91 protein-coding genes and 1 pseudogene (1 of these 92 running past the window's edge) are annotated in these 115,343 nt (G+C 59.3%); 50 read left to right on the forward strand and 42 right to left on the reverse strand.

The genetic code is table 11. The features are described from left to right. Positions 1 to 214: 214 nt before the first annotated feature. The 6 genes from FHL07_RS14180 to FHL07_RS14205 form a co-directional block, all read right to left on the reverse strand. Positions 215 to 586 carry a gamma-butyrobetaine hydroxylase-like domain-containing protein gene (locus FHL07_RS14180; RefSeq protein WP_169916155.1) on the reverse strand — a complete coding sequence of 124 codons (372 nt, stop codon included), beginning with the start codon at positions 584 to 586 and terminating at the stop codon, positions 215 to 217. Positions 587 to 651: 65 nt separating this feature from the next. Next, positions 652 to 1,986 carry an ATP-dependent protease ATPase subunit HslU gene (gene hslU / locus FHL07_RS14185; RefSeq protein ID WP_083369675.1) on the reverse strand — a complete coding sequence of 445 codons (1,335 nt, stop codon included), beginning with the start codon at positions 1,984 to 1,986 and terminating at the stop codon, positions 652 to 654. Positions 1,987 to 2,054: 68 nt separating this feature from the next. Further along, positions 2,055 to 2,585 (reverse strand): ATP-dependent protease subunit HslV, encoded by a 531-nt coding sequence (gene hslV / locus FHL07_RS14190; RefSeq protein WP_016783176.1) that lies wholly within the window; start codon positions 2,583 to 2,585, stop codon positions 2,055 to 2,057. Positions 2,586 to 2,828: 243 nt separating this feature from the next. Further along, positions 2,829 to 3,521, reverse strand: coding sequence for an SPOR domain-containing protein (locus FHL07_RS14195; protein ID WP_095000840.1), 693 nt, complete (start codon positions 3,519 to 3,521; stop codon positions 2,829 to 2,831). Between the two features lies 1 nt (position 3,522). Continuing rightward, entirely contained in the window at positions 3,523 to 5,259 is a 1,737-nt protein-coding gene (gene argS / locus FHL07_RS14200) for an arginine--tRNA ligase (RefSeq protein ID WP_095017730.1), read from the reverse strand. A gap of 242 nt (positions 5,260 to 5,501) precedes the next feature. Further along, a complete protein-coding gene (locus tag FHL07_RS14205; protein ID WP_095000843.1) occupies positions 5,502 to 7,721 on the reverse strand; it encodes a primosomal protein N' in 2,220 nt (739 codons plus the stop codon). A 214-nt stretch (positions 7,722 to 7,935) separates the two neighbouring features. Here FHL07_RS14205 and rpmE point away from each other — a divergent pair, with 214 nt between their 5' ends. The 4 genes from rpmE to FHL07_RS14225 all read left to right on the forward strand — a co-directional run bounded on the left by rpmE (position 7,936) and on the right by FHL07_RS14225 (position 12,724). Beyond that, complete coding sequence (gene rpmE / locus FHL07_RS14210; protein ID WP_016783180.1) at positions 7,936 to 8,163, forward strand: 50S ribosomal protein L31; 228 nt, start codon at positions 7,936 to 7,938, stop codon at positions 8,161 to 8,163. Positions 8,164 to 8,168: 5 nt separating this feature from the next. Continuing rightward, a complete protein-coding gene (locus FHL07_RS14215) occupies positions 8,169 to 8,996 on the forward strand; it encodes a thermonuclease family protein (RefSeq protein WP_095020158.1) in 828 nt (275 codons plus the stop codon). A 182-nt stretch (positions 8,997 to 9,178) separates the two neighbouring features. Continuing rightward, positions 9,179 to 10,447: a malic enzyme-like NAD(P)-binding protein gene (locus tag FHL07_RS14220; protein WP_095000845.1), complete on the forward strand. Its 1,269-nt coding sequence runs from the start codon at positions 9,179 to 9,181 to the stop codon at positions 10,445 to 10,447. A gap of 246 nt (positions 10,448 to 10,693) precedes the next feature. Continuing rightward, a complete protein-coding gene (locus tag FHL07_RS14225) occupies positions 10,694 to 12,724 on the forward strand; it encodes a lipase family protein (protein WP_238705549.1) in 2,031 nt (676 codons plus the stop codon). 58 nt (positions 12,725 to 12,782) lie between these two features. Here FHL07_RS14225 and FHL07_RS14230 read toward each other — a convergent pair whose 3' ends face one another. Continuing rightward, complete coding sequence (locus tag FHL07_RS14230) at positions 12,783 to 15,206, reverse strand: penicillin-binding protein 1A (protein ID WP_370688614.1); 2,424 nt, start codon at positions 15,204 to 15,206, stop codon at positions 12,783 to 12,785. A gap of 205 nt (positions 15,207 to 15,411) precedes the next feature. Between FHL07_RS14230 and pilM the strand changes: the two genes are divergently transcribed. The 22 genes from pilM (at position 15,412) to gspM (ending at position 40,313) form a co-directional block, all read left to right on the forward strand. Further along, positions 15,412 to 16,374: a type IV pilus biogenesis protein PilM gene (gene pilM / locus FHL07_RS14235; protein ID WP_095026343.1), complete on the forward strand. Its 963-nt coding sequence runs from the start codon at positions 15,412 to 15,414 to the stop codon at positions 16,372 to 16,374. Continuing rightward, positions 16,374 to 16,940, forward strand: a complete 567-nt coding sequence (locus FHL07_RS14240; protein WP_095000848.1) for a PilN domain-containing protein — start codon at positions 16,374 to 16,376, stop codon at positions 16,938 to 16,940. The genes pilM and FHL07_RS14240 overlap by 1 nt, the downstream gene beginning before the upstream one ends. After that, positions 16,937 to 17,551, forward strand: a complete 615-nt coding sequence (locus tag FHL07_RS14245) for a type 4a pilus biogenesis protein PilO (RefSeq protein ID WP_238705550.1) — start codon at positions 16,937 to 16,939, stop codon at positions 17,549 to 17,551. Before FHL07_RS14240 ends, FHL07_RS14245 begins: the two co-directional genes overlap by 4 nt. A 37-nt stretch (positions 17,552 to 17,588) precedes the next feature. Continuing rightward, positions 17,589 to 18,083 (forward strand): pilus assembly protein PilP, encoded by a 495-nt coding sequence (locus FHL07_RS14250; protein ID WP_232527659.1) that lies wholly within the window; start codon positions 17,589 to 17,591, stop codon positions 18,081 to 18,083. Positions 18,084 to 18,095: 12 nt separating this feature from the next. After that, positions 18,096 to 19,427, forward strand: a complete 1,332-nt coding sequence (locus tag FHL07_RS14255; RefSeq protein ID WP_138738612.1) for a type IV pilus secretin PilQ — start codon at positions 18,096 to 18,098, stop codon at positions 19,425 to 19,427. A 4-nt stretch (positions 19,428 to 19,431) separates the two neighbouring features. Then, complete coding sequence (gene aroK / locus FHL07_RS14260) at positions 19,432 to 19,950, forward strand: shikimate kinase AroK (RefSeq protein WP_029611693.1); 519 nt, start codon at positions 19,432 to 19,434, stop codon at positions 19,948 to 19,950. 130 nt (positions 19,951 to 20,080) lie between these two features. Then, positions 20,081 to 21,181 (forward strand): 3-dehydroquinate synthase, encoded by a 1,101-nt coding sequence (gene aroB / locus FHL07_RS14265; protein WP_138738613.1) that lies wholly within the window; start codon positions 20,081 to 20,083, stop codon positions 21,179 to 21,181. Between the two features lie 10 nt (positions 21,182 to 21,191). After that, the gene (locus tag FHL07_RS14270) at positions 21,192 to 22,763 is read left to right on the forward strand and encodes an AAA family ATPase (protein ID WP_095017725.1); all 1,572 of its coding nucleotides are present in this window, start codon (positions 21,192 to 21,194) and stop codon (positions 22,761 to 22,763) included. Between the two features lie 332 nt (positions 22,764 to 23,095). Continuing rightward, complete coding sequence (gene gltB, locus FHL07_RS14280; protein WP_095001092.1) at positions 23,096 to 27,544, forward strand: glutamate synthase large subunit; 4,449 nt, start codon at positions 23,096 to 23,098, stop codon at positions 27,542 to 27,544. 33 nt (positions 27,545 to 27,577) lie between these two features. Further along, positions 27,578 to 28,996 (forward strand): FAD-dependent oxidoreductase, encoded by a 1,419-nt coding sequence (locus FHL07_RS14285; RefSeq protein WP_095000853.1) that lies wholly within the window; start codon positions 27,578 to 27,580, stop codon positions 28,994 to 28,996. Positions 28,997 to 29,225: 229 nt separating this feature from the next. Then, complete coding sequence (hemE, locus tag FHL07_RS14290) at positions 29,226 to 30,293, forward strand: uroporphyrinogen decarboxylase (protein WP_095000854.1); 1,068 nt, start codon at positions 29,226 to 29,228, stop codon at positions 30,291 to 30,293. 654 nt (positions 30,294 to 30,947) lie between these two features. Continuing rightward, positions 30,948 to 31,475 (forward strand): type II secretion system protein N, encoded by a 528-nt coding sequence (locus FHL07_RS14295; protein WP_095000855.1) that lies wholly within the window; start codon positions 30,948 to 30,950, stop codon positions 31,473 to 31,475. 9 nt (positions 31,476 to 31,484) lie between these two features. Continuing rightward, positions 31,485 to 33,398 (forward strand): type II secretion system secretin GspD, encoded by a 1,914-nt coding sequence (gene gspD, locus FHL07_RS14300; RefSeq protein WP_095020163.1) that lies wholly within the window; start codon positions 31,485 to 31,487, stop codon positions 33,396 to 33,398. Next, positions 33,395 to 34,867, forward strand: coding sequence for a type II secretion system ATPase GspE (gene gspE, locus FHL07_RS14305; RefSeq protein WP_138738614.1), 1,473 nt, complete (start codon positions 33,395 to 33,397; stop codon positions 34,865 to 34,867). Before gspD ends, gspE begins: the two co-directional genes overlap by 4 nt. A gap of 2 nt (positions 34,868 to 34,869) precedes the next feature. Then, entirely contained in the window at positions 34,870 to 36,081 is a 1,212-nt protein-coding gene (gspF, locus tag FHL07_RS14310; protein ID WP_095000858.1) for a type II secretion system inner membrane protein GspF, read from the forward strand. Between the two features lie 3 nt (positions 36,082 to 36,084). Beyond that, a complete protein-coding gene (gene gspG, locus FHL07_RS14315) occupies positions 36,085 to 36,525 on the forward strand; it encodes a type II secretion system major pseudopilin GspG (RefSeq protein ID WP_095000859.1) in 441 nt (146 codons plus the stop codon). Positions 36,526 to 36,528: 3 nt separating this feature from the next. Then, entirely contained in the window at positions 36,529 to 37,017 is a 489-nt protein-coding gene (gene gspH, locus FHL07_RS14320; RefSeq protein ID WP_095000860.1) for a type II secretion system minor pseudopilin GspH, read from the forward strand. Beyond that, positions 37,007 to 37,375: a type II secretion system minor pseudopilin GspI gene (gene gspI / locus FHL07_RS14325; RefSeq protein ID WP_095000861.1), complete on the forward strand. Its 369-nt coding sequence runs from the start codon at positions 37,007 to 37,009 to the stop codon at positions 37,373 to 37,375. The genes gspH and gspI overlap by 11 nt, the downstream gene beginning before the upstream one ends. Further along, positions 37,368 to 37,922: a type II secretion system protein GspJ gene (locus tag FHL07_RS14330; protein WP_095000862.1), complete on the forward strand. Its 555-nt coding sequence runs from the start codon at positions 37,368 to 37,370 to the stop codon at positions 37,920 to 37,922. Before gspI ends, FHL07_RS14330 begins: the two co-directional genes overlap by 8 nt. Further along, on the forward strand, positions 37,922 to 38,779 hold the full coding sequence (locus tag FHL07_RS14335; protein WP_095000863.1) for a general secretion pathway protein GspK: 858 nt from the start codon (positions 37,922 to 37,924) through the stop codon (positions 38,777 to 38,779). Before FHL07_RS14330 ends, FHL07_RS14335 begins: the two co-directional genes overlap by 1 nt. Next, a complete protein-coding gene (gene gspL, locus FHL07_RS14340) occupies positions 38,776 to 39,867 on the forward strand; it encodes a type II secretion system protein GspL (protein ID WP_170943713.1) in 1,092 nt (363 codons plus the stop codon). Before FHL07_RS14335 ends, gspL begins: the two co-directional genes overlap by 4 nt. Further along, positions 39,864 to 40,313: a type II secretion system protein GspM gene (gspM, locus tag FHL07_RS14345; protein ID WP_095000864.1), complete on the forward strand. Its 450-nt coding sequence runs from the start codon at positions 39,864 to 39,866 to the stop codon at positions 40,311 to 40,313. The genes gspL and gspM overlap by 4 nt, the downstream gene beginning before the upstream one ends. 30 nt (positions 40,314 to 40,343) lie before the next feature. Here gspM and FHL07_RS14350 read toward each other — a convergent pair whose 3' ends face one another. After that, complete coding sequence (locus tag FHL07_RS14350) at positions 40,344 to 41,603, reverse strand: MFS transporter (protein ID WP_153328394.1); 1,260 nt, start codon at positions 41,601 to 41,603, stop codon at positions 40,344 to 40,346. Positions 41,604 to 41,743: 140 nt separating this feature from the next. Here FHL07_RS14350 and FHL07_RS14355 point away from each other — a divergent pair, with 140 nt between their 5' ends. Beyond that, positions 41,744 to 42,646, forward strand: coding sequence for a LysR family transcriptional regulator (locus FHL07_RS14355; protein WP_095000866.1), 903 nt, complete (start codon positions 41,744 to 41,746; stop codon positions 42,644 to 42,646). A 42-nt stretch (positions 42,647 to 42,688) separates the two neighbouring features. Here FHL07_RS14355 and FHL07_RS14360 read toward each other — a convergent pair whose 3' ends face one another. Beyond that, entirely contained in the window at positions 42,689 to 42,868 is a 180-nt protein-coding gene (locus FHL07_RS14360; protein ID WP_095017718.1) for a DUF6124 family protein, read from the reverse strand. Between the two features lie 441 nt (positions 42,869 to 43,309). Here FHL07_RS14360 and FHL07_RS14365 point away from each other — a divergent pair, with 441 nt between their 5' ends. After that, entirely contained in the window at positions 43,310 to 43,648 is a 339-nt protein-coding gene (locus FHL07_RS14365; RefSeq protein WP_095000867.1) for a YceK/YidQ family lipoprotein, read from the forward strand. Between the two features lie 599 nt (positions 43,649 to 44,247). Here FHL07_RS14365 and FHL07_RS14370 read toward each other — a convergent pair. The 21 genes from FHL07_RS14370 to FHL07_RS14470 are packed head-to-tail and all read right to left on the reverse strand — an operon-like array spanning position 44,248 to position 62,827. Continuing rightward, positions 44,248 to 44,688 (reverse strand): hypothetical protein, encoded by a 441-nt coding sequence (locus FHL07_RS14370; RefSeq protein ID WP_138738616.1) that lies wholly within the window; start codon positions 44,686 to 44,688, stop codon positions 44,248 to 44,250. 19 nt (positions 44,689 to 44,707) lie between these two features. After that, the gene (locus tag FHL07_RS14375; RefSeq protein ID WP_095000869.1) at positions 44,708 to 45,934 is read right to left on the reverse strand and encodes a beta-ketoacyl-ACP synthase; all 1,227 of its coding nucleotides are present in this window, start codon (positions 45,932 to 45,934) and stop codon (positions 44,708 to 44,710) included. Beyond that, a complete protein-coding gene (gene fabG / locus FHL07_RS14380; RefSeq protein WP_095000870.1) occupies positions 45,934 to 46,662 on the reverse strand; it encodes a 3-oxoacyl-ACP reductase FabG in 729 nt (242 codons plus the stop codon). Before fabG ends, FHL07_RS14375 begins: the two co-directional genes overlap by 1 nt. Beyond that, entirely contained in the window at positions 46,655 to 47,122 is a 468-nt protein-coding gene (locus tag FHL07_RS14385) for an ApeP family dehydratase (protein ID WP_095017717.1), read from the reverse strand. Before FHL07_RS14385 ends, fabG begins: the two co-directional genes overlap by 8 nt. After that, entirely contained in the window at positions 47,119 to 48,306 is a 1,188-nt protein-coding gene (locus FHL07_RS14390; RefSeq protein ID WP_095026333.1) for a beta-ketoacyl-[acyl-carrier-protein] synthase family protein, read from the reverse strand. The genes FHL07_RS14385 and FHL07_RS14390 overlap by 4 nt, the downstream gene beginning before the upstream one ends. Then, positions 48,303 to 48,821, reverse strand: a complete 519-nt coding sequence (locus tag FHL07_RS14395; protein ID WP_165446537.1) for a DUF3261 domain-containing protein — start codon at positions 48,819 to 48,821, stop codon at positions 48,303 to 48,305. Before FHL07_RS14395 ends, FHL07_RS14390 begins: the two co-directional genes overlap by 4 nt. A gap of 5 nt (positions 48,822 to 48,826) precedes the next feature. Further along, the gene (locus FHL07_RS14400; protein WP_095000874.1) at positions 48,827 to 49,582 is read right to left on the reverse strand and encodes a class I SAM-dependent methyltransferase; all 756 of its coding nucleotides are present in this window, start codon (positions 49,580 to 49,582) and stop codon (positions 48,827 to 48,829) included. Continuing rightward, complete coding sequence (locus FHL07_RS14405; RefSeq protein WP_138738617.1) at positions 49,579 to 50,826, reverse strand: NAD(P)/FAD-dependent oxidoreductase; 1,248 nt, start codon at positions 50,824 to 50,826, stop codon at positions 49,579 to 49,581. Before FHL07_RS14405 ends, FHL07_RS14400 begins: the two co-directional genes overlap by 4 nt. Then, positions 50,814 to 51,977, reverse strand: coding sequence for a sodium:proton antiporter (locus FHL07_RS14410; protein WP_138738618.1), 1,164 nt, complete (start codon positions 51,975 to 51,977; stop codon positions 50,814 to 50,816). Before FHL07_RS14410 ends, FHL07_RS14405 begins: the two co-directional genes overlap by 13 nt. Continuing rightward, a complete protein-coding gene (locus tag FHL07_RS14415) occupies positions 51,971 to 54,232 on the reverse strand; it encodes an MMPL family transporter (protein WP_422631538.1) in 2,262 nt (753 codons plus the stop codon). The genes FHL07_RS14410 and FHL07_RS14415 overlap by 7 nt, the downstream gene beginning before the upstream one ends. 43 nt (positions 54,233 to 54,275) lie before the next feature. Then, positions 54,276 to 54,986, reverse strand: coding sequence for an outer membrane lipoprotein carrier protein LolA (locus FHL07_RS14420; protein ID WP_238705551.1), 711 nt, complete (start codon positions 54,984 to 54,986; stop codon positions 54,276 to 54,278). After that, positions 54,983 to 55,408, reverse strand: coding sequence for an acyl-CoA thioesterase (locus tag FHL07_RS14425; RefSeq protein ID WP_095000878.1), 426 nt, complete (start codon positions 55,406 to 55,408; stop codon positions 54,983 to 54,985). Before FHL07_RS14425 ends, FHL07_RS14420 begins: the two co-directional genes overlap by 4 nt. Next, positions 55,401 to 56,945, reverse strand: a complete 1,545-nt coding sequence (locus FHL07_RS14430; RefSeq protein WP_138738620.1) for an HAL/PAL/TAL family ammonia-lyase — start codon at positions 56,943 to 56,945, stop codon at positions 55,401 to 55,403. Before FHL07_RS14430 ends, FHL07_RS14425 begins: the two co-directional genes overlap by 8 nt. Beyond that, complete coding sequence (locus FHL07_RS14435; protein ID WP_095000880.1) at positions 56,926 to 57,864, reverse strand: LpxL/LpxP family acyltransferase; 939 nt, start codon at positions 57,862 to 57,864, stop codon at positions 56,926 to 56,928. The genes FHL07_RS14430 and FHL07_RS14435 overlap by 20 nt, the downstream gene beginning before the upstream one ends. Beyond that, on the reverse strand, positions 57,861 to 58,595 hold the full coding sequence (locus FHL07_RS14440) for a glycosyltransferase family 2 protein (protein ID WP_095000881.1): 735 nt from the start codon (positions 58,593 to 58,595) through the stop codon (positions 57,861 to 57,863). Before FHL07_RS14440 ends, FHL07_RS14435 begins: the two co-directional genes overlap by 4 nt. Before the next feature lie 13 nt (positions 58,596 to 58,608). Then, a complete protein-coding gene (locus FHL07_RS14445) occupies positions 58,609 to 60,279 on the reverse strand; it encodes an AMP-binding protein (protein ID WP_095025236.1) in 1,671 nt (556 codons plus the stop codon). Beyond that, positions 60,276 to 60,821, reverse strand: coding sequence for a COG4648 family protein (locus FHL07_RS14450; protein ID WP_095000883.1), 546 nt, complete (start codon positions 60,819 to 60,821; stop codon positions 60,276 to 60,278). The genes FHL07_RS14445 and FHL07_RS14450 overlap by 4 nt, the downstream gene beginning before the upstream one ends. Further along, positions 60,818 to 61,072, reverse strand: a complete 255-nt coding sequence (locus tag FHL07_RS14455; RefSeq protein ID WP_095000884.1) for an acyl carrier protein — start codon at positions 61,070 to 61,072, stop codon at positions 60,818 to 60,820. Before FHL07_RS14455 ends, FHL07_RS14450 begins: the two co-directional genes overlap by 4 nt. 9 nt (positions 61,073 to 61,081) lie before the next feature. Next, entirely contained in the window at positions 61,082 to 61,342 is a 261-nt protein-coding gene (locus tag FHL07_RS14460) for a phosphopantetheine-binding protein (RefSeq protein WP_095000885.1), read from the reverse strand. Continuing rightward, on the reverse strand, positions 61,317 to 62,129 hold the full coding sequence (locus FHL07_RS14465; RefSeq protein WP_095000886.1) for a lysophospholipid acyltransferase family protein: 813 nt from the start codon (positions 62,127 to 62,129) through the stop codon (positions 61,317 to 61,319). Before FHL07_RS14465 ends, FHL07_RS14460 begins: the two co-directional genes overlap by 26 nt. Next, entirely contained in the window at positions 62,105 to 62,827 is a 723-nt protein-coding gene (locus tag FHL07_RS14470; protein WP_095017711.1) for a beta-ketoacyl synthase chain length factor, read from the reverse strand. Before FHL07_RS14470 ends, FHL07_RS14465 begins: the two co-directional genes overlap by 25 nt. Positions 62,828 to 63,130: 303 nt before the next feature. On the opposite strand from FHL07_RS14470, the gene FHL07_RS14475 reads away from it, so the two are divergent. Next, complete coding sequence (locus tag FHL07_RS14475; RefSeq protein ID WP_095000888.1) at positions 63,131 to 63,904, forward strand: ParA family protein; 774 nt, start codon at positions 63,131 to 63,133, stop codon at positions 63,902 to 63,904. On the opposite strand, the gene trxC is transcribed toward FHL07_RS14475, so the two are convergent. Next, the gene (gene trxC / locus FHL07_RS14480) at positions 63,901 to 64,341 is read right to left on the reverse strand and encodes a thioredoxin TrxC (protein WP_095000889.1); all 441 of its coding nucleotides are present in this window, start codon (positions 64,339 to 64,341) and stop codon (positions 63,901 to 63,903) included. The two genes, FHL07_RS14475 and trxC, sit on opposite strands and share 4 nt — an antisense overlap. A gap of 263 nt (positions 64,342 to 64,604) precedes the next feature. On the opposite strand from trxC, the gene FHL07_RS14485 reads away from it, so the two are divergent. Both FHL07_RS14485 and FHL07_RS14490 read left to right on the forward strand, forming a co-directional pair. Then, the gene (locus FHL07_RS14485) at positions 64,605 to 64,901 is read left to right on the forward strand and encodes a type II toxin-antitoxin system HigB family toxin (protein ID WP_095000890.1); all 297 of its coding nucleotides are present in this window, start codon (positions 64,605 to 64,607) and stop codon (positions 64,899 to 64,901) included. Beyond that, the gene (locus FHL07_RS14490) at positions 64,898 to 65,299 is read left to right on the forward strand and encodes a helix-turn-helix domain-containing protein (RefSeq protein ID WP_095023804.1); all 402 of its coding nucleotides are present in this window, start codon (positions 64,898 to 64,900) and stop codon (positions 65,297 to 65,299) included. Before FHL07_RS14485 ends, FHL07_RS14490 begins: the two co-directional genes overlap by 4 nt. Before the next feature lie 111 nt (positions 65,300 to 65,410). Here the strand turns inward: FHL07_RS14490 and selO are convergent, their stop codons facing one another. From selO to FHL07_RS14505, 3 genes are all read right to left on the reverse strand, one after another. Beyond that, positions 65,411 to 66,874, reverse strand: a complete 1,464-nt coding sequence (gene selO / locus FHL07_RS14495; protein ID WP_095017709.1) for a protein adenylyltransferase SelO — start codon at positions 66,872 to 66,874, stop codon at positions 65,411 to 65,413. Between the two features lie 135 nt (positions 66,875 to 67,009). Continuing rightward, positions 67,010 to 70,357, reverse strand: a complete 3,348-nt coding sequence (gene mscK, locus FHL07_RS14500; RefSeq protein ID WP_095017708.1) for a mechanosensitive channel MscK — start codon at positions 70,355 to 70,357, stop codon at positions 67,010 to 67,012. A gap of 34 nt (positions 70,358 to 70,391) precedes the next feature. Beyond that, positions 70,392 to 72,134: a potassium/proton antiporter gene (locus FHL07_RS14505; RefSeq protein WP_095000894.1), complete on the reverse strand. Its 1,743-nt coding sequence runs from the start codon at positions 72,132 to 72,134 to the stop codon at positions 70,392 to 70,394. 246 nt (positions 72,135 to 72,380) lie between these two features. Between FHL07_RS14505 and FHL07_RS14510 the strand changes: the two genes are divergently transcribed. Further along, positions 72,381 to 72,962 carry a hypothetical protein gene (locus FHL07_RS14510; RefSeq protein ID WP_095017707.1) on the forward strand — a complete coding sequence of 194 codons (582 nt, stop codon included), beginning with the start codon at positions 72,381 to 72,383 and terminating at the stop codon, positions 72,960 to 72,962. 66 nt (positions 72,963 to 73,028) lie between these two features. Here the strand turns inward: FHL07_RS14510 and putA are convergent, their stop codons facing one another. Next, the gene (gene putA, locus FHL07_RS14515) at positions 73,029 to 76,982 is read right to left on the reverse strand and encodes a trifunctional transcriptional regulator/proline dehydrogenase/L-glutamate gamma-semialdehyde dehydrogenase (RefSeq protein ID WP_095017706.1); all 3,954 of its coding nucleotides are present in this window, start codon (positions 76,980 to 76,982) and stop codon (positions 73,029 to 73,031) included. A 460-nt stretch (positions 76,983 to 77,442) separates the two neighbouring features. On the opposite strand from putA, the gene putP reads away from it, so the two are divergent. Together putP and FHL07_RS14525 are read left to right on the forward strand one after the other, a co-directional pair. After that, positions 77,443 to 78,930 carry a sodium/proline symporter PutP gene (putP, locus tag FHL07_RS14520; RefSeq protein WP_095000897.1) on the forward strand — a complete coding sequence of 496 codons (1,488 nt, stop codon included), beginning with the start codon at positions 77,443 to 77,445 and terminating at the stop codon, positions 78,928 to 78,930. Between the two features lie 169 nt (positions 78,931 to 79,099). Continuing rightward, positions 79,100 to 79,942 (forward strand): 23S rRNA (adenine(2030)-N(6))-methyltransferase RlmJ, encoded by an 843-nt coding sequence (locus FHL07_RS14525; protein WP_138738621.1) that lies wholly within the window; start codon positions 79,100 to 79,102, stop codon positions 79,940 to 79,942. Between the two features lie 109 nt (positions 79,943 to 80,051). Here FHL07_RS14525 and msrA read toward each other — a convergent pair whose 3' ends face one another. The 5 genes and pseudogenes from msrA to aceE all read right to left on the reverse strand — a co-directional run bounded on the left by msrA (position 80,052) and on the right by aceE (position 89,611). After that, positions 80,052 to 80,699, reverse strand: coding sequence for a peptide-methionine (S)-S-oxide reductase MsrA (gene msrA, locus FHL07_RS14530; RefSeq protein ID WP_095000899.1), 648 nt, complete (start codon positions 80,697 to 80,699; stop codon positions 80,052 to 80,054). Between the two features lie 67 nt (positions 80,700 to 80,766). Next, a pseudogene (locus FHL07_RS14535) lies at positions 80,767 to 83,459 on the reverse strand (sensor domain-containing phosphodiesterase). 175 nt (positions 83,460 to 83,634) lie between these two features. After that, positions 83,635 to 85,020: an alkaline phosphatase D family protein gene (locus tag FHL07_RS14540; protein WP_138738622.1), complete on the reverse strand. Its 1,386-nt coding sequence runs from the start codon at positions 85,018 to 85,020 to the stop codon at positions 83,635 to 83,637. Between the two features lie 305 nt (positions 85,021 to 85,325). Then, on the reverse strand, positions 85,326 to 86,957 hold the full coding sequence (gene aceF / locus FHL07_RS14545) for a dihydrolipoyllysine-residue acetyltransferase (protein WP_095000902.1): 1,632 nt from the start codon (positions 86,955 to 86,957) through the stop codon (positions 85,326 to 85,328). A gap of 11 nt (positions 86,958 to 86,968) precedes the next feature. Further along, positions 86,969 to 89,611, reverse strand: a complete 2,643-nt coding sequence (aceE, locus tag FHL07_RS14550; RefSeq protein WP_095000903.1) for a pyruvate dehydrogenase (acetyl-transferring), homodimeric type — start codon at positions 89,609 to 89,611, stop codon at positions 86,969 to 86,971. 383 nt (positions 89,612 to 89,994) lie between these two features. Between aceE and glnE the strand changes: the two genes are divergently transcribed. The 9 genes from glnE (at position 89,995) to FHL07_RS14595 (ending at position 100,990) form a co-directional block, all read left to right on the forward strand. Beyond that, complete coding sequence (gene glnE / locus FHL07_RS14555) at positions 89,995 to 92,937, forward strand: bifunctional [glutamate--ammonia ligase]-adenylyl-L-tyrosine phosphorylase/[glutamate--ammonia-ligase] adenylyltransferase (RefSeq protein WP_095000904.1); 2,943 nt, start codon at positions 89,995 to 89,997, stop codon at positions 92,935 to 92,937. A gap of 118 nt (positions 92,938 to 93,055) precedes the next feature. Beyond that, positions 93,056 to 93,979 carry a branched-chain amino acid transaminase gene (locus tag FHL07_RS14560; protein ID WP_095000905.1) on the forward strand — a complete coding sequence of 308 codons (924 nt, stop codon included), beginning with the start codon at positions 93,056 to 93,058 and terminating at the stop codon, positions 93,977 to 93,979. Positions 93,980 to 94,038: 59 nt separating this feature from the next. Beyond that, positions 94,039 to 95,073: a lipopolysaccharide heptosyltransferase II gene (gene waaF / locus FHL07_RS14565; RefSeq protein ID WP_095000906.1), complete on the forward strand. Its 1,035-nt coding sequence runs from the start codon at positions 94,039 to 94,041 to the stop codon at positions 95,071 to 95,073. Beyond that, the gene (gene waaC / locus FHL07_RS14570; RefSeq protein ID WP_095000907.1) at positions 95,074 to 96,135 is read left to right on the forward strand and encodes a lipopolysaccharide heptosyltransferase I; all 1,062 of its coding nucleotides are present in this window, start codon (positions 95,074 to 95,076) and stop codon (positions 96,133 to 96,135) included. After that, a complete protein-coding gene (locus tag FHL07_RS14575) occupies positions 96,135 to 97,256 on the forward strand; it encodes a glycosyltransferase family 4 protein (protein WP_095000908.1) in 1,122 nt (373 codons plus the stop codon). Before waaC ends, FHL07_RS14575 begins: the two co-directional genes overlap by 1 nt. Further along, entirely contained in the window at positions 97,256 to 98,062 is an 807-nt protein-coding gene (rfaP, locus tag FHL07_RS14580; protein WP_095000909.1) for a lipopolysaccharide core heptose(I) kinase RfaP, read from the forward strand. Before FHL07_RS14575 ends, rfaP begins: the two co-directional genes overlap by 1 nt. Then, entirely contained in the window at positions 98,062 to 98,796 is a 735-nt protein-coding gene (locus FHL07_RS14585; RefSeq protein WP_095000910.1) for a lipopolysaccharide kinase InaA family protein, read from the forward strand. Before rfaP ends, FHL07_RS14585 begins: the two co-directional genes overlap by 1 nt. Then, positions 98,793 to 99,548, forward strand: coding sequence for a lipopolysaccharide kinase InaA family protein (locus tag FHL07_RS14590; protein WP_095000911.1), 756 nt, complete (start codon positions 98,793 to 98,795; stop codon positions 99,546 to 99,548). The genes FHL07_RS14585 and FHL07_RS14590 overlap by 4 nt, the downstream gene beginning before the upstream one ends. Beyond that, positions 99,548 to 100,990, forward strand: coding sequence for a lipopolysaccharide kinase InaA family protein (locus FHL07_RS14595; protein ID WP_095017701.1), 1,443 nt, complete (start codon positions 99,548 to 99,550; stop codon positions 100,988 to 100,990). The genes FHL07_RS14590 and FHL07_RS14595 overlap by 1 nt, the downstream gene beginning before the upstream one ends. 88 nt (positions 100,991 to 101,078) lie before the next feature. On the opposite strand, the gene FHL07_RS14600 is transcribed toward FHL07_RS14595, so the two are convergent. Both FHL07_RS14600 and FHL07_RS14605 read right to left on the reverse strand, forming a co-directional pair. Then, positions 101,079 to 103,157: a TonB-dependent receptor family protein gene (locus FHL07_RS14600; RefSeq protein WP_095017700.1), complete on the reverse strand. Its 2,079-nt coding sequence runs from the start codon at positions 103,155 to 103,157 to the stop codon at positions 101,079 to 101,081. A 162-nt stretch (positions 103,158 to 103,319) separates the two neighbouring features. Further along, a complete protein-coding gene (locus FHL07_RS14605; protein WP_138738623.1) occupies positions 103,320 to 107,606 on the reverse strand; it encodes a membrane-targeted effector domain-containing toxin in 4,287 nt (1,428 codons plus the stop codon). Between the two features lie 259 nt (positions 107,607 to 107,865). Here FHL07_RS14605 and FHL07_RS14610 point away from each other — a divergent pair, with 259 nt between their 5' ends. The 7 genes from FHL07_RS14610 to FHL07_RS14640 form a co-directional block, all read left to right on the forward strand. Further along, positions 107,866 to 109,623 carry a carbamoyltransferase family protein gene (locus FHL07_RS14610; protein WP_095000915.1) on the forward strand — a complete coding sequence of 586 codons (1,758 nt, stop codon included), beginning with the start codon at positions 107,866 to 107,868 and terminating at the stop codon, positions 109,621 to 109,623. Then, positions 109,607 to 110,737: a glycosyltransferase gene (locus tag FHL07_RS14615; protein WP_138738624.1), complete on the forward strand. Its 1,131-nt coding sequence runs from the start codon at positions 109,607 to 109,609 to the stop codon at positions 110,735 to 110,737. The genes FHL07_RS14610 and FHL07_RS14615 overlap by 17 nt, the downstream gene beginning before the upstream one ends. Then, complete coding sequence (locus FHL07_RS14620) at positions 110,737 to 111,633, forward strand: antimicrobial resistance protein Mig-14 (protein ID WP_095025244.1); 897 nt, start codon at positions 110,737 to 110,739, stop codon at positions 111,631 to 111,633. The genes FHL07_RS14615 and FHL07_RS14620 overlap by 1 nt, the downstream gene beginning before the upstream one ends. A 121-nt stretch (positions 111,634 to 111,754) precedes the next feature. Continuing rightward, on the forward strand, positions 111,755 to 113,173 hold the full coding sequence (locus FHL07_RS14625; protein WP_138738625.1) for a PIG-L deacetylase family protein: 1,419 nt from the start codon (positions 111,755 to 111,757) through the stop codon (positions 113,171 to 113,173). A 63-nt stretch (positions 113,174 to 113,236) separates the two neighbouring features. Beyond that, positions 113,237 to 114,121, forward strand: coding sequence for a DUF6625 family protein (locus FHL07_RS14630; RefSeq protein WP_178084392.1), 885 nt, complete (start codon positions 113,237 to 113,239; stop codon positions 114,119 to 114,121). Continuing rightward, on the forward strand, positions 114,118 to 115,269 hold the full coding sequence (locus FHL07_RS14635; protein WP_138738626.1) for a glycosyltransferase family 4 protein: 1,152 nt from the start codon (positions 114,118 to 114,120) through the stop codon (positions 115,267 to 115,269). Before FHL07_RS14630 ends, FHL07_RS14635 begins: the two co-directional genes overlap by 4 nt. Then, positions 115,266 to 115,343: the beginning of a glycosyltransferase gene (locus FHL07_RS14640; RefSeq protein WP_095017695.1), read on the forward strand. Its footprint extends 807 nt past the window's final position; the window shows 78 of its 885 coding nt (coding positions 1–78); it begins with the start codon at positions 115,266 to 115,268; its stop codon lies off the right edge, out of view. The genes FHL07_RS14635 and FHL07_RS14640 overlap by 4 nt, the downstream gene beginning before the upstream one ends.

Below are 115,343 nucleotides of genomic sequence, written 5' to 3' on the forward strand. Positions count from 1 at the left end.
GCGCCTAAAGCGCCAGCGGTTGATGCCAAGGGAACGACTTCCACTTTGTAGCCGCTGACGAGCCGCGCGAGGCTGCGCCCGGCGGCGAAGCCGTCGTAAATCCGGTAAACGCAGTGCATCTGAATAACCGGAGTGGATGGTTCTACGACGGCTTCGCCGCCGGGCGCAGCCTCGCTGCGCGCGCCTCAGCGGCTACAAAAAAGCTGCAGCCGGCTCAGAGCATCAATTTGACCACCGACACCGACGGGTCGCGGGACTTGCCGGCTTTTTTCAGTTCCTGCAAGTAATCCGCCCACAGCTCTTGCTGGCGCACGCCAAGCTGGTAGAGGTAGTCCCAGGTAAACAGCCCGCTGTCGTGACCGTCATCGAAGGTCAGTTTCAACGCGTACTGGCCTGCGGGTTCGATCTTGCTCAAGCCGACATTGATCTTGCCAAATTGCAGAATCGGATTGCCATGGCCCTGGACCTCGGCAGACGGCGAGTGCACGCGCAGAAACTCGGCCGGCAGGTGGTGCTCTTCGCCGGACGGGTATTTGAGGGTGAGGGTCTTAGAAGCTTTGTGCAGGTTGATGGCACTGGGGATCATGGTCATAACCTTAGGTCATTGCACAAGCGCTGTAGCCGCTGAGAGCGGCTACAGGTGCAAAGGGCTTACAAGATGTAGCGCGAGAGGTCTTCGTTCTCGGCCAGTTCGCCCAGGTGGCTGTTGACGTATTCGGCGTCGATGCGGATAGGCTCCTCATTCTGCGCACTGGCGATATCACCGGCGCTGAAGGACACCTCTTCGAGCAAACGTTCAAGCAGCGTGTGCAGGCGGCGGGCACCGATATTCTCGGTTTTCTCGTTCACCTGCCAGGCAATTTCGGCCAGGCGCTTGATGCCTTCAGGCATGAACTCGATGTTCAGGCCTTCGGTTTTCAGCAGCTCGCGGTATTGCTCGGTCAACGAAGCGTGCGGCTCGCTGAGGATGCGTTCGAAATCCTGTGGCGACAGCGCCTTGAGTTCAACGCGGATCGGTAGACGGCCTTGCAGCTCGGGCACCAGGTCGCTTGGCTTGCTCAGGTGGAACGCACCGGAAGCGATAAACAGGATGTGGTCGGTCTTGACCATGCCCAGTTTGGTATTGACGGTGCAACCTTCGATCAGCGGCAGCAGGTCGCGCTGCACACCTTCGCGGGACACATCGGCGCCACCGACATTACCGCGCTTGGCCACTTTGTCGATTTCATCGATAAACACGATACCGTGCTGTTCGACCGCTTCCAGGGCCTTGGCCTTGAGTTCTTCGTCATTAACCAGGCGACCGGCTTCTTCGTCACGCACCATTTTCAGGGCTTCTTTGACTTTCAGCTTGCGGCTCTTGCGCTTGCCTTTGCCCATGTTGGCAAACAGGCTTTGCAACTGGTTGGTCATTTCTTCCATGCCAGGCGGCGCGGAGATGTCCACACCAACAGCATCGGCGACTTCGATTTCGATTTCCTTGTCGTCCAGCTGGCCTTCACGCAGACGCTTGCGGAACAGCTGGCGAGTGTTGGAATCCTGCGGTACGGCGGCTTCTTCGCCGAATGTGCGGGCAGGAGGCAGCAGAGCGTCGAGGATGCGCTCTTCGGCGGCGTCTTCGGCACGGTGGCGAACCTTTACGATTTCCTGTTCGCGCAGCAGCTTGATTGCAGCATCAGCCAGATCACGGATGATCGACTCGACGTCGCGGCCTACATAGCCAACTTCGGTGAACTTGGTCGCTTCAACCTTGATGAACGGTGCGTTGGCCAATTTGGCCAGACGACGGGCGATCTCGGTTTTACCGACGCCGGTAGGGCCGATCATCAAGATGTTTTTTGGTGTGACTTCAACGCGCAGTTCTTCCGGCAGTTGCATCCGGCGCCAGCGGTTACGCAGCGCGATGGCAACGGCGCGCTTGGCGTCGTCCTGGCCGATGATGTGGCGATTGAGTTCGTGGACAATTTCGCGGGGAGTCATGGACATAATAATTGGCGTTCCTCTAGCAGAATCAAGGTTCACAAACGGGCCGTTGAAGCGGCCCGGCAGGTGACTTATTCAGCGAGGTCCTGCTCCTCAATAGTGATGTTGTGGTTGGTGAATACGCAGATATCGCCAGCAATACCGAGTGCTGTTTCAGCGATTTCGCGGGCCGACAGTTCGGTCTTCATCAGCAGGGCACGGGCCGCTGCCTGGGCGAATGCACCGCCCGAACCCATTGCGATCAAGCCGTCTTCAGGCTCAACCACGTCACCGTTACCGGTGATGATCAAGGATGCGTCCTTGTTGGCTACGGCCAGCATGGCTTCCAGGCGGCTCAGCGAGCGGTCGGTACGCCATTCTTTGGCCAACTCGACAGCGGCGCGAACCAGATGGCCCTGGTGCTTTTCAAGCTGGCCTTCAAAGCGTTCGAACAGGGTGAATGCATCAGCGGTGGCACCGGCGAAACCGGCGATGACCTGGCCGTGATAGAGGCGACGGACTTTTTTCGCGTTGCCTTTCATCACGGTATTGCCAAGAGAAACCTGGCCGTCGCCAGCCATGACGACTTTGCCGTGGCGGCGTACTGAAACGATGGTGGTCAAGGGAGAGTCTCCACGCAGCGGGGCGAAAATGCCTGATGGAAATACATATGGGGGTTGTCGCGGATTTTTCAACAGCGGGGAGGGAATGGGGATGAACGGGGAGGCAGGATTTGGCGAAGATGTTGTGGGAGCGGGCTTGCTCGAAATGCAGACGACCCGAAGTGTCAGGCTGATCGCGGTGATGCCATCGCGAGCAAGCCCGCTCCCACAGGGTGTAGCGTAATCCCGTGGGAGCGGCTGGTATCAGCGGCGCTGTTGCAACAACAGGTTGTTGAAACCGCCGCCCGCCAATTGCTTTTGAGCCACCGTCAACTGGTCGCGATTGCTGAACGGGCCAACCAGCACCCGGTACCAGGTTTCGTCTTTCACCGTGCCGGCTTCAACCGTAGCGGTCTGGCCCAGCAGGATGATTTGCGCGCGTACTTTTTCGGCATCGGCCTGTTTGCGGAACGAGCCCGCTTGCAGGAAGAACTTGGTAACCGGTGCCGCCTTGACGACAGGTGGCGCTGGAGGCGGAGTGATTCCGCTCAAGGCTGCCTGGGCGCGGGCGGTGTCGATTTTGGCTGCTTCAGCCGGTGTTACCGGTGCCAGCGGCGCGGTTTGTGGTGTAGGCAGGGTCTTCTCGGGCACGGCTTCTGGCGGCACGAGCACTTCAGACTCGGGCAGCAAGGTATAGAAGTCGTACTTGGGCTTGGCCGGCTGAGTCGGGCTCGGCGCGGTCTTGTTGGCTTCGGCCACTTTCGTGGCTTTCTGCTGCTCCTGCTTGACCCGTTTGACGTCATCACCCTGGCCGGGTTCGAGCTTCATCAGAAACACGATAAAGGCGCCCACGGTCAGGCCGATGGCCATCCATAGCCAGCCCGGGATCGGCTTTTTGGCGGGCGCCTGATACCGGCTGGCACCACGCTTGGGTACTGGTTTCTTCTTGGCGGCCAACTTACATGCGCTCCAGGGTTTCCAGACCCAGCAGTTCCAGGCCTTGCTTGAGGGTACGGCCTGCCAGTGCCGCCAGGCGCAAGCGGCTCTGTTTCTGTGCTTCGTCTTCGGCGCTCAGGATCGGGCAGTTCTCGTAAAAGCTGGAGAACAGGCCGGCCACTTCGTACAGGTAAGTACAGAGGGTATGAGGCGTGCCTTTTTCGGCCACGTTGTTCAGCACCTCGCCGAACTGCGCCAGCTTGGCAGCCAGTTCCTGTTCTTGCGGGGCTTCAAGCACGATCTGGCCCTGCACTTCTTCAAAGCCCTTGCCCAGTTTGCGGAACACGCCCGCAACGCGGGTGTAGGCGTACAGCAGGTAAGGTGCGGTATTGCCTTCAAAGTTCAGCATCAAGTCGAAGTTGAAGCTGTAGTCGCTGGTGCGGTGCTTGGACAGGTCGGCGTATTTCACCGCGCCAATGCCGACAACTTTGGCGATGGCACGCAGTTCGTCTTCAGGCAACTCCGGGTTTTTCTCTTTAACCAACGTGTAGGCACGTTCTTTGGCTTCGTTGAGCAGGTCAATGAGTTTAACCGTACCGCCATCACGGGTCTTGAATGGACGGCCATCGGCGCCGTTCATGGTGCCGAAGCCCATGTGTTCCATTTCCATCGGATGGGTGATGAAACCGGCCTTGCGCGCAACCGCAAACACCTGCTGGAAGTGCAGGGCCTGGCGCTGATCGACGAAGTACAGGGCGCGATCGGCTTTCAATACGCCGCTGCGATAGCGGATGGCTGCCAAGTCAGTGGTGGCGTATAGATAGCCGCCGTCAGCTTTGACGATGATGACGGGCAGCGGTTCGCCTTCGGCATTCTTGAATTCATCGAGGAACACGCACTGGGCGCCGTTGCTCTCGACCAGCATGCCCTTGGCCTTGAGGTCGTTGACCACGTTGATCAGGTCGTCGTTGTAGGCGCTTTCGCCCATTACGTCAGCCATGGTCAGTTTAACGTTCAACTGCTCGTAGATTTTCTGGCAGTGCGACAGTGAGATGTCTTTGAACTTGGTCCACAGCGCCAGGCAGTCCGGGTCACCGGCTTGCAGCTTGACCACCAGGCTACGGGCACGGTCGGCGAACTCCGGGGACTCGTCAAAGCGTTTTTTCGCGGCGCGGTAGAAGTTTTCCAGATCGGACAGCTCGTCGCTGGTGATCGGGTTTTCTTCCAGATAGGCCATCAGCATGCCGAACTGGGTGCCCCAGTCGCCTACGTGGTTTTGGCGAATCACCTCGTCGCCGAGGAATTCCAGTACACGGGCCACGCCATCGCCAATGATGGTGGAGCGCAAGTGGCCCACATGCATCTCTTTGGCCAGGTTGGGCGCGGACATGTCGATCACGGTACGCATGGCCGGGGTGGCCTTGCGTACACCGATTTTCTCGTCAGCCAGGGCCGCGTCGAGGCGCGAAGCCAGGGCCTGGGTGTTCTGGAAGAAATTCAGGAAGCCAGGGCCGGCGATTTCGGTTTTGCTGATCTGCTCATCGGCGGGCAGTGCCGCGATGATTTTTTCAGCCAGATCACGGGGTTTCATACCCGCAGGCTTGGCCAGCATCATGGCGATGTTGCTGGCGAAGTCCCCGTGGGTTTTGTCACGGGCGTTTTCCACCTGAATCGCTGGCGTCAGGCCTTCAGGCAACACACCTTCTGTGACGAGTTGAGCTAGGGCTTGTTGAATAAGCTGGCGAATGGTGTCTTTCATGGTCTTCTCTTTCGACCGCAAGCGCGGTAGCGCTTCAGTGCGCAGGTGGAAAAACTGGGTATTATCCGTTGCAAGGTCGGCCTTGCCAACCTTAGCAGGCGGGTTATGGATCTGCGGTGTTCGGTTATTACTTCAAAACGGTGGGCGCGAGCTTGCTCGCGATGGCATCGCTGCGGTTTTCAAGTTGTACCGCGTCGTCTGCATCGCGAGCAAGCCCGCTCCCACAGGGGTCATGAGGTGACTCAATAAAGGTCTACCGGGTCCACGTCCAGCGACCAGCGCACCTGACGACCGCTGGGCATTTGCTCAAGGACCAGCAGCCATTGGCTCAGTAAACGATGCAGCGGTGCACGGGCATTGGCCTGTAATAGTAGTTGAGCACGATAGCGTCCGGCCCTGCGCTCCATTGGCGCAGGCACGGGGCCGAGCAACTCGATACCCCCCAGGTTCAGCTCACCCAGCAGGCGCTCAGCCTCGCTGCAGGCTTCATCCAGAAAACCTTCGGCTTGTCCCGGTTTGTGGGCTTCTGCGCGCAGCAGCGCCAGATGGGCGAAAGGCGGCAGTCCTGCCGCCCGGCGTTCGCTCAGGGCCTGTTCGGCGAAGGCGAAGTAACCCTGCTCGGTCAGTTGGATCAGCAGCGGGTGGTCGGCCAGATGGGTCTGGATAATCACCTTGCCCGGCTCTTCAGCCCGGCCGGCCCGGCCCGCAACCTGAACGATCAGCTGGGCCATGCGCTCGCTGGCGCGGAAGTCGCCGGAGAACAGGCCGCCATCGGCATCCAGGATCGATACCAGCGTCACCCGGGGGAAGTGATGGCCTTTGGCGAGCATTTGTGTGCCGATCAGTATGCACGGCTGGCCCTTCTGGATCGTGGCAAACAGTTGGTTCATCGCGTCCTTGCGCGAGGTACTGTCTCGATCTACCCGCAGTACCGGGTAGTCGGGGAACAAAATCCCCAGCCGCTCTTCGGCGCGCTCAGTCCCGGCACCTACTGGCCGCAGGTCGACTTTGCCGCATTGCGGGCAGTTGCGCGGAACGCGCTCGACGTAGCCGCAGTGATGGCAGCGTAGCTCGCCAGAGCGCTGATGAACGGTCATGCGCGCATCGCAGCGCTGGCATTCAGACATCCAGCCACAGTCATGGCACAGCAATGTCGGCGCGAAGCCTCGACGGTTCAAAAACACCAGTACTTGCTGGCCTGCAGCGAGGGTCTGGCCGATGGCCTGTTGCATCGGCCCGGAAATGCCGCTGTCCAGGGGACGGCTTTTCACATCCAGGCGCAGAAAACGAGGCTGTTTGGCCCCGCCAGCACGTTCGTTCAGGCGCAGCAAGCCGTAACGGCCGGTGTAGGCGTTGTGCAGGCTTTCCAGTGATGGCGTTGCGGAGCCGAGTACGATGGGGATGTTTTCCTGCCGGGCACGCACCAGTGCCAGGTCGCGGGCGTGGTAGCGCAAACCTTCCTGCTGTTTATAAGAGCCGTCGTGCTCTTCGTCGATAATGATCAGCCCCGGGTTTTTCATCGGGGTGAACAGCGCTGAACGCGTGCCAATAATAATGTCGGCTTCGCCATCACGGGCTGCCAGCCAGCTTTCCAGGCGCTCGCGGTCATTGACCGCAGAATGCACCAGCGCAATACGGGCATTGAAGCGTTGTTCGAAGCGGGCCAGGGTTTGCGGACCCAGGTTGATTTCCGGGATCAGCACCAGCGCCTGCTTGCCGGCCTGGAGGGTTTCACGGATCAATTGCAAATACACTTCGGTCTTGCCGCTGCCAGTGACCCCGGCCAGCAGGAAGGCATGGAAGTGGTCGAAACCTGCGCGAATCGCTTCGTAGGCAGCGCGTTGCTCGTCGTTGAGCGGCAACTCGGGCTGAGCCAGCCAATGTTCATGGCGCTCACTGGGTGCATGGCGGCGAATCTCGACAGTGACCAGCTCCTTGGCCAGCAGCAGGTCGAGGCTGTCCTTGCTCAGCATCAACTTGCTTAACAGTTGATGCGCCACGCCGTGGGGGTGTTGGGCGAGGGTGGCCAGTGCTTCACGCTGGCGTGGAGCGCGGGCAACACGGGGGTCGTCAAGCCGGGCGCCCGGGGCAATCTGCCAGAATCGTTCCTGGCGCGTTTCGGCCAGCTCACCCTGGCGCAGCAATACTGGCAACGCCCAGCTCAGGGTGTCGCCCAGGCTGTGCTGGTAGTACTGCGACGTCCACAGGCACAGCTTGAATAAAGAGGCGGGCAGCGGCGGCGTGGCGTCGAGCAGGGCGATGGCGGGCTTGAGCTTTTCGGCTGGTACTTCGCTGTGGTCGACCACCTCGACCAGTATGCCAATCATCTCCCGTCGTCCGAACGGTACCCGCAGGCGCATGCCGGGCTGTAATTGACTGCGCAGCACGCCAGCAGGCGCCCGGTAATCAAACAGGCGGCGCAAGGGGGAAGGCAGGGCAAGGCGCAAAATGGCGTCGGGCACGCGGGGCTCTCAAGTGATGAACGGCAAAGATGGCCCGGAGCCTAGCAGACAACGCCGCGCGGGACTAAAAGGCAGGTCAATGAACTGTGAAACTTGCAGGCGGATCATGCTTTGCCGCTTGCGTCAATGCAAAGGTCTGGTATTATCGGCGCCCTAATTTTACGTGCGGTATTCAACAATGGTGTTGAGTGGCGGCACGCTAGAGGAATACCCCATGAAAGCCGATATCCATCCAGCGTACGAAACAATCCTGGTAACTTGCAGCTGCGGCAACAAGTTCGAAACTCGTTCGAACCTGTGCAAGCCACTGGGCACCGACGTATGCAACGAGTGCCACCCGTTCTACACCGGTAAGCAGAAAACTCTGGACGTTGGCGGTCGTGTTGATCGCTTCAAAACTCGTTTCGGTGCTTTCGGCGCTACGAAAAAAGCCGCCGAGTAAGGCGCATGACCATGGGCAGGCTTTTGGGTCTGGCCAGGTTATTGAAAAAGGCGTCCCTTGCGGGCGCCTTTTTTGTGCCTGCGATTTGGCTGGCCAGTGTTTCGGCCGCGCCGCTGTGCCCGGCGCCAGGGGCTGTGGCCTACGCCACGGTGGAGCGGGTGACCGATGGCGACACCCTGCGTCTCAAGGATGGCCGCAGCGTGCGCATGATCGGCCTCAATGCCCCGGAGACGGGCAAAAAAGGCCGGCCCGCCGAGCCCTTTGCCGAGGCGGCGCGCAAGCGCCTGCAAACGCTGGTGGCGCAGAGCGATGGCCGTGTCGGGTTGCTGCCAGGTAAACAGGCCCGGGATCGTTATGGTCGCACCCTGGCCCATGTATTTGGTGCCGATGGCAGCAACCTTGAAGCCCGATTGCTGGCTGACGGCCTGGGATTTCAGGTGGCTATCGCGCCGAATGTAGCGCTGCTTGACTGTCAGCAAGCCGCCGAGCGCAGTGCGCGCAAGGCTCGTCTGGGCCTTTGGCGGCAGTCGCCGGTGCTGGCGCCGCAACAAATCCGTCGCTCGGGTTTCGCCCTGGTGAGTGGCACGGTCAGTCAGGTCCGGCGCAATCAGGGCGGGCTCTGGATCGACCTGCAAGGCGGCCTGGTGTTGAACATTGCGCTCAGGCAATTGCCCACTTTCGATCAAAAGCAACTGGCCAGGTTGCAAGGTGCGCAAGTCGAGGCCAGAGGTTGGGTTCTGGATCGTTCGCAGCGTGCAGGCGTGAAGGCCGGGCAGGCACGCTGGATGTTGCCTTTAACTCATCCGGGAATGCTTAAAGTCATTGCCCGCTAAAAATTGTAGACAATTTTAAATACAGATTGTGGACACTCCAGCCCTTATGGGGCGCGGCTCTTGGGCCAAAGTCGTAAGGTAAAGGCCTTGACACTGCTGACTGGTCAGTCTTGTCGGGACTTTGCGACACGCGTATGCTCGGCGATTCGTCTGTCCAACAGCAAAAAAAGCGGAATGCCCACATGTCTGATTTGAAAACTGCCGCTCTCGAATACCATGCCCAGCCACGTCCAGGCAAACTGAGTGTCGAGCTTACCAAACCTACCGCTACTGCTCGCGATCTAGCGCTGGCATACAGCCCGGGTGTAGCCGAACCAGTGCGCGAAATCGCCCGCGACCCTGAACTGGCCTACAAGTACACCGGCAAGGGCAACCTGGTAGCCGTGATCTCTGATGGCACCGCTATCCTGGGCCTGGGTAATCTCGGCCCATTGGCCTCCAAACCTGTTATGGAAGGCAAAGGCGTGTTGTTCAAGCGCTTTGCCGGTATCGATGTTTTCGACATCGAAGTTGATTCCGAGAGCCCACAGGCTTTCATCGACACCGTAAAACGCATCTCCATTACCTTCGGCGGCATCAACCTCGAAGACATCAAGGCACCTGAGTGCTTTGAGATCGAACGTGCTCTGATCGAGCAGTGCGATATCCCTGTATTCCATGATGACCAGCACGGCACCGCTATCGTGACCGCGGCCGGCATGATCAACGCCCTGGAAATCGCTGGCAAAACCCTGGCGCAAGCCAAGATCGTTTGCCTGGGCGCCGGTGCTGCTGCCATCTCCTGCATGAAATTGCTGGTGAGCATGGGCGCAACCATCGAAAACATCTACATGATCGACCGTACCGGTGTGATCCACTCCGGCCGTGACGACCTGAACCAGTACAAGTCGGCATTCGCCCACGCCACCGAGAAGCGCACCCTGGCTGATGCCATGGACGGCGCAGACGTGTTCGTTGGCCTGTCGGGTCCGAACCTGCTGAGCGCTGAAGACTTGCTGCGCATGGCGCCTAACCCGATCGTGTTCGCGTGCTCGAACCCGGATCCGGAAATCTCCCCGGAGCTGGCTCACGCCACCCGTAACGACGTGATCATGGCCACTGGCCGTTCGGACTACCCGAACCAGGTCAATAACGTGCTGGGCTTCCCTTTCATCTTCCGTGGTGCCCTGGACGTTCGCGCCAAGCGCATCAACGAAGAAATGAAAATCGCTGCAGCCAACGCATTGCGTGAACTGGCCAAACTGCCAGTGCCACAAGAAGTGTGTGACGCTTACGGCGGTATCAAGCTGGAATTCGGTCGTGAATACATCATCCCGAAACCAATGGATGCACGCCTGATCACTCTGATCTCCGATGCAGTGGCCAAGGCTGCCATCGAGACCGGTGTTGCAACCCTGCCATACCCGAAAAACTACCCGCTCAAAAGCGTGGATGACGTCTTCAACGGCTAAGGCTGTGTAGCGTCATAAAAAAGCCCCGGCGCTGTAAAGCGTCGGGGCTTTTTTGTTTTCTGCGAAACGGGCACGAAAGGATCTACAAAATAAGCCTAACCCTTCTACAAAATAGGAATTGTCTTACATTAATTTTTTCGAGCCTCCGTTAATTTCATTCCTTTGTTCCGAGGGGAGCCTGTTCTGAATTCTGAAGAATTCTGAAGTGTGCCCTCTGTTTTATAGGACGTTTTATAGGAATCACGGATGTTCACTCGCCTTCGTCAAAGCCGTTACAGTCAGACCCGCTTTCAACTGATTGACGACCAGGGGGTGAGTACCGCCTATGCAGGGCTGGCCTTTGAGCTGGTTGATCAGCGAGGTAGACGGCACGGCGGTCGTCTGGATGCCTCGGGGGTTGGCAGGGTGCGCAAGGGCGTTGAAGGGCCATTTGCGCTTATGTTCAGGCAGTTGCATGACGCCAGCAATGGCCTGTATTCGCGGTTGATGGGTCGAACGCATTACCCTCTCAAGATCACCGAGCTTCAGGTCAGGGCGGAGCGCACCCGCTTCCTCGACAGGAGCGGTGCGCGCCCGCAGAGCAAGCCGCCATGCATTGATCCCGACAGTGACTATTACCAGATTGAAGTGCGGCATCTGGTCGAGCATGTTTCTCATTTGCCGCCTGAGGCCGGGAGCCTGTTCCCGGTCGAGCGTGGCCCGCTCGGTGTGCATATTGCAGAGGGGCGTCATACGGTGCTGCAGGTGCGTCCCTTGCGGGCCTTGTGCCCGCTGCTGTCCACGGACCCGCAGTTTTGTGCGCTCAATCTCTATCAATTGGCGTTGATGGCCACCCTGGGCAACTGCTCATTTGCTGGGCCGGCCCGCATGTCGCGTGTGCAAGATCCCTTTGGGGAGGCAAGCATGATGGGCTGGCGGGCCAGCCCGGAACAGGCAAAGTCCTATTACCCTTTATATGAAGATGTGCCGTATTCGGCGCGTTTGGAAATTGTGCCTTTCGACCCCGTGCTGTACCCGGCCAATGACCCGCTTTGCGGGATGGCTCAGGAAACTCCGTCTTCAGTGCATTATCGCGGAGATATCCGTTTTGGGGCTCAAGGCGCAGGTGCACAAGTTTTTGTGAGCCATAACGATAAAGTTGTCTTGGTTGCCGTTCGTAGCACCTGTACCTGGTCTGATTTGTCACAGGATGCAGAGGCCCCTCAAGTACCCTTTGAAGAGGGTGAGGGCCAGGTACATGGCGGTTTTTACGACGCCGCCAGGCAGGCTTACGAGCTTGTCGACAGGTACATGGACAAGTTCCACTGGGGGCAAGCCGTACTGATTTGCGGACACAGCCAGGGCGGGGCTATCGGTTTGATCCTTGCCCAAATGTTGATCCAGCTGAGGGCCTGTGAGGTGCAGCTCTACACGTACGGAGCCCCTCGCGCAGCGGACGCAACCTTTGTTCGCGCGGCACAGGGGCTGGTGCATCAACGCATGGTTAACCATAACGATCCTGTCCCCGGGGTGCCCGGCAGCTGGATGAACCGTCCATTGTCGGCCTGTTGTGCAGGCACGGTACTCAGTTTCGTGAATGTACCCGCAGGTTTTGGCGTGTTTGTGGCGGGCCTTAGCCGTTTGCTCGCAGAGCCTTATCAGCATCACGGAACCTTGCGCCACTTTATGCCGCTGGAGTTTGCTCCGGAGATGAGGTCGCATGTCCTGTGGGATCCGCTTAGCAAGACGATCACCCAGCATGCCGTCAGCCATGCGGTACTTGAGCAAAAAAGTGCAGCACCCGAATCAGAGGGGGGGCTCAAGCCACGGGTCGATGCAGGCCAGCCGTTTATGATCGACAGTTATATTCCCAGTTGCTGGGCGGTTTTGCGCCGCAGCCAGCAAGCGCTGCAGGCCCGGTGTTCACTGGTGACCGAGCGTGAGGTGTTGTTCGTGGATCAGGCGCTTGAACACGTCGCGCAGCAACTGCGGGTTAAGTACCGTGAGGTAATGACCTGTGCGGGCGGTACGTTTGAAGAGCAGGTAGAAGCCATGAACCTGCTCATGCGCGAAATGAGCAATGTCCATAAAACCCGCAAGCGCTTGTACCTGCTGAGGTTTCGGGTGCCGACCCGGGCAGATGTGTATGGGCAGTATGCGCAACAGCCCGGTGTGCTGGCTGAAAGTCTGGAGCGCTGGGAGTCTCACAGCGAGAGCACGCGTATCGATCAACTGGCGATGGCGCCGATCGATGAGCTGTTTGCAGGGGGTATGCCTGTGGATCACCTGCTTGCTTGAGCCTGCCAGGCTGCACGTTGCAAGCGCCCGGGCGCTCTGCAACGTGCAGCCCTGTTGATCAGAACAGGTCTATTGGGGCGCCGTCATCTGCCGGCAGCGGGCTGCCCGGTGCTACGTTGTTACCCAGTTCGCTGTTGGTGGGCGGTGTGTCTTCGCTCTTGAACAGTTCAAAGTAGGCGCCAGGCGTGCCTGGAGACGCGATACGGCCGCTGGACGGATCAATCCGCAAGCTGAGGATGCCTTCGGGTTCTGGCTGCGTATGCGCAGGCTTGTCTTTGAGCGCGCCCCCCATGTACGTCATCCAGATCGGCAGCGCGACGGTGCCGCCGTATTCGCGACGGCCCAGGCTTTCGGGCTGGTCGAAACCGGTCCAAACAGTGGTCACATAGTCGGCGTTGTATCCTGAGAACCACGCATCCTTGGATTCGTTGGTCGTACCGGTTTTACCTGCCAGATCGGTGCGGCCCAGCGCCAGGGCGCGGCGGCCGGTGCCGAGCTTGATCACGTCCTGCAGCATGCTGGTGAGGATGTACGTGGTGCGCCCGTCGACAATCCGCTCGGCTACTGCTTGCGTCTCGACAGTGGGCAGGCCCGGTGCGGCATTGATGGTGTCAACGGTAAGCGCTGCGGCTTCAGGCGGCACATCCTTGCTGTCGGCTTTAGGCACGCTTGGCGGGTTGGCCACGAACAGGGTTTCGCCATTGCGGCTTTCGATTTTGTCGATCAGATACGGCGTGATCTTGTAGCCGCCGTTGGCGAATGTACTCCAACCGGTGGCAATCTCCATTGGCGTCAGGGTGGCAGTACCCAGGGCCAGCGACAGGTTGCGCGGCAAGTCCTGTTTGTTGAAACCGAACTTGCTGATGTAGTCGACGGTGCGGTCGACACCCAGGCTTTGCAGCAAGCGGATGGAGACCAGGTTGCGCGACTTGTACAGTGCTTCACGCACGCGGATCGGGCCGAGGAAGGTGTTGGTGTCGTTCTTCGGGCGCCAGACCTTGTCCAGATATTCATCGACAAACACGATGGGTGCGTCGTTGACCAGGGTGGCGGCGGTGTAGCCATTATCCAGTGCGGCGCTGTAGATGAATGGTTTGAAACTGGAGCCCGGTTGGCGCTTGGCCTGCATCGCCCGGTTGTAGTTGCTTTGCTCAAAGGCGAAACCGCCCACCAGCGCGCGAATGGCGCCGTTGTCCGGATCCAGGGATACCAGTGCGCCTTGCACGGTGGGCACCTGGCTGAATTTGTAGCTGCCGTCGGTCTGCGGTTGTACGCGAATCAGATCACCGACCTGGGCGACATCCGAAGGCTGTTTGGGCATCGGCCCCATGCTGTTGGTGTTGAGGAACTTGCGGGCCCATTTCATGGTGTTCCAGGCGACGTGCGCCTCACCGGTGCGAGTCAGTACTTGAATGCCGTCCTTGTCGACCTGGGTCACGATGGCCGGTTCAAGACCGCTGATCGGGCGCTGCTTGGCCAGTTCCTGAGTCCATACGGCCAGGGTCTTGCCCGGCAGGCGTGACTCGGGGCCACGGTAGCCGTGACGCTGGTCGTAGGCAATCAGGCCTTCATGAACGGCGGTGTTGGCCAGTTCCTGAAGGTCACTCGGCACCGTGGTAGTCACACGGAAGCCTTCGGTGTACGCCTCGCTGCCATAACGGCCGACCATTTCGGCACGGGCCATTTCGGCGATGTAGGGGGCGCTCACTTCCGGCGTTGGCACGTGATAGCTGGCGTTGACCGGCTCGGCGATCGCCGCTTGATAGCTGGCCTGATCGATTTTACCCAGCTTGTACATACGCCCCAGGATCCAGTCGCGGCGCTCTTTGCTGCGCACCGGGTTGGCCAGCGGGTTAAACCGTGAAGGGGCTTTGGGCAGGCCGGCGATCATCGCCATCTGCGCCAGGCTCAGGTCGCGGATCGATTTGCCGTAGTAAACCTGAGCTGCGGATTCGATACCGTAAGCGCGGTTGCCCAGGTAAATCTTGTTCACGTACAACTCAAGGATCTCGTCCTTGGTCAGCTCGCGTTCAATTTCGAGAGCCAGCAGGATTTCGTTGGTCTTGCGCGAAAAGCTTCGCTCGCTGGAGAGGAAATAGTTCTTCGCCACCTGCATGGTGATGGTGCTGCCACCTGATTGTATGTGTCCGCTTTTTACCAACTGGGTAGCGGCACGCATCAGGCTGCTGGGGTCGACCCCGTAATGATTGGCGAAATTGTCATCTTCTGCAGAAAGCAGGGCATTGATGAAATTGGGCGGAATGTCGGCGAACTTGATCGGTGAGCGGCGCATTTCGCCAAACTCTGCGATCAACTTTCCGTCGCTGGTGTAGACCCGCAAAGGAATCTGCAACTGGATGCTTCTCAACGACTCTACAGACGGCAAGCCAGGACTAAGATAGAGAAACGCGCCGCTCAACACGAGCAACAGCCCGCAGAACACGGCAACGAAAGACCACCCGAAAAACTTCAGCAGACGAATCAAGGCTTTTGGATTTCCAGATCAAGAAATGGGTTTGCACGTCAGGGTAGTGCGCAGTTGCGCCGGGTCGACGATACGGAAAAAACGCCCGGCATTATAAGCATTTTTCGCTCATGAACGTCATGAGCCGCATGTCAGAACAGGTTTTGAACGGATCTCATTTTTTACCCTCCGTAAGTTACGGATTGCATTAGGGAAAACAAAGGTGCCCGGATTATTTCCTCAAACACGTCAGCGCTGTGTCGGCGTACAAATCGGCCAGCAGTCGATCAAGCTCGTCGAGCTGAGCCGTTCACAGGGCCGGTTCAAGCTACAGTCCTATGCCATGGAACCCCTGCCAGCCGGGCTTGTGAATGATCAGACCGGCGCAGAGGCCAAAAGTGTCGTCCCAGTGCTTCTCAGGGCGCTGGAAAAGGCCCAGGTAATCGCCAGGGACGCCATTATCGCGATGCCCGATGGTCAGGTGATCTGCAAAAGCCTGGAGGTGGAGGCAGGCTTGAGCGAAGTAGAGCTTGAGCTTCATGTGCGGTTTGAGGCTGAGCAGTACATACCTTATGCACTGGATGACATGGCACTGGATTTTGAGCTCCAGGATCACCCGTCGAACCATACCGGGCCGGCCCGCGTGCTGATGGTGGCGTGCCGCCAGGAAGCACTGGAGTGGCATTGTTCGGTCTTGACCGGTGCGGGATTGGTCCCGCGGGTGGTTGCCGTGCAGGCTCATGCCCTGGTGCGGGGCGTTGAGGCAATGACTGCAGGCCAGGCACTGAACGGGGCCGTGGCCGTGGTCGATTTTGCACCCCATACAATCCTGCTGAGCATCGTGCAGCAGGGTCAGGTCATTTACGTCCGGGAGCTGCTTTGCGGGCAGGCCACTGCAGGGGCGCAAGCATTCGAAACCACGATTGTCGAAGAGCTGGAGCGAGAGCTTGGGCTGTTTGCCGACTCCGGAGTTGATGGGCGGATCGGCCTGATCGTATTGGCCGGTGAGGCTGCCATGGATCCGCTGCTGGCTCAGCGGGTTGAATCCCGTCTTGGCACGCCGACACGCATCGCCAACCCGTTTGCGTTGATGGACCTCGATCCCTCACTCACCCCTGAAGCCTTGCTTTGCGATGCCCCTGTGTTGTTGACTGCCTGCGGTCTGGCCTTGAGGGGGTTTGATTAATGGCGAGAATCAATTTGTTGCCCTGGCGCGCGTTGTTGCGTGAAAAGCGGCGCAAACGTTTTTTGATGGTGCTGGTGGCCCTGTCTTTGCTGGCGGTGGCCGGCCTGTTTGCTGCTGACCACTTTATCGACACCTTGGTAGAGGAGCAGATGGAGCGCAATGACCTGATCCGCAGTACCACGTTCCAGCTGGATGGGCGTGCGGAGCAGATCGACCAGTTGAAGGTGCGCCGGGAGCAATTGCTTGAACGCATGCAAACCATAGGCATGTTGCAGAGCAGCCGGTCGAGCAGCGGGATCATTTTGGAACAATTGGCGCGCAGCTTGCCGGAAGGTGTGCATTTCACCGACGTGAAAATGACCGAGGGCACCATTGTCATCACGGGGATTGCCCAGTCCAACAACCTTGTCGCCCAGCTGATGCGAAATCTCGATGCTTCGCACTGGCTGGATACGCCGCAACTCAATGACGTCAAGGCAGACCCTGCCCAGGCAGGCGGGCAGGAGCGCCTGTTTCAGATGACGGTGCGTGAGGCCCGACATACCCCTTCCGGGGGGGCATTGTGATACCTGCGCACTGGCTCGTTAGCCTGCGCAATTTCGACCTGCGCGAACTGGCCCCGGGTAACATGGGCGCCTGGTCGCCAGCCCGCAAAACAACCGTGGCTCTGGTGTGGCTGGGCCTGGTGCTGGTGTCGGGTCATGCGCTGCTGCTTCAACTGCCTTCTTCCCGGCTGCAACAGTTGCACGAGACTCAAACCACGCTGAAGGCGGAGTTTGAATCCAGGGTCGCACAGGTTGCCAATCTGGATGCTTATGTGATGCAAGTTCACAGGCTGGAAGCCGGGTTCAGTGCGTTGCTCAAACAACTCCCCGCTCAGGCACAAGTGCCCGAATTGCTGGATGAGATTTCGCGGTTGGGTCTGAGCAATGGTCTGCTGGTCGAGCACATTCAGTGGCTCCCTGAAGTCCTGCAAACGTTCTATGCCGAACTGCCACTACAGATGACCCTCGTCGGGGGCTATCACGAACTTGGCCTCTTCGTCAGCGCCATGGCCAGCCTGCCGCGCATTGTCACCTTGCATGACCTCAGCCTTGCGCCGAGCAACGGTACCAGTGACGGTCAACTGCGCATGACGCTGCTGGCAAAGGCCTACCGAACCACGATCAAGGACTGATCCCATGGGTGTTTGTTTGCGAGTGTTTGGCGCCGGATTGCTGGCAAGCCTGGCAGGGTGTGACAGCCCGCAGACTACCGCAGACCTGCACAGTTATTTACAGGCTACGCAGGGGCATGCGAGCAACGCCATTGAGCCGCTTCCCGTGATCAGTGTCGGGCCTGTGTTTGCCTATGGATCGATGGGTTTGCGCAATCCTTTTCAGGCTATAGGGGGGGGAGGGGACGGCAGTTGGCAGGTCAGCCTTGCCGGCGATGAACTTGACGCGGACCGGCCCCGGCAGTTTCTGGAAGGCTTTGATCTGGAGCAGTTCGAGATGGTTGGCATGCTGTCCAGTGAATCGCAGGCAAATGCCTTGCTGCGGGCCAATGGTGTTATTCATCGCTTGAAAGTGGGGGATTACCTGGGGCGCAACAATGGCCAGATTGCTTCGATCCAGGCGCACCAGATTGAAGTATTTGAACTGATTTCCGATGGTCGGGGCGGTTGGTTGGAAAGGTCCCTGACGATTCCTTTAAATCAACAGTCTTAACGGATAAATACCATGAAAAGGATTTCACCGGTCTGCGTACTGGCGCTATGGAGTGCGCTGAATTCGCAGTCAATGCTGGCGGCTGGGCAGGCCGCACCATCATCCGTCAAGCGCTCGCAGTATGTGGGCGAGCCCATGTCCCTGAGCGTGCAGAATCTTGATGTACGCACGGTACTGCAATCGCTGGCGGATTTTACCGGGTTCAACCTGATGGTCAGCGACACCGTAAAGGGCAGCGTAACCCTCAGCTTGCAGGATGTGCCTTGGGATCAGGCGCTGGAGCTGGTGCTTGAGAGCAAGGGGTTGGGCAAGCGTCTTGAAGGTAATGTGTTGTTGATCGCGCCCCTGGAAGAGATCGCAGCCCGCGAGCGCCCTGAGCCTGCGCCTTTGCGTCGGGAGTTGGTGCAAGTCAATTACGCCAGGGCGGCAGATATCGTCATGCTGTTCCAGTCAGTGACCGGCGGGCAGCCCGGCATCGAGGGGCAGGGCACGATCACGGTGGATGAACGCACCAATACCATCATTGCTTATGAATCGAGTGAACGGCTGGAGGAGCTGCGGCGCATCGTGGCTCAACTGGACGTGCCAGTGCGTCAGGTGATGATCGAAGCCTGGATTGTCGAGGCAGGTGTGGACTTCGAAAAAAGCCTGGGTGTGCGTTGGGGGGGAGCGCTAAACAATGGTGGCCTCTGGAAAGCCGGTGGTATTACCCAGCCTGCGGCGTCCGGGGCTGCCCCGGGCAACGTTAGTGCGCCCTTTGTTGATTTGGGTGTTTCGCGAAATACCTCGGGCTTGGGCATCGCCTTCATCACCAACAATGTGTTGCTGGACCTGGAACTGACGGCCATGGAAAAAACCGGTAATGGGGAAATCATCTCGCAACCCAAAGTGGTTACTGCGGATAAGGAAACCGCCAAAATTCTTAAAGGCACCCAAATTCCTTACCAGCAGGCCAGCAAAACCGGGGCTACATCGGTTTCGTTCAAGGAAGCCTCATTGTCACTGGAGGTGACGCCGCAAATCACTCCGGACAACAGCGTCATCATGGCCGTCGTAGTGACCAAGGATGAGCCCGATTACATGAGCAGGCTGCAGGATGTACCGCCCATCAAGAAGAACGAGGTCAGGGCCAAGGTGCTGGTCAAGGACGGTGAAACCATCGTGATTGGGGGAGTGTTCTCAAAAACTCAAAGCAAAGTGGTAGATAAAGTGCCATTTTTAGGCGATCTGCCGTATGTTGGCCGACTTTTCCGTAGAGACGTTGTCCTGGAAAAAAAATCCGAACTGCTGGTGTTCCTGACTCCGCGTATCATGAACAACCAGGCGATTGCTGTGAGTCATTGATTCTGTGCGAAATTTGATTCTTGTTGGGCCAATGGGGGCTGGAAAAAGCACCATCGGACGTTTGCTGGCCAAAGAGCTGCACCTGCCGTTCAAAGATTCCGATAAGGAAATTGAAGTGCGCACGGGTGCCAATATCCCGTGGATCTTCGATAAAGAAGGCGAGCCGGGCTTTCGCGATCGTGAAACAGCCATGATTGTCGAGCTGTGCCATGAAAATGGCATTGTGCTGGCCACCGGTGGTGGCGCGGTCATGCGCCCGGAAAACCGGCAAGCGCTGCGCAATGGTGGGCGCGTGGTGTATTTGCACGCCTCCATCGAGCAGCAGGTGGCGCGCACCTCCCGTGATCGCAACCGGCCACTGCTGCGCAATGCCAACCCGGAAAAAATCCTGCGCGACCTGCTGGCCGTACGCGACCCGCTTTATCGTGAAATTGCTGACCTGGTGGTTGAAACCGATGAGCGGCCGCCGCGCATGGTGGTGCTCGATATCCTCGAGCGCCTGGCCCAGCTTCCTCCCCGGTAGTCGCTGCACAGACCATTAAAGTGCGATACGAAATGCGCTATTCTCGGCGCCGAGCATGCCTTTTTACGGCATGCCATCACTTGATAATTGCGAAGCAGGGCGCTGGCGCCGTGCTTCAACGCGGGGTTTCATGCAGACAGTGAAGGTTGATCTAGGCGAGCGTAGCTACCCGATTCATATTGGCGAAGGTTTGTTGGATCAGCCGCAGTTGCTGGCTCCGCATATCGCCGGGCGCCAGGTGGCGATTGTGACCAATACAACGGTCGCGCCACTCTATCTTGAGCGCTTGACGCGTAGCCTCGCGCAGTTCTCGGTGTTGCCGATCATCCTGCCCGATGGCGAGTCGTTCAAGAATTGGGAAACCCTGCAGCTGATTTTCGATGGCCTGCTCACAGCACGTCATGATCGACGCACCACGGTGATAGCGTTGGGTGGCGGTGTTGTCGGTGACATGGCCGGTTTTGCTGCTGCTTGTTACCAGCGCGGAGTCGATTTTATCCAGGTGCCGACCACTTTGTTGTCCCAGGTCGATTCGTCCGTGGGCGGCAAAACCGGGATCAACCACCCTTTGGGCAAGAACATGATCGGTGCCTTCTATCAGCCCAACCTTGTGCTGATCGACACCCAGACCCTCAACACCCTGCCTGCCCGCGAATTGTCCGCAGGGCTGGCTGAAGTCATCAAATATGGCCTGATATGCGATGAGCCGTTCCTGACCTGGCTTGAAGACAACATGGATGCGCTGCGATCCCTGGACCAGGCGGCCCTGACTGCCGCGATCCAGCGTTCGTGCGCGGCCAAGGCTGAAGTGGTCGGCGCCGATGAGCGCGAAGCGGGTGTGCGTGCAACGCTCAACCTGGGGCATACCTTTGGCCATGCCATCGAAACCCATATGGGCTACGGCGTGTGGCTGCATGGCGAGGCCGTCGCTGCGGGCACCGTGATGGCACTGGAAATGTCTGCCCGCCTGGGCTGGATCAGCGATGCCGAGCGTGATCGAGGTATCCGGATCTTTCAGCGTGCCGGTTTGCCAGTGGTGCCGCCCGTCGAAATGACCCCGGCCGACTTTATGCAACACATGGCAGTTGATAAAAAAGTGATCGACGGTCGTATGCGTCTGGTGCTGTTGCGCCGCATGGGCGAAGCCACAGTGACTGACGATTATCCACAAGAGGTTCTACAAGCCACGCTGGGTGCGGATTACCGCGCGCTGGCTCAGCTTAAAGGTTAATAAGATCCCGATGACTAGTTTGCATGCCGACGAGGCGTTCCTCGGTCACTTCCAGCTCACCCACGACCCCTTTGCACCGCGGGTTCCGGGCTTCAAGTTTTTCCCGGCCCAGCGCAAGCCGGTTCTGGGGCAGTTGCATCACCTTGCCCGCTACAGCCAGTTGCTGCTGGTGGTCACCGGGCCTGAGGGCAGCGGCAAAACCTTGCTGCGCCAGGCGTTGGTGGCGAGTACCAACAAGCAGTCGGTGCAAAGTGTCGTGGTCTCGGCGCGTGGGGCCGGCAATGCCGCCGGTATCCTGCAGCAAGTGGCGCAAACCCTGAATGTGGCGCGCCCTGACGTGGGCTCCATTCTGGCGCAAGTGGTGCAATTGGCGCTTACGGGGCAAGAGGTCTACCTGCTGGTCGATGATGCCGAACAGCTCGATGAGTCTGCGCTGCAAGCCTTGCTGGCGCTGGCTGCGGGTACGCCAGAGGGGCGTCCGCACGTGTTCTTGTTCGGTGAGCCGTCGATGATTGCCGGTCTTGAGGAGCTGAGCGCTGATGAAGAACGCTTCCATGTGGTCGACCTGCAGCCCTATGACCTCGAAGAAACCCGCGAATATCTGGCCCAGCGCCTTGAAGGTGCCGGGCGCGGGATCGAACTCTTTAGCGCTCAGCAGATCTCAGATATACACGAGAGCTCTGAAGGCTGGCCCGGGATTATCAACCAGGTCGCCCGTGATGCAATGATCGAAGCCATGATTGCCAGCCGCTCAGCGGTCAAGCGTCCAAGTATGGGGTTCAAGATGCCGAAGAAACACGTATTGGCCATTGGTGCAGTAGTGGTAGTGGCTGTCGCTGCTGCCGTTTTGATTCCGGGCCGTGGCAAGGCGCCTGTTGCGCCGGATGCCGAACAGACACAGCTGGGGCAGGCCACACCCAATGGCGGGGCCAAGCCGTCGGTGGATTTCGCCGGTTCTTCGCAGCCGATGCCGTTGCCGTTGGTGGGGCAGTCTCAGCCGGTGATGCGTGGTCCGCTGGCTGAAGCGGCCGGTGGGATCTCCGAGGGCGACGATGGCGGTGTGCCTGCGGTCGACGGCGGCGTTGCTTCGCCACCGACCGTCACCACCACCGCGCCACCGGTTGGCGTGCCAGCGGGCCCTGCGCCCGTAGCCACGCCACGCCCGGCACCAGCACCGGCACCTACCGTGGCCACGGCCAAGCCTGCGCCAGTGGCCAAGCCTGCCCCGGCCCCGGCAGCCAAACCAGTGGTCAAACCGGCCGAGAAGCCGGTTAGCCTGGCCAAGGCCGCACCAGGCGGTAGCTGGTACGCCAGCCAGCCTGCCAATAACTATGTGGTGCAGATCGTCGGCACCAGCTCTGAAGCGTCTGCGCAAAATGTCGCCAAAGAACTGGGCGGTGATGCTCGTTACTTCAAGAAAACCTTGAATGGCAAGCCGCTGTACGTCGTCACCTATGGCAACTTCCCAAGCCATGCTGCAGCAACTGCAGCAATCAAGAACTTGCCAGCGAAGACGCAGGCTGGTAAACCTTGGCCTCGCACTGTCGCCAGCGTCCAAAAAGAGCTGGCTGCAGCTCGCTGATGATCCGGCGACCTTACCCAGGTCGCCGTTCTAGTCCATCAAAACTCCTGCTTGTGCATGCGGCCTTAACAGCCGTGTGCCTTGTGGTGTCTGCGCCGTGTAGAAGTCAACATCAAAAATGTTTTGACTAGCACGAGCAATCGCTTTAAACCTTTCATAAATGCGACATGAATTTACGGTATAACGCCGCTTAATTTGTGGGTCTTTGTGACGGTGTGTAGAATGACCACCCTTTTGCCCCTGCCAAGCTGGCGTACGTTCAGCGCGGGAAGCAAGTGGTTGAATTAAAAGAAATTTGCCCTTTTTAAGGGCAGCCTGGTGAGAAAGTGTCTATGAAAGCAGGTCTGTACCACCCCGATGAATTCAAGGATAACTGTGGTTTCGGCCTGATTGCCCATATGCAGGGCGAACCCAGTCATACCCTTCTGCAAACCGCCATTGAAGCCCTGACCTGCATGACCCACCGCGGTGGGATCAACGCAGACGGCAAGACCGGTGACGGTTGTGGCCTGCTGATTCAAAAGCCTGACCTGTTCCTGCGTGCAACCGCCAAGGAGCAGTTCGGTACCGATTTGCCCAAGCAATACGCGGTCGGCATGGTGTTTTTCAACCAGGATCCGATCAAGGCCGAGGCGGCCCGCGACAACATGAATCGCGAGATCCTTGCCGCTGGTCTGCAGCTGGTGGGCTGGCGCAAAGTGCCCATCGATACCAGCGTTCTGGGTCGTCTGGCGCTGGAGCGTCTGCCGCAGATCGAGCAAGTGTTTATTGGTGGGGACGGCCTGAGCGATCAGGACATGGCCATCAAACTGTTCAGTGCCCGTCGCCGTTCCTCGGTGTCCAACGCGGCAGACAGCGATCACTACATCTGCAGTTTTTCCCACAAGACCATCATTTATAAAGGCCTGATGATGCCGGCGGACCTCACCGCCTTCTATCCGGACCTGAGCGATGAGCGCCTGCAAACCGCGATCTGCGTGTTCCATCAGCGCTTCTCCACCAATACCCTGCCGAAATGGCCGCTGGCTCAGCCATTCCGCTTTCTCGCCCACAACGGCGAAATCAACACCATCACCGGTAACCGCAACTGGGCCCAGGCCCGTCGCACCAAGTTTGCCAACGATCTGATCGGTGACCTCGACGAACTCGGCCCGCTGGTCAACCGCGTGGGTTCGGACTCCTCCAGCATGGACAATATGCTGGAGCTGATGGTCACCGGCGGTATCGACCTGTTCCGTGGCGTACGCATGCTGATTCCACCGGCGTGGCAGAACGTTGAAACCATGGACCCCGACCTGCGGGCGTTCTATGAGTACAACTCCATGCACATGGAGCCGTGGGACGGCCCCGCCGGCGTGGTAATGACCGACGGTCGCTACGCGGTCTGCCTGCTTGACCGTAACGGCCTGCGCCCTGCGCGCTGGGTGACCACCACCAACGGCTATATCACCATTGCCTCGGAAATCGGCGTATGGGACTACAAGCCTGAAGACGTGATCGCCAAAGGCCGTGTCGGCCCTGGCCAGATCCTGGCCGTGGACACCGAAACCGGTCAGGTGCTGGACACTGACTCGATCGACAACCGCCTCAAGTCGCGCCACCCGTACAAGCAATGGCTGCGCAAGAATGCCCTGCGCATTCAGGCGACCATGGAAGACAACGACCACGGTTCGGCGTTTTACGACGTCGATCAGCTCAAGCAATACATGAAGATGTATCAGGTCACGTTCGAAGAGCGCGACCAGGTGCTGCGTCCGTTGGGCGAGCAAGGCTACGAAGCGGTAGGTTCGATGGGGGACGACACGCCAATGGCCGTGCTGTCCCAGCGTGTGCGAACACCTTACGATTACTTCCGCCAGCAGTTTGCGCAGGTCACCAACCCGCCGATCGACCCGCTGCGTGAAGCCATCGTCATGTCGCTGGAAATCTGCCTCGGTGCCGAGCGCAACATCTTCCAGGAATCCCCTGAGCACGCTTCCCGTGTGATTCTCAGTTCGCCCGTGATCTCGCCTGCAAAATGGCGCTCGCTGATGAACCTCGACCTGCCGGGCTTTGAGCGTCAGATCATTGACCTCAACTACGACGAAAGCGTCGGTCTTGAAGCGGCTGTGCGCAATATCGCCGATCAGGCCGAAGAAGCAGCGCGCGCCGGTCGCACCCAGATCGTTCTGAGCGACCGTCATATCGCGCCGGGCAAGTTGCCGGTTCACGCCTCTTTGGCTGTGGGCGCCGTGCATCACCGCCTGACCGAAAAAGGCCTGCGTTGCGACAGCAACATTCTGGTTGAAACCGCTACTGCCCGTGACCCGCATCACTTTGCGGTGCTGATCGGCTTCGGTGCCTCGGCGGTCTATCCGTTCCTGGCCTACGAAGTGCTGGGCGACCTGATCCGCACCGGTGAAGTACTGGGCGACCTCTATGAGGTGTTCAAGAACTACCGCAAAGGCATCACCAAAGGTCTGCTCAAGATCCTCTCGAAAATGGGCATATCGACCATCGCTTCGTACCGTGGTGCGCAGCTGTTCGAAGCCATCGGCCTGTCCGAAGAAATTTGCGAACTGAGCTTCCGTGGCGTGCCAAGCCGCATCAAGGGCGCACGTTTCGTCGACCTTGAAGCCGAGCAAAAGCTGCTGGCAGCCGAGGCCTGGAGTGCGCGCAAGCCCATCCAGCAAGGCGGCCTGCTCAAGTACGTGCATGGTGGTGAATACCATGCCTACAACCCTGACGTGGTGGCCACCCTGCAAGCCGCCGTGCAGCAGGGCGACTACAGCAAATTCAAGGAATACACCGCACTGGTCGACCAGCGTCCAGTGTCTATGATCCGCGATCTGTTCAAGGTCAAGACCCTCGATACCCCGCTGTCGATCGACGATATCGAACCGCTGGACTCGATCCTCAAGCGTTTCGACTCGGCCGGTATTTCCCTGGGCGCCTTGTCGCCAGAGGCTCACGAAGCCCTGGCTGAAGCCATGAACCGCTTGGGCGCACGCTCCAACTCCGGTGAAGGCGGCGAAGACCCGGCGCGTTACGGCACCATCAAGAGTTCGAAGATCAAGCAAGTGGCCACTGGTCGTTTCGGTGTGACACCGGAATACCTGGTCAACGCTGAAGTGCTGCAAATCAAGGTTGCTCAAGGCGCCAAGCCGGGCGAGGGCGGGCAACTGCCGGGCGGCAAGGTCAACGGCCTGATCGCCAAACTGCGCTACGCCGTACCGGGTGTGACCCTGATTTCGCCACCGCCGCACCACGACATCTACTCCATTGAGGACTTGTCGCAGCTGATCTTTGACTTGAAACAAGTCAACCCGAAAGCACTGGTGTCGGTGAAACTGGTAGCTGAAGCGGGCGTAGGTACCATCGCCGCTGGCGTGGCCAAGGCCTATGCCGACTTGATTACCATCTCCGGTTATGACGGCGGCACCGGCGCTTCACCGCTGACCTCCATCAAGTACGCGGGCGCACCGTGGGAGCTCGGTTTGGCCGAAACCCACCAGACCCTGCGCGGCAATGACCTGCGCGGTAAAGTGCGGGTACAAACCGATGGTGGCCTGAAAACCGGTCTCGACGTGATCAAGGCAGCAATTCTGGGCGCTGAAAGCTTCGGCTTCGGCACCGCACCGATGATCGCCCTGGGCTGTAAATACCTGCGTATTTGCCACCTCAACAACTGCGCGACCGGCGTTGCGACGCAAAACGAATCGCTGCGTAAAAACCATTACATCGGCACCGTCGATATGGTGGTCAACTTCTTCACCTATGTGGCCGAAGAAACCCGCGAGTGGCTGGCCAAGCTGGGTGTGCGCACCCTGGAAGAGTTGATCGGGCGTACCGACCTGCTGGAAATCCTCCAGGGCGAGACTGCCAAACAGCACAACCTGGACCTCACGCCATTGCTGGGCAGCGACCATATCCCGGCCGACAAGCCGCAATTCTGCCAGGTAGACCGCAACCCTCCGTTCGACAAGGGCCTGCTGGCCGAGCAGATGCTCGACATGGCGCGTTCGGCGATCAACGACATGAGCGGCGCCGAGTTCGACCTCGACATCTGCAACTGCGATCGCTCCATCGGTGCGCGTATCTCGGGTGAAATCGCCCGTACTCACGGCAACCAGGGCATGGCCAAGGCACCGATCACCTTCCGCTTCAAAGGCACTGCAGGTCAGAGCTTTGGTGTGTGGAACGCCGGTGGCTTGCACATGTACCTGCAAGGCGATGCCAACGACTACGTAGGTAAAGGCATGACCGGCGGCAAGCTGGTGATAGTCCCGCCTGCAGGCAGCGTCTACAAAACTCAGGACAGCGCGATTGTCGGCAATACCTGCCTGTACGGCGCCACCGGCGGCAAGCTGTTTGCAGCGGGCACGGCGGGCGAGCGTTTCGCGGTGCGCAACTCCGGTGCCCACACCGTGGTGGAAGGCACAGGCGATCACTGCTGCGAATACATGACTGGCGGTTTTGTCTGTGTGCTGGGTAAAACCGGTTACAACTTCGGCTCGGGCATGACCGGCGGTTTCGCCTACGTGCTGGATCAGGACAACACCTTCGTCGACAAGGTTAACCACGAGTTGGTGGAAATCCAGCGGATCAGTGGCGAAGCGATGGAGGCCTACCGTAATCACCTGCAACACGTGCTGGACGAATACGTTGAGGAAACCAACAGCGAGTGGGGTCGCAACCTCTCGGAAAACCTCGATGATTACCTGCGTCGTTTCTGGATGGTCAAGCCCAAGGCTGCCAGCTTGAAGTCGTTGCTTTCCAGCATCCGTGCCAATCCGCAGTGATATGCGCCTGAAGAGTTTGATGAGGTTTTAACAATGGCTGAACGTCTGAGTAACGACTTCCAGTTCATCGATGTCGGGCGCAAAGATCCGAAGAAGAAACTGTTACGTCAACGCAAGAAAGAGTTCGTGGAAATCTACGAGCCTTTTAAACCCCAGCAGTCGGCCGAACAGGCCCACCGCTGCCTGGGCTGCGGCAACCCGTACTGTGAATGGAAATGCCCTGTGCATAACTTCATTCCCAACTGGCTCAAGCTGGTGGCCGAGGGCAATATCCTCGCCGCCGCCGAGTTGTCGCACCAGACCAACACCCTGCCCGAAGTGTGCGGGCGGGTGTGCCCGCAAGACCGTCTGTGCGAGGGCGCCTGCACCCTCAACGACGGTTTTGGCGCGGTGACCATTGGTTCGGTGGAGAAATACATCACCGATACGGCATTCGCCATGGGCTGGCGCCCGGACATGTCCAAGGTCGTGCCCACCGGCAAGCGTGTCGCCATTATCGGTGCCGGGCCTGCAGGCCTTGGCTGTGCCGACGTGCTGGTGCGTGGCGGAGTGACCCCGGTGGTGTTCGACAAGAACCCGGAAATCGGTGGTCTGCTGACCTTCGGCATCCCCGAGTTCAAGCTGGAAAAAACCGTACTGAGCCATCGCCGCGAAGTGTTTACCGGTATGGGTATCGAGTTCCGCCTCAATACCGAAATCGGCAAGGACATCAGCATGGAGCAGTTGCTGGCCGAGTACGACGCCGTGTTTATGGGCATGGGCACTTACACCTATATGAAAGGTGGTTTTGCCGGTGAAGACCTGCCGGGCGTGCACGATGCGCTGGACTTCCTGATTGCCAACGTCAACCGCAACCTGGGCTTTGAAAAGTCGCCGGAAGATTTCGTCGACATGAAAGGCAAAAAGATTGTGGTGCTCGGTGGCGGCGATACGGCCATGGACTGCAACCGGACTTCGATTCGCCAGGGCGCCAAATCAGTAACCTGTGCCTATCGTCGTGACGAAGCCAACATGCCGGGCTCGCGCAAAGAGGTGAAGAACGCCAAGGAAGAAGGCGTTAAGTTCCTCTACAACCGTCAGCCGATCGCCATTGTCGGTGAAGGCAAAGTGGAAGGCGTGAAGGTGGTCGAGACCCGTCTCGGCGAGCCGGATGCCCGTGGCCGTCGTAGCCCGGAGCCGATCCCGGGTTCTGAAGAGATCATTCCGGCAGACGCCGTGATTATCGCCTTTGGTTTCCGTCCGAGCCCGGCCTCGTGGTTCGAGCAGTTCGAGATCCAGACCGACAGCCAGGGCCGCGTGATTGCGCCAGAGCAGTCGCAGTTCAAGCATCAGACCAGCCATCCGAAGATTTTTGCCGGTGGTGACATGGTGCGTGGTTCCGACCTGGTAGTGACCGCGATCTTCGAAGGCCGTACTGCGGCTGAAGGGATCATGGATTACCTGGGCGTGTAACCCGATTCCCTGTGGGAACGGGCTTGCCCGCGATGGGATCAACTCGGTCTGCTGATCAATCGAGTTGTCTGTATCGCGAGCAAGCCGGCTCCCACAGTTGTTTCGCGGTGTTGCCAAATAGCACGTTCCACCGCGGCAAATCGACCCGATAGATAAAAGGCACGGCACTTGCCGTGCCTTTTGCGTCCGTCTCTGAGAAAATGCCCCCACTTTTTTTCCGGATGCTGACATGACTGTTCTCAAGAATGACCGTTTCCTTCGCGCTTTGCTCAAGCAACCTGTAGACGTAACGCCTGTCTGGATGATGCGTCAGGCCGGTCGCTACCTGCCGGAGTACCGCGCCAGCCGCGCCAAGGCCGGCGATTTCATGAGCCTGTGCAAGAACGCCGAATTCGCCTGTGAAGTCACCATGCAGCCTCTGGACCGCTTCCCGCAGCTGGATGCGGCCATCCTGTTTTCTGACATCCTGACCATCCCCGATGCCATGGGCCAAGGCCTGTACTTTGAAACGGGTGAAGGCCCGCGCTTCAAAAAGGTTGTCAGCACTCTGGCCGACATCGAAGCGCTGCCCATCCCGGATCCGCAAAAAGACCTCGGCTACGTGATGAACGCCGTCAGCACCATTCGCAAAGAGCTCAATGGCCGTGTGCCATTGATTGGCTTCTCCGGCAGCCCGTGGACGCTGGCCACTTATATGGTTGAAGGCGGCTCCTCCAAGGACTTCCGTAAAACCAAGGCCATGCTCTACGACACCCCGCAAGCCATGCACTTGCTGCTCGACAAGCTGGCGCAGTCGGTCACGTCTTACCTCAACGGCCAGATCCTGGCGGGCGCGCAGGCGGTGCAGATCTTCGACACCTGGGGCGGTAACCTGTCGGCTGCGGCCTATCAGGAGTTCTCCCTGGCCTATATGCGCAAAATCGTCAGCGGCCTGATCCGCGAACACGAAGGTCGCAAGGTGCCGGTCATTCTGTTCACCAAAAACGGTGGCCTGTGGCTGGAAAGCATCGCCGATGCTGGTGCCGATGCACTGGGCCTGGACTGGACCTGTGACCTGGGCGAAGCCCGCCGTCGTGTCGGCAACAAGGTTGCCCTGCAAGGCAACATGGACCCGACCGTGCTGTACGCCAACCCGGAGGCCATCCGCACCGAAGTCAAGCGCATCCTGGCCAGCTACGGCAACGGCTCGGGCCATGTGTTCAACCTGGGCCATGGTATTACCCCGGAAGTAAAACCCGAGCACGCCGGTGCGTTTATCAGTGCGGTGCATGAGTTCTCCGGTCAATATCACCAGTAAGCTCCAGCAGATAAAAAAATGCCCCGACATGTCGGGGCATTTTCATTTATTGCGTAGTCATTAGTATGACTGCCGACACTAAATGTAGGGGAGTTAGAGACAAAACCTACAGATTCAAGAGGGCTGGCCTTACATTAATAATTGTTCATGCCAGTGAAAATCAGCCTTCGCCATTGTATAAATAAGTTTGGTGTTATAAAAGGCTGCTTAGTGTTATCGGGCTTGCATTCTGCGCACAACGTTCTGTTATTTAGGGCAAGGTTGTCTTTGGGTTTTTTAATAATAAATGTACCAGGGGGAGTTCTTGATTGTTGCACTTTCAAGCGCTCGCAGTTTGAGGGTGTATTAGTGATAACCGCCCTACATTCGGACTGCTGCTTGCAATACGCTCCGTAGACCACTCATTGTGATCCGGGTGTGGCTCTTGCTGGAAAGTTACCTTGGTCTAGAAACAAGTCGCAATGATAGCTCCTGACTGTTTAAGTAAGGGGGTGCCGGGTTTTGGAGTGAAGTTGTTCGGTACTGTTTAGCTTAAGCCTGTTTTTTAGAGGGAGATTTGCGTGTTGATGTGTGTGCAGGTTGATAGTTATCCACTTGCCATCTGACGCAGCGGTGTTTTTTATCAGGGTAGAGCAATTCAGTCATGAGACAGTCATGAACAGTTCGATTCAAGTACTCAAACACTGCTTTTCATCTGTATGGGCGTCGCTGGCATTGATCTTGGTCTATGGCAGTTATTTGGTGTGGCAAGAACAAGGGTATCGCCACTCTATCCATATGCAATCGGAACTCGCACCCTTGAATGTTTCAGATCCTCCGGCTCCCGGGCTTTTCAAGCCTGAAGCGATCGCCACGTTATTCGGGCTTGTCACTCAAGACCGTCGGGTACCGAGTGCTGAGCCATTGCAGTTGCGTGCGAGCTTTGTTGCGAGCCAGGGCTCCTCTCAAGCCTTGTTGGCCGATGCACAGTCGGCACGTTTCTACTCGGAAGGTGAGCCTTTGCCGGGTGGCAGTGTCCTGCGCCGTATCGAGATGGACCATGTGGTGCTATGGCGCAATGGGCGTGAAGAGTACCTGACCCTTAAACCGCCAAACCAGTATGTATTGCCCTTATCCACTGCTCCAGCTACGACCTCGCAGGAGACCACTTTTTACCTGCGGCCATCGACCGGGAAACTTTAGAAAATGCCCATGACCAAGCCCGGTGCCTTCGTTTTCGGCCCTCTTTTTACCTGTTGTGTGCTGTGCGCAGGGTTGCTGTTGCAATCTCCGGCGTGGGCCCAGAAGCAGTACTGGAAACTGGCGATGAAAGAGGCCGAACTGCGCGACGTCGTGCAGGAAATATCATCGATACTCGGCGCCACCGTGGTTCTTGATCCCAGGGTTCAGGGCCGGGTCACGGTTATTTCCGAAAAAGAGCTGGACCGCGAAGGCGTACGTCGCTTGTTTTACTCTGTGCTCGATGCCCACGGCTTCTCGGTGATTGACCAAGGTGATCGTTTACTGATCATCCCTGCCGCCGAGGCAAAAGCACGGGCTGGCAGCGCTGATGCGAAAGCGGTTGAGGCAGAGGCCTTTGTCACACGGGTCATCGAACTGAATGGCAGCGTCGCGGCCGATCTGGCTGGCCTGTTGCGACCACTGGTGTCTAGCAGTGGTTACGTCGGGCCTTCTGCTTCGGCCAACGCGCTGATCATTACCGACACTGCAGCCAATACGCAGCGCCTTGTCGAAATGGTTCGCCAGCTGGATTCAGGTGCGCGTTCCGGCCATTCGGTGGTTGTGCTCAAACATGGTCTGGCCAGCGACATTGCCAGGATCATGGAGCAAGCGCTGGACAAAAAGGATGCGGGTTCGAACAGTCGAGTGATCGCCGACACATCGACCAATCGCGTGGTAATCATTGGCAACGAAACAGCGCGCAAGCGCTTGAGTGCACTGGCCCGCTCTCTCGATGCTCCGGGCAGCATCAAGCAGGAAAACTCACGGGTGCTGCGTCTTCGCTATGGCGATGCCAAGCAATTGGCCGCAGTACTGGAATCAGTAAGCCCGGGTTTGAAAAAGGACATGGCCCTGGAGAGCAGTACCCAGAAAGCATCAACCCGCGAAGTGATGGTAGCGGCAGATGAAAGCCAGAACGCACTGGTGATCATGGCTGAGCCTGCGCAGGTTCGTACCCTGGAAAATATCGTGCGCGAACTGGATCAGCCGCGCTCACAAGTGTTGATCCATGCCGCTATTGTTGAAGTTTCCGGGGATATTGCGAAAACCCTCGGCGTGCAATGGGGTGTCAACGCAGGCAGAGGCAGAGGCGGTATTACCTTCCCGGGCACCGGAATTCAAATTGGTGCGTTGTCCCAAAGTAATATCAAACTCCCAGAAGGTGCCGTGCTGCAGGTTGGCAACGACCGTTTCAACGTCCTGGTTTCAGCGTTGGCCAGCGATACCAACAACAATGTGTTGTCCACGCCGAGCCTTCTGACCCTGGACAATCAGGAAGCCGAGATCCTGGTGGGCCAAAACGTGCCGCTCAAAACTGGCTCCTATACAGGCTCTGGTGAAAACGCCAAAAACCCCTTTACCACGGTGACGCGTCAGGACATCGGCATCAGCCTAAAGGTCAAGCCGCATATCAATGAAGGCAGCTTGATGCGTCTGGAAGTTGCACAGGAAAACTCCGAGATAGCCCCTTCACTGCAGGGTGTCGAGTCAACCGACCTGATCACCAATAAACGCGCCTTGAAAAGCACCATCCTGGCCGAAGACGGGGAAATCATCGTGATTGGCGGGCTGATCAAGGACAGCGTGCGAACCCAGGTCAGTGGCGTCCCTTTACTTAAAGACATTCCTTACCTGGGCGCCCTGTTTCGCTGGAACAAAGACACCCGTACCAAAACCAACCTGATGGTTTTTTTGCGTCCGACCATTGTGCGCAGCAAGAATGATCTGCGTGAAATCAGCGAAAGCCGTTACAACGCTTTGCGCAAGCTCGATGAGAGCGGTCCCAAGGGCAAAAGCTCGCGGTTGTTGCCCGACAATGCACATCAAATGTTCGATACCCCTACGCAAGATAACCGTCGCCCACCTGAAGCAGGTCGACCATGACATCGCCAGGTGAGCGTTTGCCTTTCGGCTTTGCCCGGCGTTTCGGGGTGCTGCTGGACACCTCATCCACGCCTGCCACCCTGTTGCTTCGTGCCGACACACCATTGACCGCGTTGGCCGAAGCACAGCGCTGGGCAACGGCTGAATTAAAGGTCAGCACACTCACCGATGCACAATTCAGCGAGCGGCTGGCCAGCACCTATAGCGCTGGCCAAAGCGCGGCCGAGCAAGTAGCCCAAGGGCTGGACGACGAACTCGACCTGATGAGCCTGGCCGAGCAAGTACCGCAAACCGCAGATCTGCTGGAGCAGGAGGGCGATGCCCCGATCATTCGCCTGATCAATGCCCTGCTGCGAGAAGCCATGCGTGAGAAGGCTTCGGACGTACACCTCGAAACCTTTGAGCACTACCTGTCCGTGCGCATGCGCATTGATGGCCAACTGCGTGAAGTGCTCAGGCCCAAACGCGAACTGGCCAGTCTGCTGGTATCACGGATCAAGGTGATGGCGCGCCTGGATATTGCCGAGAAACGCGTGCCCCAGGATGGCCGCATCAGTTTGCGTCTGGCCGGGCATGAAGTCGATGTGCGAGTTTCTACCCTGCCTTCTGCACACGGTGAGCGGGTAGTCATGCGTCTGCTGGATAAACAGGCCGGGCGCCTGGATCTCCAGTGCCTGGGCATGCCCGCCGAGACCCTGAGTCGGTTTCAACACATTCTTGCGCGCCCCCATGGGATCTTTCTGGTCACGGGCCCGACCGGCTCGGGCAAAACCACTAGCCTGTATGCTGCGCTTAGCCATTTGAATCACCAGAGCCGTAATATTCTGACTGTCGAAGATCCGGTGGAATATCACCTTCCCGGCATCGGCCAGACCCCTGTCAACACCAAGGCTGACATGACGTTTGCCCGAGGTCTGCGGGCGATTCTGCGTCAGGACCCCGACGTGGTCATGGTCGGTGAGATCCGTGACCATGAAACCGCCGAAATCGCCGTACAAGCTTCGTTGACCGGGCATTTGGTGCTGTCGACCCTGCACACCAACAGCGCCATTGGCGCCGTCACCCGGTTGGTAGACATGGGGGTGGATGCCTATCTGTTGTCGTCTTCTCTGGTGGGCATATTGGCCCAGCGGCTGCTGCGCACGCTGTGTGTGGACTGCAAAACCCCGTACGCCGCCGACCCGGTCGCCAGGGCACGGCTTGGCCTTGACCCTGAGGCCAGGCCGACCCTGTTCCGGGCTCAGGGCTGCCCACACTGCCGGCAAGGTTATCGCGGTCGCACCGGTATCTACGAACTGGTCAGTATCACCCCGGCCCTGGCCGGGATGATTCATCAGGGCGCCAGCGAGCCGGAACTGATCCGCGAAGCGCGAAAGTTATCCTGCGGGCTGTTTCAAGATGGCCAACGGCGGGTGCTTGACGGTCAGACCAGCCTCGACGAACTGCTGCGTGTCACTCAGGAGGACTGAGCATGCCTGCTTTTGAGTATCGCGCGCAGGACGCCAACGGGCGCAATTGCCGGGGGCTTCAAGAGGCTGACAGTGCCCGCCATGCTCGCCAGCTTTTACGTGAGCGGGGCCTGCGCCTGAGCCATCTGGGTGAGGCCAGAAAAAATCGGCAGAAGGACAGCCATGCGCAGTCCGGCACCCGTCTGGGGGGCACGGATCTGGCGCTGCTCACCCGTCAATTAGCCACTCTGATCCATGCCGGCCTGCCCCTCGAAGAAGCCTTGAGCGCCGTCACGGCTCAAAGTGAAAAGCGTCGGGTTAGCCATTTACTGGCGGCTGTGCGCAGCCGGGTGCTGGAAGGTCATGCCTTGGCCACCACGTTGGCGGTGTTCCCCCGCGCTTTCCCCGAACTGTTCCGGGCCACGGTCGCTGCAGGCGAGCGCAGCGGGCACCTGGGGCTCGTCCTGGAGCAATTGGCCGACTACACCGAAGCCCGTCAGGCCTCGCGCCAGAAAATCCAGCTGGCGTTGGTCTATCCCCTGATCTTGCTGGTTGCTTCGTTCTCGATTGTCGGTTTCCTGCTCGGCTACGTTGTACCCGACGTGGTCAAGATCTTCATCAACAGTGGCCAGCCATTACCTGTTTTGACACAAGCCATGATCGCCATCAGCAATGGTCTGCGCAGTTATGGCGCGTTGCTTTTTATCGTGCTGCTGGTTGCCTGCGGCGCGACCCGTTGGGCACTGCGTCAGCCGCGGCTGAAGCTGCGCTGGCATGTGCTGTTGCTCAACCTTGTGCTGGTGGGCGGGGTGCTGAGGGCAATGGAAGCAGCACGGTTCGCCAGCACCCTGGCGATACTGGGCAAAAGTGCCGTACCACTGGTGGATGCCCTGGAAATTTCGGCCACGGTCATCAGTAACCTGGCCATACGCCAACGCATGCTCGACGTTGCCCGCTCAGTCCGCGAAGGCGGCACTCTGGCTCGAGGGCTGGAGCGCAGTGGTGATATCCCGCCCATGATGCTGCATCTGATTGCCAGTGGCGAACGTGCCGGCGAGCTGGACAGCATGCTGGCGCGGGCCGCCGAGCAACAGGAAAAAAACCTCGCCGCCCGTATCGCCCTGGTAGTGAGCCTGTTTGAACCGATCATGCTGGTGCTGATGGGTGGCGTGGTGCTGCTGATCGTCATGGCCATTCTCTTGCCGATTCTTGGCCTCAATCAACTGGTGAATTGACCTATGAACAGTGCTTCAAAACCCAAGCAACGGGGCTTCACCCTGATTGAAATCATGGTTGTGGTAGTCATCATTGGTGTGCTCGGTGCCATTGTCGTGCCTCAGTTTATGAACCGCCCGGATCAGGCCAAGGTGACCGCTGCGCGCACTGATATTCAGGCCATTGCCACAGCCCTTGAAATGTATCGCCTCGACACCTTCAGCTACCCCTCGACCCAGCAGGGCCTTGAGGCTTTGAGCAAGCACCCGGCCGGCAGCCCGGTGGTAAAAAACTGGAACCCGCAGGGGTACCTCAAGCGGCTGCCACTGGATCCGTGGGGCACGCCTTATCAATACCTCAGCCCGGGTACCCGTTCGACAGATTACGATCTGTTTTCCTTGGGTTCAGACGGCGTACCCGGCGGTGAAGGGAGCGCGGCAGACATCGGCAACTGGAGCTACTGAGCCATGCGCAGGCGGGCGTCGGGCTTTACCCTGATCGAGTTGCTGGTGGTCATTGTGCTGGTGGGTGTGCTCGCTTCAATGGTGCGTATCAGTCTGGGTGACAACAACAGCCGCAACGCTCGACAGGAAGCCGATGTCCTGTTGGGCGTTATGCACGGTTTACGCGAGAAAGCGGTTCTGGATGGCCGGGAATATGGCCTGCGGCTTGAGCCCGGGGCCTATCAGGTGATGCGCTTTGAACGTGATGCCTGGAAGCCGGCTGATGCCCGGGTGAAGTTGCCTTACGGACTGGCCCTTGCCCTGACTGTGGAGGGGCGCTCGCAGCCCCTTATACCTATGGCAGAAGCACCGCAGTTAATGTGGTTGAGCAGCGATGAAAACACCGCTTTCAGTCTGCACGTCGACAGTCCGCCCCGGCGCTGGCGAAGTATCGTCAGCGACGGCCTTGGCGACGCGCTGGTTGTTGTGGCGCAGGCATCCCATGAAGGCTGATAAAGGTTTCACCCTGCTGGAAGTCATGATTGCGCTCGCCATCTTTGCCATCCTGGCGGCGGCGGTCATGTCTGCCTGCCAGTATGTGCTGGGCCAGAGTGCGAGGGTCGAGGCAAGGTTGTTGGGCGCATGGCTGGCGGACAACCACCTCAATGAAATGCAGCTGCAAACTGCTCCTCCGGCCTTGGGGCTACAAACCCTCAATGTGACCTATGCCCGGCGTGACTGGCGCCTGAGTCGACGCATCACGGCCGAGCCCGGTACAGGCCTGCTGCGGGTAGAGTTGAGTGTCAGCCCGGCGGGCAGCGAGCATGCGGTACAGTCTGTGACCCACTGGCTGGCGTTCAGCCATGAATAAGCCCCAGGCCGGCTTTACCCTGCTCGAACTGGTGATTGCCATTGCCATTTTCGCCTTGCTGGGCCTTGGCTGCTGGCGACTCTTTGACGCAGTTGTACGTGCCGAGCGCAGCAGCACGGCACAACAGCAGGCCCTGCGCAGCTTGCAGAGGGCGGTGGCGATGATCGAACGCGATGTTTTGCAGGCCCAGAGTTCAGCCCAAAGCCCGGGTGTCGTGCTGTACCCCGATAAACTCGAAGTGCGCCGCGTCAACTGGCGCAACCCGTTGGGCCTGCCGCGCAGTGAGGTGCAGGATGTCAGTTACCAGCTCAAGGACGGTGTGCTCTGGCGCTTTAGCCGCGGGCTGGAGGAGGGCGCGCAACTGCAACAACAAAAACTGCTTGGCGATGTGCGCGAGGTGCGCTGGCGGTTGTTCAATCGCAAGACGGGTTGGCACAGTGCAGGTGCTTCTGCCCCCAAAACTGCGCAGCACGCCCTGGAGTTAAACCTGTCGGTGGGTCGCTTCGACGGTGTGCGCCGTGTGCTGTTATTGCCGGGGGGCACGTGATGCGCCGCAACCAGCGAGGGATCGCCCTGATCACCGTGTTGCTGGTGATGAGCCTGGCGTTGTTGATCACCGCCGGCCTGTTGCGCAGCCATCGTCTGGCTCTGAACAGCAGTGCCCAGCAGATCCATCAGTTGCAGCTGCGCACCCTGGCATTTGCGGGCGAGACCTGGGCCCGTGAACACTTGCGTACCCTGATCCGCGACCCCATGGTCGCCGTTGCTTCTGGCCAGGCCTGGGCCAGCAGCCAGCCACAGTTGCGCATCGACGATGGACAAATCGACGTGGTAATTGAAGACCTCGCCGGGCGATTCAACATCAGCCCCTTATTGGCCAAAGGTCCCGCCAGCGATGTGATGGAGCAACGCTGGATGCGCCTGCAAACCCTGCTTGAATTGACCCCGCTGGATGCCAGCGTACTGCAGGGCCAGAGTTTGAGTGATATCAGCCAGTTGCGTGTGCTGCCCGGTGTCGACAGCCAGTGGTACATGCGTATGCAGCCGTGGATCGTGCTGTTGGGCAAGGATGCCGTACTGAACATAAACACTGCGCCTGCCACTCTCCTTGCGACGCTGGAAGGCGTGACGCCTGAGCTGGCGCGCGCGCTGGTAACTACCCGGCCGCTGCAAGGCTATGCCAGTGTTCAGGATTTCACGTTCACCCCGGCGCTGATCGGGTTGGGTGTTCAGGCTGCGGGTCTGGGCATCAGCAGTCGCTGGTTTCGGATCACCACCGATGTGCGCCTTGGGCAAAGTCGCTTGCGGCTTGAAAGCGATGTGGTCCGCGATCCTCATACCGGCGAATGGCACTTGTTGCAGCGACGCCTTTTAGCTCCCCGACACCGCGAGCCCTTTGTATGAACAACTGGCTTTACCTCACCGCCAAGGGTTTTGCCCACAGTGTCGAGATTGATTATGACAACGCCCCTGTATTCGTCTGGCACGATGCTCAGTCGCCGACAGAAACCTCATTGAGCGAAGCTGCAGCCGGGCTGAAAGGCCGGAACGTCGCACTGGTCCTGCCCATGGAAATGTGCAGCTGGGTGCTGACCGAACCCTGGCAGGGCAAGCGTAGGCCCACCGCACAGGCCCTGGCTTTTGCCGTCGAAGATCAACTGGCCGATGATCTGGACGAACTGCACTTCGCCGTCGGGCCGGTGGATACGCAGCAGCGTTATCCCTTGCTGATCACTCACAAACAGCGATTTAGAACCTTGCTGTGCCAGCTCCATGAGCGCGGTTTGACTATCGTCAGCGCGCAGGTGGATGCGGATCTGTTGCCACGCGATCAAGCATGTATGCAATGGTGGTGTGGGCGCTGGTTGGTTGGCGGGACGCTTGAATTCCGGCTGGCCGTCTCCCTGGTGGGGCTGGAGTTGGTTAAATCCGGTTTGCCCACCGCATTGACGGCGCGAAAAATTGACTGGGACGCACTCCCGGAAGATGCAATCAACTTGCTCCAAGGTGAGTTTCGGCGTCAGGTGCGGGGTTGGCCGTGGCGGCGACTCAGGGTAATGGCACTGCTGATGTTCACGCTGGCCTTGGGGTTTACCCACCTGCGCAGCAGTTTTCTGGAGGGGGAAGCGGCGCGGATTTATGTCATGAGCGAGGAGCGGTTCAAAACCCTGTACCCGGCGCAAACCCGTATTGTGGACCTGTCCGCACAACTCAAGGCAATGCAGCAGCGCGCCACGGGTGCACAAGGAGGGCATATGGCACGGTTGCTTCAACTGACCGAGCAGGTGATTGGCGCCAGCAGTGTCGAAGTGCAGCATATGGAGTGGCGGGCAAGCATCGGTTGGGTATTGAACCTCACGGTCGGCAGCTTTGCCCAGCTTGAGCAATTACGCGAGCGAGGCGTGCAAAGCGCACTGCCGATTACGCTGGGCAATGCGAGCCAGCAGGGCAGTCGGGTGCAGGCCATGCTGACCCTCAGGGATGAATCATGAAGACGTTTGTGCGTGAGCGCTGGTTGCACCTGCCGCCTCGAGACCGCCAGTTGTGCGGTGTGCTGGCGGTATTTCTACTGATTGTGTTCAGCGTCTACGGGCTGTGGTTACCGGCTCAACAACGTCTGGATGCGGCCCGGGCGCTGTACCTCAAGCAGCTGGCACTCGAAGGTGAAGTCCGGCAGGCACGCCCCGGATCCATCGCCAGGGGTGCTGAACAGCCCTTGGTCTCGCGTTTGAGCGACAGTGCCGCAGACTCCGGGTTGAGCGTTGAGCAGTTTGAAATAGATGGCGGTGTTGTACGCATCTCCCTGAACGGGGATGCGGTTGCGGTGCTGGGCTGGCTCAATCGTATTGAACTGGAGGGTGCAGGCTTCGAAAGCCTGAGTCTGGAAAAACGTGGTACCAGCCTCCAGGCACGGCTACAGATCAACAACCTGAATTGAGGTAGTGCCTGTAGCCGCAGGTGCAGGGAGTTACGTGTTCTTTGCGTTTCCCGGCAGCACTGGCAGCCGGGCCAGATGCAGCGCTACCAGCAGGGCAACCACCAGCATGCTGGAGATAAACAAGCCGATGCCGTTCCAGCCCGCCAGATGCCAGAACACACCCCCCAGGGTGCCAGCTACGCTCGACCCGGCGTAGTAACTGAACAGGTACAGCGACGACGCCTGCCCCTTGGCCTTGCTTGCCCGGCGGCCGATCCAGCTGCTGGCCACCGAATGCGCGCCGAAGAAGCCGAAGGTGAACATCAGCATGCCGATAATCACAAACGCAATGGGCGTGAGCAGGGTCAGCGCGATCCCGGCCAGCATCAGCACAATCACCGCCCACAGTACGCGACGACGGCCCAGTTTGTCGGCCAGTGCGCCAATCTGTGCCGAGCTGTAGATACCCGACAGATAGACGATCGACAGCAAGCCTACCAGTGCCTGGTTCATATTGTACGGCTCGGCCAGCAGGCGGTAGCCGATGTAGTTGAACAGGGTGACAAAACTCCCCATCAGCAGGAACGCTTCGAGAAACAGCCAGGGCAGCCCGGCATCGCGAAAATGCATGGTGAAACCGTCGAGCAGGCTGCGCGGATTCATCGAGCGCGGGCGGAAGTTGCGCGATTCGGGGAGGATTTTCACGAACACCACCGCGGCCACCAGCGCCAGCGCGCCAATCACCAACATTGCGGTGTGCCAACTGACAAAATCGATCAATACACCGCTGATCAGACGACCGCTCATGCCGCCAATGGCGTTGCCACCGATATACAGGCCCATGGCCAGGCCGATGTGCTGCGGGTGGATTTCTTCACTCAGATAGGTCATGGCTACCGCAGCCAGCCCGCTAAGAGACAGCCCTACCAGCGCCCGTGTTATCAGTACACCTTCCCAGGTCGGCATCAGGGCACTGAGGAGGGTAAACAGCGCGGCACTAAACAACGCAAACACCATCACGGGCTTGCGCCCGAAGGCATCGGAAATGGGCCCGGTAATCAGCAGGCCAATGGCTAGCATCGCCGTGGCCACGGACAGAATCAGACTGCTTTGAGCGGCATTGATCCCGTACTCATGGGATAGCACCGGCATCATCGGCTGCACGCAATACAACAGGGCAAAGGTTGCGAACCCACCCGAGAACAGGGCCAGCACCGTGCGCATAAACATCGGCGTGCCTTTCTCGATAAATACATCATTCAGTTGGGTAACAACATCATCCAGCGCGGACGGCGGGATTTCGTGGGCCAGGGGTGCAGCGGCAGTTTTCACGGGGACCTCAAATTGGGGTAAAGCCGAACGGCAATGACAAAAGAATATAGGCGGCTAACGATTCTTTCCAATATATAATTCGACCTGTTTAATAGGTTTTACGACTTAATGGGGGTTGTATGGAACTGCGCCATTTGCGCTACTTCATTGCCGTGGCCGAAGAGCTTCACTTTGGTCGGGCGGCGCAGGTGCTGGGCATTTCCCAGCCACCGCTAAGCCAGCAAATTCAGGCGCTTGAGCAGGAATTGGGGGCACGGCTGTTCGAGCGAACCAATCGTCGGGTTGCCCTGAGCGAAGCCGGACGCTTGTTTCTGGAGGAGGCGCGGCGGGTGTTGGCCCAGGTCGACAAAGCCGCCGACGTGGCTCGGCGGGCGCAGTTGGGTGAGCTGGGTGAATTGAAAATTGGCTTTACCTCGTCGGCGCCGTTCAACTCCAGTATCCCCCAGGCCATTTTTGCCTTTCGCCAGGCGTTCCCGGCGGTGCATCTGGACCTCAAGGAAATGAGCAGCCGCGAGGTGGCCGAGGGGCTGGTGGATGAGTCCATCGAAGTCGGGATCATGCGGCCGCTGGCGTTGCCGGATTCGTTGCATGTCGTGGAACTGTTTCGCGAGCCGCTGGTGGCTGTGATTCGCGCCGATCACCCGCTGGCCGAAGGCAGCGAGGATGGTTTGCAACTGGCGGCATTGGCGGACGAACCCTTTGTATTCTTCCCGCGCAGCTATGGCAGCGGCTTGTACGCGCAATTGCTCAGCCTGGCGCGGGTGGCGGGGTTCAGCCCGCATATCTCCCAGGAGGCGGGGGAGGCCATGACCATTATCGGGCTGGTGTCGGCGGGGTTGGGGGTGTCGGTGCTGCCGGCGTCGTTCCAACATATGCGTATCAAGGGTGTGGTTTATCGGCCGTTGCTGGATACCGATGCCAATACGGCGGTGTGGCTGGTGCAGCGCAAGGGTCACTCATCACCGATGGCGACCGCGTTTGCGCAGTTGCTGACGCGCAAGATGGTGCATCCCTCACCCTAGCCCTCTCCCGGAGGGAGAGGTTTGGGGTGAGGGCAGGGCTGATCAGCGAGCCAGCAACTTATCCACAGACGCTTTGATCTGATGGATCAGATGCACCACCGCCAGCGCCACATCGCGGTTCAGGCCTTGCAGGTTATCGGCCGACGCATAGGCCGTGGCGATGGCGCAGCGCAGCAGTTCATCGGTGTGTTCGAGGGTTTGTTCGTGATCGTGTGTAGTCATGGTGAGTCTCCATCTATACGAATTGGAAGCTGTCACCATTTGCTTGCACACAAAGAGGGTGGCAGCTGTACGCGGGTGTGCAAGACCGGTAGATAGGAGCAAAACCCGGCAGATCCGAAGACCTCCCACGTACAGCCGCCATAAAGCAGAGTTTCTGGCGGTGATACTCAAATCTCAATCGGACTTGCACGCCCGGTCAACCATGGGGGATGACGTACCGGAGGCTAGCGATCGAAAGAGACAGGCGCAAGACCCAAGGATTCTCTAGGAAGCGTCCTGCGAATGAAAGAGATATGACCCTCGGACGTCGCTGCCCGGTAAATGTTGGCGCGCAAGATTCCCTCTTGGCGAAAAATCTCTTAACAAATCGATGCCGGGAGGTGATCGCCTTTTGTGCACGTTTGTCGTTAGGTTATTAACCCCTGACATCGAGATTTGATCATGGCCCATAAAGGTTACGCAGTGCTCGCTGGCTTATGCTTGGCACTCAGCGGTTGTGGAACGACCAATACGGTATTGCGTGGTGATGAAGTAACGCGTCGTAATCTTAAAGAGTGGAAAACCTACTGTGATTCCGTGCCCCGGGTTTACAGTGGCGTGTCATACGGTCTGTGTATTCTGCACGGGCCATCCCCTACTGTTTCACAAGATATTGCAGCGTCTGCCTTGCTACCACTCAGGCTTCTGGATTTCGTGCCTTCCGCCATTGCTGACACGGTGGTGCTGCCCTACACGATTTATCGCCAAAGCACCGAAGGAAGTATCACTCTCGCCCGATAGTTGTAGCTTTGGGAGCGTGTATTACCGGGCTAGTCACTTATCCACAGACGTTTTAGCCTGATGGATCAGATGCACCATCGCCAGCGCTACATCGCGGTTCAGGCTTTGCAGGTTATGTCCTGCGAATGAAAGAGATATGGCCCGCAGGGGCTGCGGTTTGGCCGAGAATTGCGAAACGCGCAGTTATAAAACACGCTTGGAAACTTGAAAGTAATGCTGCGCAAAATCGCTTCTTTAAGCACGGGTCCAGTCAATGTCACTTCAATATCAACCGAAAGAAGGCAGCGTACTTATTTGTGATTTCAGAGGCTATGAAGTGCCGGAATGATCAAGGTCAGGGCCATCGTGGTTATTCGTAAACATCGGCTGTCCGCTGCGCTTTGAGCTTGTAAAAGAGCGGCCAGAAACGATAAGCGGGCGTCATGCTGGTTGCCTGAACGCTTAGCGCGAGTAATAGTCCATTCGTACCCGCAAGGGGCTTGTGAGACGCTGAGAATCCTGGGAAACCAGCCATTACAGAGCCGGACCGACACAGTGCTATGACAAGCCAGTCTGTTTGTGAATAAGGCGCCGAAAGGCGCCTTTGTCGTTTCTGATGCTTACAACGGTTTTACCCGCGCCGCTTCAGACAGCTGCTTGGCCGTGCGTTCGTTCTGATTGTCCTTGAGGTCGCGCACGATATCGCGATCCAGCAGGCGCACCCAGCGAATGTAATTCTTGTGAATCTTGCCGTCCTTGTAGTCCAGGCCACTGCTGTCGCGGTACTGGATCCGGTAATGATCGGCGCTGTACGGAATGTCGATTTCAGCGTGGTATTGCCCGCGCACGGTGATCTGCGCCTGCACCAGTTGCGGGGTGATTTTTTGCACTGTCCAGCCGCGCCCGACCAGGGCCTTGACGATGGCCTGTTGCATTTGCGCACGGTCGCTGTTGATCGAGGCATGCAATGTGCGGTTGGGGGTGAACACGGGTTTGCTGGTGCAGGACACGGTGGTCAGCAGGGCCAGGGCAATCAAGGTAATGCGCAGCAGGTAAGTCATTGCATGGGTTCCACAGGTATCAGGCCCAGCGACGGAAGATCAACGATGTGTTGACCCCGCCAAAGGCAAAGTTGTTGTTCATCACGTAGTCGTTGTGCATCACCCGGAACTCGTCACGCAGGTAATCCAGTTCGCCGCAGCGCGGGTCGACTTTATCGAGGTTAAGCGTGGGAACGTAGCGGTCGCGGTTCATCATCTCGATGCTGAACCAGGATTCCAGCGCCCCACAGGCGCCCAGGGTATGGCCAAAAAAGCTCTTCTGCGAACTGATGGGCATGTGTTTGCCGAACAGCTCGCTGGTGGCCAGTGTCTCGGCAATATCACCCTGCTCGGTGGCGGTGCCGTGGCCGTTTACATAGCCGATGGCATCCGCGCCAATACCGGCGTCTTCCAGTGCCAGTTCCATCGCCCGGCGCATGGTGCCGACTTCCGGGCGGGTGGTGTGCTGGCCGTCGGCATTGCTGCCAAAGCCGACGATTTCTGCGTGGATATGGGCGCCACGGGCCAGTGCGTGTTCCAGCTCTTCGAGTACCAGCATGCCGCTGCCTTCGCCGATCACCAGGCCGTCACGACCACTGTCGTAGGGGCGTGGGCTGGTGTGCGGGGCGTCGTTTTTCAGACTGGTGGCGTACAGTGCGTCAAACACCATCGCTTCGGTGGGGCACAGTTCTTCGGCGCCGCCGGCGAGCATCAGCGGCAGGCGGCCGAACTTGATGGCCTCGTAGGCATAGCCGATCCCCTGGCTGCCGCTGGTGCAGGCACTGGAGGTCGGGATCAGGCGCCCGGTCAGGCCAAAGAAGATGCTGATATTGGCCGCTGTGGTGTGCGGCATCATCCGTACGTAGCTGTTGGCATTGAGGCCGTCTGCCACCGAGTTGAGCAGCATATTGCCGAACGCCATGATCTCGTCGGTGCTGCCGGTGGACGAGCCGCAGGCTACGCCCATGCGCCCGTCGCGAATGATCGGGTTGTCGAGCAGGCCGGCGTCCTGCAGGGCCTGCTCTGCAGCGCCGACGGCCAGCCGCGACACGCGGCCCATGCTGCGCAGTTGCTTGCGGGTCCAGTGGGCGGGCACCACAAAGTCATCAATGGGGCCGGCCAGTCGGGTGTTAAGTTCAGCGAACCGGTCCCACTCGTCCATGCGCCGGATACCGCTGCGCCCGACCACAAAGTTGGCTTCGATACTGGCCCAGTCACTGCCCAGCGAGGTGATACCGGCCATGCCGGTGACAACGACGCGTTTCATCAGCACAACCCTCCGTTGACGGCCAGCACCTGGCGGGTGATATAGCCCGCTTCGGCCGACATCAAAAAGTTGACCGCCCCCGCGACTTCTTCGGGGGTGCCCATGCGTTGGGCGGGGATCATTTTCATCAGTTCGTCTACCGGTACGTTTTCGTCAAGCATGGCGGTGTCGATCAGCCCCGGCGCGACGCAGTTGACGGTGATTTTGCGTTTGCCCAGCTCGATGGCCAGAGCCTTGGCGGCGCCGATCAAACCGGCCTTGGAAGCGCTGTAGTTGACCTGCCCGCGGTTGCCGATCAGGCCCGAGACCGAAGTAATGCAGACGATACGCCCGGCTGCGCGGCGGCGGATCATCGGCATCATCACCGGGTGCAGCACGTTGTAAAAGCCGTCGAGGTTGGTACGCATCACCACGTCCCAATCGTCTTCGCTCAGCGCTGGAAAGGCGCCGTCGCGAGTCAGGCCGGCATTGAGCACTACGCCGTAGTAGGCGCCGTGGGTTTCAACGTCGGCTTCCAGAATGGCTTTGCATTGGGTGCGATCCGATACGTCGAATTGCAACACCCGGGCACTGCGACCCAAGGCGTGTACTTCGGCCATGACGGCATCGGCTTCGCTGCGGCCGCTACGGCAATGCAGGACCAGATCGAAGCCGGCTTGGGCCAGGCGCAAGGCGATGGCGCGGCCAATGCCACGGCTGGAACCTGTGACCAGAATGGACTCAGTCATGGCGGGTCTCCCGGGGTGTTTGAGCAAGGTAGGTGTCAGCCTGGGGCGGACGGAACACGTTCAGGCGGGCGCTGGCATGGATACCGGGGCCGGTGAGGTGACACTCGAATACGCCCATGCCGTTGTCGTCTTCCAGTGAGCGCAGGGCGTGGATATGCAGCGGGGCGCCGAGCGGGAAATGTTCGACGTTACATTCAAATTTACGTGTGCCCAACAAAAAGCCCAGCGCCACGGGGCGGCCCTGCAAGCGGGCGCGACAACCGGCGTAGGCCGCGACGCTTTGCGCCATCAATTCAATGCCTGTCCAGGCGGGCAGGCTACCGTCTTCGCGGTTGAACAGGCCGCCGGCTTTTACGATCAGGCGGGTTTCAATCTGCTCTTCATCAAACGCCAGGACCTGATCGATCAGGATCATGTCGCCAGCGTGGGGCAGCAGTTCGGCGAGTGGCCAGTCAATCATGGGGCCTCTCCGATAATCAGGCTGACGTTATTGCCGCCGAAGGCAAACGAATTGCTCATCAGGCAGCGCTGTGGGGCGGGTGCGAGGGTCTGGCCGGGGGTAACCCAGTTTAGCGCCGGCAGCGCCGGGTCGCCTTGGCCGTCCCAGACATGGGGCGCCAAAGCACCACCGTGGCTCAGGCTCAGCCAGCAGAAGGCAGCTTCCAGCGCGCCAGCCGCACCCAGGGTATGGCCGGTCATGGGTTTGGTCGACGAACACGGCACACCGTTGGCGAACACCTGCGACACGGCGTGGCTTTCCATCGCATCGTTGTGCTGGGTGGCGGTGCCATGCAGGTTCAGGTAACCGATCTGAGCGGGCTGTAAACCCGCGCGGCCCAAGGCTTTGTGCATGGCTTGTACGGCGCCGCGGCCGCTGGGCTCCGGGGCGGAAATATGGTGCGCGTCACTGCTGGCGCCTGCGCCGAGCAGAGCGATGGTGTGGCCGTTGGCGGGGTGCCTGCTCATCAAGAACAGCGCTGCCGCTTCGCCGATATTGATGCCTCGACGGTTGACCGAAAACGGGTTGCAGCGCTCATCCGCCACCGCTTCCAGCGCCGAAAAACCGTTGAGCGTCAATTTGCATAGCGTGTCGACACCGCCGCACAGCACTACGTCGCACAGGTTCATGTCCAGCAACCGCTGGGCGCTCATCAGCGCCCGGGCGCTGGAGGTACAGGCGGTGGAGATCACATAGGCCGGCCCGCTGATGTTCAGCCAGTCGGCCAGGAACGTGGCCGGTGCACTCAGCTCTTGTTGCTGATAGCTGTAATCAGCGGGGAACTGCTGATGCTGCAGGTAATGGGCAATGCCCTGACTGGCTTCATCAATGCCCGAGGTACTGGTGCCCAGCACGATGGCAATACGATCGCGGCCGAAAGTAGCGATTGCTTGCTCAATATCGCCCTGTATTTGCAATGCGGCTTCGAGCAACAGTCGGTTGTTGCGGCTGTTTTGCTGTTCGAGCCCCGCGGCGATCGCTGCCAGTTCGCCGCTTACCGCGCCGATGGTCGGCGAGCGTTCAGGCACCCAGCCGCTTTGCCGCTGCATGCCCGAGCAGTCACCGGCAAACAGTTTGCTCGCCACTTCGGCGGGGCCTCGGCCCAGAGAGCAGACCACGCCCAGTGCGTTGAGGTAAGCAGTCATGGGGCGGCCTCCAGCGGGCTGATTGTGTAATGCAGATCGCCCTTCATATCGATGCGAAATGCCTCGGGTTGCTGGTAGTGCACTTGCCAGCGCTGTTCAATAACTCGCAAGTCAGCCGCAGTTTTTGCTTGTGGATAATTGTCCGCCAGCTCAGTTGCCGGTGTCAGTGCAAACAATAGCGCGGCGAAGAGTTCGCGGGCCTCGGGGTTGGGCGGCAACAGACCGTCAGCCTGCCAGGTGCCGTCTTGCAGTAATTGGCGCGCCAGCGGAATACCCAGGGGGTCCATCAGCGACCAGCGTAGGGCAGGTCCTTGCTGCTGGATCACCAGCAACCAGTCTTGCCGTTGTTCGGCCTGTTCGCGCTGGATATGCAATTGCATGGGCAGGGCCAGGGTTGGCGTTTTCCTGGGCAGCGGCAAGCTGGTGCAGCTACTGAGCAGCATGCACATCACTAACCACACAAACATTATCCGTGTGGGAGCGGGCTTGCTCGCGATGCAGGCAACTCGGTTCATCTGATTCACAGCAGCGATCCTGTCGCGAGTAAACCCGCTCCCACAGGGGATTGGGGTTTGCGCGCCACCACGTTGACCAGGGTTTCATCACGCTGGCCCACCGGTTTTGGCTTTAGCAAGCCAACCCGCTCCAACAGGCCGAAGTCTTTGGAGCGACTCCACCACAGGTAAGGATAGGAGATATTCTGTGGCTCAAATTCAAAGCCCTGGTCACGGATCATCTCCAGGTATTGCGCTGCGCTTTTTTGCACATGCATGGGGTGACGGAACAGCCAGCGGATCACCCAGGTATCGATATAGGCTTCCGTGGACTCGGCAAACAGCAAGTAACCACCGGGCTTGAGCACCCGGTAGAACTCGGCCAATGCCCGGTCCTGTTGCACCAGGTGATGAAAAGTCTGGTGACAGAACAGGATGTCGATGCTGTCATCGGCCACCTTCAGCTCAGCGCAATCGCTGCCGATCAGCTCAATGTCGATGCCCTGACGCCGGGCTTCTTCGGCGCTCAAGTGCAGGCTCAGGGGATCAGCATCGAGGCCGATCAGGCGCTTCGGTGCGAAGGTTTTGTCCAGGTACTGGAACGATTTGCCCTGGCCGCAACCGGCATCGAGGATCACCGGCGCGGTTGGCAGTTCATCACTGAACAGGCTGCGCAGGTCATTGATGGCCACCCGCAGTACATGGTGCTGCCAGGTGTGGCTGCGCAAGAACCAGAACCCCAGGCGGGTTTCTTCAACGTAGGTATCGCTCAAAGGTTTCATGCGGGCTCCGTGGCGCAGATATCCGACAGCATGCGCAAACGGCGCCTGGACTCGCTGACAAAGGGGTTGCTTTCGTCCCAGGCATAACCGGCCAGGATCGAGCTGATCATGCTGCGAATATGCGGCTGGCTACCGGGGTGGTAGATCACGTCCTGGAAGGTGCCGGCGTACCAGCCTTCAACATAGCAACGGAAGGTGTCGACCCCGCGCTTGAGCGGTTCGGCAAACTCGCTTTGCCAGTCCACCGCCTCGCCTTGCAACTGACGGTGCAGCACGCCCGCCGCCATGCTCGCCGAACGCATGGCGATGGTTACGCCCGAGGAGAACACCGGGTCGAGGAACTCGGCAGCGTTGCCCAATAGTGCAAAACCGGGGCCGTGCAGGGTTTTGACGTTGGCCGAGTAACCGCCCAGGGTACGGGCCGGAGTGTCCCATACGGCATTGGCCAGCACCCGTTGCAGGCTGGGGGTTTCATCGACAAAACTGCGCAGGCAGGTGTCGAGGTTTTCACTGCGGCCTTCGAAATGCCCGGCTGCCGCCACCACGCCCACCGACGTGCGGCCATTGCTGAACGGGATGCTCCAGAACCAGATGTCGCGCTGGGTCGGGTGGGTGGTAATAAGGATTTTGTTGCGATCAAAACCTGCGTAATCGATGCGGTCTTCCACGTGGGTAAACACCGCCTGACGCAGCGGAAAGTTCGACGGTGCTTCAAGGTCGAGCAAGCGCGGCAATACGCGGCCGTAGCCGCTGGCGTCGAGAATGAAGTCAGCTTCAACCTGATAGCGGCTGGTGTCTTCGCGCTCAATGTGCAGGAGCGGTTTGGCACGCTCGATATCCGTGCTGATCACGGTTTCGCCATAACGGATTTCGACACCTTGCAGCGCGGCTTGATCGGCCAGCAGTTTGTCGAAGTCCGCGCGTTGCACCTGAAAGGTGGTGGGTTTGCCGTTACTGAATGTGTCACCAAAATCGAAGGCGCTGTATTGCTCGCCCCAGGCGAAGGCAGCACCGTTTTTCAGCTGGAAGCCGGCGGCCTGCACCGCGTCCAGCATGCCCGCTTCTTCGATGAAGTCGATGCAGTGCGAAAGCAGGCTTTCGCCAATCGAAAAGCGCGGGAAGTGCTGGCGCTCGATAACCAGCACATCGTGGCCCTTGCGTTTAAGTAGGGCCGAGGCAATGGCGCCGGACGGTCCTGCACCGATGACTACAACCTGACGACGTTCCATTTCTATTCCTGACACAGGCGCTCCTTGCCGGGTACCACGGCAGACTTCAAGGGGGGGTTGCTCATACCCGCCAGCGCCGGCAGCAGCGTGGCGATGAGGCTCATCAGTATCAACGCGAAGTACAACGCGGGACTGATCAGCTGTTGTTGCAGCAGCAAGTTGAGGAATACGATCTCACTCAACCCGCGAATGTTCAGCAGCAGGCTCTCACGCCATCGGCTGGCGCCTGCAAACGAGGGCGTGGCCCAGCTCAGTCCGAGCCAGTTGCCCAGCAGTTTGCTGGCCATCGGCAGAAGCAACAGGACCGCCAGTTGCAGCGGGCTTATCTGGCCCAGGGCGCTGTGTACATCAATCTGCACAATGCCGAACGTCAGAATCAGCGGGATCGCCAGCGTGGTCTGCATGCGCTCAAGCCACACGGCCTTTAACGGCATCACCAGCGGTACCTTGAGCCATGCCATGCAGACCAGATAGCCGACGCCAAATATCAACGCATTGAGGCGGTAATGTTCGGCCACCACCAACAGTGCGAAAAAACTCAGGCTGTAGCACAGCGGCTGACGAATGCGCAGGCCGCGCATCAGCAGCGGCAATAAAGCCCCGGCCAGCGGCAGTAATACACTGCTCAGGTTCAGGCTGCCCTGGGCCAGGCCGAACAGGCTCCAACAGGTCAGGTCGATCACAATTGCGCTTTGCACCAGGCGACGGGAGGCAGCAGGCGGGTAGTCGATATGGCGCAGGTACAGGTACAGCACCGGGATGGCAGTGATGGCAAACACCAGCCCCACGGCCAGCGAATTCAGCCAGGGTTGCTCGGGCAACAGCCAGACGGCGCAGGCGAGCCCGCTGACGAAGGGCACGGCAAAGCTGGGCAGGGCGATTTTCAGGCTCTGGCGGTTCAGTCGCAGATCAATCACGTCGCTCAAAATGGTCCCCAGCAACAGGGCGAAGCTCAGGCTGTAAAGGCTTTTGAGCCAGACCGGCGCCACCAGTTGCGCACCGTTGAGCTGCCAGTGCGGCTCGATCCAGAACAGCATCAGCAACGGCAAACCGATGGACGCCAGCAACAACTGGCTGACAATCGGGATCATGCGAAAGCGCCGACCCACGTGAGTGGCCAGCGCAAACAGGACTAACGCCAGCAGCCAGAACAGACCCGTCAACACGGCTTATGCTCCTGCTTGCCCGCCCAGGGGGCGAGGATAAAGCTGAACGCCAGCCCCAGGCTCACCGACAAGCCGAAATTGCTCACCGCCGGTGTACTCGACACCGCCAGCAAGCCAAACGACAGCCATGTGGTCAGGGCGGCCAGCAAGGTGCCCAGCAAGCTGACGGCCGCACCACCGATTTGCTCGCGCATCAGGATCGCGTAGTCGACGCTGATGGCGGTGACCAGCAATAAGCCGAACAGGCTGAACAAGGTTAGCGGCTGGCCCAGCCAGCCAAGGCTGGCGAGGCTGCACAGGGCGGCGAGGAGCGGCAGCGCAACGATGCGCAATGCTCCGCCAAAGCCGAACGGAGCGATCAATAGCACGACGATCAGCGCGCATGACAACAGCTTCAACTCAGCAGCGCTGATTTGTGTGGCCGCAAACACTTTGTTCAAGTCCCCCAGGCGATCCACCAGTTTCACACCGGGCAAGTCCTGCGTTTGCGCACGCAACAGGCTGGCATCATTTAAACCTTGCAGGCTGACCATCGCGGCGACGCCGTCGGTATTTTTGCCCAGCCATAGTGCTCGCCATGGTTCGGCCAACGGGCCTGCCAGCGCATCGTCGATTGACTGATCGGGCAAGGCTTGCAACTGCGCCAGCTCGGTTTGCAAGGCGCTTTCGGGTACGCCCAGCGCCAGCAGCGGCTGCCAGTGTTGAGGCAGCGCGCTGAGGGCGGCGCGCAATCGTTGTTGCTCGCCGGGCTGGCTGACCAGTTGGTTGAGGGCCAGAAAGCCTTGCAACTTGCCGCTGCCGATCAACTGTTCCAGGCGCTGGCTCAGGCTGCTCTGGCGCTCCAGTAATTGCTGTTCGTTGTCGGCGCGTACCAGAAAGAACTGGCTGGTTGGCTGATAGCCGGTGATGCGCGCAATGGCCTGGGCTTCGTTCATCAACTGTGGCGGGGCGCCGACCCATTGGCGGATGTCGTTTTTGCTGGTGAGCTGCCACAAGCCGGCGGCACAAAAGGTTAGCAGCAGTGCCAGCAGCGCAGCTGTCGGGACTTTTTCCAGCAGTGCTGCGCGTGCATCAAGCAGACTTTGCGCAATGCTCAGTGGCCATTGCGCAGGACGCAACTCGACGCCTTTGAGCAGCGCCGGCAGCAGGCACACCGCACTCAAGTAAGCGCCGATCAACCCGGCCGCGGAAAAAAGGGCGATTTGTGTCAACGCCGGGAAGGGCGTGAAAGCCAGCGCCAGATAACCGATGCAACTGGTGGCCAGGCTCAGGCTCAGACCGGGCAAGGTCAGGCGCAAGGCGGGCCAGCTGCGCCAGGGTTTCAGGCTCCAGCTTTTGGACAGGTAATGCAGGGGGTAATCCACCGCCACGCCGATCAGGCTGGAGCCCAGCACCAGTGTCATCACGTGCATGCTGCCAAACCACGCGACACAGGCCACGGCGCCAAACAGCATGCCCACCAGCACTGGAACGAAGGCCAGCAGCACGCGCCAGCGCCGGAAGGCCAGCAGCAACAGCAGCAGAATACCCACCGTTGCACCACCGCCGACCCAGGTGATTTCCCGGCTGGCTTGTTGTTGCCCGCTGGCGGCATACAGCAGGCCGCTGGCGGCGAGTAATTGCACGTCGTTTTTAGCGACCTGCTCACGGCTCTGTTCGAGCAGTTCGGCGACCCGCAGAGGCAGCTTCATATCGAATGCATTGCCTTGCGTACGGGCGCGCAACAGCACCCAGCTTTTGCCGTCGGCATCGGCAATCAGGGCGCCGCTGCCAATGTCCAGTTGCACCGCACCGCGTTGCGGCTGGCTGTTTTGAATGCGACCGGTCAGGCCCAGCCAGTCATCCTGGCTGGGCACCAGGCTAAAGCCGGTAAAGGGGTCGAACAACGCCTGCACCCGCTGCTGGATAAAGGCCTCGGGGTGTTCGATCAACTGGGTACGGTCGGCGTTCGAGAGCATCGCCAGACGCCCGCGCAGCAGTTGCTCGCGCAGGGCCGGGAGGTCGGCTTGCAGGTCCCACTGGACCTTTTCAAACAGGCCGCTGGCTTGCCATTGCTCGCCCAATTGTTGAGCGCTGGCGATCGCCTGCTGACGGTCTGCACTGGCGACCAGCACCAGCATTTCGCGGTTCAGGGGCTCTTGCATGCGCTGTTCGGCGCTGAGCTCCAGCGCATCCGGTGTGTCGCCCGGCACCAGCTCCATCAGGTTGGCCGACAGCGGCGCACCGTGGCGCCACTGCCAGCCAGCCAGTGCCATCACGGCCAGCAACAGAACCAGAAAGGCCCGTGGCAGCCAGCGCTCACTGCGCAAAGTCGTTTTGCTCCGCGTTGCTCAAGGGTTGATTGCCGACGCTGTTTGGCATTTTTAGCAGCGTGCTGTCACCTTGGGCTTCTTGCAGTTCGATACGTTGCACCAGCTCGCCGCCTTCAATATTGATCCGGGTGAACACTTGCTTGAGCAGCAGTGAACGTGGTGTCAGCGTCAGCGCCCAGCGGCTGGGTTCGCCTTGTAATTGCAGGTCGAAATCACGTTGCAGGCCGCTGCTGTCGCCTTGCAAAACAGCGAGGAACAAACGGTTCTGCTCAGCGCCCGCGCTTTTGCCCGGGAGCATCTGCCATTGCGTGCCGTCGCGTCGGGCGATGCCCTGGGCGTTGATGCGGTAATCCTGTTGCAGCGGGGTTTTCAGTTGCCAGAGCAGGCCGTGGTCCTTGGCCAGGACAAATGTGCCGGTGCTGGTGAGTGGCTTGGGCAGCGCGCGCAGGTGTTTTTCCTGGATGAAATCACCGTGGATCACCTGGGGCTTGGCCAGTTGTTCGCTCAGTTGTTGCAGGTCGAAGGCGTGGGCCAGTGGGGTGAACAGCAAGGCGGCGAACAGCAATGAGAGACGGGTGCGGCCTTTGCCCTCTCCCAGAGGGAGAGGGAGCAGAATGGCTGAGTTCTTGAGTGCGCCGCGGTCAATCCCCTCTCCCTTTGGGAGAGGGCTAGGGTGAGGGGCTTTTGATCCATTCATGACAGCACCCGCTCTACAGCCCGCACAAAACACCCAGGCGAGGCCAATTGCATCTCCCGGCTCTCAATTTCAACTGCCACCTGCACTGTAACTGCCCTAGTCAAACGCTCACCCGTGACCGCATCGCTAATCAGATAATTAATCTTCAGGCGGTTCTCCCATTCCACCAGGCTGGCGCGCACGTTGATCCGCTGGCCGAACGTGGCGCCGCGGACATAACGCAACTGCATGTCGATCACCGGCCACGCATAACCCGCTTCGAGCATCTGCGTGTAGTTGTGACCGATATGGTCAAGCAGCGCACAGCGCGCCACTTCGAGGTATTTGACGTAATGCCCGTGCCACACCACGTGCATGGTATCGATGTCGAAAAACGGCACCAACACTTCGGTATCAACGTGAAAAACCCCTTTACTACGCATGCAGCCTCCAGTGTTGTTGGGCGATGCGGCTCAGGCACAAACGCAGTTCGGCTTCCAGGGCGCGGTCTTCAACCACGGGGGCAAAATCTTTGGCCAGTTCGGCATGCATCTGCGCCAGCGCCGGCGGCAACGGGCGAGCGTCTTCGGCACGGCTGCGCAGCCAAACGCCCTGATGGGCAGCCAGCAAGGTGGCCGCTGCCACCTGCTCGGTCAACTCCAGTACGCGGATCGCATCACGAGCGGCGATGGTGCCCATGCTCACCTTGTCCTGGTTATGGCATTCCGTGGAGCGTGAGAAGACGCTGGCCGGCATGGTGTTTTTCAATGCCTCGGCAGTCCAGGCGCTGGTACCTATCTGCACCGCTTTAAAGCCGTGGTTGAGCATTGCCCGTTCTGCGCTGGCGCCCGACAGGTTGCTCGGCAGGCCGTGGTTGTAGCGCACGTCCACCAGCAGGGCGAGCTGGCGGTCGAGCAGGTCGGCGACGTTGGCCACCAAGGTCTTGAGGCTGTCCATCGCAAAGGCGATATGGCCGCCGTAGAAGTGCCCGCCGTGCAGTACGCGCTCCTCTTCGGCGTCAATGATCGGGTTGTCGTTGGCGCTGTTGAGTTCGGTCTCGATAAACCCGCGCAGCCAGCTCAGGCTGTCTGCCAGCACGCCCAGCACATGGGGCGCGCAACGCAGCGAGTAGCGGTCTTGCAGGCGATGCAACGGTGCAGTGGGGGCATCGATGGCGAGGTCCTGACGGATCCAGGCAGCGACCTGCATTTGTCCCGGGTGCGGCTTGGTGGCAAACAGGCGTTCGTCAAAGTGCTCGGGGTTGCCTTGCAGCGCCACCACGTTGAGGGCGGTGATGCGCGTGGCCAGTTTGAGCAGGTAGTCGGCGCGGGCATAGGCCAGGCAGGCGAGGCCGGTCATCACGGCGGTACCGTTCATCAGTGCCAGCGCTTCCTTGGGCCGAAGTATCAGCGGTGTCCAGCCCAGTTCCCGGTGCACATCTGCTGCAAGGCGGCGCTCGCCCTTGAACAGGACTTCGCGTTCGCCCGACAGGGTTGCGGCCACGTAAGACAGTGGCGTCAGGTCGCCACTGGCCCCCACCGAGCCTTCTTCGGGGATCAGTGGCAGGATGTCGTGGGCAATAAAGGCCTGCAATCGTTCCAGCAACTCTATGCGCACCCCCGACACGCCGTGGCACAGCGACTGCAAGCGTGCCGCAAGCACCGCGCGGGTGGCTTGCGCATCGAGCAATTTGCCCAGGCCGCAACCGTGGAAGGTGTAGAGGTGGCGGGGCAAGGCTTCGACGTGCTCCAGCGGCACCGCAACCACGCAGGAGTCGCCGTAGCCGGTGGTTACGCCATAGATCACGCCTTTCTTGTCCAGCAGCGAGTCGAGAAAGCGCGCGCCCTTGGCGATGCGCTCGCGGTAGTCGGGGTCGTCCTGCAGCCGCGTTGGCGCCTGACGATTGGCCAGGGCCAGCACGTCTTCAATGCGCAACGGGGTTTGGCCGAAGGTTACTGGCTCATGCGGATGCGTCGTCATCGGTCTTCCAGAAAGGGTAAAAGTTGAACCATTGTTGCGGTGCCTGCAGGCAGTAGTAGCCCAGGCGGTCGGCGTAGAGCGTGGCCCAGTCGTCGATCACCTGCTCGCGGTTATTGCGTCGCCACACCACTTCGCGGGCAAAGGGTTCGAGGATGACTCGATAACGGCCTTTGTGTTTCAGGCAGAACATCAGATTGACCGGGCATTTGAGCAGTCCTGCCAGCAACCACGGGCCTTGGGGGAATGCTGCCGTATAGCCGAGGAAACCGACCTCTATATGGCGCCCGCCATTGAGTGGTACGCGGTCACCGGCGATGGCCAGCCATTCGCCGTTTTCCAGGCGCTGGTTGAGTTGCAGCATCACCGCCGGGTTGAGTTCACTGACCTGAATCAACCGTAAATGGCTGGCCCCGGCTTCGCCCAGCAGGCGGTTGAAGTGTTCGGCATGCCGGGTGTGAACCAGCACATTCATGGTCACCTGCTCGCCCAGTTCGGCGAGCGCACGGCAGACTTCAAGGTTCCCCAAGTGGGCGCCTACCAGCATCTGCCCGCGTTCGCCGCGCAGTTGATTGCGCAGCAGCGCGGGGTCAACGATTTCGATGTCTTCGATCTTGAGACGGCCATTCCATACATCGAGCTTGTCGAGCAGGGCGTCGGCAAACGCCATGAACTGCCCGAATACCCGCCAGCGGGTAGGGCGCAACTCGCTTTGCTCGCTCCAGTCGGCCAGGCGCTGCTGGTATTGCCAGATGCTGCGTCGTGCGCGGCCGCCGAACACAAAGAAGTACAGCACAATGGCGTAAAGCACCGGGCTGAGCACACGTCGGCCCAGCAACCTGACGCCCAGGGCGGTGAGCTTCATCAGCCGGAAACTGCCGCGCTCTTTGTGGGCAGCCCAATGCTGTTGAGGTTCATTCATGCTTTGCAGCGCCTCCAGAGGATGCCCGGCAAGCGTATCAACATGCCGAAAAACAGCTTGGTGTGCATGCTCGAAATCAGCGCATTGTCATGGAACAGGCGAAAGTGCGAGAGACCGTCCTGCGGGTAGTGGACCTGGGTCGGCAGCCAGCACATCGGCTGGTTGCGCCACGCCAGGCGAACCAGGATCTCGGGGTCGAAATCCATGCGCTTGCCCAGCGTTACCGAGTTGATCAGTGCGAGGGTCGGCGCCAGCGGGTAGACCCGAAAACCGCACATCGAGTCGGGAATCTGCAATGAAAGGCTGTTGATCCACACCCACACATGGGTCAGGTAACGCGCATACAGGCGGCCCTTGGGCACGCTGGCATCGTATTGTGGGTAACCGCAGACCAGCGCTGCAGGGTTTTGCTGTGAAACCCGCATGAAAGTAGCGACGTTGCGCAGATCGTGCTGGCCATCTGCATCCACTTGCAGGGCATGGGTAAAGCCCAGTTGCATGGCTTCACGAAGACCGGCCATGACTGCGCCGCCTTTGCCCTGATTGACGGCCAGACGAATGAGGAAGATGTTTTCGCCACGGGCAAGCTCACCAAGAACAGCGGCGCAAGCGGGGCTGCTGGCGTCGTCGACCAGCACACAGGGCAAACCAGCGGCGCGCAGGGCCGCGACCACGCCAGGCACGGCGGTTTCGTGGTTGTACACCGGGATCACGGCGCAGGGGTTATGCACGGGACTATTACTGTTATCCACAGGGGGCCTCCAGCACGATGCGACCACTGGAACAGGGTGCAGTGGCGTTGCGGTAGGCGAAGTGCAATTTTGCGCGTTCGCTGTCAAAGCGCAGGGTTAATTCAATGGCGTCCCCGGGGCGCACCAGTTGCTGGAACTTGAGTACTTCCATCCCGGCAAAACGCGGCGGCAGATCGAGCAGTTGCTGGCCCAACACCATTGCCCAGTCCACTTGCACCACACCCGGCAACACCGGTGTTTTGGGGAAATGGCCGCTGAAGAACGCCAGGTCCGGCGGGATCGACAGGTTCAGCGTCCACTGACCGGCGTCTTCGCTTTGGCTCAACACTTCCGGCAGCTTGGGCCGGGGTGCGAGTAACAATGCATCGACTCGGGCCTGTGGCAGCTTGCCCTGGCTGTTGAGTGGTAACTGGCGCAGCAAACGCCAGCGGCGCGGCAAGGCCACGGCTTCGCAGTGCTGACTCAAGTGCTGGCGCAGGGTGTGAGTCAGGGCTCGGCGCCCCTGTTCGCGCAGGGCAAACAGGCCACTGGCGCTGAGCACCAGCAGGGCGCCCAGTGAGGCGCGTTGGTCATGCACCACGCCCAGGCGGGCTTCGGCTACCCAGTCATGGGAGACCAGCGCCTGCTCCAGCATTGGCAGGGAAATACGTTTCTCTTCGAGTTTGACGATGCGATCCAGTCGCCCGAGCAACTCAAATCGCCCGTCGGCTTCAATACGGGCGGCATCAGCCGTGTGTTCGACATGGCCCTTGGGCAAGTAGCTAGAGGCGATGATCAAGGCGCCGTCACTGCTCTGGCTCAATTGCACATCGGCAAAGGGCTGCCACAGGTGTTGCCCCTGACGCCAGGCGATACCGCCGGTTTCGGAGCTGCCGAGGATCTCGGTCGGCCACTGGCCCAGGCGTTCGAACAGCGTCCGGGCTGCTTCTTCGGGCAGGGCACCGCCAGAAGAAAATACTCGGCGGACCGAGCTTAACGCCGGCCAGTCGAGGTTGTCGGCCATGCGCTTGAGCAAGGCCGGGCTGGCGATCCAGGCAAAAGCAGCGTGCTCACGGCTGGCGCGTTGCATGTCTTCAGGGAAGGCCAGTTGTTTGCGTACAAAGCTGCGGCCTGCGCACAGAGGCCACAACACACGGAACAACAGCCCGTAGATGTGCTGCGCCGCCACACTGGCAATAATGCATGCATCACCCAGATCAGCACCCCACAGTTGCTCCAGTGCCTGAACCTCGTTGGCCATCTGGCGCAGGCTTTTGTCGATCCGTTTGGGTTCGCCGCTGGAGCCCGAGGTGCACAAACTGAGCTGGCACTGGTCCAGATCCAGTTGCGCTGCAGGCAGAGGATCGGCGTACAGGTCCTGCAACTCTTCGCTTTGAGTTATCCACAGGTCAACCTGGCTGTCCCATCGAAGGCGGGTTTGCGCTTGCAGGTCGGCGGGCAAGAGCACGCTGACTCCGGCCTGCCAGGCACCGAGCAAGGCCTGCGCCAGCTCGGCGGCATCTTCAAGGTGTACGGCAACGCGTCGCACGCCGCGCTGTTGCAGGCCGCCCGCCAGGCGCAGGGCCCGTTCACGCAGGGTGTCGTGGTTCAGCTCGGGGTCAACGCTGACCCGGCGATCTGCGTGCCCCTTGAGCAGCAGGTGCTCAAGATTTATCCAATTCATGCCCGGCCTCTTACCTTTTGTCGTATCAGCCATTCAATGAAAAACAGCAGCCCCATCAGCGCGTAGGCGATCAGGCCGTTGTATAACGTCCACCAGCTCAGCGGCGCCCACAGCGTCAGGGAGGCTGCGACTAATCCGTTTAGCATGAAGAACAGGCACCAGACCTTGGTCACCTGCCGCGTGTAATCAATTGCAATATCGGGCAGCACGGGCTCGCGCAACCGCGCCAGCCGCTCGATCATTGGCGGCCCGTACTTCAGGCTCAGGCCGAACAGGCAAAGCATGAACGTGCTGACCAGCACTGGGTACCAGCGCAACAGTGCCGGGCTGTTGAACAGCCCCAGCAGGGCACAGAACATCAATGCAACCACCGCCATCAACAGACTGCCCGGGCGGCGTTCGCCGGTCAGGGCGCGGGCCAGCCACAGGCTGCCCAGCAGCAGCGCGAATTGCCACGGGGCGAAATGGGCCATGCCGAAATACACCGCAAAGGGGTACATCAGTCCGGCCAGCAACAGGCCGAGGCCAATCAGGCGGTTCATGCGTCAGCGTGAACCAGGCGGTAAACCGCCTCGACCACGTCATTGACGGTACGCACCGATTTGAATTCTTCAGCGGCGATTCGTTTGCCGGTTTTACGCTTGATATGGTCAATCAGGTCGACAGCGTCAATGCTGTCGATTTCCAGATCCTGATACAGGTTGGCGTCCAGGGTGATGCGTTCGGGTTCCAGTTCGAAAAGTTCGACCAGAGCGTCGCGCAGGGTGTTGAAAATGTCGTCACGGTTTTGCATGGTTCGGTCTCAGGCTGCCTGTTTGGCGGTGACAAAAGCCGCAAGGCTGGCCACGTTGGAAAAATGATTGCGTGTATCTTTGGCGTCGGCGTCTATTTTGATGCCGTAGGTCTTTTGAATCGCCAGGCCCAGCTCCAGTGCGTCGACCGAGTCCAGCCCCAGGCCGTCGCCAAACAGGGTTTGATCGTCGCCAATGTCGCTGACACTGATGTCTTCGAGGCCCAGGGCATCGATGATCAGCTGTTTAATATCGTTTTTCAGATCGCTCATCTGTGGCGAGCTCCTTAATAAAATAGTCATGCACGAAGTCGTTGAGCAGGCGCGAGGCTTTGGGCGGCGGGCCAAGCGCGGAAAATGTATGTGGATCTATATCGGCACCGACCCGAAAGCTGAAGTGCACGCGACGCTCGGGTATGCGATACCAGGGCTCGGCCTTGGTCAGCGTGGTGGGGCTGACCTTGATCACCACCGGCGTAAGGATCTTCGCACCCCGCAGTGCAATCGCGGCGGCCCCGCGATGAAAGGATGGCGCATGGCCTGGCCGGGTACGCGTGCCTTCCGGGAAAATCACCAGGGTCTGGCCTTGCTGCAACGCCCCCGCAGCGTTATCGAGCATGTCTACGCTGCCATCATTGCTGATGTATTGCGCCGCACGCACAGGGCTACGGGTAAACGGGTTTTGCCAAAGGCTCTGTTTGACCACGCAATTGGCGTTTCTCACCAGGCCGATCAAAAAAACCACATCGATTAGCGACGGGTGGTTGGCGATGATCATCTGCCCGGGGCGGCCTAGCCGCTCGGCACCCTGGACGTCATAGGTCAGCACGCCCATGCGCGCCATGGTGCGAATAAACAGCCAGAACAGGCGGCTGACGGTAAAACGGGCACGCTCGCGCTGACGCGTGGCATCGCCCGGCAGGCAACTCAGCACCGGAAAAATCACCAGACGCAGGCACAGGCAACCGATACCGAACAGTGCAAAGCTGATGGCAGTGGCGATCAAGCGCCAGGCATAAGCATCACGGCGGGCGCTCACAGGCTGTGCTGCCAGTTCCACACGCGGTTTTTCCAGGTGTGCTGGAATGATCTCTGCTGCTTATCGAGCAGTTGGCGCAACAGATTCAGGGCATGGGGCCATTGAGCTTGTTCTATGCCTGCGGTACCACTGGCGAGTGAAACCTGCCATTGCTCGCCCGGGGTCAGCAGCAGGCCCACGGCATAAGGGAAGGGCACGTCATTGATACAGCGTGCATAGGCCTCGGGTGGCTGCTCTTCGGTGATGATCAGCAACACGGCAGGCGCGCCTTCATTGAGCAGGGCGCAGGCTTCGATCAGGCCGTGCTCCAGGCCGTCTCCGGCGGCAGCAATAGCGGTCATTTCGCTGGTTTCGCCGCGCATGATCGACCACAGGCCAATCACGGCGTTATGCACCGAGAGGCTGAACTGCGTGGGGGACAAGGGCTGATCCGCCGCAAGGTCGCTGAGTATGTCGAATGTGCGCGGGGTTTCACCGTGACGCGAGGCAAAGACCAGCGGTAATGCTTCACGGCCTTCGGCCAATGGCCAGCCGACGCAGAATGCCATGCGAGCCAGGCGGCTGAGGCGGCGCCGTTGCATGGCGGGTAAAAATGAGACATCGGGTGCTGCGCTGTTGGCAGCAAGTACACAGGGGTGCTGGCTCCAGGCTTGCCAATCGGCCACGGTGTCGAGGCCTGGAGCCCAGGCGCGCCACGCGGCGATATTGAAATTGATCACTGGAGTTCATCCCGCCCTTGCAGGCTTCCTTGATGCGAAAGTGGACACCGATCGACGCCGCACTTGATACAGAGGGGCGATATTATCCCGGTGCAGTTGGTTCGTAGCAAATATTGCTTACAGCCCCAGTGTGGTTTTTCTGGGAATTTAGAAAAATAGGATCAATGGATTTTATTTGAGAGATTTATTCGTTTGTTTTTGTGGAGATATTCTTGATTGATGTAGGGTATTTCTTAGCAAGGTAGCTAAGCCGCGCAAAGGGCATCTACACTCGGACACTCATAGGTACACGGAGGTTTTGAAATGCGTCGCGTGGTGTTTAACCAGAAAGGCGGTGTGGGTAAATCCAGCATCGCGTGTAACCTGGCTGCGGTTAGCGCCAGCGAAGGGTATCGCACGTTGTTGGTGGATCTGGATGCCCAGGCCAACTCTACTCAATACCTGACCGGACTGACCGGCGATGATATCCCTATGGGGATTGCCGAGTTCTTTAAACACACCTTGTCAGCGGGCGTGGGCTCGAAGAAAAACCGGGTCGATATTTACGAAACACCCTTTGAAAACTTGCACGTAGTGACGGCTACGGGTGAATTGGCCGATTTGCAACCCAAGCTTGAGGCCAAGCACAAGATCAACAAGTTGCGTAAGTTGCTGGACGAGCTGGCTGAAGACTATGACCGCATTTATGTCGACACTCCACCCGCGCTGAATTTTTACGCGGTATCGGCGTTGATTGCCTGTGATCGTGTGCTGATTCCGTTCGATTGCGACAGTTTTTCACGTCAGGCGCTCTATGGCCTGCTGGCTGAAATCGCTGAGCTAAAGGAAGACCACAATGAAGACCTGCTGGTCGAGGGCATCGTGGTCAACCAGTTTCAGGCCCGGGCCAGCCTGCCCCAGCAAATGCTTGATGAGCTGATTGCCGAGGGGTTGCCGGTGCTGCCCATGTACCTGAGCAGCTCAGTGCGCATGCGTGAGTCGCATCAGGCCTGCCAGCCTTTGATTCACTTCGACCCGAGGCACAAGCTGACCCAGCAGTTTGTGGAGTTGCACGATTACCTGGATCAGAACGCTTAAGCGCTGATGCCTTGGCTGCGCAGCCAGGCGCCAAGTTGCTGCAATGGCAACGCACCGCTCTGGCGTGCGATTTCGCGGCCATTTTTAAACAGGATCAGGCTGGGTATCGAACGGATGCCCAGTTGCCCCGCCAGGTGCTGGTTGGCCTCGCTGTCGAGCTTGGCAAGCCGACACTTGCCCAGCAGTTGGCGGGCGGCCTGCTCAAATACCGGAGCAAAGGCCTTGCAGGGCCCGCACCACTCGGCCCATACATCTATCAGTAGCGGCAGGTCGCCCTTGATCTGGCTGGCGTAATCGGTTTGCTGCAAATCGAAGGGCCTGGCCAGCAATACTTCATTTTTGCAGCGCCCGCATTTGGGGTGCTCACCCAGGCGATCGCCGGGGATGCGGTTCAGGCCGTTGCAGTGGGGGCAGGGGATCAGCAGCGGTTCGGTCATGGAGAGCTCCTTGGAAGTGGCCATTGGTGCCGCCTGTCGCAGCGACTCCAGATTGATGGCGTGCAGTTCAGCAGATGAACACCTGGGCCGCCACCCCCCATGACGTATCTGCTCACAATGTGCTCAAGCCGGCCACCAGGTCTCTATCTAGGCTGTAAAAACCCCCCCGGGCTTTGCACCGCTGGTCTGGCGATCGTTATCGCAAGTTGCGATTGCCAGGGTTCGGGTTTAGCCTTCATAGCAAGATGCGATAAGGACATTGCATGCGAGTGATTACAGCAAAACGAATTTGGGAAGCCAAAGCACAATGGCCGCAATCGGCGAGCGCACTGGATGAGTGGTATCGCAAGATCAAAGTCCTCAGCCCTGAAGACTTCGCCGCGTTGAGGTCGTTTTTCCCCGCCACCGACAAGGTGGGTTCGTTTCATGTTTTCAATATAGGTGGTAACAAACTGCGGTTGATCGCCGTGGTGCGTTACCGGGTACAGCGCCTCTACATCCGTCATGTGCTGGATCACCGTGACTATGACAAGGGCAAATGGAAGGAATCAGCACCATGAACGCATTGGTCGAACAGGCAGCAGAGCATTGGCAATTCGTGGCGCCGCTGCTGCGCAAACCGAAAAACGAAGCCGATTACGACGGGCTGGTCGCCGCCCTTGATACGTTGACCGACTTGATAGGCGATGATGAGACCAACCCCTTGATGAGTCTGGTGGACATCATCGGTGACTGGGTTGAGGCTTACGACCTAGAGCATCGACCGATGCCCAAGGTCAGCGGCGTCGATGTGCTGCGCTCGGTGATGCAGGAACACGGGCTGACGCAAAGCGATTTGCCAGGTGTCGGCACCCAGTCTGTGGTGTCCGAAATCCTCAGCGGTAAACGCCAGCTCAACGTACGGCAGATTCGTTGGCTGGCCGATTACTTCAAAGTGCCTGTGGATATGTTTATCTGAGGCTTACGGCGTGCGCCACGCTGTGGCTGGTTTGTGGGCCGACGACTGGCGACCGGCCTCGGTTCTGTGGGAGCGGGCAAAACCGGCAACAGTATATTTACCGGTTTTGCATCACGACGAGCAGCTGATTTCCAGATGCTTGCCCCACTCCGGCGGGCGTTCGGCGTAGCCTTCCATGCCCGGTTGTTCGGTGAACGGTTGGGTCAGTACCGTGTGCAAGCGTTGCACTTCGCTGTAATCCCCGGCCTCGGCCGCATCGATGGCCTTTTGTGCCAGGTAGTTGCGCAGGATATACAGCGGGTTGACCGCGTGCATGCGCTCACGCCGGACGCTTTCATCGCTTGCGCCGTCTCGGGCAACCCGGGCCACGTACTGCGCGGCCCATTCGTCAAAACCCTTGAGATCGACAAATTCGTCTCGCAGCCGTGCTACTGCCTGTTCTGCCGGGAGGTCCCCCAGGCGCCGGAAAAACAGGTTGTAGTCGACGCTGCTGCCTTGCATCTTTTGCAGCAAGGTTTCGACCAGGTGTTGATCGGTGTCTTCGGCACTGGTCAGACCCAATCGACGGCGCATCAGGTCGAGGTAGTGGGCCTGGTACAGCGGCAAGAAAAGCCCCAGGGTTTCGCGCAAGGCTTCAACGCTGATAAACGGCGTCAATGCCTGGGCCAGGGCACTCAGATTCCACTGGCCGATCGGCACCTGGTTGCTGAAGGAGTAACGCCCTTCATGGTCGGAATGGTTGCAGATGAAGTTGGCGTCGAAGTCGTCGAGGAAGGCGAACGGACCGAAGTCAAAGGTGATGCCCAGGATCGACATGTTGTCGGTGTTCATTACACCGTGACAAAACCCGTAGGCCTGCCACTTGGCGATCAGTTCAGCGTTGCGTTCGACGATTTCGCGAAACATGGCCAGATAGGGTTCGGGTTGCTCCAGGCACTCGGGGAAGTGCATCGCCAGCACATGCTCACCCAATAGCTTTTGCTGCTCGGGGCGCTTGGTGTAGTAGAAATACTCGAAGTGCCCGAAGCGTATATGGCTGGGTGCCAGGCGCAGCACCATGGCGGCGCGCTCCTGGGTTTCGCGCCACACCGGGGTGTCGGAGGCGATCACACACAGGGCTCGGCTGCTGGGGATGCCCAGTGCATGCAGTGCCTCGCTGGCGAGAAACTCGCGGATCGAGGAGCGCAGTACGGCGCGGCCATCACCCATGCGCGAATAAGGGGTCATGCCGGCGCCCTTGAGGTGCAGGTCCCAGTGCTCGCCCGCGTCGTTATACACCTCACCCAGCAGTAACCCGCGGCCATCGCCCAGTTGCGGATTGTAAGAACCGAACTGATGACCGGAATAGACCATCGCCCGAGGCTCGGCGTTGGCCCACAGGGTATGGCCACCAAACAGTTGCGCAAATACAGGGTCTTGGGTGACAGCGGGGTCTAGGTCGAGCAGTGCCAGGGCGGCGTCGCTGGCGACCACAACACGCGGTGCGTCGATGGGCTCAGGCAGCACATGGGTCGAGAAGGCATCACCCAGGCGGGCAAAGCGGTTATCAAAAGTCAGTTCGTCGAGGGCTTTCAATGACCGTCTCCAGTGAACAGTGGCGGATCGTGGCAGCGGGCTTGCCCGCGATGGCATCAACGGGCTTGGTTGGTTAAACCGATTCGTTTGCATCGCAGGCAAGCCAGCTCCCACAGAGGTTGCATCGGACTTGCGTCAGTCGAGCTTGCCCAACTGCGGCTTTTGCGGTGGTGGTGTCGGCTCGGGCGGGACTTCCGGCCCAACGGGCACCAGTTTGTATTCTTGCCCCTGCAGGTTCTTGAGGTACACCTCCATCTGCTGGAAGGAGATGTTGATGTGGTGGTTCTTGAACTCGCGGTTGATAAAGCGGTTGACCTCGTCGATCACCGGGTTGCGGTCGCCCAGGTCGCGTACGTGCATGCGCAGTTCGTGGTCGAGGGTGCTTTGGCCGAAGTTGAGGAAGTACACATGGGGCTCCGGGTCTTTGAGCACCCGCGGGTTCTCTTGCGCAGCCTTGAGCAGCAACTGCTTGACCAGGTCGAGGTCGGAGCCGTAATCGACGCCCAGCTTCAGGGTCACACGGGTGATGGTGTCCGTAAGCGACCAGTTGATCAGTTGCCCGGTAATAAAGGTCTTGTTCGGGACGATGATGTCTTTGCGGTCGAAGTCGGTGATGGTGGTGGCCCGGATGCGGATCTTGCTCACGGTGCCTGACAGATTGCCGATGGTGATGGTGTCGCCGATCCGTACCGGGCGTTCGAACAGGATCATGATCCCGGAAATAAAGTTGGCGAAGATTTCCTGCATGCCGAAGCCCAGGCCTACCGACAGTGCCGCAACCAGCCATTGCAACTTGTCCCAGCTCACGCCCAGTGTCGACAGGGTGGAGACAAAGCCTACGCCGATGATCACGTAGGTCAGCAGGGTCGTAGTTGCGTAAGCACTGCCCTGGCCCAGATCAAGGCGCGACAGCACCAGCACCTCCAGCAGGCCGGGCAAGTTACGCGCCAGCGCGATGCTGATGCCGATGATGACCAGCGCACCTATCACGTCGCCGATGCTGATGGGCACCATGCTCATATTGGCGCCGGTACCGCTGGTATATTCGTAGAGGGTGATGTTGTCCAGGTAGGAAAAAACCGAGATCAAGTCAGCCCACACCCAGTACAGAATGCCGATAAAGCCAGCCAGCAGGGCCAGGCGGATCAGGCGCAGGGACTGTTGGTTGACCTGTTCGATGTCCAGGGTCGGCTCTTCGATAATCGTATCGTTGCCTTCGCCTGCTTCCTTGGCGGCCTGGCGTTTGGCCAGTGCACGCTGGTAGGCCAGGCGCCGTGCCGCTACTGCCAGGCCACGGACAAACGCCGCTTCGACCACCAGCCAGAGCATCAGCAGATAGAGGGTATTGATCAGGCGGTCGCTGAGCTTGAGCGCGGTGTAGTAGTAGCCAAAACACACCGCCACAAAGAGCGCCAGCGGCAGCAGGGCGAAGGCAAAACCGAGCAACTTGCGCAGGCGATAGGCTTTTGTTGCTGTTTCAAAGTCGTTGAGCAACAGGCGGCAGAGCAGCCAGGCCATGGCCGCATAGCAACTGAGCACCACCAGAATACCCAGGACATCGTCGGCCAGCGCAGCCGGTTGTTGCTCGGCAAAGGCGACGACGGCCACAAGGGCCAGGACCACAAAACCGAGTTTGCGGATCCAGTTCTGCAAGAACGCGACCAACGGTTTTTCCCAGCGAAAATGCAGTTCGGCCACGCCACCCGGCGCCAGAATCCGGTAAGCGGTGTAGAACACCAGCCAGGCCTCGGCCATCTGAATCAACGCCGCGCCCGTATTGGCATTCATGCCCCGGGCATCGGTTTGCAAGGCGTAGCCGCACAAGGCCAGCGCCAATGAAATGGGCATCGCCAGCAAGATGTTGATCAATATTGCCAGCGGCGTGTGCCATTGGCTGTCACGCTTGAAGTGACCGATGTCCTGATGGATCTTGTTCAATTTGCTGTAGAGGTAGCGACGTTTCCACAGCAGCGCCACGACCACCAGCAAAAACGGCAAGAACAGCAGGGGACGTTGCACCAGGCCTTCTGCCAGTTCACTGACGCTGGAACCCCAGGGCAGGGTGGTGATTTGCTGCTCAAGCTGGCGCGGTGCGGTTTCCAGCCATTCCAGATCCAGCGGCTTGTTGCTGGGGATCCAGAACATTTGCTCATCCAGCGTGGCGCGCAGGCTTTGGGCGGTGCTGAGCAGTTGTTTCTGGTTCAGTTGCAGGGTGATCGATTCGTTGAGCAGCGAGCTTAGTTCGCGGTTCAGGCGGTCCAGCAGATCGCTGCGGGTGTTGACCAGTTCGAGCAGGGTTTTGCGCAGTTGCGGTGTGACCTGGTCGGCAGGTTGGGTGGACAGCAGGTTGTCGACGTAAGTCGTGGGGTTGCTGATCAACTCGCGCTGCTGGTTGATTTCAAACTGGTACAGACGGATATCGGCGATTTCGTCTGCCAGATTCTTGTCCATTTTTTGCAGGCGCGGCAGGGCTTGCTTCTGCTTATAAAGTATCTTGGACAGCAACAAACTGCCCTTGAGCACGTTGATCTGCTCATCCAGGGCCTGGTCGCTCTGGGTAACGTTGTCCAGTTGTTGCTTTGTTTGCAGATTCTGCTGGGTCACCTCGTTGAGGCGATCGGTGCTGCGCAACAGGTAGTCGGAGAGCTTGAGGTTGATCGCGCTTTCGGTCGCCAGCAGGCTGCTGCTGCCGGACTTTTTAGCCTCGATGGATTGCTCGGTCACGGTCTGCTGCGACTGGGCCAGGCGCTTTTGATTGATCAGGGTTTGCAGATCCTGGATTTCCTGGTCCTGGCGCGTGGTTTTTTCCAGCAGCAGGTCGTGCTGGCTGCCGCTCAGATCTTGCAACAGGCTGTTGCCAGCCAGTTCCTGGCGGCGCAGGGCAATCAGTGCGTTGAGCGAGGCGGCTTCGGCGTTGAGCTGGTTGCGCTGATCGGGGGTAAGCAACTTGCCATTGTCGCGTCCTGTTTTCAGGGTGGTGTTGATCTGCTGGATACGGGTCTGGCTATTGCTGATCTCGGCCTGAGCCCGCTCGGGTCGGGTCTGCGCGGCAATGCTTTGGCTGTTGGCGATAGCCAGGGCTTTTTGCAGCTCGCCCTGTTGCGTGGTGCGTTCCGCCAGCAGTTGTTCCAGCTGCTGCACGGACAGCTCGCTGTAGCGCTGGGCTACGGGTATGGGTTTGCTGGCCTTGATTTTGGCCAGTTCGCGCTGGTTTTCGGCAGTCTGGCGAGGGGCATCGTTGATCTGTTGTTTGACGTCGTTCAGGCGCTGTTCGTAATCGGCTTTGCTGTCGAGCAGGGTCAGGGTCTGCTGGAGCACCGCCTGCAGGGCTTTTTGGTCGGCGTCCGGCAGTTTGCGCTCGGCAATTTTGTCCAGGCTTTGCTGCACCGCTTCGGCGGTAGGCGGGTCGGCAGCCTGAAGCGTGCCGACACAAAGGCTCAGGCCGAGCAGGACGGTGGCGATGAACGTGCGCAGAGTTGGCATAGATACCGGTCAGACAAGGGCGGAAAGTTGGAGTTTAGAGGAACAGCCCCGGGCCCGGTGCACTTCCTTCGGGGAATCTGACGCCCACTTTGGCGATCTTGTTCCCTTCCATCATCGCAACCGTCCAGATGGTGTTGTTCCACTCCACCTGGTCGCCGACCACCGGCGCGCCGCCGACCTTGTGGGCAATGAAGCTGCTCAGTGAGGTGTTCGGGTCGATGCCGTCCAGCTTCAGGCCGTACAAGGCGGCCACAGCGCCCAGCTGGGCGTCGCCCTCGAGCACGAAGTCGCCGAAGAAACGCAGGTCCAGGCCACGGCTCGGGGGCTGGCTGAACAGTTTGCCCAAGGCAGGCAAGTCGTGTTCGTGGCCGATGACGCAGAGCAGGTCACCTACTTCAAGCGTGGTACTACCCGACGGATGGAGCAGTTTTTTATCGCGAAACAGGGCGGCGATACGGGTGCCGTCGGGCATTTTCAGTTCACGCAGGGCCGCACCGATGCACCAGTTTTGTGCGTCGAGGCGATAAACAAAGAGTTCCCACTCGCTGGTGACATGCACTTCAAGGGCTGAACGGGACACGGGGGCCAGATCAGGCGGTACGGTCACCTTGAGCAGCTTGGCGACCCACGGCAGGCTGGTGCCTTGCACCAGAAGAGATACCAGCACGATAAAGAATGCCAGGTTGAAATACAGCTGCGCATTGGGCAGCCCGGCCATCAACGGGAACACCGCCAGAATGATCGGCACCGCACCGCGCAGGCCTACCCATGAGATAAAGGCTTTTTCGCGTCCATGGAAGGCTTTGAAAGGTAGCAGCCCCACTACCACTGACAGCGGGCGGGCAAACAGAATCATCCACAGGGCCAGTGCCAGTGCTGGAATGGCGATGGGCAACAGGTCGTGTGGCGTGACCAGCAAGCCCAGCACCAGGAACATGCCAATCTGGGCCAGCCAGGCCATGCCGTCGAGCATATGCAAAATGCCATGACGGCTGCGGATCGGACTGTTGCCAATCACCAGGCCGCACAGGTAGACCGCGAGAAAGCCGCTGCCGTGCAGGGCGTTGGTCAGGGAAAAGACCACCAGCCCGCCTGCGATCACCAGAATCGGGTACAGGCCGTTGGCCAGGTTGATACGGTTGACCATTTGCAGCATTAGCCAGCCGCCTGCCAGACCGACCGTGCCGCCGATGGCAAATTCACGCACCAGGTTGAGCAACAGGCTCCAGTGCAGGCCTGTTTCACCGCTGGCGAGCATGTCGATCAGGGTGACGGTGAGGAATACCGCCATCGGGTCGTTGCTGCCGGACTCGATTTCGAGGCTGGCTGAAACCCGCTCGTTCAGGCCTTTGCCACCCAGCAGCGAGAACACTGCGGCGGCATCGGTGGAGCCGACAATGGCGCCAACCAGCAGACCCTGGATCAAGTTGAGATTAAACAGCCAGGCGGCCATCAGCCCGGTCAGCCCCGTGGTGATCATCACCCCCACCGTGGCCAGCGATAACGCGGGCCATAACGCCACGCGAAAACTGGAAACCCGGGTGCGCAAGCCGCCGTCGAGCAAAATCACCGCCAGGGCGAGGTTGCCCACCAGATAGGCCGTGGGGTAGTTGTCAAAAATGATGCCGCCGCCATCGACACCTGCGGTCATGCCCACCGCAAGGATGATGACCAGTATCGGGATGCCCAGGCGCGAGGACAGAGAACTTACCAGGATGCTTGCGCCTACCAGCAACGCGCCGATCAAGAACAGGCTGTTGATGGTCGTCGCATTCAAAGGCAGTACTCCAGAAAGCTAAAAAAGACAGGGCGCAGACCTGGCATGCAGCCTGCGTGCCATCGATTCTAACCTGCGCCATTGGCGGGCTGTCAAAAAAGGTTTTGAATGGATTACACCCTGGAGGTGTTTGGGCCTGTCGAGTAGGACTGAAGGCCTTTCTTACAAAAAAATGGGATTTTCACTGCATTTTTATATTAGGTAAATTGTGTGTACTGCGGCCTCCCACTTGCGCACGGACATGACATGAACCCTGCTACTGAGGCTGGCAACAGGCTATCGAAGACAACACCGTGGTGTGACGACAAACGAATCAACCTTTATGTCGTGTCTGTCAGCAAGTTTCTGCTGCTGTATGGGCTTACGGCAGGCGGGTACATGGTCTATTGGTCATATCGCAACTGGGCGTCCTACAAAGCGGAAACCGGGGCGCCGATCGCGCCGTTGCTGCGCGCTGCGCTCTGGCCATTTTTTATCCTGCCGCTGTTTGAAGTGGTTCAGAACGGCCTCGACAGGACAGGGCGCTGCTATTTTTGGCAACCCGAGACCAGAGGCCTGCTCATTATGCTGCTGGTCATGTTCTCGGTGCTGGTGTCCACGCTGTTTACCCGGCCCGCGGATGCGGTCTATGTGTTGTTCACCAATGCAGTACTGATCACCGGTTGTTGTGCAATGCTGGTGGCGGCCCAGCGCGCAATCAATATGCTGGCGGGTGACCCGCAGGGCAGCGTCAACAAGGCCCTGAGCTGGGCTAATTTTGCCTGGATGGTGGCCGGCACGTTGTTGATGGCCATCGTTGGCTATATGGAATTCATGAGCCAACGTTGAGTTCATGGCGTAAAAAAACCGGGCAACCCTTTCGGGTGCCCGGTTTTTTATTGCCCGATCACATCCTCAACCGATGGTCATCAGGCTTGCGTTGCCACCCGCAGCAGCGGTGTTGACGCTCAGTGCGCGCTCGATCACCAGGCGTTCCAGGGCGATATTGGTTTCGCCCTGGGACAGGCCCTGTACGCCAACGATGGCGCCTGCGCGTTGTGCCACTTGCTGGCACACGTCACGCAACTGGTCACAGTCGCCGTGGTGCAGGACGGCGTCGAAGATCACTTCGTCCTTGGTCCAGTCCGCGACCAGTGTGATGCGTGGCTGCACCTCTGCAGGCAGGCGGGCCAGCAGGGCCTTGGCCAGTTCACTTTGCGGCAGTACCGCCGAGCTGCCCACGGCCAGAACGGCAGCCAGTTGGGTCAGCAGGTCGCTTTCAACTTCAGCCAGGCACAGCACATGTTCACGCGGCAGAATGGCGTAGCTGTTGCGTTCGCCGGTCGGGCCGTTGAGCAGGCGCGTGATGCCACTTTGCGAGTGTGCAGCGTACTCGGTGCACAGCTCGGCCAGTGCTGGTTGCTGGTTGCTGGTTGCCCAGGCTTGCAGGGCGCTGAGCGGTTTGCTCATGGCCTCGCGGGCCTGGGTGTCCGGTGCGGTCACGGCATCGACCTTGGCGAACGATTGCTCGATTGCATTGCCCGGGCGGGTCGACAGCAGGCGGTACAGGTACAGCGGGCCACCGGCTTTCGGGCCGGTACCCGACAGGCCTTCACCGCCGAACGGTTGCACGCCGACCACTGCACCAACGATGTTGCGGTTGACGTAGACGTTACCGGCGTTGACGTTGTTGACCACCTTGGCAATGGTTTCGTCGATACGGGTATGCACGCCCAGTGTCAGGCCATAACCCGAAGCGTTGATCTGTGCGATCAACTGGTCGATGTCTTTGCGCTTGTAGCGCACCACGTGCAGCACCGGCCCGAAGATCTCGCGTTCCAGCTCGTCAAAGCTTTCCAGTTCAATCAGGGTCGGCATGACAAAGGTGCCGCGTTTACATTCTTCGCTATCGGCGATGGCCATCTGGTACACAGAGCGGCCCTTGTCGCGCATGCCCTGGATATGCTGCTCGATCCCGGCCTTGGCTTCGGCGTCGATCACCGGGCCGATGTCCACGTTCAAGCGCTCGGGGTTGCCCATGCGCGATTCGGCCATGGCACCTTTGAGCATTTCGATGACGCGATCTGCCGAGTCCTCTTGCAGGCACAGTACCCGCAGTGCCGAGCAACGTTGACCGGCGCTGTCGAAGGCCGAAGACACCACGTCGATAACCACTTGCTCGGTCAGGGCCGAAGAGTCGACGATCATGGCGTTCTGGCCGCCAGTTTCGGCGATCAGCGGGATAGGGCGGCCCTGGGCATCCAGGCGACCGGCAATATTGCGTTGCAGCAGGCGGGCCACTTCGGTGGAGCCGGTGAACATCACGCCTTTGACGCGATCATCACCCACCAGGCGTGCGCCGACGGTTTCGCCGCGGCCAGGCAGCAATTGCAGCACGCCTTGCGGGATGCCGGCTTCGAGCAGGATGCGTACGGCTTGTGCGGCAACCAGCGGGGTTTGCTCGGCAGGCTTGGCCAGTACCGGGTTACCGGCAGCCAATGCTGCAGCCACCTGGCCGCTGAAGATGGCCAGCGGGAAGTTCCACGGGCTGATGCAGACCACCGGGCCCAGCGGGCGGTGGGCATCGTTGGTGAAGTCGTTACGGGCCTGCACCGCGTAGTAGCGCAGGAAGTCCACTGCTTCGCGCACTTCGGCGATAGCGTTGGCGAAGGTCTTGCCAGCTTCACGGGCCAGCAGGCCCATCAGTGGCTGGATCTCGCCTTCCATCAGGTCGGCGGCGCGCTCCAGGATCGCAGCGCGCTCGGCGGGCGGGGTGGCCTGCCAGATCGGTGCGGCGCTCAGGGCACACTGGATAGCGTTATCGGCGTCTTCAACGGTGGCTTCTTGTACATGACCCACCACATCACGCAGGTCGGCCGGGTTGAGCACCGCCGCCGGGGCTTCGTTGCTGGAGTCACAACCGAGCATCGGCGCGGCTTTCCAGTCGTTATGGGCCGTGGCCAGCAAGGCGCAGGACAGCGACGCCAAACGGTGTTCGTTGGACATGTCGATGCCGCTGGAGTTGGCGCGTTCGCTGCCATACAGATCACGCGGCAACGGGATGCGCGGGTGCGGCAAGCCGAAGCCGCCTTCGGTCGTGGCCATTTGTTCAATCTGGCTGACTGGATCGGCCACCAACTCGTGGATTGCGATAGTGTGGTCGGCGATACGGTTAACGAACGAGGTGTTCGCGCCGTTTTCCAGCAGGCGTCGCACCAGGTAAGCCAGCAGTGTTTCGTGGGTACCCACTGGGGCGTACACACGGCACGGACGGTTCAGCTTGCCTTCGGCAACCTTGCCTACAACCTGTTCGTAGAGGGGTTCACCCATGCCGTGCAGGCACTGGAACTCGTACTGACCCGGGTAGTAGTTTTGACCGGCAATGTGATAAATCGCCGACAGCGTTTGGGCGTTGTGGGTGGCGAATTGCGGGTAGATGGCTTCTGGTACGGCCAGCAGCTTTTTCGCACAAGCGAGGTAGGACACGTCGGTGTACACCTTGCGGGTGTAGACCGGATAGCCTTCCAGGCCTTCGACTTGGGCGCGTTTGATTTCACTGTCCCAGTACGCGCCCTTCACCAGGCGGATCATCAGGCGATGACGACTGCGGCGAGCCAGGTCGATCACGTAGTCGATCACATACGGGCAGCGCTTCTGGTAAGCCTGAATCACGAAGCCGATGCCGTTCCAGCCAGCCAGCTGCGGCTCGAAGCACAGGCGCTCGAGCAGGTCGAGAGAGATTTCCAGGCGGTCTGCTTCTTCGGCGTCGATATTGAGACCGATGTCATACTTCTTGGCCAGCAAGGTCAGCGACAACAGGCGCGGGTACAGCTCGTCCATCACGCGTTCGTACTGGGCGCGGCTGTAGCGCGGGTGCAGGGCCGACAGCTTGATGGAAATGCCCGGGCCTTCATAGATGCCGCGACCGTGGGAGGCTTTGCCAATCGAGTGGATGGCTTGCTCGTAGGACGCGAGGTACTTTTGTGCGTCATGTTCGGTGAGTGCGGCTTCGCCGAGCATGTCGTAGGAATAACGGAAGCCCTTGGCTTCAAAGCGCGTGGCGTTGGCCAGGGCTTCGGCGATGGTTTCGCCGGTGACAAACTGCTCGCCCATCAGGCGCATGGCCATGTCGACGCCCTTGCGGATCATCGGCTCGCCGCTCTTGCCGATAATGCGGCTCAGGGAGGAGGTCAGGCCTGCTTCGTTGTGCGTCGACACCAGCTTGCCGGTCAGCAACAGACCCCAGGTCGCAGCGTTGACGAACAGCGACGGGCTGTTGCCCAGGTGCGGGTGCCAGTTGCCAGTGCTGATCTTGTCGCGAATAAGGGCGTCGCGGGTGCCTTTGTCCGGGATACGCAGCAGCGCCTCAGCCAGGCACATCAGGGCCACGCCCTCCTGGGACGACAGGGAAAACTCCTGCAGCAAGCCCTGCACGATACCGGCACGGCCGCCGGCGCTCTTCTGGTTGCGCAATTTTTCGGCAATCGAGGCTGCCAGGGTTTGCGTGGCTTCGGCCATAGGGGCTGGCAGTCGCGCCTGCTCCAGCAACATGGGCACTACTTCAGGTTCCGGGCGACGGTACGCCGAAGTAATGGCAGCGCGCAGTACGGACTGCGGCAGGATGCTTTCTGCGAACTCCAGGAAGCATTGATGCGCGTGGTCGGCTTGTACTTCGTCGGCGTCATCGCTGGCAGAACCAGGGATACCGCTCAACTCGGTCAGGGTTGCACCACCCTCGAGTTTTTCCAGGTAATTGAAGATTGCCTGCTTGATCAGCCAGTGTGGCGTGCGATCAATCGAGGTCGCGGCGGCCTTGAGGCGCTCGCGGGTCGGGTCATCAAGTTTGACCCCAAGGGTGGTGGTAGCCATTTTTTTATCCTCATGGGTGCCACATTTGCGTGGCAGCAGCTAGCGGCAAGATTAGCGCTGCGCCGAAACGGGTGCAACTAGGTGCAACCCGTTTTTTTGTGGATTGGTCGACGCTTCGTCAGGAATATTCAGGCGGGGTGAAATCAGTGCCCTGGTGTGGTGCTTTCTGTTTGGTTTGGTAGGGTCTTTGCTCCGAAAAGGCGCAAAAACTCCGAATTGAGACGAAAAGGCGACAAGGTGCAACTTGGCTCGCAGAAACTGGTTGCACCCGATTTGCTTTGTTGCATAGCATTCGCGCCCAAGGTGCAACCTCCTACAGAAGATTGGTTCATCGGCTGATGGATTTCCTGGGGAAACATCAGTCATAAATGCGCGGCAGGGTTAATCGTCTCAAACAGGACGTTTGTGAGCGTACGGCCAGACCGCCGCTAAACATAAAAACAATGCCAGGGCTTTATCAATGAGTGTTAGTAACCCAACCCTGATCACGTTCGTGATCTATATTGCGGCAATGGTGCTGATTGGCCTGATGGCTTATCGCTCCACCAACAACCTTTCTGACTATATTCTCGGTGGCCGTAGCCTGGGCAGCGTTGTCACTGCATTGTCCGCCGGTGCCTCCGACATGAGCGGCTGGTTGTTGATGGGTTTGCCGGGTGCGATCTACATGTCCGGCTTGTCGGAAAGCTGGATCGCCATCGGTCTGGTGACCGGCGCTTACCTGAACTGGCTGTTTGTTGCCGGTCGCCTGCGGGTACAGACCGAGCACAACGGTGATGCGCTGACCTTGCCGGATTACTTCTCCAGCCGTTTTGAAGACAAAAGCGGTTTGCTGCGGATCATCTCGGCCATCGTGATTCTGGTGTTCTTCACCATCTACTGCGCTTCCGGCATTGTGGCCGGCGCCCGTCTGTTCGAAAGCACCTTCGGCATGTCTTACGAATCCGCCTTGTGGGCCGGTGCTGCGGCGACCATCGCCTATACCTTTATCGGTGGGTTCCTGGCAGTGAGCTGGACCGACACGGTTCAAGCCACCCTGATGATCTTCGCGCTGATCCTGACGCCTATCATCGTGCTGCTGGCCACGGGTGGCGTAGACACCACGTTCCTGGCCATCGAGGCCAACGACCCAAGCAACTTCGACATGCTCAAGGGCACGTCCTTCATCGGCATCATCTCGCTGATGGGCTGGGGTCTGGGTTACTTCGGTCAACCGCACATTCTGGCGCGTTTCATGGCCGCTGATTCGGTCAAGTCGATCGCCAAGGCGCGTCGCATCTCCATGACCTGGATGATCCTGTGCCTGGCCGGTACGGTCGCTGTAGGCTTTTTCGGTATCGCTTACTTCTCGGCACACCCTGAAGTGGCCGGGCCGGTGACCGAAAACCCAGAGCGCGTATTCATTGAACTGGCCAAGCTGCTGTTCAACCCGTGGATTGCCGGTGTGCTGCTGTCGGCCATTCTGGCTGCGGTCATGAGTACCCTGAGCTGCCAGTTGCTGGTGTGCTCCAGTGCCCTGACCGAAGACTTCTACAAGTCCTTCCTGCGTAAAAATGCCTCCCAGCTGGAACTGGTATGGGTTGGCCGGATCATGGTGCTGGTGGTTGCACTGATCGCCATTGCACTGGCCTCCAACCCGGAGAACCGTGTGCTGGGTCTGGTGAGCTACGCGTGGGCAGGTTTCGGTGCTGCGTTCGGTCCAGTAGTACTGATCTCTGTACTGTGGAAAGGCATGACCCGTAATGGTGCATTGGCCGGTATTCTGGTCGGTGCCATTACCGTGATCGTGTGGAAGCATTTCGCCTTGTTTGGCCTGTACGAAATCATCCCGGGCTTTATCCTGGGCAGCCTGGCCATTGTGCTGGCAAGCCTTGCGGGCAAAGGCCCAAGCAAAGGCATGATCGAGCGTTTCGACGCTGCTGAAAAAGACTTCCAGCAAAACAGCTGATCAGAGAAGCGCTTGCGCTGACCTTGAAGTGTTCAAAAACGGCCCGTCTCCAGGTGAGACGGGCCGTTTTTTTTGCCTGGGCGTTGCTCACCGTATCTCGGAAAAAACGCCCGCGACCTGACGTCAGGTTGCGTACAAGGTAAACTTCGCCTCCTGCGCAGGAGCAACCATGAACTATCGTCACGCCTTCCACGCCGGCAACCACGCCGACGTCTTCAAACATATCGTCTTGACCCGCCTCATCGCCCTGATGTCGCGCAAAGAGCAGCCTTTTGCCTATCTCGATACCCACGCCGGTATTGGTCTGTACGACCTCAAGGGCGATCAGGCCAACCGCACGGGCGAGTACCTTGAAGGCATTGCACGGTTGTGGGGGCAGAAAGACCTGCCTGCAGTGACTGATGACTACATGCAAGTACTGCACAAGATGAACCCGGATGGCGAGTTGCGCTATTACCCGGGCTCGCCGGAGTGGGCGCGACGCCTGACCCGTTCCCAGGACCGTGTGCTGTTGAACGAGAAACACCCCGAAGACGGCGTATTGCTCAAAGACAACATGAAGGGTGATCGCCGCGTAGCGGTGCATTTGGGCGAAGGCTGGCATGTGCCGCGTGCTTTGCTGCCGGTGGCTGAAAAGCGTGGCTTGATGCTGATCGACCCGCCGTTCGAGAAACTCGACGAAATGAAGCGCTGCGCCGAATCGTTGAAAGACGCGATCAGTCGCATGCGCCAGACCGTTGTAGCGATCTGGTATCCGATCAAGGACAAGCGCCAGTTGCGTCGTTTCTATCAGGACCTGGTAGGTTCAGGTGCACCGAAGTTGCTGCAGGTGGAGTTGTTCGTGCATCCGCTGGATACGCCCAACAGCCTCAATGGTTCGGGCCTGGCGATCGCCAACCCGCCTTGGGGTCTCGAAGAAGAGCTGCGCGAACTGTTGCCGTGGCTGGCCAAAAAACTGGGTCAAACCCAGGGTGGCTGGCAGATGGAATGGTTGATTGCGGAAAATAGCTGAAAACCAATGTGAGAGCGGACTTGCTCGCGATCGAGGCGATGCGGTGTAACAGAAACACCGAGTCGCTTGCATCGCGAGCAAGCCCGCTCCCACCGTTTTTTGTGCTACATCAAATCGGGCAGGTCACACCGGTGCCGCCGATACCGCAATAACCCTGCGGGTTTTTCGCCAGGTACTGCTGGTGGTATGCCTCGGCGAAGTACACCGTTGGCGCCTGGTCGATTTCAGTGGTGATGGTGCCCAGCCCGGCCTTGTCCAGTTCCGCCTGGAACACCTTCTTGCTTTCCAGTGCCTGCTCAAGCTGTTCAGGGGTGGTGCAGTAGATCACCGAGCGGTACTGGGTGCCGATGTCGTTACCCTGGCGCATGCCTTGGGTGGGGTTGTGCAGTTCCCAGAACATGGCCAGCAATTGCTTGTAGCTGACCACTTCCGGTTCGTAGACCACCAGCACCACTTCGGTGTGGCCGGTCAGGCCCGAGCAGACTTCTTCGTAGGTCGGGTTCGGCGTGTAGCCGCCCGCATAGCCCACTACGGTGCTGACTACGCCTTCGCGCTCCCAGAACTTGCGTTCTGCGCCCCAGAAGCAACCCAGGCCAAAAATCGCGAAGTCCACGTTCATCGGGAACGGGCCCAGTAGCGGCTGGCCGGTGACGTAGTGGGTTTCCGGCAGTTGTACGTGAGTGTCACGGCCGGGCAGGGCTTGTTCTTTAGTGGGTAGCACGTTTTTATTCACCAGGATTTCCGAGCGCAAGACCATGTTTCATGTCCTCTCAGTCAGAGTGTAGGAAGTCAGGCTGCTAGTGTGCCCGAGTGTTACGGCGCTGTCAGGCCAGTGGGCCACGCGGGTAGCGTTTGAGTTTTTCTATCAGTTCGCTGCCGGGGATAGGTCGGTCGAACAGATAACCCTGGCCTACATCACAGCGATGGCGGCGCAGGAATGCCAACTGTGCAGCGGTTTCAATGCCCTCGGCAACCACTTTGAGCTTGAGGTTGTGGGCCATGGCAATCACGGCGGAGGTGATTTCCATGTCGTTCTGGTTGTCGGGGATGTCTTTGATAAAGCTGCGGTCGATCTTGATGATGTCGATCGGAAATTTTTTCAAGTAGCTGAGCGATGAGTAGCCGGTGCCGAAATCGTCCATGGCCAGGGTCAGGCCCAGTTTTTTCAGTTGGTCGAGTTGCAGGCGGGTGTCGTCGGTGGCTTCCAGCAGCAAGCCTTCGGTCAGCTCCAGCTCCAGCAGCGCAGCCGGTAACTGTTCTTCCTTGAGGATACTGGCAATCGAGGCAACCAGGTCCGGGTCGGAAAACTGCTTGGGCGACACGTTGATCGCTACTTGCAGACTGCCCAGCCCGGCCAGGCTCAGTTGCCGGCTCATCCGGCAGGCCTGGCGGGCGACCCATTTGCCGATAGGGATGATCAGCCCGGTTTCTTCGGCCACGCTGATGAACTGATCGGGGCGGATCATGCCGTTTTTAGGGTGGTTCCAGCGCAGCAGGGCTTCCATGCCCAGCAGTCGTCCGGTACGCAGGCACAGCTTGGGCTGGTAGAACACCTCAAGTTCGTTCTGGGTCAGGGCGCGGCGCAGGTTGTTTTCGACAAACAGTTTGTAGCTGGCTTCGGCATTCAGGGCTTCGGTAAACACCTGCACCTGGTGCTTGCCGCAGGCCTTGGCCTTGTGCAGCGCCAGGCCTGCGTTGCGCATCAGGGTTTGCGGATCCCGGCCATGCAAGGGCGCACAGGCTACCCCGACCGAGCCGGTGACGCTGATCAGCTGGTTATCGACGAACATCGGCTTGTCGAGGGTCATCAGCAACTGGCTGGCAATTTGCTGTCCGGTCGTCAGGTCAGTATCGTCCAGCAATACCGCGAATTCGTTACTGGCAAAGCGCGCCAGCCCATCGCTGGCGCTCAGGCTGTTGCGCAGGCGCCGGGCCAGGCTGATCAGCAGCTTGTCGCCGGTCTGGTGGCCAAGGCTGTCATTGATGCGCTTGAAGTTGTCGATGTCCACCAGCAACAGGCACACCGGCGTGTTGCTGTTGCGGGCGAAGCGTTCATCGAGGTTGCGGATAAAGGCCGGGCGGTTGCCCAGGTTGGTCAGGTTGTCGGTGTAGGCCAGGCGTTCGATGCGCTGCTGCGCCAGCTTGGCCTCGGTGATGTCTTCATAAATACCGATGTAGTGGGTCAGCTCACGGTTGTCGCCATACACCTTGGAAATCGACATCTGCCCCCAGTAGGGTTCCAGGTTTTTGCGTCGGCTCTTGAATTCACCCTGCCAGCTGTTACCTTTGCTCAGACTGGAGTGAGCATCGAAGAGCAGTTCGCTGAGGTTTTCCAGAGCGGGCAGCTCGGACAGTTTATGGCCCTGGACTTCCTCGGTGCTGTATTGGGTGATGGCGGTAAAGCTGGGGTTTACGTACTCCACCACGCCATCGCAGTTGACCAGCAAAAAGGCGTTGGCACTTTGTTCGACGGCGCGCTGGAACAGGTGCAGGGCGTTGGTGGCAGCGCGGCGGTTGTGGTTGTTGATGACCTGGGCAAACTGGTCGGCCAGCTCGCCGGCGAAGGCGATTTCGTCCGCTTGCCAGGCGCGGGTTCTGCCGACCTGCTCCAGGCACAGGACGCCCACCACCTGACCGTCGATGCGGATACCTGCGTCGAGCATGGCATTGGCTTCGTGCCGGCCCAGGCTGGCCACCAGTTCGCGGGTGCGTGGGTCGCGGCTGGCGTTCGGCGCGTCGATCGAACGGCTGGTGTGCAAGGCTTCCAGGTAGTCGGGGAAGTGGCTGGCATCGAAGATGTCTTGCGCGACATGGGCCTGGGTCTCGCGTTCGAACGCCGAAACAGGCAGCAACCGGTTGCCTTCAAGATTCCACAGGCTGGCACCATCGATTTGATAGATATCGCAGGCGCTGCGGGTGATCAGCTCGGCGGCTTCTTGCAGCGAATTGTGCTGGCTGTAGCGATGACGGGCGAGGCGCAGGATCAAGTCCTGCTGGGCACGCACGCGCTCCAGATGCTGAAGTTGATCCGCCTGGGTACGCTGGTTGAGCGCCAGGGCGATCTGCAGGCGGCTGTTTTGTGTTTCAAGTTCGGCCACCGGGGCGGGCGAAGGGCTGGCAGCGCTGTCTTCAATGGCCAGCAGATAGCCGCGCAAAAAATGTCGATTGTGCTGTTTATAGGCCTCGCCCAGCTCCATCAGGTTCAGTGGGCCCAGGGCGGTGTGCAGGGTGTAATGCACAACGTAGTGGTGGCTGGTCCTGAGCTGATGCTCGATTGCATCGTGCAGGTGATAGCGGCGCGGGGTTCCATCAGACTGGCGTAAGGCGAGCCAACCAGCGCGCACAAGTCTGCCGCGGGCATGCCGAATTGGCGCTCGCAGTGCGGGTCGAGATAGAGCATGGCCCAGCTGGCTTCATTAAGCCGTTCGAAACGCAGCATGCCGAGCCTGGAAGGTACGGGGAGCTGGGTCACGACCTCGGCTGCCAGGCGCGGGGCAGCATCAGGCTGGCTTTTCATTGGGGCACTCGCTTCACAAATGCGGATTGCGCACGGGCTGTCACCCTGTCTCTGTGGTAGACGGCAAGGTTGCATCATGCTCGGCGTGCTGACAAGTGAACATAAAGGCTAAGTGCTATAAGGGCTTATCGGCCGGTCGGGGATTTCCTGCAGGCCGATCGGCAAGGTTTGCAGCTTATTTAAGCTCAACAGTTGCGGACTCGATAATCCGGCCCTTTTTATTGTGAAAATCAACCTTGAGTTGTTGGCCGCTAATGCTCAGGCAGACGAAGTTGTCTTCGCTGACCACTCGACTGTTGAGCTTGAGTGAGTAAGTGCCTGTGCCCACGCTGGTCAAGGGGGCGTTGACGAGCAGGTCTCTGACATTCGCGTACGGCAGCAGTCTGGTATTGCACAGGGGTGAGGACACCACGCTGTGTACGATAAAGTCCGGGCTTTTGTCGTGGGTCAGATGACAGCAGAGCGAGCCATGAATATCGCCCGACACGAACACCACGTTCTTGATGGCGTTGCTGCGAATGGTTTCGAGGATGCGGTTGCGCTGCGCCGCAAAGGCCTTCCAGCCGTCATTGTCGCGCCGTTGGTCGGGCATAAGCATGACGCTGCTGACGATGAACTTGACCCTGGCGTTGCTGTTGATCAGCCATTTGAGCAGTGCCTGTTCCTGAGTGACGCCGATCATGCGTTTGTCACGCCCCGTAAGGGTGCGCTCGGTGCGGCAATCCATGACGAACCAGTCGATGTCAGCGTTGGCAAACCTGTACCAGTAGCGGGACAGGTTGCGGTTGATGCGCCCGTCGGGCAGCAGGTCGTGGGCCGGGCCATGGCTGCACTGGTAAGCCTCGTAAGCTCTCATGGCGTTGTTGTAGAGCGTTTTATCTCCGGTATCCCGATTGGCTGGCCAGTTATCTTCGATTTCATGGTCGTCGAGGATCATGTAGGTCGCAGTGCCTGCCATTAGCTTGCGGATATGGGGTTGTGTGAAAGCGGCGCGGTATTTTCGGGTGATGCTGGAGTAGTCGCGGTCCGGGGCCACAATATTCAGGTCATCGACATACACCTGATCGCCGGCCATCACCACAGCATCAATGCTTTGCTGGCGGGTCAGTGCATGGATGTTGCCGAAGATTTCGTCCCCTAGGTGCGGGGCAGAAGGGATGCCTGCCGTGAGCCTGAGGTAGCGGCAAGAGCCAACGACATATCGGCGAGTACGGTTGCGTGCAGTTGAGTCGGTCTTGAAACTGTATACCGTGGCAGGCCATTGAAGCGGGATCTGCTTGACGGTTTCAGTCGTGTGCCCGGGGTTTGCGGTGGCGAACCAGCCAGCCTGGTATTCGTAGCGGGTATCACTGTGCAGAGTGTTCAAGACCAGCGTATCGGACATGTCGAACTCAGGGCTCAGTCTTGAAAACACACCGACAGACCACTGGCTGTCGCCAGCCTTGCGATGCCGGATACCGGCGAAGACGGCGTTGTTTTTGTCGAGTTCGCCGCGGACAAAAATGCGCGCGTGCTGTGAAGTGGTAAAGCCCACTATCGGGCCAACGGTGGGTGGGATCACATCGAAATCCTTTCTGATGTTTGGGCGATGGCAATCGCGTGGTTCAATTCCTTTGGTTAACGGTAGAAGTGGTTGGGTGGTTGACCCATTCATGGATTCAGCGCTGGGTGTAGTGCTTGAAGGGCAGTGAGTGTCAGAAAAGCCCCTCACCCTAGCCCTCTCCCAAAGGGAGAGGGCTAGGGTGAGGGGCTCTTCAAATCGCAGGCAAAAAAAAGCCCCGCCAAATGGCGGGGTTGAGGTACGAGCGTGGCGCTCGGAAAACAGTGCGCTACCCCGGCCTTCAGTGACGAAGGCCGGGGCGTGGCTTACAACAGGATAGTGCGGATGTCGCCCAGCAACTGGCTCAGACGCTGGGTGAAGCGTGCAGCAGCAGCGCCGTTGATCACGCGGTGATCGTAGGACAGCGACAGTGGCAGCATCAGCTTCGGCTGGAAGGCTTTACCGTCCCAGACTGGCTGGATGGTTGCCTTGGATACGCCGAGGATCGCCACTTCCGGTGCGTTGACGATCGGCGTGAAGCCGGTGCCGCCAATGTGACCGAGGCTGGAAATGGTGAAGCACGCGCCTTGCATGTCGTCAGCGGTGAGCTTCTTGTCACGGGCCTTGGCGGCCAGTGCAGCGGCTTCAGCAGCCAGTTGCAACAGGCTCTTCTGATCAACGTTCTTGATCACAGGTACCAGCAGGCCATCCGGGGTGTCAACGGCGAAGCCGATGTTGACGTACTTCTTGCGGATGATCGCTTTGCCGCTTGGCGCCAGCGAGCTGTTGAAGTCCGGCATTTCCTTGAGCAGGTGCGCGCAGGACTTGAGCAGCAGAGGCAGTACGGTCAGTTTCACGCCGGCTTTTTCTGCGACGGCTTTTTGCGCGACGCGGAAGGCTTCCAGCTCGGTGATGTCAGCCTGGTCGAACTGAGTCACGTGCGGAATGTTCAGCCAGCTGCGGTGCAGGCTCGACGCGCCGATTTGCATCAGGCGGGTCATGGCCACTTCTTCCACTTCACCGAAACGGCTGAAGTCGACAGCAGGGATCGGCGGAATGCCAGCACCACCGGTTGCGCCGGCGGCCGGTGCTTCCTTGGCTTTTTGCATCATGGCTTTGACGTGCGCCTGCACGTCTTCCTTGATGATACGGCCGTGCGGGCCGCTCGGAGTGACTGCACTCAGCTCGACGCCGAATTCGCGGGCCAGTTGACGCACGGCAGGGCCGGCGTGAACCTTGCCACCTTTTGGCGCAGGCGCGGCGGCCGGGGCAGGAGCAGCCTCGGTTTTCGCAGCAGGTGCCGGGGCTGCAGGTGCTTCAGCTTTTGCCGGTGCTGGAGCAGCAGCGGCCTGGGCAGGAGCAGCAGGTGCCGCAGCGCCTTGAACCTTGAGCTTGAGGATAAAGTCGCCAGTGCCGACTTCGTCATCCAGCTTGACCGAAATACTCTCAACCACACCGGCGGCTGGCGATGGAATTTCCATGCTGGCCTTGTCGGACTCGAGAGTGATCAAGGATTGATCAGCCTCGACGGTATCGCCGGCCTTGACCAGGATTTCGATGATTTTAGCTTTGCCCGACGAGCCGATATCCGGGACATGAATGTCCTGGATGGTAGCAGCGGCAGGTGCAGCCGGGGCCGCAGGGGCCTCGGCAGCAGGAGCAGCAGGTTTTTCGGCCGCAGCAGGAGCTGCAGCAGGGGCCGGTGCTTCAGGCGCCGCAGCGGCGCCCTCGGCTTCCAGTTCCAGCAGTTCGTCGCCTTCTTTCAGGCGGTCGCCCAGCTTGATCTTCAGGCTCTTGACGATGCCGGCCTTGGGAGCAGGGATTTCCATGCTCGCCTTGTCCGATTCCAGGGTCAGGATGCTCTGATCGGCTTCGATACGGTCGCCGACTTTTACAAACAGCTCGATGACTTCACCGTCGCCGCTGCCGATGTCAGGTACTCGAATGAGTTCGCTCACAAATATTCTCCTCAGCAGTCCAGTGGGTTGCGTTTTTCCGGGTTGATGCCGAACTTGACGATGGCTTCTGCCACCACTTTAGGTTCGATATCGCCACGGTCAGCCAGTGCTTCCAGGGCTGCCAACACCACGAAATGACGGTCTACTTCAAAGAAGTGACGCAGTTTTTTGCGGCTGTCGCTGCGGCCGAAACCGTCAGTGCCCAGCACTTTGAATTCCTTGACCGGTACCCACTGGCGAATCTGTTCGGCGAACAGCTTCATGTAGTCGGTAGAGGCAATCACCGGACCTTTACGGCCAGTCAGGCACTCTTCAACGTAGCTCAGCTGAGGCTTCTGGCCAGGGTGCAGGCGGTTGTGACGCTCTACGGCCAGGCCGTCGCGACGCAGTTCGTTGAAGCTGGTAACGCTCCATACGTCAGCGCCGATGTTGAACTGTTCACGCAGGATGATCGCCGCTTCACGGACTTCACGCAGGATGGTGCCGGAGCCCATCAGCTGAACGTGGTGCGCCGCTTCCTTGGTGTCTTCCTCGAGCAGGTACATGCCCTTGACGATGCCTTCCTCGACACCGGCCGGCATGGCTGGCTGCTGGTAGGACTCGTTCATGACGGTGATGTAGTAGAAGACGTCCTGTTGCTCTTCGGTCATCTTCTTCATGCCGTCCTGAATGATCACCGCCAGCTCATAGCCGTAGGTCGGATCAAAGGTGCGGCAGTTCGGGATGGTACCGGCCAGGATGTGGCTGTGACCGTCTTCGTGCTGCAGGCCTTCACCGTTGAGCGTGGTACGCCCGGCGGTGCCGCCGATCAGGAAGCCACGGGTGCGGCTGTCGCCAGCGGCCCAGGCCAGGTCGCCAATACGCTGGAAGCCGAACATCGAGTAGAAGATGTAGAACGGCAGCATCGGCTGGTTGTGGTTGGAGTACGAAGTACCGGCGGCGATGAAGGAGCTCATGGCGCCTGCTTCGTTGATGCCTTCTTCGAGGATCTGACCTTTTTTGTCTTCGCGGTAGAACATCACCTGGTCTTTATCGACTGGCTCGTAGAGCTGGCCGACAGAGGAGTAGATGCCCAGCTGGCGGAACATGCCTTCCATACCGAAGGTACGGGCTTCGTCCGGGATGATCGGAACGATGCGCGGGCCGATTTCCTTGTCCTTGACCAGCTGCGCGAGGATCCGCACGAAAGCCATGGTGGTGGAAATTTCACGGTCGCCGGAGCCGTCAAGGATGGCCTTGAGGGTTTCCAGTGGCGGGGTCGGAATGCTGATGCTCTGTGCGCGGCGCTGAGGTACGAAACCGCCCAGTGCGGCACGGCGCTCGCTCAGGTAACGGGCTTCGGCGCTGCCTGCTTCCGGTTTGAAGAACGGCAGGTTTTCGATTTCGTCGTCTTTGACCGGGATGTCGAAACGATCGCGGAACAGCTTCAGGCTTTCAACATCAACCTTCTTGGTGTTGTGCGCGGTGTTTTTCGCTTCGCCGGCGCCGGTGCCATAACCCTTGATGGTCTTGGCCAGGATAACGGTTGGCTGGTCTTTGTGGTTGACCGCTTCGTGGTACGCCGCGTAGACCTTGTACGGGTCGTGGCCGCCACGGTTGAGCTTCCAGATCTCGTCATCGGACAGATCGGCAACCATCGCCTTGAGTTCCGGCGTATTGAAGAAGTGTTCACGTACGAACGCGCCGTCTTTGGCTTTGTAGTTCTGGTACTCGCCGTCGATGACTTCGTCCATGCGACGTTGCAGGATACCGTCGACGTCTTTGGCCAGCAGCGGGTCCCAGAAACGGCCCCAGATGACTTTGGTTACGTTCCACTGAGCGCCGCGGAACACTCCTTCGAGTTCCTGGATGATCTTGCCGTTGCCGCGAACCGGGCCGTCGAGGCGCTGCAGGTTGCAGTTGATGACGAAGATCAGGTTGTCGAGGTTTTCACGGCCTGCCAGGGAGATTGCGCCCAGGGATTCCGGCTCGTCGCACTCGCCGTCGCCCAGGAAGCACCAGACTTTCTGGCCAGCAGGGATGTAGCCACGGGCTTCCAGGTACTTCATGAAGCGCGCCTGGTAGATCGCCTGGATCGGGCCAAGGCCCATCGATACGGTCGGGAACTGCCAGAAATCAGGCATCAGCCAAGGGTGCGGGTAGGACGACAGGCCCTGACCGTCCACTTCCTGGCGGAAGTTGTTCATTTGTTCTTCGCTGATGCGGCCTTCCATGAACGCACGGGCGTAAACGCCTGGCGAGGTGTGACCCTGGAAGTAGATCAGGTCGCCGCCGTGTGCGTCGGTCGGGGCCTGGAAGAAGTAGTTGAAGCCGATGTCATACAGGGTTGCGCTGGAAGCGAAGCTGGAGATATGACCGCCCAGGTCAGAATCTTTCAAGTTCGTGCGCATCACCATGGCCATGGCGTTCCAGCGAACCAGCGAGCGAATGCGGCGTTCCATGAACAGGTCGCCAGGCATGCGTGCTTCGTGGGTTACGGGAATCGTGTTGCGATAAGGCGTGGTGATGGCATACGGCAGCTGCGAACCGGTGCGGGTAGCGAGCTCACCCATACGGGTCATCAGATAGTGAGCGCGGTCTTCGCCTTCTTTGTCGAGAACCGATTCCAGGGCGTCCAACCATTCCTGGGTTTCGACGGGATCGAGGTCTTGCATGGCTTGCTCCAGGGCGGATAGGCTTCCAGAATCGGTTGCCTGAGTTTGCGACTGGCCTTGTGGGCAGACGACATAAATTCTTGGATGGCCGGAGGTTGATTCCAGCGGCGTGTAGTTTTACTACAAATCGTCGGCCATTTCAGCCTTTCGAGTGTGTCATGCAGTAGTAAAACTACAGGAATGGTCCTGATGGCCACCTGTTTCGTTGTGCGAAAAATCGATATTGTTGGTGCTTTTATCTGCAATAAGCAGGTGATCTGCTGGCTTGATGCTAAACAAAATGATCTTACAGCTATTTATAACCTTTGTTCGACAGTCGGATTAAACCGCTGTTTCTTCCTGTCACCGTACTCGGCAACACCATAGCCGATCAAGGATAGACCATGAGCCTCCCGTCGCTTGCTCCAATTCCCGGTCTTTTACAGCCACTGGCCAGCCGTGCCGAGCAGTCGTGGCGCACGGCAGTCGCCGGGCTTGAGGGCGGGCACGGGCTCGATGACTGGTCGCCCGAGCGCTGGTCGGCGTTCAGCCGGGTCAGTGCAGCCAGCGACTTCTTTATAGAACAGTCTTTGCGTGACCCTTTGATGTTGCTCGAACTGGCGCGCTCGGGTGAGCTGGACCGCACCTTCGCCCCCGGCGAGTTGTGCGGGCAGATTGCTGCTGCCGCGCAGGCCGCAACCAGCGATGACGAACTGGGCCGCGCACTGCGTCGTCAGCGCACCCGCCAGCAAGTGCGGATTATCTGGCGCGATATCAATCGTCAGGCCGACCTGATCGAGACCTGTCGCGATCTGTCGGACATGGCCGATGCCAGCATCGATCAGGCCTATCGCTGGTTGTATCAACGTCATTGCCAGCAGTTCGGCACACCCATTGGCAATCGCAGTGGCGAGCCGCAGGCGATGGTGATCCTGGGCATGGGCAAGCTCGGCGCCGTGGAGCTGAACCTGTCTTCGGACATCGACCTGATCTTTGCCTACCCTGAAGGCGGCGAAACCGTGGGGGCCAAGCGGGCGCTGGACAATCAGGAGTTCTTTATCCGCTTGGGCCAGCGCCTGATCAAGGCGCTGGATCCGATGACGGTCGACGGTTTTGTGTTTCGCGTCGACATGCGCCTGCGTCCTTATGGCTCATCCGGTGCGCTGGTGTTGAGCTTCAACGCGCTGGAGCAGTACTACCAGGATCAGGGCCGTGACTGGGAGCGTTATGCAATGATCAAGGCCCGGGTCGTGGCCGGTGATCAGGTGATGGGCGCGCAGTTGCTCAGTCTGTTACGCCCGTTTGTGTATCGTCGCTACCTCGATTTTTCTGCGATTGAAGCGCTGCGCACCATGAAGCAGTTGATCCAGCAGGAAGTGCGGCGCAAAGGCATGGCTGACAATATCAAGCTGGGGGCGGGCGGTATCCGCGAGGTCGAGTTTATCGCCCAGGCATTCCAGCTGATTCACGGCGGCCGCGATCTGAGCCTGCAACAACGGCCGCTGCTGAAAGTCCTGACCATCCTGGAAGGCCAGGGCTACTTGCCTGCAGAGGTGGTCGGCGAACTGCGCGAAGGTTATGAGTTCCTGCGTTACACCGAGCATGCAATCCAGGCCATTGCCGACCGCCAGACTCAAATGCTGCCCGACAATCAGCAGGATCAGGCCCGCATTGCCTTTATGATGGGTTTTGACAGCTGGACCGCATTCCATGAACAGCTGATGGCGTGGCGTGGTCGTATTGACTGGCACTTCCGTCAGGTTATTGCTGACCCTGATGAAGAAGAGGTCATCGACGAAGGCGAGCTGATTGTCGGTGGTGAGTGGTTGCCGCTGTGGGAAGAGGTCCAGGACGATGCCGCAGCCTGCGCGCAGTTGGAAGAGGCCGGGTTTGTCGATGCGCCCAAAGCCCTGAAACAACTGGCGGCCCTGCGTTCCAGTCCGCAACTGCGCTCTATGCAGCGCTTGGGGCGCGAGCGTCTGGATGCTTTTATCCCGCGCTTGCTGGCGCAAGCCGTTGAGCACGCCAACCCTGATCTGGTGCTGGAGCGGGTGCTGCCGCTGGTCGAGGCGGTGGCCCGGCGTTCTGCTTATTTAGTGTTGCTCACCGAAAACCCAGATGCTTTGCGCCGTTTGCTGACGCTGTGCGCAGCCAGCCCGTGGATCGCCGAGCAGATCACCCGTTTCCCGTTGCTGCTCGACGAGTTGCTCAACGAGCGCCGTTTGTTCAAGCCGCCGCTGGCCCCTGAGCTGGCCGCAGAGTTGCGTGAACGCCTGACGCGTATCCCCGAAGACGACCTTGAGCAGCAGATGGAAGCCTTGCGCAACTTCAAGCTGGCCCACCGTTTGCGGGTCGCGGCATCGGAAATCTCCGGCAGCCTGCCTTTAATGAAGGTCAGCGATTACCTGACCTGGCTGGCCGAGGCCATTCTGGAGCAGGTGCTGGCCCTGGCCTGGCGCCAGACAGTGGCCAAGTACGGCACGCCACAGCGCACCGACGGCAGCCTGTGCGATCCCGGCTTTATTATTGTCGGCTACGGCAAGGTCGGTGGCATCGAGCTGGGGCATGGCTCGGATCTGGACCTGGTATTTATCCACGATGGCGACCCGAATGCTGAAACCGATGGCGCCAAGCCCATCGACGGTGCGCAGTTTTTCACCCGTCTGGGCCAGCGGATCATCCATTTGCTCACGGCGCAGACCAACTCCGGGCAGTTGTATGAGGTCGACATGCGCCTGCGCCCGTCAGGCGCTTCGGGGTTGCTGGTCAGCTCGCTAGGTGCTTTTGAGCGCTATCAGGAAAACGAAGCCTGGACCTGGGAGCATCAGGCACTGGTGCGCGCCCGCGTGCTGGTGGGCTGCAAACAGGTGGGCGCGGCCTTTGAACAGGTGCGCGCGAGCGTATTGGGCCGCGAGCGGGATTTGCCGACCTTGCGTCAGGAGGTCAGCGAGATGCGGGCCAAGATGCGCGACAACCTGGGCACCCGGATTACCGCTGCCGGAACCGCAGAAAACGCCTTCGAGGCAACGGTGCCGTTCGACCTCAAGCAGGACGCCGGAGGTATCGTCGATATTGAATTTATGGTGCAATACGCGGCCCTGGCGTGGTCCAGGGAACACCCGGCGTTACTGCGCTACACCGACAATATCCGCATTCTGGAAGGGCTGGAGCAGGTCGGGCTGATGCCCGCCACCGATGCCAGCCTGTTGCGCGAGGCTTACAAGGCCTTTCGCGCCGTCGCCCACCGGCAAGCCTTGCAGAAGGAAGCCGGGGTGGTCACGGGGGATCAATTTGTGGTCGAACGCCAACACGTACGGCGCATCTGGTCCGAGCTAGGATTGAGCTGATTTGCTGGCTCACACACAGAGTTAAAGCTGTAAGAACGTATCCGGCGGGTCCATAAGGCCCGTCCAATTTGCCTGCCGCCTCGTGGTGCGGGTGCTGGATTCTTTGAGGAGCGTAATGATGTCGATGGCTGATCGTGATGGTGTGATCTGGTATGACGGCAAGCTGGTGCCGTGGCGTGATGCCACGACCCATGTGCTGACCCATACATTGCACTACGGCATGGGCGTGTTTGAAGGTGTGCGCGCTTACGAAACCCCGCAGGGCGCGGCGATTTTCCGCTTGCAGGCGCACACTGACCGTCTGTTCGATTCGGCCCACATCATGGGCATGAAGATCCCGTTCAGCAAAGACGAAATCAACGAAGCGACCCGCGTAGCGGTGCGTGAAAACAACCTCGACAGCGCCTATATCCGCCCGATGGTGTTCTACGGTTCCGAAGCCATGGGCCTGCGCGCCACCGGCCTCAAGGTGCACGTGATCATCGCCCCCTGGAGCTGGGGTGCCTACATGGGCGCCGAAGCGCTGGAAGTCGGAATCAAGGTGCGTACCAGCTCCTTTACCCGCCATCATGTGAACATCTCCATGACCCGGGCCAAGGCCAACGGCCATTACATCAACTCGATGCTGGCCCTGCAGGAAGCGATTTCCGGCGGAGCCGACGAAGCGCTGTTGCTCGATCCGGAAGGCTTTGTGGCTGAAGGCTCGGGTGAAAACGTATTCCTGGTCAAGGATGGCGTGATCTACACCCCGGACGTGACCGCGTGCCTGAACGGCATTACCCGCAGCACGATCCTGACCCTGGCCACCGAGCTGGGGTACAAGTTTGTTGAAAAACGCATCACCCGCGACGAGGTGTATATCGCCGACGAAGCGTTCTTTACCGGCACTGCCGCTGAAGTGACGCCGATTCGCGAAGTCGACGGGCGTCAAATCGGGATCGGCCGCCGTGGCCCGATCACCGAAAAACTGCAAAAGGCTTACTTTGACCTGGTGACCGGCAAGACTACGGACCATCCAGAGTGGCGTACACTGGTCAAGTAATGTCGGCATAGCATCACAGCAGGGAGGCGAATGCCTCCCTTGCTTGTTTATGGAAACTTATGAATATTTTGATCGTTGGGCCCAGCTGGGTCGGTGACATGGTGATGGCGCAGACACTGTTCCAGTGCCTCAAGCAGCGCCACCCGCAGTGCGAAATCGATGTGCTGGCTCCCGAGTGGAGCCGGCCCATCCTTGAGCGCATGCCTGAAGTTCGCAAGGCCTTGAGCTTCCCGCTCGGCCACGGCGCGCTTGAACTGGCCACGCGACGCAAGATCGGCAAGTCCCTCAAGGGCCAATACGATCAGGCAATCTTGTTGCCCAACTCGCTTAAATCGGCCCTGGTGCCATTTTTTGCGGGTATTCCCAAACGTACCGGCTGGCGCGGCGAGTTCCGCTACGGCCTGCTTAACGATGTGCGCAAGCTCGACAAAGAGCGCTACCCGCTGATGATCGAGCGCTTTATGGCCCTGGCCTATGAGCCTGGGGCCGACCTGCCCAAGCCGTACCCGCGCCCTGATTTGCAGATTGACCCGCAAAGCCGTGCCGGCGCACTGGCCAAGTTCGGCCTGGAGCTGGATCGTCCGGTGCTGGCGCTGTGCCCGGGTGCCGAATTTGGCGAGTCCAAGCGCTGGCCGTCCGAGCACTACGCCAAAGTTGCCGAACAAAAGATCCGCGAAGGTTGGCAAGTGTGGCTGTTCGGCTCCAAAAACGATCACGGGGTAGGCGAAGATATCCGTTCGCGCCTGATCCCGGGGCTGCGCGAAGAGTCGGTCAACCTCAGCGGCGAGACCTCACTGGCCGAAGCCATCGACCTGTTGTCCTGTGCAGATGCCGTGGTATCCAACGATTCCGGGCTGATGCATGTGGCCGCTGCGCTGAACCGCCCGCTGGTGGCGGTCTACGGCTCCACTTCGCCAGGTTTTACCCCGCCCTTGGCGGACAAGGTCGAAATTGTGCGGCTGGGCCTCGATTGCAGCCCCTGTTTTGACCGTACCTGCCGTTTTGGCCACTACAATTGCCTGCGCGAACTGATGCCGCAGCCGGTGATTGAAGCCTTGCAGCGCCTGCAGGGTTCACCGGTCGAGGTTAACTAGGTGCGCGTTCTGTTGGTCAAAACTTCATCCCTCGGGGATGTGATCCATGCCTTGCCGGCGCTGACCGATGCGGCGCGGGCGATTCCGGGCATCACCTTTGACTGGGTAGTGGAAGAAGGCTTTGCCGAAATCCCGACCTGGCACCCGGCGGTGGGCAAGGTGATTCCGGTGGCGATCCGCCGCTGGCGCAAAAATATCTGGCAGACCCTCAAGAGCGGCGAGTGGAGCCGCTTCAAGCAAAGCCTGCGCGCCGAAAAATACGACCTGGTGATCGACGCACAGGGACTGGTGAAAAGTGCCTGGTTGACCCGCTACGTGAAAGCCCCGGTTGCCGGGCTGGATAAAGACTCTGCCCGTGAGCCGCTGGCCAGCCGCTTTTACCAGCGCCGCCTGGCGGTAGCCCGCGGGCAGCACGCGGTTGAGCGTCTGCGTCAGTTGTTCGCGGTCGCGCTGGGCTACGACCTGCCCAAAGGGCTGGGCGATTACGGCCTGGATGTCGAAAAACTGGTTGAGCTGCCGCGCAAAAAGCCCTTCGTGCTGTTTTTGCATGGCACCACCTGGGACACCAAGCACTGGCCCGAAGTCTATTGGCGCGATCTGGCCCAGCGCATGGGCCATCTGGGCGTCGAAGTGCGCCTGCCGTGGGGCAATCCGGCTGAAAAAGCCCGGGCCGAACGCATTGCCAATGGCTTGAATAATGCCGTGGTGCTGCCCAAATTGAATCTGGCCGGGGTCGCCAAGGTACTGGCCAGTGCCAGTGCCTGCGTGGCAGTAGACACCGGGTTAGGGCATTTGGCCGCTGCACTGGATGTGCCGACCATTTCTTTGTTCGGGCCTACCAATCCGGGCCTGACCGGGGCCTATGGCAAGGTGCAAATCCACCTGGCCAGCGATTTTCCGTGTGCGCCATGCCTGCAGAAAAAATGCACCTACACTCCGACTGCACAGGACCAGCAGCGGTTTGATCTGAAAAACGAGTGGCCACTGTGCTTCACCCGTTTGAACCCTGAGCGTGTCGCGAGTCGATTAAGCACGTTGTTACTGGCTGAGGAACTGCGCTGATGCAACTGGCTTTTGTGCTGTACAAATACTTTCCGTTTGGTGGGCTGCAACGGGATTTCATGCGCATTGCGCTGGAATGCCAGAAGCGCGGCCATCAAATCCGCGTCTACACCATGATCTGGGAAGGCGATATTCCGCCCGGATTCGAAGTGCTGGTGGCGCCGGTCAAGGCGTTCCACAACCATACCCGCAATGAAAAAATGCTCGCCTGGATGCAGGCCGATCTGGCCAAGCGCCCGGTAGACCGGCTCATCGGCTTCAACAAGATGCCGGGGCTGGACGTGTACTACGCGGCGGACGGCTGCTTTGAAGACAAGGCGCAAAACCTGCGTCATTCGTTTTATCGCTTTTTCAAGCGCTACAAGCACTTTGCCGAGTACGAGCGCGCGGTGTTCGCCAAGGACGCCAAGACTGAAATCCTGATGATTTCCGAAGTCCAGCAGCCGCTGTTCATCAAACACTACGACACCCCGCTGGAGCGTTTCCATCTGCTGCCACCGGGTATCGCCCTGGATCGCCGCGCGCCGGACAATGCCGCCGAGATTCGCGCCGAGTTCCGACGTGAATTCAATCTGGCAGACGACGACTTGTTGCTGGTGCAGATTGGCTCGGGCTTCAAGACCAAGGGTGTGGATCGCAGCCTCAAAGCGCTGGCGGCCTTGCCGGGTGAGCTTAAAAAACGTACGAAATTGTTTGTAATCGGCCAGGACGACCCCAAAGTCTTTCAATTGCAGAGTGCCACTTTGGGTTTGGGCGATCATGTGCAGTTCCTCAAGGGGCGCAGTGATATCCCGCGCTTCCTGCTGGGCGCCGATTTGCTGATTCATCCGGCCTATAACGAAAACACCGGCACTGTATTGCTTGAGGCACTGGTAGCGGGTTTGCCGGTGCTGGTCAGCGCTGTTTGCGGCTACGCCCATTACATCAGCGACGCCGATTGCGGTCGGGTCCTGGACGAGCCGTTCGAGCAGGCGCAACTCAATGAATACCTGACACACATGTTGTCCGACGACACTGCGCGCGCGGCCTGGAGCCGAAACGGCCTGGCCTACGCGCAGACGGCCGACCTCTACAGCATGCCGCAGCACGCTGCGGATGTGATTCTGGCGGAGCAACACTGATGAAACTGATTCTTGCCGAACCGTTCAAGAGCTTGTGGGCAGGGCGCGATGCGTTCACCGAAGTCGAGCGTCTGGAAGGCGAGGTTTACCGCGAACTGGAAGGCCGGCGTACCTTGCGTACCGAAGTCGACGGGCGCGGTTTCTTTGTGAAAATCCACCGTGGCATTGGCTGGGGTGAAGTGTTCAAGAACCTGCTGACGGCCAAGCTGCCAGTTCTTGGCGCCGGCCAGGAGTGGCGGGCGATCAAGCGCCTGCACGAAGTGGGTGTGCCGACCATGACGGCCGTGGCTTACGGCGAAAAGGGCAACAACCCGGCAGCCCAGCATTCCTTCATCATCACCGAAGAACTGGCGCCGACGGTCAGCCTCGAAGACTTCAGCCTCAACTGGGTCAAGCAGCCACCGCAGCCCAGGCTCAAGCATGCGCTGATCGCTGAAGTGGCACGCATGACCGGCATGATGCACCGTGCCGGGGTCAACCACCGTGACTGCTATATCTGCCATTTCTTGCTGCACACCGACAAACCGGTGACCGCAGACAACTTCCGCCTGTCGGTGATCGATCTGCACCGCGCCCAGACTCGCGCCGTGATCAGTAAGCGCTGGCGCAACAAGGATCTGGCGGCACTGTATTTCTCGGCCCTGGATATCGGCCTGACCCAGCGGGACAAACTGCGCTTCCTGCGCGGTTACTTCCAGATGCCCCTGCGCCAGATCCTGCGCGAAGAAGCCCGCCTGCTGGCGTGGCTCGAAGGCAAGGCGAACAAACTCTACGAACGCAAACAGCGTTATGGAGATGCACTGTAATGGCGGGTTGGAATCTGGAACCTGCTTACAGTGCGTTGGCGTCTGATTTTGGCAGTCTGGAGGCAGTATTTGCCTTGCAGGGGGAGCATCTGACGCGCGATCCGCTGTCGGAAGTCATCCGTGTGCAGCGCGATGGCGTGAATTATTACGTCAAGCGCTACACCGGGGCCGGCAAGGGCCTGCGCCGTTATCTGGGCCGCCCGCGGGTCAAGTCCGAATGGCAGAACCTCAAGCGCTTCGCCAAGTGGGGTATCCCCACGGCCGAGGTGGTGGCTTGGGGCCTTGAACGCAGTGGGTTCGCCTACTCCCGTGGCGCCATGATCACCCGCGAACTGCCCAATACCCGGGATTTGTCAGAGTTGGCGGACAACCATGATCCGCTGCTCAAGGATCGTGCCTGGGTAGATTGTGTCAGCCGTCAGTTGGCGCGTTATACCAAGACCATGCATGACCATCGCTTTACCCATAACGACCTGAAATGGCGCAATTTGCTGATCGATGAGCAGCCCAAGCTGTTTTTGATCGATTGCCCCAACGGCGATTTCTGGCGCGGCTTCTGGCTCAAATACCGCATCACCAAAGACCTGGCGTGCCTCGATAAAGTGGCCAAGTACCATTTGTCCTACACCCAGCGTTTGCGTTTCTATTTTCAATACACCGGGCGCACGACGCTCAATGCGGCGGATAAGGAACGTGTCCGTCATATCGTGCGTTTTTTCGAGGGCCGGGAATGACAGACTTTATGGCAGACGCCGACCGGGCATTGCTTGAGCGCAATGGCCTGGCTGACTTTGATGCCCTGTGGGCCGTGCAGCTGGAAGCGGTGGACGAGCCCAATACCAGTGGTGGTGGCTGGAGTAGCGTGTTTCGCATGGATCTTGAAGGTCAGGGCTATTACCTCAAGCGTCAGAGCAATTACCTTACGCGCACGCTGCACAGTCCGCTGGGCGAGCCGAGTTTTGCCCGCGAATTCCGTAATATTCAGCGCTATAAGCACATAGGTATTCCTGCGCTGGAAGCGGTGTTTTTTGGTGAGCGAAAAGTGCCGGGTGAGCGTCGTGCAGTGCTGATGACCCGTGCGCTGGACGGTTGGAATGACCTCGACTCGCTGCTCGAGCAATGGCCCCAACTGACCACAGAGCAGCAGCAGGCGATTTTGCGCGAATGCGGCCAATTGGCTCGTCGGCTTCACGCTGCGCGGCAGGTGCATGGATGTTTTTACCCCAAGCATATCTTCCTGCAGGCCGATGGCGCGGGGGGGTATCGCGCTCAATTGATCGATCTGGAAAAAACCCGGCCCTTGTTGCTGGGCCAGCGGGACAGGGTCAAGGACATTGAGCCGTTGTTGCGTCGGGCCGATGTCTGGAGCGAAGCAGAGGTGCGCGCCTTGCTCGCTGCTTATCTGGAACAGCCCGTCGACAGTTCCTTGGTCGATGCCTGGCTGACGCGACTGTATGTGCGGCGCAATCAAAAAGGGGGGCGCTGATGCGTTTGTCCGAACTGCTGAAGGCTGGCCGTGCGCCAGGCTTGCCGCTGAGTATCGAACTGGCCGACGCAGCAGGGCCTGCGCAATTGCAACTGCTGACCTTGCTGCGGGTATTGCCGGGCCAGCGTTATGTCGGTGCCGGGGTGTGGCGCGGGCGTACCGTGCTGGCCAAGATGATGGTCGGCAACAAGGCTGCGCGCAACTTTCAGCGCGAGCTGACCGGGGTGCGTCTGCTGGCTGAACAAGGCTTGACCACGCCGCAACTGCTGGCTGATGGCTTGCAGGAAGGTGAGGGGGGCTGGTTGCTGTTCGAGTACCTGGAGGGCGCTCAGAGCTTGGGCGATGCCTGGGATGCAGTCGCGTCGTTGCCGGTGCTGGCTGATGAACAAGTGGCCGTACTTGCCGAGGCTTTGACTGCCATCGGGCAGATGCACCGCAAGGGTCTGTGGCAGGAAGACCTGCATCTGGACAACCTGTTGCGTCAGGACGGCAAGCTGTATTTGATCGATGGTGCAGGCATCTGTGTCGAAGAGGCAGGCAAACCGCTGTCGCGGCAAAAAGTGCTGGAAAACCTCGGCGTGTTTTTTGCCCAGTTGCCCAAAAGCCTTGAGCCGTTTATCGAAGAATTACTCGTGCACTACCTGCTGAGCAACGGCGAGCATGCCTTGCCGCTTGAAGCGCTGCTCAAGCAGGTCGAGAAAGTCCGTGCCTGGCGCCTGAATGACTTTTTAAACAAGGTTGGCCGTGATTGCTCATTGTTCAGCGTGCACCGCGGGGCGTTTGCCTTGCGTGCCGTCCTGCGCGAAGAAGAGCCGGCGATGTTGCCCGTTTTGGCCAGGGCTGATGCGTTGCTTGATCAGGGGCATCTGTACAAGACCGGTGGCGCGGCGAGTGTCGGCAAGGTTGAAGTAGCGGGCCGCATGCTGGTGGTCAAGCGCTATAACATCAAGGGCTTTGCCCACTGGCTCAAACGTTTCTGGCGCCCGAGCCGGGCCTGGCATTCATGGCGTGAAGGCAACCGTCTGGCGTTTTTGGGCATTGCCACGCCTAAACCGTTGGCAATGCTGGAGACCCGTTTTATGTGGTTGCGGGGCAAGGCGTATCTGGTGACGGAGTTTTTGCCGGGGCCGGATATCATCGAGCGTTTTGCGCCGTATGTTGAGCACGGAGATGCGCCCGAAGCCGAATTGATGGCTTTGGAGCGGTTGTTTGCCGATTTGATCCGCGAGCGTATCAGCCACGGTGACCTCAAGGGCCATAACGTGTTCTGGGATGACGGGCGCTGGGCGCTGATTGATCTGGATTCGATGTGCCAGCATCGCTCATCGAGCAGCTTCGCTTCAGCGTACGCCCGCGATCGTGCACGCTTTATGCGCAACTGGCCGGTGGGCAGTGCGTTGTATCAGGTGATTGACGGGCGATTGCCGACAAACCCTGACTGAAGCCTAGCCAGGACTTTCTGTGGGAGCGAGCCTGCTCGCGAATGCTCTTCGCGAGCAAGCCCGCTCCCACAGGGGCGTGCCCGTGCTGTCAGAAGCTGTACTGCGCCCCGGCTCCGGCATACCACGAGCGGCCCGGCGCAGCTTCGTAGTAGCGACTGTTGGAGTCGCCGACAATCACCGAACCCACATACTGACGGTCCAGCAGGTTGTCCAGACGCAAGGTCTGGTGGAAGGTCCAGTGCTCGATCTTCTGTTCAAACTTCGCCCGCCAGTTGAATACGGTATAAGCAGGTGCTGCCTTGGCGGTGTTGGTGTCTTCCACATATACCTTGCTGCGGTACATGCCTTCAATAGCCGTACTGACCCAGTCGGCCGGCTTCCAGTTCACCTCGGCAAACAGCGTGGTCTGCGGTACGCCCGGCAGGTAGTTGCCTTTGTCTACGGTACCGCTGGTGCTGGCGAAGTCGCTGTCGTAGGTGGCTTGCAGGCGAGTGTAAGCGAGGGTTGAGGTCCAGTGTTCTGCGAGCTGGCTCTCTACACCCAGTTCAAAGCCCCGGCGCAAGGTGCGGCCGGCGTTCTGGTAGGTCGTACGGCCACCGGTATTACTCAGCACCACCAGTTCATCTTCTGTGGTGATCTGGAATATGGCCGCATTGATCCGCGTATTGTTGAGCTGCGCCTTGAGGCCCATTTCATATTGGGTGCTCTCGGAAGGTTTGAGGCCGAAATTGAAGCCCTGGCCGCTGGGCGAGTATGCCAGTTCGGCCTGAGTCGGCGTTTCAAAGCCTTTGCCTGCACTGATATAACCATGCAGCTCGGGGGTAAAGGCATACATCACGCTGACGGATGGCGTGGCCTTTTCGTAACGCTTGGTGCCACTGGCGTCGCCGTTGCTCAAAAATTGATCATCGACGTCCATCTCCATGGTGCTGTAGCGCAAGCCGGCCTGTACCGTCCAGTTGTCCAACGCCCAGTTGGCCTGTACATACGGGTCGAGACTGCGAGCGGTATCTACTTCATCACGCACCAGTGCGCCTTTGACCCCCAGCTCACTGCCGATAAAGTTTTGATAACCGTGGCGGCTGTCCTGGCTCTGATCGAAGTCCAGGCCGCCAATCAGGGTCAGATCGCCCGGTACACCGTAGACCGGTTGCATCCAGCGCAGGCTGCCGCCGTAGAACTTGCGATCGAATTGCACGACACCGCCGCCCTGTTTATTGCTGGCTGCTGTGGGCGGAATCGCCAAATACTGAATAACGCTGCGCGTACCGGTATAGGCATTGACCTGCAGGGTAGCGTCACCGATATAGCGCTCGTAGTTCAGGCCCAGTTGCTGATGGTCGATGCTCTTACGGGTGTTGTAGGTAATGGCATTGGGCGTTACCGAGCGCGGGTCGGCCTTGTAGGCTTCCCAGCTTTGGCCCAGCGGATCCTGTGTGCCGTTTTGCTCAAGGCTGCTGTAGATCAGCGCCAGCTTGCTGTCTTCGTCGGGCTTGAGGTTGAGCTTGGCGAAGGTCTGGTCCCGGCGTGCGGCGCTGTGGTCGCGGTAGCCGTCGGTGTCCATGCGTGAGGCATCAAGCACAAAGCCGACGTCGTCGGTGGCGCCCTCGGCGGTCAGGTGGTTCTTGCTCATGCCGTCGCTGCCGACCAGAGTCTCGGCGCCAATGCGCGGCGGGCCCTCGCCGTCGCGGGAGAACATTTGAATCACGCCACCGGCGTTACTGCCATACAGGGTTGCCGCCGGGCCGCGCAGCACTTCAATGCGCTCGGCGGTATCGAGGTTGAAGGTTGCAGCCTGGCCCTGACCGTCGGGGGTGCTGGCCGGTATGCCGTCGGCAATCAGCTTGATGCCGCGCACCCCAAACGCCGAGCGGGCACCAAAGCCACGGGAAGATATTTGCAGGTCCTGGGCATAGTTCTGACGGTTTTGCACCACCAGCCCCGGTACACGGGACAGCACCTCGGATGCATTGATGCCCAGTTGGCCATCCTGGATTTGCTCCTGATTGATACTGTCCACCGAGTACGGCAGGTCAAAACTCGGGCTGGCGCTGCGCGAGCCGGTGATGACACTGGGATCCAGCTCCAGGGTTTCGGCGCAGACGACAGGTGCCAGGCACAGGCCTGGCAGTAACAGGGCAAGGTGAGCAGGTGTGAAATATTTCATGGGCAAATCGGGTTCCGTGTGACGCGACCCGTCCAGGGCGACGGGGGGAGGCTAGCAGAGGGCGCGCAGTTTAGCGGCTGAGGTGCGGATATCCAGCAAAACAAGTGACAAGGACGCGCTGAGCCGTCCCTGTCTTGAACGTGATGAGCGTCGGGCGCGGGGTTATTGCACTTGGGTCATGTTGATGTCTTGTAAGCCATGGATCAGGTCTTTGAGGGTGTCGTAGCGTTTTTGGTGGATGGTTGGCCAGCTTTCACGTTCGATAAAAATCTGACCATTGGCGTCGGTTCTCAAAGGGGTATGCACAATTTCGTGGTTATTTGAGCGATGTATCAACTGGGCGCCTTGAGGGGATGCGCTGTCCAGGCGGAAGAACCCCGGAGCCGGTAGCCTGTTATTGGTTTGCGATGGGGAGAGGGCTGGTAAATGGGGCTTTGTGCCTGGAATGTCGATTTGCAGCCAGTAATCGTTTTTCAAAAAGCGGTAGTTAGCATGTTTGTTATCCGCGGGGATGATTTCACCGATGTCCTGACGCAAGCCGCGGCTGGTGCCCGGGGCTGAATCCGATACTCGTACGGATATCGCCCCTTCAAGTTCGGCCAGCCCCGGTATGCCCTCAAAGGTGTTGGCATGTGAGTTGCCCGTCAGGGCTATCCATTTGCCTCCTGGGTTTTGGGCCTGATGAGCGCGAATCGTACGGGAGGCAAAGTAGCTGAACATTTCATAACGGTTTAGCCAGGGCGTTTCGCTCGGTGTGCTTTTCGGGTAGTAACTGGCCGAGCAATCAACCGCGATGACCTTGATGCCATGCCGTCTGGCCTCGCGCACCAGTTGGCTGAAGGTATGGCGGCTGGAGGGGTTGATCTGATGACCAAAATCCTGATCCTCAAGGTATTTGTTCAACCTGAGGGGCATTTTTCCGCTTTGGAAGTAGTCATCCAGAAGGCTTTGGTGCAGGTCGCTTTGCAGGTGCTCCATGTAGAGGACCTTTACGTCGTGTCTGGCAAACTCGGCCATGTTGTCGATCAGGATCTTTTTACTCGATTGGTGAGAGTGGGTTTCACCCCACACGATGCCATCTGACTGCTCGAACAGGTGGTTGATCAACGCTTGTTCCTGCACGTTGCCAGGTAATTGCGGGCGGGTGGCCCGGGGTTTTGCAGGTTTTGTCAGGAAGTAGGCCTTGGCATCCGCGAGCAGCTTGATCCGCAGCTCCTTGAATGCCCGGTGGGCAAGGCTGCGCTCGGACGCAAAATCCATAAAGTCAGTGATGCCATCGAGTACTGAACGATGGTTTTCGGTGATGTCCCGAAGTGCTTCCTGGTACTCGGCGGGCATGTCGTAGTCACTGTATTTGAGGTGGGGTACATCGCCAGTCAACTCGGTGAGATTCCCCGTCAGAGGCACCCAGCGTTTGCTGTTGTCCGCCAGCCTGTGCTTGATTTGCCAGCGGCCTGCGGTGCGCCGGACCTTGAAGCTGGCGCTTGCGCCAGCGCTTGAACTCGATTGCGGTTGCAAGTACCAGTTGCGGCCCAGCCAGCCGCTGTAGACTTCGAACACGTCGCTGTCCTGCTTGATATATCGCATGTTGTCTATGCGATAGATGCCCTGCTCGTCAGGGGTGTAACGGCTGAGATCGACGCCTCTGACGCGCGCGTTGTCGATTACCCTTTCAATGCCGGGCTTTTGTTTGAGCAAAGGGGTTGTTGGATCGACATCCCATTGCCCGGCCGAGAGTTCGCGCAAGGGGATGCTGTACGGTGCGTTGGGTTTGCGCTCATCCAGTGCGCGCCAGGTGTTGTCCAGGTTGTCGTACTGGCTGCGATAGAACCTGCCGTTTGTGTTTTTGGTGTAGCAGGCGGTCTGACCATTGGCAGTGGGCGCTTCATACACACCTGCACCGTATTCATCCCCCGTGCGCAGCCTGAGCCTGGCACCGGGATAATGGCTGGCAGCAGCGGGACTCAACGAGGGTACGGGCTGTTTTGCGCGTTGACGTATCGAATTGCCGAATACGGCTGAGCCGGTAAAGTCCGAGGCGCCGTCAGTCAGGTAGGTGATGGACTCCATAAAGTGCAGCAGAGCTTCGTGTTTTTCGTCGCGCTGCAGGGCATCAAGGCCTCTGATGATCTGAGCGATAAACCGCGCCAGTACGATGGGCAGCAGCACTCGGGTGGGCAATGCGAAAGACAGGATGTCGATTGCCGTCAGTACGGCCTCTTTGGCAGTGTTTACGTTGCTTTCCCAGGTAGAAGTCGACTGCTCGTCAGCATCGCGGATGGCGTGCAAGGCCTCGGTGTCGTAGGACGCTTCGAACAGGTCATGGCTGATGCCCTGCAGTTGCAGATTGGCCTCGCTCAGTCCCCGCTCCAGCAGCGGCTTGATATACGGCTGTTGCGCCGGTGTGACGTGGCGCATCACATAGGCTCGCCAAATAGGCCGTGACAGGATCTGGCCCAGCTCGTTGCGTGAGTTGGCAACCAGGAACCAGCGGCTCTCAGGCCCGCCGGGGGTGTAGCACAGCAGTTGCCCGGAGCCGGTGGCGCTGAACACCAGCAAACCCGGTAGTGGTTTATAGCGCAACATCAGCAGATGGACTTTGACCTGCTCACCGTTGATTTGTGCACGGTTGTTCTCTACGGGCTGCTCAAGCGCAGCCCTGACCCATGACACCTGTTGGGTGGTCAGCGCACCCGCCAGCGTGGCTTCAAGCAAGTCCAGGTTCAGTTGTGCCTGCTTAAAAGCGACATAGCGCTCCTTGCGCCATTGGGCCTGGCTGGAGTTGACCAGCAGCTCCTTGAGATTTTTTTTGTAGCGCTCGCCAATATCCAGCTGGCGCACCAGCGTTTTCAGATAGCTGCTGGTCAGCACGGCATGTTTCTGGCCCGCTCCATCCTTGACTTGTGCAGTGAGGGCGAAAGTGACGTCCCAGATACCGACATTGGACAGCGCCAGCTCACTCAGGCTACGGCGTGTGGTGTGGTAACTGATGATCGGCCCGGTTCTGCCCAGGCTCATGCCTGCAGGAAACCCGGAACCACTGACAGGGTTGATCAAAGGGCCGGTGCGCAGGGCTTCAGTGGTCGAGATGAAGATCTCGTCCGGGTCGACGTCTATGCCGTGGTCTTTTTTGATCTGTTGCTGTAACTGAAGGCGGGCATAACCCAGCAGTGTATGTTTGCGGCCGATTTCGCTGAGGGGTTGGGCGTAATCGGATTCTGCCGCCAGGCGCTCGTGATTCAGGCGCTCAACGGCCAGCCGCCACTGGGTTTTTTGGCTGTCTGAAGCAGTCTTCAACCAGTCGGGCAATTGGCTTTCCAGCAATCGGGTATAGCGCCCGCGCAGTATGTTGGCGGGATTTAGGGGCAGGCTTGCAGCCAGGGATTGGTCGACGCAGTCGGATAGCTGGTCGAGGGATGTGTCTTGCTTGAGATTGCGTGCCACCGACCAGGCATGGTGCATGTCGCTTTTTTGTTTGTTGATCAATTGATCGCTGAAGACGGTAGCTATGGCGCTGTCTGCAACCGGGCTGTAGTCGATTTGCTCATGGCCCAGGGCGCGCTCCCGATCTTCGGTGAGTACACACGTGAGCAGTGTTTCACGCTGGTAAGGATCGTTGAGCCGGGTCGACAGTTCCTGGCTGAGGGCGGCGAGTGAATCGAACACTTCCAGGCCAGTGCTCGGCAGGTAAAGTACTGAAGGCCGCGGGGTGGGGTCCAGGGCAGTGCGCTTGTCCTGCACGTTGGCTGAGATCAGGGGCAGGTGTTTCGTGGTAATCACGAAGGCGCCGTGCAGCACTGCAGCCCTTTGCATGAGACGACTGCTGAGTGCCAGCGAGTAAAAGCCGTAGGGGCCGGGCGTTTTTGGCGCGGGAGATGGGCTGGCATCAGGGAGTACCTGATTGATCATGTCCAGGGCGGTGGGGCTGAAGGTGTTGTCCTCGTGGCGCACGGAGGCTTCGGCGCGGATCAGCCTGTGGGAAAATTGCGACAGCCAGTCTTTGGGCGCTTGACCATTGAGGTCCTTGTGGGGTGTGCGCCAGAAGTCGTTAAGGGCATCTCTCACACACAACTGCGGGGAGCGGACGACAAACTCAAGGTATTTTTCGAGTTCAGGGGCGGATACCCCGGCCGTTCGATCCTGCTCGTCAAGGGTATAGGCGTAGTTGTAGACGCGGGTGGCACCCTGTACGAAGGTCGGGATCTGGCCGGTCAGGTAGCACTGGTCTATCAGGGCAGTCACCGATTGGCTGGAGATAGTGGGGTTCTGGCCAGGCTGGGCTGCGATCTCTTCATTGATGAAAAGAAAGTCGGTGCAGGTGTCAGCGGGCAACCGCGGAAAAAATACCCGCAGGCAGTGATCCAGCGACAGATCAAGATTGGGCAAGGCATTGCGCAGCACGAGCAGTTCGCGCTCTGCGTCTTTGAGGTTAGCGAGTGCACTGGGCATGGGGTCGTTCCTGTCTATTGACGCGTACGTCGGTGTATCCACAGGAAATCCCAAAACGTTCGGGTGTTAGGGCTACATATATGTGCCCCGGCGATTTTTTTGCAGATGAGGGCGCGCAATAGGGCGTGGCAAATCGTGCAGGGTCACTGCGGGCGTCTTTACGCTATAATCCCGCTCTTTAGCTGTTTCTCGAACTGCGAGGAACGCATCATTTTTTCAGGCGCCCGCCGCCTGCCTGCATTCAAAAGAGGCTAATCCAGTGGCATTGACGATTCTTGGCCTGTCCGGCGCCCTTAGCCATGATCCCTCCGCAGCCCTCTATATCGACGGCAAGCTGGTAGCGGCGGCTGAAGAAGAGCGCTTCGTACGCGATAAGCATGCAAAGAACCGCATGCCCTACGAGTCTGCAAAATTCTGTCTTGAACAAGCGGGTATCAAACCTTCCGACGTTGACGTGGTGGCGATCCCGTTCGCTCCGATCAGCTTGTTCGGCAAGGCTCGCTGGCACTACGCCAAGCGCTACTGGTACGCCCCGGACCGCGCCCTTGACGCGATCCTGATGGGCAACCGGCGCTACAAGCGCTACCGCAACAAGATCGTGTTCTGCCTTGAGCAGCTGGGCTTCGACCCGAAGAAAATCAAGATCGAACCGGTCGAGCACCACCTGGCTCACGCATCCAGCGCCTACCACTGCTCGGGTTTCAAAGAGAAAACCGCGATCCTGGGCATCGATGGCAAGGGCGAGTACGCCACGACCTTCTTCGGCTACGGCGAAAATGGCAAGATCACCAAGATCAAGGAGTTCTTCGACCCGGACTCCCTGGGTGGCCTGTACGGTGCAATCACCGAGTTCCTCGGTTTCGAGATGCTCGATGGCGAATTCAAGGTCATGGGCATGGCGCCGTACGGCGACGCCAGCAAGTACGACTTTTCGCGTCTGGCCTCGTTCGAAAACGGCGAACTGGTGATCAACACCGAATACGCCAACGTGATCGGCCTGCGTCGCTATAAAGAGAACGGCAAGGGCTTCTACTTCTCGCCAAAACTGATCGAGTGGCTGGGCCCCAAGCGCGAAGGCGATATCGCCGACGAGCCGTACATCCACTACGCGGCCAGCATGCAGGCGCTGTTTGAAAAACTGTCGCTGCAGATGATCGACTACTACCTGGGCGACATCCTCAAGGAAACCGGCAAGATTGCCTTTGCCGGCGGCTGCGCGTTGAACGTGAAGCTGAACCAGAAAATCATTGCCCGCCCGGAAGTCAAAGAACTGTTCGTACAGCCTGCGTCCGGTGATGCCGGTACCGCAGTCGGCGCAGCGGCGTATGTATCCCACGCTCGCGGTGTGCCGGTCGAGAAGATGGAACACGTCTACCTCGGCCCTGCGTACAGCAACGAAGACGTGATCGCGGCCTGTGCCCGTCACCCTGGCAAACCTGCCTACCGCCGCATCGAAAACACCCCGGAGCGCATCGCCAAGATCATGGTCGATGGCAACCCGGTAGCGTGGTTCCAGGGGCGCATGGAGTTCGGCCCGCGTGCATTGGGCGGCCGCTCGATCATCGGTTGCCCGAGCAGCGAAGGCGTGGCAGACCGCATCAACGAACAGATCAAGTTCCGCGAGCGCTGGAGGCCTTTCTGCCCGTCGATGCTCGACACCGTAGGCCCGCAGATGATCAAGGTCGATCACCCGGCACCCTTCATGACCTTCACTTTCGAAGTGGCTGAAGAGTGGAAGACCCGCGTGCCGGAGGTTGTCCATGAAGATGGTACTTCCCGCGCCCAGGTGCTCAAGCGCGAATACAACCCGCGTTATTACGACATGATGAAGGCGCTGGAAGTGCTGACCGGTAACGGCGTTTCGCTGAACACTTCGCTTAACCGTCGTGGCGAGCCTATGGTTTGCTCGCCGACTGACGCGCTGAACATGTTCTTCGGTTCCGATCTGCAGTACCTGATCATGGAAGACATCCTGGTGGTTAAAGACGGCGCCGAGACTTATGAATCGCTCGACTGAGCGTCATGTGCTGCAGTTCTGCCACGGCTATGACGGGCCGTTCCTGGACTGTGCGCGCCAGTACGCGAGCCTGTTTGCCGGTACCGGGTACAAGGTCACCACGGTCTTCCTGACCGGGGCAACCGACCCTGAAGTGGCAGCAGGCTGTGCGTCTGATGAAGTGATCTTTATGGAATTCAGCTCCAGGGCCATTCGTGGTCTGAAGCTGGGTGCCATCGCCAGGCTGCGCAAGATCGCAGCCTCGCGCAATTTCAGTTTTTGCATCGCCCACCGCTTCAAGCCGATTTATATCGCCTTGTTGGCCACCGGCTTGCCGGTGATCGGCGTGCATCATGCGTTTGGCGATTATCAGCGTCGCAGCCGCAAGCTGTTTGCCCACCTGTTTCGCAAGCGCCTGAGCCTGCTCGGTGTTTCCGACGCGGTGCGTGACGACATGCGCAAGTGCCTGCCCAAGTGGCCAGCCGGGCGTATCAACACGCTCTATAACCGTATCGATATCGATGCGGTCCAGGCCGGGCAATTGTCTGGCACCCCGGCGCGCGAAGCGTTGGGGCTGTCGGTGGATGGCTTTATTGTCGGCAACGTCGGTCGCCTGCATCCGGACAAGGACCAGGCCACGCTGATTCGCGGTTTTGCCCTGGCGTTGCCCAATCTGCCGACTGACAGCCAACTGGTCATTATGGGCAAGGGGCGTCTGGAGGAGGATCTCGAAGAGCTGAGCAATGAGCTGGGGATCGGCGATCAGGTGCTGTTTTTGGGCCAGGTGCCTGATGCACGCCGCTATTTCAGGGCCTTTGACGTGTTTGCGTTGAGCTCTGATCACGAACCGTTTGGCATGGTGCTGCTTGAGGCTATGGCTGCCGGTGTGCCGTTGCTGGCAACGGCCTGTGGCGGCGCCAAAGAAGTGGTCGAGGGCGTGGGGATTTTGTTCCCGCTGGGCGATGCCGAGCATCTGGCCCAGGGCCTGCAGCACCTGGCTCAACTCGATGATGAGCAGCGCATGGCCTGCGCCGAACTGATGCTTGAGCGTTTGCACGAACGTTTTAGTGATCGGGCGGTGCGCAATACCTTCTGGCACTTGGCGCAAGTCACCGACCTGATTGCGGAGTCCTGATGCTCAATCGATTTCAAGGCTGGCGTGAGCGCGGCTGGAGCGTTGTGGATTCCGGCACTTATGCCGATGCCTGGCAGCGTTTTGGCGGCAGCGTCGCTACCCACCCGATGGTCGTTGAACGTCTGGCGCAGTTGGCCGGTATTCCTGTGCGTTATCTTGCCTGGGAGCAGGACGGCAAGCTGAAAGCGGCTATCCCGACCTGGGGGCGCGATCTGGCCTTGTCCAAGGACGTGCTCAAGCGTCATGGCAAAAAAGGCTTGTTCGATCTGGGCAATGCCGAGCTGATTCTGCCGGCGGCTGCCGATGCGGCGGCACCTTTGCGTCATCGTGGGCGGTATCTGTCGCAGCTCAATGAAGGTCGTTTCAGCAACCTGGTACTGCAAACCGAGCAGTTGGCCATGGCTCGCACGCCGGAAGAACTGTCGAAAAAATTCCGCTACAACCAGCGCCGCGAACTGCGCCTCCTGGAAGAGGCGGGCGGTGTTGTGCGCCCGGTATCGGAGTTTTCCAGTGCTGAGTTGGCGAGCATATACTGCGATCTGTTTTTGCGCCGCTGGGGCTTTGTTGCCACAGGGGCCGAGCGGATGGCCGAGGTCATCGAGCTGTTGCGCGAGCTGTTGATCGGCTCGGTGATTTTCCTCAACGATGCGCCGATAGCGATTCAATTGGTGTACCGCGCTGAGTCGCCCGAGTGGATCAGTGTCGAGTACGTCAATGGCGGTGTTGACCCTCAGACCCGTGAATTCAGCCCTGGCAGCGTGTTGAGTTTTATCAATACCCAATCTGCCTGGGAGCAGGCCCGCAGTCTCAACAAGCCTTTGCGCTTCTCGTTCGGCCGCGCCGACCGTGAATACAAAGAGCGTTGGTGCAACCCGGTGCCCGTGTTCAAAGTCTGAAACACAAATCTTGTAGGTGCGGACTTGCTCGCGATGGTATCACTGCGTTTTTTAACATCCCGCAGTGCCTGCATCGCGAACAGGTTCGCTCCCACGGGAGATCAATCACAAGAGCCTAGCCATGAGCCAACCCGCCTCGCGCAAACAGCAACTTCTCAAGCGTCATCGGCGCAACAAGCGTATTGGCCTGCTGATCGGCCTGCTGGTGCTGATTGCCAGTGGCGTGTTGCTGGCCTGGTGGTTGCCACCGGTGTTGGCGGTGCTGGGCTGGGTGGCCCATGAAGCATGGTTTGCCGATCATCTGTTCTATTCGCCCAAGGACGATTACCAGTACAGCTTCCCGGCCGGCAGCGAGCAGCCGGCGGTGCGCCTTGAGGGCGACAAGCTGGTAGCGGAGCAGCCGCTGCAACTGGCGGGAGATGAAACCCTGATCCTGGAGGTCAAGGTTAAAAGTGGCTGGCTGGGACGCTTTGTTGACCCGTATGTGCAACTGTCGGGTGGCGAGTCGGCGGACCGGCAAACTTTCGAGCGTGGCGTGAATGGCCAGCGCTACCTGAACGTGAGTGGTTGTGCGCAGGCGCTGGTCGCGGGGCAGTTGCGTGTGCGCGGGCGCTACTGCCGCGTTTTGGGCCAACCTGAACTACTGATTTTCCGTCAACCCGATTATCGCCAGCAGCGGATCATGGTTGTTGCGCCCCACGCCGATGATGCAGAGCTGGCCGCGTTTGGCCTGTACAGCCAGGCCAAAGAAGCCTGGATCGTGACCCTGACCGCTGGCGAAATCGAAGCCGGGCATTATCAGCAAATGGGCCTGCCACGGGCAGAGGCCGCCCGCCTCAAGGGCCGTTTGCGCGCCTGGGACAGCATGGTCGTACCGCGCTGGGCCGGGGTGCCTGAAGCCCATTGCGCGCAATTGGGTTATTTTTGCCTGCAATTGCCCGCCATGCAGGGCGCTCCCGATCAGCCGATGGCCTCGCGCGAGGCCGATTTGAGCGACATTCGCGTATTCCGCCAATTCAACCCGTTCCCGTTGCCCGCCGATCAGGACGGCGCGCCGACCTGGCATAACCTGCTGGCCGACTTGCGTGCATTGATTCTGCGCGCGCGCCCTGAAGTGATCGTGCTTCCGCACCCGTCAATCGACCCGCACCCGGACCATATCTGTGCCCATGACGCTGTCATCGAGGCCCTTGAAGGCCTGGAGTGGCAGCCGACCACGGTGCTCGGCTACGCCAACCACCTGCATGACAACGATCGCTGGCCGATGGGTAACAGCGGTGACGGCATTGCCTTGCCGCCGGTGTTCGATGCCACGCTCAGCCTGCGCCCTTGCAGCCTGCCGTTGAGCCTTGCACAGCAACGCGACAAGGCCATGGCGCTGGGGATGATGCATGACCTGCAGCCACGGGCTGCGCTCAAGCGCAGGATTAGACGATCGATACAGCAACTCCTGGCAGGCAGAAAGCCATCGCCTTATGGCGAGAATGAGTTTTTCCGCAAGGCCGTCAGGCGTCATGAGCTGTTTTGGCTACTAAAATAATAAGCACATATAAAAAGCGGTCATAGCATTGACCCTAATCTCGACCTTTACATTGAGTTCCCCGTGATAAAACCATCACCGCGTATTTTATTTGTGATCCCGTACTTCGGCCGATGGCCGTTCTGGATGCCGTTTTTCCTCGAAAGCTGTCGGCACAATCCCGATATTAACTGGCTATTTTTCAGCGACTGTGGGGTACCTGAAAATCTGCCGGCCAATGTGACCGTTGAACTGATCAGCTTTACCGACTATTGCCGTAAGGTTTCTGAACGCCTGAAGATCGATTTCGCACCCAAAGAGGCTTATAAGCTGTGCGATATCAAGCCGGCGTTGGGCTATATCCACGAAGACCGTCTGCAGGGCTATGATTTCTGGGCCTTCGGCGATATTGATCTGGTGTACGGAGACCTGCGCAGTTATTTCACCGCCGAGCGGCTGGCCCGCTATGACCTGTTTTCAACCCACGAACGCCGGGTCGCGGGGCATTTGTGCCTGATGCGCAATACGTCATGCAAGCGCGAGCTGTTCATGCGGATAAAGGACTGGCAGCAGCGCTTTACTGACAATCAGCATCATGCGCTGGATGAAGGTGCCTTCAGCCGGATCTTCCTGTGGCGCAAGAACCTGCCCAAACCGCTGTTCGAGCTGGTGGGCAAGTTCAACCCGCTGCGTCGCACCAGTGAGTTTACCGAGGCCTTCAGTACCCCCGGCGGCTGCATTAAGTGGCATGACGGCACGGAAAATTTCCCGGGCAAGTGGTTCTGGAAAAACGGCATATTGAAAAACGATCGTGACGGCGATCACACCTTTCCTTACTTTCACTTCGTGTGTTGGAAGCGTAACGAGTGGGCCAAGCTGCCTGCTCCCGATCCAGTTGCAATCCAGCGTCTGGCGGCAGAGCCTGCCTGGGTTATTGATGCCACCGGATTTCACCGGGGAGAGTTATGAAGCGTTCCAAGGTTTTGCAATTGCAGCCCGACTACAACGTCAAGTCCCATGACTTTGCCGACCTCGCCGAGCAGATCGTACGCGCATTGCCCCGTGAGCATTACGAGATCACGGCGGCCTTTTTGCGTGGGCGCCCGGGGCCGGGCGAGCCAGTGAGCAAGGCCGACCACTCGGTGTATTTCGAGTTCAGCGACAAGTCGCTCAAGGGCATGCGGTTGCGCGCCATGTGGGCGTTGTACAAGTTCTGCCGCAAAGAGCAGTTTGATGTGGTGATCTGCAACCGCTTCAAGCCGGTGAACATGATGCTGCAGCTCAACCGCTGGCTGAAAATCCCGCTGTGCGTGGGTATTTCCCACGGGTTTGGCGAGTACGACCGTTTTTACCGGCGCAGCCAGGCCAAGCGCCTGATCGACAAGCACTGGCGCTTTGTCGGCGTGTCGCCTGCGGTCAAACAGTACCTGCTGGACTGCCAGTGCGGTTTCACCGACGCCAATACTTACGCGATCACCAACGCCATCGATATCGAGCAGGCCGAAGCCCTGCAGCTGCCACGCCAGCAGGCGCGTGAAAAGCTCGGCCTCGATCAGGATGCGCGGATGATCGGCGCGCTGGGGCGTCTGGTGCCTATCAAGGGCCATCGCTTTTTGCTGCAAGCCTTCGCGGCATTGAAAGACAAATACCCGAACGCGCAATTGGCCATTATTGGTGCCGGCCGCGAGGAGTCGCGTTTGCGCGAGCAGATCGGGCAACTGGGGCTCGATGGTCGTGCGCATTTGTTGGGCTTCCAGGAGAACGCCCTGCAGTACGTGCGTGCTTTTGATATCTGGACCATGCCTTCACTGGCCGAAGGCCTGGGGCTGGCGCTGCTCGAAGGCATGAGTGGGCACTTGCCGGTGATCGCCAGCAATGTGCCGGCCATGCTGCCGCTGATTGAAGGGGCGGGTGGCCTGGCGGTGAAGCCCAGCGACGTGGCAACGCTCACCGCAGCGCTGGACGAGTACCTGGCCCTGTCGGACGACGCTTTGCGAGCCAAGGGCGAGCAGGCGTTCCGCTACTTGCAGCAAAACCACGACATTGAGGTATTCCGCCAGGAGTATCTGGACCTGATCGACTCGGGCCTGCGCCAGGCCCTTAAGGAACACCCATGACTGACTCGCAACCCCTGGTGACGGTGATCATCGCCTCCTACAACCACGGGCCCTACATAGAACAAAGCATCCAG

Source organism: Pseudomonas sp. FSL W7-0098 (genome assembly GCF_005930585.1).
In the GTDB taxonomy this organism is placed as follows: domain Bacteria; phylum Pseudomonadota; class Gammaproteobacteria; order Pseudomonadales; family Pseudomonadaceae; genus Aquipseudomonas; species Aquipseudomonas bubulae.

What these genes read in the sequence shown, in the direction of transcription:
- FHL07_RS14180 (WP_169916155.1), bottom strand. Translation starts at nt 586, where the DNA reads ATGATCCCCAGTGCCATCAACCTGCACAAAGCTTCTAAGACCCTCACC.
- hslU (WP_083369675.1), bottom strand. Translation starts at nt 1,986, where the DNA reads ATGTCCATGACTCCCCGCGAAATTGTCCACGAACTCAATCGCCACATC.
- argS (WP_095017730.1), bottom strand. Translation starts at nt 5,259, where the DNA reads ATGAAAGACACCATTCGCCAGCTTATTCAACAAGCCCTAGCTCAACTC.
- rpmE (WP_016783180.1), top strand. Translation starts at nt 7,936, where the DNA reads ATGAAAGCCGATATCCATCCAGCGTACGAAACAATCCTGGTAACTTGC.
- FHL07_RS14215 (WP_095020158.1), top strand. Translation starts at nt 8,169, where the DNA reads ATGACCATGGGCAGGCTTTTGGGTCTGGCCAGGTTATTGAAAAAGGCG.
- FHL07_RS14220 (WP_095000845.1), top strand. Translation starts at nt 9,179, where the DNA reads ATGTCTGATTTGAAAACTGCCGCTCTCGAATACCATGCCCAGCCACGT.
- FHL07_RS14225 (WP_238705549.1), top strand. Translation starts at nt 10,694, where the DNA reads ATGTTCACTCGCCTTCGTCAAAGCCGTTACAGTCAGACCCGCTTTCAA.
- FHL07_RS14240 (WP_095000848.1), top strand. Translation starts at nt 16,374, where the DNA reads ATGGCGAGAATCAATTTGTTGCCCTGGCGCGCGTTGTTGCGTGAAAAG.
- FHL07_RS14255 (WP_138738612.1), top strand. Translation starts at nt 18,096, where the DNA reads ATGAAAAGGATTTCACCGGTCTGCGTACTGGCGCTATGGAGTGCGCTG.
- aroB (WP_138738613.1), top strand. Translation starts at nt 20,081, where the DNA reads ATGCAGACAGTGAAGGTTGATCTAGGCGAGCGTAGCTACCCGATTCAT.
- FHL07_RS14270 (WP_095017725.1), top strand. Translation starts at nt 21,192, where the DNA reads ATGACTAGTTTGCATGCCGACGAGGCGTTCCTCGGTCACTTCCAGCTC.
- gltB (WP_095001092.1), top strand. Translation starts at nt 23,096, where the DNA reads ATGAAAGCAGGTCTGTACCACCCCGATGAATTCAAGGATAACTGTGGT.
- FHL07_RS14285 (WP_095000853.1), top strand. Translation starts at nt 27,578, where the DNA reads ATGGCTGAACGTCTGAGTAACGACTTCCAGTTCATCGATGTCGGGCGC.
- hemE (WP_095000854.1), top strand. Translation starts at nt 29,226, where the DNA reads ATGACTGTTCTCAAGAATGACCGTTTCCTTCGCGCTTTGCTCAAGCAA.
- FHL07_RS14295 (WP_095000855.1), top strand. Translation starts at nt 30,948, where the DNA reads ATGAACAGTTCGATTCAAGTACTCAAACACTGCTTTTCATCTGTATGG.
- gspD (WP_095020163.1), top strand. Translation starts at nt 31,485, where the DNA reads ATGACCAAGCCCGGTGCCTTCGTTTTCGGCCCTCTTTTTACCTGTTGT.
- gspE (WP_138738614.1), top strand. Translation starts at nt 33,395, where the DNA reads ATGACATCGCCAGGTGAGCGTTTGCCTTTCGGCTTTGCCCGGCGTTTC.
- gspF (WP_095000858.1), top strand. Translation starts at nt 34,870, where the DNA reads ATGCCTGCTTTTGAGTATCGCGCGCAGGACGCCAACGGGCGCAATTGC.
- gspG (WP_095000859.1), top strand. Translation starts at nt 36,085, where the DNA reads ATGAACAGTGCTTCAAAACCCAAGCAACGGGGCTTCACCCTGATTGAA.
- gspH (WP_095000860.1), top strand. Translation starts at nt 36,529, where the DNA reads ATGCGCAGGCGGGCGTCGGGCTTTACCCTGATCGAGTTGCTGGTGGTC.
- gspI (WP_095000861.1), top strand. Translation starts at nt 37,007, where the DNA reads ATGAAGGCTGATAAAGGTTTCACCCTGCTGGAAGTCATGATTGCGCTC.
- FHL07_RS14330 (WP_095000862.1), top strand. Translation starts at nt 37,368, where the DNA reads ATGAATAAGCCCCAGGCCGGCTTTACCCTGCTCGAACTGGTGATTGCC.
- FHL07_RS14335 (WP_095000863.1), top strand. Translation starts at nt 37,922, where the DNA reads ATGCGCCGCAACCAGCGAGGGATCGCCCTGATCACCGTGTTGCTGGTG.
- gspL (WP_170943713.1), top strand. Translation starts at nt 38,776, where the DNA reads ATGAACAACTGGCTTTACCTCACCGCCAAGGGTTTTGCCCACAGTGTC.
- gspM (WP_095000864.1), top strand. Translation starts at nt 39,864, where the DNA reads ATGAAGACGTTTGTGCGTGAGCGCTGGTTGCACCTGCCGCCTCGAGAC.
- FHL07_RS14355 (WP_095000866.1), top strand. Translation starts at nt 41,744, where the DNA reads ATGGAACTGCGCCATTTGCGCTACTTCATTGCCGTGGCCGAAGAGCTT.
- FHL07_RS14360 (WP_095017718.1), bottom strand. Translation starts at nt 42,868, where the DNA reads ATGACTACACACGATCACGAACAAACCCTCGAACACACCGATGAACTG.
- FHL07_RS14365 (WP_095000867.1), top strand. Translation starts at nt 43,310, where the DNA reads ATGGCCCATAAAGGTTACGCAGTGCTCGCTGGCTTATGCTTGGCACTC.
- FHL07_RS14370 (WP_138738616.1), bottom strand. Translation starts at nt 44,688, where the DNA reads ATGACTTACCTGCTGCGCATTACCTTGATTGCCCTGGCCCTGCTGACC.
- FHL07_RS14375 (WP_095000869.1), bottom strand. Translation starts at nt 45,934, where the DNA reads ATGAAACGCGTCGTTGTCACCGGCATGGCCGGTATCACCTCGCTGGGC.
- fabG (WP_095000870.1), bottom strand. Translation starts at nt 46,662, where the DNA reads ATGACTGAGTCCATTCTGGTCACAGGTTCCAGCCGTGGCATTGGCCGC.
- FHL07_RS14385 (WP_095017717.1), bottom strand. Translation starts at nt 47,122, where the DNA reads ATGATTGACTGGCCACTCGCCGAACTGCTGCCCCACGCTGGCGACATG.
- FHL07_RS14390 (WP_095026333.1), bottom strand. Translation starts at nt 48,306, where the DNA reads ATGACTGCTTACCTCAACGCACTGGGCGTGGTCTGCTCTCTGGGCCGA.
- FHL07_RS14395 (WP_165446537.1), bottom strand. Translation starts at nt 48,821, where the DNA reads ATGAACCGAGTTGCCTGCATCGCGAGCAAGCCCGCTCCCACACGGATA.
- FHL07_RS14400 (WP_095000874.1), bottom strand. Translation starts at nt 49,582, where the DNA reads ATGAAACCTTTGAGCGATACCTACGTTGAAGAAACCCGCCTGGGGTTC.
- FHL07_RS14415 (WP_422631538.1), bottom strand. Translation starts at nt 54,232, where the DNA reads ATGGCACTGGCTGGCTGGCAGTGGCGCCACGGTGCGCCGCTGTCGGCC.
- FHL07_RS14420 (WP_238705551.1), bottom strand. Translation starts at nt 54,986, where the DNA reads ATGAATGGATCAAAAGCCCCTCACCCTAGCCCTCTCCCAAAGGGAGAG.
- FHL07_RS14425 (WP_095000878.1), bottom strand. Translation starts at nt 55,408, where the DNA reads ATGCGTAGTAAAGGGGTTTTTCACGTTGATACCGAAGTGTTGGTGCCG.
- FHL07_RS14430 (WP_138738620.1), bottom strand. Translation starts at nt 56,945, where the DNA reads ATGACGACGCATCCGCATGAGCCAGTAACCTTCGGCCAAACCCCGTTG.
- FHL07_RS14435 (WP_095000880.1), bottom strand. Translation starts at nt 57,864, where the DNA reads ATGAATGAACCTCAACAGCATTGGGCTGCCCACAAAGAGCGCGGCAGT.
- FHL07_RS14445 (WP_095025236.1), bottom strand. Translation starts at nt 60,279, where the DNA reads ATGAATTGGATAAATCTTGAGCACCTGCTGCTCAAGGGGCACGCAGAT.
- FHL07_RS14450 (WP_095000883.1), bottom strand. Translation starts at nt 60,821, where the DNA reads ATGAACCGCCTGATTGGCCTCGGCCTGTTGCTGGCCGGACTGATGTAC.
- FHL07_RS14455 (WP_095000884.1), bottom strand. Translation starts at nt 61,072, where the DNA reads ATGCAAAACCGTGACGACATTTTCAACACCCTGCGCGACGCTCTGGTC.
- FHL07_RS14460 (WP_095000885.1), bottom strand. Translation starts at nt 61,342, where the DNA reads ATGAGCGATCTGAAAAACGATATTAAACAGCTGATCATCGATGCCCTG.
- FHL07_RS14475 (WP_095000888.1), top strand. Translation starts at nt 63,131, where the DNA reads ATGCGTCGCGTGGTGTTTAACCAGAAAGGCGGTGTGGGTAAATCCAGC.
- trxC (WP_095000889.1), bottom strand. Translation starts at nt 64,341, where the DNA reads ATGACCGAACCGCTGCTGATCCCCTGCCCCCACTGCAACGGCCTGAAC.
- FHL07_RS14485 (WP_095000890.1), top strand. Translation starts at nt 64,605, where the DNA reads ATGCGAGTGATTACAGCAAAACGAATTTGGGAAGCCAAAGCACAATGG.
- FHL07_RS14490 (WP_095023804.1), top strand. Translation starts at nt 64,898, where the DNA reads ATGAACGCATTGGTCGAACAGGCAGCAGAGCATTGGCAATTCGTGGCG.
- mscK (WP_095017708.1), bottom strand. Translation starts at nt 70,357, where the DNA reads ATGCCAACTCTGCGCACGTTCATCGCCACCGTCCTGCTCGGCCTGAGC.
- FHL07_RS14510 (WP_095017707.1), top strand. Translation starts at nt 72,381, where the DNA reads ATGAACCCTGCTACTGAGGCTGGCAACAGGCTATCGAAGACAACACCG.
- putA (WP_095017706.1), bottom strand. Translation starts at nt 76,982, where the DNA reads ATGGCTACCACCACCCTTGGGGTCAAACTTGATGACCCGACCCGCGAG.
- putP (WP_095000897.1), top strand. Translation starts at nt 77,443, where the DNA reads ATGAGTGTTAGTAACCCAACCCTGATCACGTTCGTGATCTATATTGCG.
- FHL07_RS14525 (WP_138738621.1), top strand. Translation starts at nt 79,100, where the DNA reads ATGAACTATCGTCACGCCTTCCACGCCGGCAACCACGCCGACGTCTTC.
- msrA (WP_095000899.1), bottom strand. Translation starts at nt 80,699, where the DNA reads ATGGTCTTGCGCTCGGAAATCCTGGTGAATAAAAACGTGCTACCCACT.
- aceE (WP_095000903.1), bottom strand. Translation starts at nt 89,611, where the DNA reads ATGCAAGACCTCGATCCCGTCGAAACCCAGGAATGGTTGGACGCCCTG.
- glnE (WP_095000904.1), top strand. Translation starts at nt 89,995, where the DNA reads ATGAGCCTCCCGTCGCTTGCTCCAATTCCCGGTCTTTTACAGCCACTG.
- FHL07_RS14560 (WP_095000905.1), top strand. Translation starts at nt 93,056, where the DNA reads ATGTCGATGGCTGATCGTGATGGTGTGATCTGGTATGACGGCAAGCTG.
- waaF (WP_095000906.1), top strand. Translation starts at nt 94,039, where the DNA reads ATGAATATTTTGATCGTTGGGCCCAGCTGGGTCGGTGACATGGTGATG.
- FHL07_RS14575 (WP_095000908.1), top strand. Translation starts at nt 96,135, where the DNA reads ATGCAACTGGCTTTTGTGCTGTACAAATACTTTCCGTTTGGTGGGCTG.
- rfaP (WP_095000909.1), top strand. Translation starts at nt 97,256, where the DNA reads ATGAAACTGATTCTTGCCGAACCGTTCAAGAGCTTGTGGGCAGGGCGC.
- FHL07_RS14585 (WP_095000910.1), top strand. Translation starts at nt 98,062, where the DNA reads ATGGCGGGTTGGAATCTGGAACCTGCTTACAGTGCGTTGGCGTCTGAT.
- FHL07_RS14590 (WP_095000911.1), top strand. Translation starts at nt 98,793, where the DNA reads ATGACAGACTTTATGGCAGACGCCGACCGGGCATTGCTTGAGCGCAAT.
- FHL07_RS14595 (WP_095017701.1), top strand. Translation starts at nt 99,548, where the DNA reads ATGCGTTTGTCCGAACTGCTGAAGGCTGGCCGTGCGCCAGGCTTGCCG.
- FHL07_RS14600 (WP_095017700.1), bottom strand. Translation starts at nt 103,157, where the DNA reads ATGAAATATTTCACACCTGCTCACCTTGCCCTGTTACTGCCAGGCCTG.
- FHL07_RS14605 (WP_138738623.1), bottom strand. Translation starts at nt 107,606, where the DNA reads ATGCCCAGTGCACTCGCTAACCTCAAAGACGCAGAGCGCGAACTGCTC.
- FHL07_RS14615 (WP_138738624.1), top strand. Translation starts at nt 109,607, where the DNA reads ATGAATCGCTCGACTGAGCGTCATGTGCTGCAGTTCTGCCACGGCTAT.
- FHL07_RS14620 (WP_095025244.1), top strand. Translation starts at nt 110,737, where the DNA reads ATGCTCAATCGATTTCAAGGCTGGCGTGAGCGCGGCTGGAGCGTTGTG.
- FHL07_RS14625 (WP_138738625.1), top strand. Translation starts at nt 111,755, where the DNA reads ATGAGCCAACCCGCCTCGCGCAAACAGCAACTTCTCAAGCGTCATCGG.
- FHL07_RS14635 (WP_138738626.1), top strand. Translation starts at nt 114,118, where the DNA reads ATGAAGCGTTCCAAGGTTTTGCAATTGCAGCCCGACTACAACGTCAAG.